The sequence below is a fragment of the Sporosarcina highlanderae genome (assembly GCF_030433715.1).
Classification (GTDB): domain Bacteria; phylum Bacillota; class Bacilli; order Bacillales_A; family Planococcaceae; genus Sporosarcina; species Sporosarcina highlanderae.
The window spans coordinates 346,028-460,983 of the sequence record NZ_JAROCC010000001.1 but is presented as its reverse complement, the minus strand read 5'-3'; the positions used below and the strand labels follow the sequence as shown (position 1 = coordinate 460,983).

Sequence of the window (114,956 nt, the reverse complement as noted above, 5' to 3'; positions counted from 1 at the left end):
CGCTTACTTCCAAATAGTTGAGGGTTGTTGGCTTGGCGGTTTTTATTAGGAAAATAGAAGTACCTGAAGGAATTCGAAGTTGGGCTTGATTTTCGGTAATGGTCGCTGTTAATTCCAGCCCAAGGTTATCAATATACCATCGGGCCGTTACTTCCGTATTTGCCGAAGGAATATAAATGCAGTTGATTTCTTTTACACTCCCCAAATTGCATGCCTCCTTAATAGTAGTCTTTCATATAATTGTAAGCTATGATAGAATTTTTGCAATACTTTTAAATTAGCAGTGTAAATAGTTTTGCAGGTGTTCTTTTTGTTAAGAGTGTAATGCGATAAATTAAATGCGGGCTAAACATGAAGAGAAACTGGGGGAGGCGAAAAGTTGTATAACTATGAAGCACGGCATATATTCTTGGTCATTATGATCGTTATCCTAATAATGTCACCGCTCTTATTGCTGACCATGCCGACGTTTATTGCGTCAAATATGCATGGAATGCAAGGGTGGGTCGTATTTGTACCTGGCAAAGCTTATCTATTATATGCGTTTGGTTTCCTGTTTTTATTCGGATCAGCGTTTATCCTATTCATATTGGATCTTAGCAAAGTTGCTAAAATCAGTAGCATTGTAGCATTGCTAATAAGCGTAGCATTTTTTGTAAGCGCAGCTCAGAACTATACGTTGTTTGCGGATGATTCAATTGCCTTTAGGGAGTCGATTTGGACGGATCGTCAATCATATGCCTGGGATGAGGTAGAGATAGTAAAGTTCGACCTCTCGGTAACAAGCTTTCCAAAGTATGAATTTCGGTTTAAAGACGGCAAAGAAATTGCGCTTCAAGAAAATGGATACATCCGAGTATTTCGTTCTGGGATAGAAGGGAAATTGAAAGAACATCGTATTGAGTTTGTGAAAAAGTACTACTAAGACAAAAAAGACCGCTGAATAACAGTTTCAGCGGTCTTTCTATTAGATTTTCTTTACAAATTCCGATTTCAATTTCATTGCACCAAAACCGTCAATTTTGCAATCAATGTCATGATCACCGTCGACCAGCTTGATATTTTTAACTTTTGTTCCCTGTTTGACGACACTTGAGCTGCCTTTCACTTTAAGATCTTTGATGACAGTAATTGTATCGCCGTCACTAAGGACATTGCCGTTCGCATCCTTTATAACAGCCTCTTCTGATTCGGCCTCCTGAGATTCCAAAGTCCATTCATGTGCACATTCAGGGCAAACAAATAGGTTGCCATCTTCATACGTATATTCAGAATTACATTTTGGGCAATTTGGTAAATTTTCCATAACCTGATTCCTCCATCCAGTAGTTATACATATACTATAGCAGACATTCGGATTAATCCAAGGTCGTGGGGGAGTAAAGTCCCGAGACGGGCAAAACTTGTCGAAACTCGAGCATTTACAGCGGAAATCCGAGCAAAACGGAAGGGAACACCGAACGCATTTGTATATCCTTCATCTATTTGGTATATTATAAGCAATATGGAATCTATGAAGTGGCAAAGTAAATGGAAATTGTGAAACAGAAAGTGTAGCAACCTGTTGAGAGCTATACCACCGCTTTTCATTGAACCCTACCACGGAGAAGTCATGAAAACATGACCGGGTCGTTTTCGTTAGCAAACGTTCGAGGGCCTATTTTTTAGGCCGAATGAAGGTGGTACCACGTCTATCCAGCGCAAAGACGTCCTTATTTTTAGGGACAGCTTTGCGCTTTTTATTATTCAAGGAGGGAATTAAGATGAGTAATCAGAAAAACGATTTTTCAAAATGGTACATCGACACAATTCAGAAGGCGGATTTGATGGACTATACACCGGTTCGTGGATGTATCGCTTTTAAACCGGACGGCTATGAAATTTGGGAGCATATCCAAGCTGAAATGGACAGACGTTTTAAGGAGACGGGCCACCGCAATGCGTATTTCCCGATGTTGATCCCTGAGTCATTCTTCCAAAAAGAGAAGGATCATATAGAAGGGTTTTCACCAGAGCTGCCATGGGTAACGGAGGCTGCTGGCGAGAAGTTAGAAGAGCGTCTTGCACTACGTCCAACTTCCGAAACAATGATCGGTCATTTGTATTCAGATTGGGTGAAAAGTTACCGTGATCTTCCGGTGTTGATCAACCAATGGGCGAACGTTTTCCGTTGGGAGAAGAAGACATTGCCGTTCATACGTACGTCTGAGTTTTTATGGCAAGAAGGGCATACTGCTCATGCTGACGAGGAAGAGGCACGCGAAGAAACAATGCAAATGCTGAATATTTACAAGGAAGTCGTGGAGGAACTACTTGCGATTCCTGTTTACGATGGTCAAAAAACACCATCAGAACGTTTCGCAGGTGCGGTTGACACGTATTCAATCGAAGCGATGATGAAGGACGGAAAAGCTGTACAAGCGGGAACTTCCCACTACTTGGGCACTAAATTCGCAGAAGCGTTCGACATCAAGTATTTGACGAAGGAAAACCGTCATGAATTTGTCCATACGACTTCATGGGGAACGTCAACGCGCCTCATCGGTTCGGTCATCATGGTTCACGGAGACGAGCAAGGTCTTGTATTGCCTCCACGTATCGCACCGACACAAGTTGTGTTGATTCCTGTTGGTCCTTGGAAGAAGAACCCTGCAATCATGGAGAAGTTAGATGAAGTGTTTGCTGAATTGAAAGCAAGGGGTATCCGTGTACGCCTTGACGATTCCGACCAATCGCCTGGATTCAAATTCAACGAGTGGGAGTTAAAAGGCGTACCAGTTCGCGTTGAACTTGGACCACGTGATTTGGAGAACAATCAAGCGTTAATGAAGGCGCGCGATGAGGATGAAAAAGTGGCTGTTGATTTGTCGAATGTTGTTGAAAGCATTGAACAGGAATTGCAAACGATGCAAACTCGCCTGCTCGAAAAAGCACGCGCGTTCCGTGCTGAGCATTCCCATACACATATCGACGATCTTGAGGGATTGAAGAAGCATATTGCGGATTCAGCGGAAAAAGGTGAAATCCCTGGTTGGATCCTTGCTGGTTGGTGCGGCGATGATGCGTGCGAGGAGAATGTAAAAGAGGAAACGAAGTTCACGACGCGCAACATTCCATTCAATCCACCGGCTGAAAAGTCAACTTGCGTCAACTGTGGAAAAGAAGCGAAGCATACAGTCTGGTTTGCGAGAGCTTATTGATTTTATGAATGAATTAGGCTGCCATCCTGAGGGAGGCAGCCATTTTTTGTTGTCGTATTGTGTAATTTTATGGTCATTTCATAGCTAAGTGGTGATAAAGTGTTTTTTAGTGGTGATAAATTGCTTTTAAGCGGTGATAAAGTGAATCTAAGTGGTGATAAACTACGATTAAGTGGTGATAATTCCCGAGTCGGTGATAACCCTCCGAGAGTCGGTGATAACCCCCCGAGAGTCGGTGATAACGCCCAAAGAGTCGGTGATAACCATTTCACCCATCATCTCATCCGACATTACTCTCCCACAAACTCCACCATTTTCCCTAAAAACTCTTCACCAGCCATGCTCCGCTCGCCGCCGCCTTGCACAAACGCATCATTTCCGCCGCCTTTTCCATTAATCAGGGGCAGCACGGCTGAGGAAACTTCCTTCATGCTTGTCCAGACAGCTGCTCCACGGGCAGCAACAAATTGGAGTTTTTCCTCGTTTTCCGCGACAAGAAGAGCAATGATCGAATCGTCGTCAGTCACAAGCATACGCGCCAATTTTTGAAGTTCCTGGACGGTCCTATCCGAAAAAGCAGCTTTAATAATCCTTCCACTCCGGTTTGTAAGCAATGCATTCGATTCAAACTCCAACAAAGAGCCCTTTGCCTCCTCCAACGACTTCTCCAAAGAATGATTTGCAATTAAAAGCTTTTCAATTGCAACGGCAACACCATCCTCCGGCGCACTGAGCAGCCTCGAGGCTACGGACAACTCCTCATGTTTACGCTGTAGCTGTTGTAGAACCCGCCCTCCGCATACGAAATGTACACGAACTTGCCCTTTTTGCTTTTCCGTCGATAAAATTTTGATCAACCCGACTTGCCCGGTTGAACTAGGATGCGTCCCACCACAACCATTAAAATCGAAACCGGGTATGATGACGAGCCTGATTTCATCGGTAACCGTTAGTTGTTTTCTCAAAGAAAATTGGGCAAGTTCATCCTCCGTAGGATCCCACTTCGTTTCAATTGGGCGGTTTTCCAAAATGATATCATTCGCAAGCTTTTCAACTGCCTCCAACTGATCCGCCGAAACATTATCCACGTCCAAATCGATGGAAACTACACCTTTTCCTAAATGAAAACTAACCGTCGGGAAACCGAATAACTCAACAAACGCAGCAGTCAGAATATGTTGCCCGGCATGTTGTTGCATATGATCGAAGCGGCGCTCCCAGTTGAGTACCCCCTCAACAAAACCTTCGGAAGGAATGGCCACTTCAAGAAAGTGGCGGATTTCACCGTCAACTTCCTCTACGTCGAGTACATGTACTTCGTCAATCGTTCCCGTATCATGAGGTTGCCCTCCACCAGTCGGGTAAAAGGCGGTGTTATCTAGCACGATGTAAGGACGTCCTTTTTCATCTTCACCTCTATGTATAATCTTAGCTGTAAAATTCTTCAAATAAGCATCTTGATAATAAAACCGATCTTTTAACATGCCACTGTCTCCTCAACATTAATTTGTTTAAAAGTATTGTACACTAAAATGAAAAGGCTTCTCACTTATTTAAGTGAGAAGCTCCGGTCATTTTTTGGGTGTAGGGAAAGGACCCATTCTATGATAGCGTCATATTTTTCCTTCCATAAAATTCTTATCGCAAGTGTTAGCAAGAGTAGAATTATTAGCCCAATCAACGAACCCCAAAATACTATTCGGAAGAATAACAGCTCCTGCAGTCCCCCCATTGCTATCGAAATAGCAAAGCTACTTAACCAGATAATAGAAAAGACGGGAATCAACTGGATGAAAATATCATAATTCCTTTTCCTAAGTACCCCCATGATGAACGGGGTGATGAATGCTATCAGAATACTAAACGATAGTATAATTAACGTATCGAAAACTCTCATAAAAATATCCAATTTCATGCCTCCTTGCTATCTACTTTTTAGCTATACCCCTTCTTGCCAAGGAATATGCATGAATGAACATGAATCTTCATTTCTTCGACAAAAAAAGAGGGTGAGTATAGTTTCACCCTCTTCGTGAATTCTATTCGACAATTTCAAAGCTCTCTAACATATGCCGAAATCTGGCACCATGACCCTCGGCAGCCTCAAGGAAATATCTCTCCGTAATGACGTAGCTCCCATCTTTGCCGTTACTTATAACGTACACATCTACAACTTTACCGTCCCATTTCGATTCAGTGAGCCCGTGTAACCAGTAACCTTCGACTGGTTCCGACACAGTTTCAATCGCGCGTAATTTAGGGAAGTCCATCTTCAGTTCAGCCTCAATCTGTTTAACAAGTTCTTCCGGCTTGTCTTGAGGATATTGTTTGATCTCCATGCTTACTTCTGGATATTTTTCAGGTAGAGGTTCAATTGTCGTAATGATATCAGCTTCTGCACCTTTGACCATTTTATAGCGGGTTTGGTCGACATAAATGATGTACTCCGAATCTTTTCCTTCATTCAACTGAACTTTGGTCGGTTCATCCTGCCCCTCAATGCTTTGGATAATCTCTTTTTCAGGTGCGAACATATCCTTAATGCCTTTAATCAGTGCGAGTCCAGGGTCTGTTTGCAAAGTGAAAGCAAGTACAAGAGCCGCTGCGGCAATGATGACTGCAGGTATCCATCGTTTTTTTCGTTTCATCTTCGTTCTCCTTCGTTCAAATAATTCTTGGTTGATTTCATTCCAAATCTCATCCTTTAAATCAGTAACGTCCTTATCAGTCCGCTTAGCCAAGTCGTTCTTTATACGTTCATCGAATTTGCTCATTTGGATTCTTCCTCCTCTTCATCAGGTTGCAGTTGTTCGCGTAATTTTTTTCTTCCTATAAATAATCGCGATTTGACTGTGTTTTGATTCAACCCTAAGATGTCCGCAATCTCTTTTTCTGAAAATCCTTTGACATATTTCAAGATAAGAGGAATACGATGAATGTCATCCATTGATTGGATTACATCGTATAGATCGGATAAATAGTCGAAGGACTCCTCTGTCAGGGAAGGGTTAGTCTCGGGATCGGGTAATTCAAATTTTGAAAGGGGGGAATCCTTTTTCAATAGACGAAGGCATTCGTTTGTCAATATACGATAAAACCATGGGTCGAATGGCAAGTTTGGGTTATAGTTGTTGATTTGCCGATACACACGTATGAAAGTTTCCTGCACAGCATCCTTTGCCATTTCGCGGTTGCGTGTGATGGCGGAGGCTGTTCGGATTGCCGCATCTGCATAGGCATTGTAAAATTGCCGGAAGGCGGCTTGGTCACCGGCACGTATTTGTTCAATCCACTGGTCAGGCGACATGTGGCATACTCCTCTCAGAACAACAGAACTTGTTGCTCTTACTATATATACCCTAAGATTGCCCGAAAAGTTTTCAGGACAAAAAAAATATGAGGTAAGATTAAATTTGTTATATACACATTAGAACAAGGGTGTTATACTGGGTATATAACAAAGGGAAAGGTAGTGTCTTGTATGTCAGAGTTTGCAAATATACCTTGGAATCTCATATTACCAATTCTTGTACTTCAACTAATCCTTATGGCGGTTGCGCTTACTGACCTTATTCGACGTAAGCAAACAAATGGGCCATTTATCATGTGGATATTCATCATCCTGCTTGGTAACTTGATAGGTTCGATTATTTACTTCATATTTGGGAGGCGACATGAATGACACAGTTGCTGTTAGTGAATAATCTTACAAAAGTATATGGGAATCATAAAGTTGCAGATTCGATATCCTTTGAGCTTGAACAGGGAACAATAACAGCTTTAATCGGACCGAATGGAGCGGGGAAGACGACGACTTTGTCGATGCTTGCCGGTCTTGTCACACCATCGGACGGGTCAATTTTATTCCAAAATCAACCGAAGGCTGATATCCGTGCATCAATTGGTTTTCTTCCACAATATCCGAAATTCTTTCCGTGGCTCACGGCACTTGAATTCACGGAAATGGCGGCGCGATTGAGTGGCATCGAAGCTAAGAAAGCATTGGAAGATGCAAAGAAAACACTAGAATTTGTCGGCCTTGGAAATGCAATGAAAAAGAGGACGGGGACGTTTTCGGGAGGTATGAAGCAACGCCTTGGTCTGGCACAGGCGATTGTTCATAAACCAAAGTTGCTTTTGTTAGATGAACCGGTGTCGGCGCTTGACCCAGTGGGACGCAGGCAAGTGATGAATCTATTGAAAGAATTGCAGCAGGAGACAACAATACTTTACTCCACTCATATTTTAAACGATGCAGAGGAAATGACGGATCAGCTATTGTTTTTAAGAAAAGGTGCACTTGTAGAGAATGGATCCTTAGATTCCGTCAGGGAAAAATATGCCAACCCGCGTATTCTCATTGAATTCGAATCGGATGAAGAAGTAGATAGATTCATAACAATGTCCCCTTGGGCGTTCAGTAGAGAAAAAAGATTATTGGTTATCGATGCCGAAAAGGAAAAGGTCCGTATTTCGGATGCTTTAACATTGCTTACGACCGAAAACTTCTTAATCCGTAAATTGGAATTGCAGACTGCAAGTCTTGAAGAGATTTTCATGAAAGTGGTGATGGAAGAATGAAAGGTTTAAGCGTGTTGTTGCAGAAGGAATGGCGTGAGAACGCACGTAATTTTAAATTGTATTGGATTCCGATCGTCTTTGTCATTTTTGGAATTATAGAGCCTGTCACGAACCACTTTCTACCTGAAATCATGAAAAGTGTCGGGAATCTGCCGGAAGGGTCAGAGTTTACATGGCCGCAATTTCGGGGGGAAGATATTTTTGTTTCATTAATGGGGCAATACCAACTGATTGGGATCCTAATTATCGTCCTTGCGTTCATGGGTTCCATTTCAGGTGAACGTAAGAGCGGAACGGCAACGCTTTTATATGTGCGCCCAATGTCTTTTGGAAGCTACTTTTTAAGCAAATGGATTGTCGTCAATGGAATCATTTTGGGCAGTGTATGGTTAGGCTTCTTTGCGGCATGGTATTACATTAATATTCTTTTCAATCCGGTGGCGGCAGGGGATGTTTTTGCATTTTTAGCGACATATAGCTTGTGGATCATTTTCGCTGTAACGGTCGTTCTTTCATTTAGCGCATGGATGCCGACAGGCGGCACAGCGGGCTTGTCTATATTGGTATTGATAGTCCTACAAGTAATTGATAGCGTTATTGGCGCCTTTTGGACAGTATCGCCATGGAAGGTCGCAACGTATGCCTCAATGATGTTCTCGTCCATTACAAATCAGTCAGGTTTTTGGATGAGCATCGGACTAACTTTTGTCCTTATTGTTGTGCTGATACTATTTGGCATTAATATGGCGAAACGGAATGCTGCAAAAACCACGGTATAAAATCATCATTTTCGACATTTCCTAGGGAATATCGACAGGAAACGATGAAGTAAAAAGCAGTGCCTCACTCACAGTACTATGAGTGAGGCACTGCTTTTTCACTTGTATTTTTCCTCACTGGAAGAGTTGCTTTTCGTCTCATGGTGGTGTTTCTCTTCATGCTCTTCCATTTTTAAATCTTCCAATGGAATCGGGTCGACTGTCTGCATGTCTTTATGCATATCATAGATACTTTCCTTATCCGTTCGTAAATTCTCGGGGTTGTCCATGAAACTTCCTTTGGCATCTTTTCGATCCTCTGAAGTAAAAGGCCTCTTTTTATTCAACAGAATGCACTTCCTTTCATTCATGGTTTCCTTTATATATTCACGTTAATAAAAGAAGCTAAACATATTTGTTTTCTAAAGATAGAAAGGGAGGTGCAATAATCTACCGCCCTTTATCGTTTAAATAAAGAGTAATTTACCTTACATTGGATAATTTATGCTCAACTTGTATGAAACCTATAAGAAAACGGACATGTTAGATGGTACATACAGGAAGGAGGAAACAAGATGGCTGATGATCAAAAAGGTTTGTCGAGACGCGATTTCCTCAAAACGACAGGAATCGCCACTGGAGCTTTGGTAGGGGGAGGGTTGATAGGAGGTCTTGTTGGCTACAACGTCAATAAAGGCGGCGGTGTACAAACAAAGAGCGGGACACAGAATGCGAAGAATACTGATGTAACTTCAGTCAAAGGTTTGATGTTCTTTACGAATCATGCTGATTTCAATGTACTTTCCCAGGCGGTTGAGCGGATTTTTCCGGAGGATGATCTCGGGCCTGGAGCTATCGGTCTTGGTGTACCCTATTTTATAGACAACCAATTGGCCGGAAATTACGGTAGCAATGCACGCGAGTATATGCAAGGTCCTTTTTTCGCGGGAGAAGCGACGCAAGGCTACCAGAGTAGGCTGACGCGTGCTGAAATGTTCAGACAAGGGATTGCCAAGATGGAAGAAGAGGCGCAGAAACGCTATAAGAAATCATTTGTCGATTTGGATGGTGGTCAAATGGATGAGATTCTCACTTCATTCCAAAAAAATGAAGTGGATATGAAAGGTGTTTCTTCGGAATTCTTTTTCCGAGTCCTACGGCAAGCGACTTTGGAAGGTGCCTATGCCGATCCGATTTACAATGGAAATAACAATATGGACGCCTGGAGGATGAAAGGATTCCCCGGACATCAGATGGCGTATATCAATTTAATTGAAGAAGAGAAGTTTCAAAAGATCGAACCTAAATCAATCAGTACGATGCAGCACTGACGGAGGTATGACAAGTGGCTAAAACATTGGATAAGGTAAATGTAGTGACAGTGGGAGTCGGTTGGATGGGAGGAATCATTGCAGCCGAATGCGCGAAGGCGGGAATGAAAGTACGCGGTCTGGAAAGAGGAAAACCGCGTGGCACTGCCGATTATCAAATGATACATGATGAATATCGGTATGCGATCCGTTATGAGCTGATGCAGGATTTGTCAAAGGAGACGATTACGTTTCGCAATCATCGCAAAATGCGTGCACTACCGATGCGACAATTGGGTTCATTTCTTCTTGGTGAGAATCTTGGTGGATCGGGAACGCATTGGAATGGACATACGTTCCGCTTTTTGCCATACGATTTTCAGATTAAGACAATGACCGAGCAAAAGTACGGGAAAAACAAACTATCATCAGATTACTTACTACAAGATTGGGGAGTAACATACGACGAGTTGGAGCCGTACTTCGATAAATTTGAAAAGACGACGGGCATATCGGGAGAAAATACAAATCCTTTCGCGGGTAAACGTTCAAATGATTTTCCTACACCACCGATGAAGAGAACCCCGATTCTGAAAAAATTTGAAACAGCTGCTTCATCAATGGGCTACCATCCGTACATGCTACCATCAGCCAATTTGTCCCAAGCATACGAAAACCCGGATGGCGAAGCAATTAACGCGTGTCAGTACTGTGGATTTTGTGAACGGTTCGGCTGTGAGTATGGCGCGAAAACGTCACCTGAAATTACTGTCGTACCGACAGCGATGAAAACAGGGAATTTCGATGTGACATTCCACGCCAACGTCGTTGAAGTCCTGAAGTCCGGAAATAAAGTGACTGGCGTGAGGTATGTCGATACACAGTCCGGTGAAGAATTCATCCAACCTGCAGATGTTGTCGTTCTGACAAGCTACGTGATGAATAACGCAAAATTGCTCATGGTCTCCAATATTGGGGAACAGTATAATCCCGATACAGGAAGAGGAACTTTGGGCAAGAATTATGGATATCAAATTTTGCCGGGAGTGACCGGATTCTTCGATGAGCAGATGAATGTATTCATGGGGGCAGGCGCGTTAGGCATGACAATCGACGATTTTAATGGAGACAGTTTTGACCATTCCGATCTCGATTTCATTCACGGGGCGAGTATTTCAATTACGCAAACCGGATACAGGCCGATTCAGACAAACCCGGTTCCGCCAGATGTCCCAGCTTGGGGGCCGGAATTCAAGAAGGCGTCCATTGAAAATTACACACGGATGTTATCGATTGGCGGCCAAGGAGCATCCATGCCACATAAAGAAAACTTCATGTCGCTTGACCCGGATTATCGAGATGCTTACGGCGTGCCGCTATTGCAGCTGACATACAATTTCACTGAGCAGGACAGGAATATGCATAAATACCTTACTGACCGGATTGCGGAAATTATGAAAGAAATGGGTGCAAAAACGGTAGTGCCAGGAAATCCGATCTCTGATTATGACATAGTTCCTTACCAAACGACACATAATACGGGTGGAACAATTATGGGAGCCGATCCCGCCAATAGTGTCGTCAACCCATATTTGCAACATTGGGATGCGGAGAATCTGTTCGTCGTCGGAGCGGGGAACTTCCCTCATAATGGCGGCTATAACCCTACAGGCACAATCGGGGCATTGGCATATCGCGCTGCAGAAGCCATTCAGAAATACAGCAAAACGGGAGGCTCTCTCGTTTAAGAAAAGGAGAGAATGCTATGAGTTTAGCGAGTATTGGTGTACCGGGGTTAATAATCATCTTAGTTATTGTTCTCATTCTTTTTGGACCACGTAAGTTACCGGAAGTTGGTTCCGCAGTAGGCAAGACGTTGGCGGAGTTTAAAAAGTCAGCACGTGACATTTTGGATGAGGATGAAGTTAAAAAGGAACTGCCGAATAAGACGGATCATTCATAAGTAGGTGAAGACATGGATCCTTATGGTGATCATCATCGGAAATTCTTAAGTCCGTTAGATAAAAAGGATTTAACGAAAAAAAATGAGTTTGTAGGAGAGGGAGAAACAGCGACCGTGATTGTGACTGATGTGGGGACTGCAAAAGAGGTTACCTCAGTGAAAGCAGATGATCCAATCGCAGACCCTCCGTTAGTCGAGCACTTGACCGATCTGCGCAAACAGCTTATAAAAAGTGCGGTCATATTCATCGCTTTCTTTATCGGTGTATTCGCGACAATCAATCTCTGGTTCCCAGTTGTGACAAGAGGCCACGAATTAATTGTCCTTGGACCGATGGAAGTCGTCGTCTTTTACATGTCCATCTCAACAGCATTGGCATTTGGATTATCACTTCCTTTCCTTTGCCACTTTTTATGGCAATTCGTAAAACCGGGACTGAATACGAAGGAACAGCAGTTTCTCAGCCTCTATTCGCCGGTCATGTTTTTCCTGTTCCTTGTCGGATTGGCGTTCGGCTACTTCGTAGTCAATCCGCTAAGCTACGGCTTCCTCGTCTCATTGGGGGCGGTCAACTTCAAGGTGATGGTGTCAGCTCAGGAATACGCAAAGTTCCTGCTTATGACGACAATGCCGATTGGACTCCTGTTCGAGTTGCCGATTGTTGCCATGTTTTTAGCGGCAATCGGAGTGTTGACGGGCGACACCCTGCGCAAAGTGCGGAAGTGGTCCTATTTGACCTTGGCCATCGTCTCGGCATTGATCACTCCTCCCGACTTCGTTAGCCAATTGATTGTACTTGTACCGATGATGTTGCTGTACGAGGCGAGCATTTACATTGTTCTATACATGGAGAGGCGCAATGTTGCCGTCAACGAATGAAAAAGAGAGGACGCATTCACGCGCGCCCTCTCTTTTTTATTGAGAGGATTAGCTGAAAAGTCCACCCAATAATCCTTTGTTTCGACCAGTGGAAGTGGTAGTGCGGGAGCTTTTCTCGCCTCTCATCGGAGTGGATCCAAAAGAATCGAATTGCTTCGATAACTTATCCCGTGCATCCTTGTTTCTCATTAAATACGCTGCACCTAAACCAAGAGCTGCCAATGCCATTCTCTTCTTCATCATCGTAACCTCCTATTATTCTACTTAAAATAAACTTTCCCGCTTTGGCAGACTCTAAACGTCATAAAAACGGCACCCGTTAAGGATGCCGAATTTCACGTGATTCCGTTAGCATTTATGAATCAAGATGATCCATTTTTTGAGGTGAATGGTTCTGCGAGAGATTCAAACTGTTTCATCAGCTTTTCCCGGGCACTTTTGTTTCGCATCAGATATGCTGCTCCAATGCCTAATGCCGCTACCGCCATTTTCTTCATAAAAACGCCACCTTCCTCACGTAAATTTGAATCAATGTTAAGATGCCCTACTTCTTAAAAGTTATCCGGATTATTTTTATATTTATTTCAGACAACTAGTGGAACTTTATTGTTTTGAAAAATAAATTACGCTTTGAAGTAACTATTTGTTGCGTTGGTGCGTAATATAAATTACTATGGGAGGTAAGGAGGTGTGGGAATGGAAAAAGACAATCTTAGACTGAATGTTTCATTATTGAGAAGAAGAGTGCCCAATTTAACAAGTGCCGCTAAAGCAGTTGGTCTACGGCCTGCAACGGTTTCGAATTTGTGTACTGGGAAAATTTCAGTTGGTAAATCAGAAGTGAGGACACTTGTTGCGCTGGCGGATTTAGCGGAATGTAGTTTGGATGAATTGATAATCCGGGGGGAGAAGATTGAAATGATCGAGACGAAAATTAAAACGTTGGATTTATTTGCACCGTTAGCAAAAGGGGGAACGGTCGGATTGGTTGCGCGGAAAAACATGGGTCAGCTTGTGGTATTGAGTGAAATGTTTTACCGCTTGAAGACGGAAGGTTATACAACAATATTGTTAATGCCGGAGGGTGACTTCCCAGAGCTACAAGACGTTTTGGGGAATGTGGATATTACAACACAATCCATTGATGAAACCTACGAAAAAATTAGCGCACTTGGAACAGAAAAAGAAATTGCTTTTGCAGCGGATAAGGGTCATGTTGTTACTGGGGGAATCTACGAACTGCAAGGACGACTGCAACAAATTGGAATGGAATCGGTCACGACATTCCTCTTGGATTTGACAGGGGAAGTGATGGATGAGGAAATGCCATACGGACCACTTGAAACACTATGGCAATTTGATGCGGATTTATCCGCAAGGTACCGCTTTCCAGCAGTAAATCCAGTATCATCAACTTCTTCCGTTTTAGAAGGAGCCCATATGGATCAAAATCATTTCTTTATTCAACAAAGAGCCCAAAAGCTGCTGCGCCGTTACCGTGAGTTGCGTTCACTTGTAAATGTACGAGGCGAGGAAAATCTACCGTCATCCGAACTGCAAACCTTTAAACGAGGCGAACGTTTGGAAGCCTATTTAACACAACCGTTTTACGTGGCGGAAGAATACACGGGTCAGAAGGGTGAGTCGGTCAGCCTCCAAGATACATTGAAGGATGTTCAGGCAATTTTGGACGGCTCATATGACTCGCAAGACGTAGAGCGCTTAAATTATGTAGGAAAGCTCTGACATTATTGAAGTGGAGTTAACATTCAGATAAAGTGATAAGATGTGATTAAGGGAGTGACGTGGTCGCTCCTTTCTTGAATGTAAAGGGGGATAACTGTGGAGATATGTCGAAAAGTGGCTGAGTGGATGGCGGGCTATGACCGACCATGGGGAATTGCAGGCGGTTGGGCGATTGATCTTTTTATTGGGAATCAAACACGGGCGCATTCGGATATTGAGATTGCCATTTTGAGAGAGGATCAACATCTGATTAAGAACCATTTAACTTGTTGGAAATTCGACAAAGTGGTAAATGGGGAACTGGTTAACTGGGGACATGAAATGTTGGAATTACCGATACATGAATTGCACGGGAAACATGTTGGAACCGGCGAGGCCCTGGAAGTATTGTTGAATGAAATTGACCGAGAACGATGGGTTTTTCGAAGAGCCACTAAAATAACTTATCCAGTTTCTTCATTGTTTTTGATTTCTGGGGAAGGTATTCCGGTCTTGAATCCTGTGATTGTTCTTTTGTATAAGGCTAAAAATGCACAGGAAAAAGATCATGCGGATTTTCAAGTTGTTAAGGATTTATTGGAAACCCACGACAAGGAGTGGCTCTTGCAAGCACTTGAAATACATCTACCCGGTCATCCGTGGATTTCTGTATTACAAGGAGGGGTAGAGTGAGGATGGTTAATAAGTGAGGCATGAAAATAAGCAATCACAAAAAGAACGCCCATTACTGAGCGTTTCTTTGTCAATGTCATTTTTAGTTAAATTGTGATTGTCGTCAAGAATCTCTTGGCGTAAACTTGAGCATCGATGTCTTCGTCACCCGGAGCATCTGCCCCTCCTTCAACTTCACATGCCCGTCTGTCTTTCCAACCGTGCCGCCGATCAGTTCATACACAATCGGCTCCTTGCCTTCCTCAAACACATGCAAATACGCATACCCGAGCTCGATTGCGATATCGTAATCACCAGACTCGATATCTTGTCCGACATTCCACAATCCAGCAGATAGATCAGTTGAAAGAGAAGTTGAAACCGGAGTTATCTGCACGGAATCATATCCACCGTCAGCTCTAACTGTATAGGAAGCATCAATATCGACGGTCAAACTGCGGACCCCGGCATAACTTCCGACAAGCTCAGTCAGGAGCAAATTCCTGTTCTCATCATAAATAAAAATATTGCCGACCGGATAACCCGTAATGATATACCGCCCTGTCTTCAGCGAGACCTCTTTGCCCTCTATCGGAACGACGGGAATCATTACAGGTTCAACTCCTTTATTCTCCCTATCAACGGTCTTGTAAATGGCGGGATGATTTGAGTCTAATAAACTGTCCTTCTCAGAGCCAACAATTTCGTAATTCTTTTCATATGGTGCAACTATTTCCGATGATACTTCAGGAAACTCATTGCAGCCAGATATGATCCCAACCGTCAAGCTTGCTGTTGCGATAAACCGCCATCGTGAATTGCCGCACACGTTAGTTGTAAATCGAAATATAGGTTTGCTTTGTTTTTTCATGTCAATCAATTTAAGCATTTATCATTCCCCACCTTTTCCAGCTTCAAATGCAGGAGTAGCACTTCTTTGTCGGTACTTTACTTTATTGCCAACGAAAAGTGCCGACAGTATCCCGGCATTCATGACGAGCAGCCAAATTGCCGCCAACTTATAATCTAAAGCATCATTTCCGTATAATGACGCGGCATCTCCATTTAGGATGGGCCCGATATCTATGATGGAAATTGGTTGCAACAGATCTATGTGTAATCCGGCAAAATTCAGAACTGTAGGAGTCAGGAAAATCAGAACGATCATCAATACACTAGCATACAAGTTTTTAGTCAAAGTATTCACTAGTATGAAAGCAAGCAAAAGCAAACTGGCGAACAAAGCCATCGCAACGAGCATGTATAGAATGTAGCGTGTTGTGGAGATGGCGATAAAACCCCCTTGTTGGTATAAAAGCATCGGAGAGTTGAAATTACTCCATGCAGCTTCCTTGGCTGCAGCTACTCCTCCTAACGCAACTCCTAAAACTAGAAACACTGTGATTTGACCAAGATGAATCCCGGTTTTTACGATTGCTTTTTGTATGAAAGAAATAGGGAAAATGCCCACTATACTGCGTTTTTGGTGATCGTGCGTGAGCATAGCGCTTCCGATGAATAAAACAAACAACATAAACATTAAGCCATTCACTTTTTCAAGAGAGGCAGGCAAATAATGACTCGCCGTAAGTAGATTTGGCTCGACAGGCAATTTGTACTTTTGATAGTAGTGGAGTAGTGCATCCTCTTTTTGGATTTCCTCTTTTGGCACGATATAGTCGGGATGCACACCTTCGTTATCGAGTTCATATAGACGGAGCCGTAATTCATTCAGTTTCAAACCGCTCTCAATATATACGTCAAAATCGCCTCTCTTCCAAAGGGAATAGCGTTGTTTATTAAGTAAAGAGGCCTGTTCTATTAGGTTGTTGTAGATTTCCTCCCCTTGGGTTGTTTCACGCATTTCTTCAGGAAATACATTAAAGATTGATATGTAATGACCTGCTTGCGCATTTTTAATCGACTGTACACTATCCATATCACTATCCGCATAATGAGGGAAATAGAGCGGGAAAAACAATATGAATGTTAGACCAAGAAGCCAGTTAAATTTATTGCGGATTAAAAGTTTCAACTCAAATCGAAAATACTTAGAGAGCATACGTCTATCCTTCCCCGTCCTCTTAACCGTTTTGGTAAAAGCGACGTTTGTTAATGATGCGGGACATGATGAAAACAATCCCTTCAATGACTACAACCGTTATGAGTAATACAGCAAAACCCTTCGCAACTGTAACAGTATCTATGTTCAATAAAAAATTCTTATCTCCTGTTACGGTCTTGCCAAAGTCAAAATAGGTGTGGGGAAATAAACTAATATCCAATCCGAACAACTCTCTCGTCATTCTTGTCGCAAAAAGCTTCTCTGAAAACAGGACGAGGCTGCTTATAAGAAGAACGAGCCATTCATTTTTAAAAATCAAGCTGAGAATGACATTTAAACGGATGAACAAAAAAACAAGTATCGGAATGGCTAATGCGATTTTCCCTAAATAGGTAGCGATGGTCATGACACCATATTCTTCGCGAGGATATGCATCGTTTTGGATGAGAATCGTAGGTACATGCAAATCGAAATAGCCGAAACCATATTGCAAAGTGAGCAAAATGACGCCAATCACTAAAACGATAGCGAGCACAACAAGAGAATAGAGAAAAGATGAAGCCGTCTTCAAATTCAACTGGCGATACCACGACAACGGCAATCCTTGCAAGACTGTCCGATTTTGGCGGTCGCGGGATAATAAGTCGCTGCTAAAATAAATGACGCAGAACAGCACAAAAAACATGCCATATTGCCGGAAAAACTTTTGCAAAGCTTGCAATCCCGTCTTCTCATAAATCAAGTTGAACGTGATCGGATGGTCTTTTGACAAATAATTTTCATATCGGAGCATCGTTTGCGTGTGAAGATGTTGACGGTCCTTCCCCGGAATAGGGGCGTATTTGAACATTTTTTCATCGCCTATGTATACTGATGGGTCGCTCTCAAGATAATACGCCCGGTAATGTAACCATCTTGTAGCGTTCCCGTCTTCATAAGCCGAAAGCATTGCTGAAAATAACCCTTGTGAATAGGCGTTCATCGAGAACACCGGCGTTCCCCATCTTATAACAATCCCCGTATGACCATTTGCGAGCCTGTACTGCTGTTCTGCATCAAGTGCAGTTAAATTACTTTTAACTTCCCTGATATCGAATGATTCTTTCGTTTTCTCGTTCGGCAAAAATAAAAAGCAATGGGTGAGCAGCGCAATACCGATGAAAATAATAAATGGAACATTCTTTTTACTACGGATTGACAGTAAAAATTGCTGTTTTAAAAAGGTCCAGTTCATGCCATGTATCCCTTCAAAAATTGTGGTTTTTGTCAAATCATGAAGTACTATTAGAACTATCCTACTAATATAGCTTATACAAATAGAATTAAATATTCAACAAATTCTAAGTTTTTGATAATAATGCCCGATAAAGACAACCAATTGGTCGCTTCAAAAAGTGAAATAAGCAGTTACCAATACATACGCTTTGACAAGCCCAGTCCACCAAAGACCTTCCACGTATCCTATAAAAACAATCCTTAATCACGAAGGAGGGAAAGGATGCGCTGGATTGACGTCTCTGTAGGGAAACATGAATTGAAACTGTATGACGGAAAACGACTACTTAAAAAATACCGGATAGCAGTCGGGAAAATGGTAACAGCTACGCCGGTGGGGACTTATAAAATCATCAATAAACAACTGAACCCCGGTGGGCCATTTGGTGCGTTTTGGATGGGGCTATCCAGACCGCATTATGGGATTCATGGTACGAATAATCCTTCATCCATCGGGAAAAGCGTGTCGCACGGGTGCATCCGCATGCATAACAAGGACGTTCTGGAGCTATCTTCATTGGTATCGATTGGAACACAAGTTAAAATTCATAAATGAAAAGCCGATTGCTTAAATCGCAATCGGCTTTACTTGTTTGTTGAGGGGGACTCAAGTTCAATCCATTCCTTCGACCAATTTTCAATTTCCTTCATAATCGGTGTCAGTGACATTCCCTTCTTCGTTAATGAATATTCAATACGTACCGGCGTTTCCGGATAGACATCCCGTACAACAAACCCGCGTTGCTCCAAATCTTTCAATCGCTCCGTCAACGTTTTCCCACTTACCCCTAATTTCTCTGTCATCGTACAAAAACGCTGCGGGCCGGACATAAGTTGATACAAAATCAATGCCGTCCATCGTTGGCTTAAAATGGACACGGCTGTTTCAAAGCGAGGACAAAGCTCGAATTCATTCATAATTAGCTTTCCTTTCAAATAAAATCGTTATTTGTTGACAATACTTATTATAACATATAAAGTTAGTTACATAAAGTAAGTAACTTACGGGAGGAATAAATATGAATTTCCATCAACCACCTACAACTTATACAGGTGAAGTTTATTTGAAAGTGACCAATTTGGATAAAATAACGGCTTTCTACACAGAAATCATTGGATTTCAGATTTTATCAAAGGAAGGAAACCGAGTAGAACTAACAGCAGACGGTAAACATCCGCTCCTCGTTTTGGAGCAACCGGAAAACATAAAACCAAAAGAACCACGTCGAACAGGGCTTTATCACTTCGCGCTTTTATTGCCGACCCGTGCGGACCTTGGAAAAGCGATCAAACATTTTTCAAGGAACCAAGTACGCCTTGGAGCTTCAGATCACCTCGTGAGCGAAGCGCTATATTTGTCGGATCCGGACGGAAACGGTATTGAAATTTACCGTGACCGCGAACCGGAAGCTTGGGAATGGCAGAATGGTTTCGTTTCCATGAGCACAGATCCACTTGATGCTCAGGCGATTGTTGAGGCAAGTGGCAATGAAGAATGGGACGGTCTGCCTGCGGGTACGGTAATGGGACACGTTCATCTGCACGTCGCAAATTTAGGTGAGTCGCAAGCTTTCTACGAAGCGCTTGGATTTGAAGTAGTCACACCTTATCCACAAGCATTGTTCATGTCGACAGGTAAATACCATCATCATATTGGAATGAATACGTGGAACGGGGCAGGTGCACCAAGTCCATCAGAGGACAGTGCTGGGCTCAAGGCATATACACTAGTTTATCCTGAGCAGAACACGTTGGAAGAAGCGATTAAGAACATTGAGGCACTTGATGTAAAAGTGAATAAAGTAGATGAGACATTTATCACAAAAGATCCAGCAGGAAACGGCATCATCCTTCGCATCCATCAATAGATTTTGGAGGAAAGGTGCATATTTACAATAAAAGATAACGTGAAGGGGGGCAGGCATTCGTCTGTCTCTCTTTTTTTATAGCAATTGAAACTTCCTTTCGACATCGTACGTATTAAACCGTATACTTAACATAATTACCAAGACAATAGAGGAAGTGAGACATTGACAAAGAAATTATGGTTCCAAATGGGTGTCGGAATCTTGTTGGCAATCCTGATTATCAAATACTTCATGGAAATCAGCTTCATTTTCGCACCGGTTATAATTATTATTAAAGCAATTATTTTGCCCCTTTTACTTGGCGGCGTGCTCTATTACATGACAGAACCGATTCAGCGCTTTCTTGAAAACCAGAAATTTCCGAGGTGGGCAAGTATTTTAACCATTTTGGCTGGGTTAGCAGTCGTTTTATGGATTTTCATTGCCATCATTGGACCGCCCATTACAAATCAGGTGAATAACCTTGTCGAAGACGCTCCAACTTTGGCGAAGGAATTTAATGTCGTGAAGGATAAGCTATTGGACCAGAAAGAAGACTTGCCCGAGCAATTACAGAACTCTATAGACAGTGCAGCAAATTCAGCGCAGTCAATTGCAGTGAAGTTCGGAAAATGGGTCGTCCAATTCTTGCAATCCTTCTTCCAAGCGATGTTCCTGCTCATTTTAGTTCCGTTCTTCTTTATCTTCATGTTGAAGGACCATGAAAAATTTGCACCAATCGTCTATAACCTATTCAGCGGAGAACGCCGTGAATGGGTCAAAAAAACATTAAGTGACATCGACAATGTATTGCGCTCTTACATCCAAGGCCAGTTCCTGATCAGCGCAATCCTTGCGTCACTCATATTAATTGGTTACTTGCTAATAGGGTTGAAATATTCGTTGCTCTTAGCGATCTTTGCATTATTCATGAACTTGGTCCCGTTTATCGGTCCGTGGATTGCTGTCGCCCCCGCACTAATCATTGCTTACTTACAAGAACCTAATCTCGTTATTTGGGTTGGAGTCGTAACTTTGGTCGCCCAACAAATCGACAGCAACCTCATCACACCAAACGTCATGGGGAAATCGCTCGACATCCACCCGCTTACTGTTATTACAATTATCTTAGCGGCAGGAAATCTTGCAGGATTTGTAGGGATTATCGTTGGTGTGCCGGTGTATGCGGTTGGGAAAGTAGTTGTGCGGAATATTTATGATCAGCGAAGGAAGATTAAGCAAGCTGCTACGCAGGATGTATAATTAAATATAAAAGGTCCCCACTATTTTGTAACGGGTTTGGTCGACGGGGATAAGTGCGACGCTATTTATGGTTCATCGCCGTGCTAATTAGCATTCATTTAAACAACAAATCAACATTAAACGTCAAAAAAACGCTCAAAATTGGGCGTTTTTTTGACGTTTAATTACTACTTTATTTTACTGAAGCACAAGATAGTTGAACAAGCGGCTTTAAATTTCAAGCCATTGATTCACACAGAACCCAACTTTGAGAGTAAAGCACAAAAGCACACACAACACCCCTAACTTCCCGTATACAACTAATCAATTAAAATGAGGTGCAGTTAGACCAGATAGTATAATTAAAAGCGAAATAGAAGCAACTATGATAGGCTTCGTTGATGCTTTGTCGTCTTTTACTAATGAAGCGATCGCATACACCAATGAAAAAACAAACACAAATGGCCAGATAAACCAAGTCCAATAATAAAAAAACGCTAATCCTTGCATCAACCCAATAAACATTCAATTTCCCCCTAATTATTACGCTTGTTATGAGCTTCAATTTAACATCTAAAACTTTAACATAATTCCCCAACCCGTTTTCCATATTCCTTTAATTATCCCTGCACCAAAGCGACCAAACTGATTTTGATTTGTCATACTGTTTCAATCCAAGTATACATAACTCTATTTTTTAGCCCGGATTTAGAAAAGGACAATACGAAGTCTCTATAATCTGATAGTATGGAATACAGCGAGTTTACTGTCAAGGGAGTGGAATGGTTGAACCAAATATCATTGCGGGTTAAAATGTTCATCTTTTCATTCATATTAGTCGTTTGTTCTGTCGGTACAAGTGGAGCAATCATGATACATAATATTTCGGGGGCATTTGAAAAGGAGTTGGGCGCACGAGCGATTGCGATTGCACGCACTGTTGCTCAATTGCCTGAAATTAAAAGCAAAGTCGGAGAATCTGATGGATCGTTGATGATACAGCCGATTGCGGAACAAGTTCGGCTCGCTACGAATGTTGACTATATCGTTATTTTCGATATGAATCGAATCCGTTATTCACACCCTTCACAAAGTAAAATTGGAACTTTATTCGAAGGAGGAGATGAACTCGCTTCTCTATCTGAACATGAATACATATCGAAGGCGCAAGGCGCTTTAGGTTTTGCCATCCGTGCTTTTGTACCAATCATGGATGAGGGTGGTTCCAAACAGGTCGGTGTTGTTACGGTCGGCATTTTGTCGCCACCCCTTTTTAGCCTGCTTGTCCAATACCGAAATGATATCCTTCTATCATTAACTTGGGGATTGCTAATTGGTCTAATCGGTTCTCTGTTCATCGCAAATCATCTAAAAAAGCAAACGTTCAACTTAGAACCTTATGAGATTGCCCGCCTTGTCGAGGAACGTTCCAGCATGATGCAAGCGATGGATATAGGTATTTTGGCGACTGATGCTGACGGAACAATCACTTTTATGAATAGGTTGGCTCAGCAGTATACTTACTTCGAGGGTGACTCAACACACTTGAGGGAATTATTCCCAAATTCATGGATTGCAGATGAGCCGGTTACCGAGGCGGATTGTGTAATCTATCGGCCGCTGAATTGCCAGGGGGTTATGTACTTGGTAAGAATTTATCCGATCAATGTGAAGGATCGTCCGGTAGGTTCATTAATCATGATGACCGATCGTAAAGAAGCCCATATGCTTGCGGAGGAATTGACGGGCATAAAAGAACTGGTTGATGCTTTGCGTTCCCAAAATCACGAGTATATGAACAAACTTCATAGTATTGCAGGATTGATACATCTTAACCGGGCGGATGAGGCACTGAATATGATTGTTGAGGATATCATGGATGAAGAAACCATTATCCAATTTTTAAAAGACCGGATATCGGACTACTCCGTATTGGGTCTGTTAATAGGAAAACGTTCGCGTGCCAAGGAATTGGGAGTCACCCTTACAATCAGCGAAGAATCCTATCTATCTGAAATAATGACTAACTTTTCAAGTGGGGATTTAGTGACGATTTTAGGGAATTTGATAGATAACGCCATGGAAGCGTGTATAACAACGGAAAAGAAGGAAGTCATTTTATTAATGGAAGGGAAAAGCGATTACTTATTCATAGAGGTCCAGGACAGTGGGATTGGACTTCGAGGAGAAGTGGAAAAAATATTTGAATATGGATTTAGTACGAAGCAAAAGGAAGGTAGAGGTATTGGACTCGCGTTAATCAAACAGATCATGGATTCGAATAAAGGAACAATTATGACATGTTCAACCCCTGAAAAAGGGGCGATTATAACATTGGAAGCAGGTGAAATTATTGACGGAGATAACTGTTTTCATAGTTGAGGACGATCCGATGGTGTTGGATGTGAATAAAAGTTTTTTAGAAAAGATAGGCGGATTCAGATTAATAGGTGAGGCCATGGACGGACATTCTGCATACAGCCAAATTAAACTACTTGAACCAAAGCTTGTTTTATTGGACATGTATTTGCCGGATTTGTCTGGTTTGGAATTATTGATAAAACTTCGGTTTGAACGGATTCCAATCGATGTAATCATGATTACTGCTGCACGGGACGCCAAAACGATTCAGGAGATCAAGCGGTTAGGCGCTGTCGATTATTTGGTCAAGCCTTTTCGTTTTGATAGGTTCCAAAAAGCTCTGCTGGACTATCGTAAGAACCGGAAAAATATTGTCGGGTTGGAAAGTATGAAACAAGAGGATATTGATGCATGGATAGGAAGTATAGAGGGGGGCGCGGAACTTCCGAAAGGGCTCAATGAAATAACAATGAAACAAGTTTTAACGGGACTTGTCGAATTGGAACATTCAGTGACCGCCGAACAATTAGCCTTACAAGTAGGAATGGCTCGCGTTACCGTTAGAAAGTATTTAGACTTTCTTGCCAACATTGCGAAGGTGGAAATCGAACTGAAGTACGGCAATGTTGGTCGTCCGACGAAATACTATTCTTTACTGTAATCGTGTACCAAAAAGACCAAAATGTCCAATAACACCATAATGTTGAATTTAGTCGGAAGATATCTAATATAGAGGCTATTAGATTACTGATATAGCAGGAGGATTCCTTTGAAAATATATTGGTATTTTAAGTTAAATTATTTCCTGCTAGTCCTAGCTATATTGCTCATTTTTTTACCCGGTTGCCAAAAAGATTACCCGATGGATCATGAACAACTTAGTGAGGAAGAAAGAATTGTTATACGCTTCTCACATGTAGTCGGTGAGGATACGCCAAAGGGTTTAGCCGCGCGTAAGTTTGCGAAGTTAATGAATGAACGAAGTGGCGAGCATGTTGAAGTACAGGTGTTTCCGAATGGAATCCTGTACAAAGACAGTAAAGAAATGGAAGCGCTATCAAACGGGTCGATTCAAATGATTGCGCCAGCAACCTCCAAAGTGACATCGCTCGTACCAGAGTGGTCGGTAATTGACTTGCCATATGCATTTGAAAGTTATGAAGAGGTACACGACTACATCGATGGCGATACTGGACAGGAACTCATTGCAAAGTTGGATGCAAAAGGTTACGTCATGCTTGGAATGTGGGATAACGGTTTCAAACAATTAACGAACCGCAGTTATCCAATACTACATCCTTCCGACGTAGCGGACTTGAAAATACGGATTATGCCTAGCGACATTCTCCATGAGCAATTTTCAATATTTGGCGCAGTTCCTATAAAAGTGGATTTCAATACCGTCTTTCAGAGTTTCGAGGGCGGTGAGATAGATGGCCAGGAAAACACGATGTCAAATATCGCGAGTAAGAATATTCATCTTCAACAGAAGTATTTAACGGTCAGCAATCACGGTTATTTAGGGTATGTTTTGATGATGAACAAAGAATTCTGGAATGGCTTACCTGAAGAAGTTCAATTATTGATAACGGAAACACTTTCTGAAGTCAGTGATTGGGAAAGGGAACTCGCCAAGGAATTGAATGAGTCGGAACTTACCGAAATGGAGGAATGCGCTTGTATTGAAATTCACTACATTTCACAAGCGGAAAAGGAAATTTGGGAAGAAGCATTTGAACCCGTTTATGAGTACTACCGTAAGCGGTTCGGGGCTAAATATATAGATTCACTTCCAAAATACAAAGGGGGTAAAGACACATGAAAAAATTGCTTTTACTTGGTGTTATTAGTCTGATAGCCATTTTGGCGGCTTGTTCAAGCGGTGGTTCTGGGGGTGGGAAGGAAGCTACTAAGGAAAATCCTCTCATTATAAAATTCTCACACGTTACAGCAATTGATAGCGTAAAAGGAAAGGCTTCCAACCGCTTTGCAGAATTGGTAGCAGAGAAGACGGATGGAAGGGTGAAAGTTGAAGTCTATCCATCTTCTCAGCTTTACGGGGATGCGGATGAGTTGGATGCATTAGTGTCTGGAAACGTCCACATGATTGCTCCTTCTGTTACAAAAATGGTCAAGTTAGATCCGCGTTGGCAATATGTTGATATGCCATTCTTATTTGAAGATGAAGACCATGCACGAAAGTTTTTCGAAAGCGATGTAGCACAAACATTGCTAAACAGTGATCAATTGGCAAACAACGATATTATGGGTCTTGCATTCTGGGAAAATGGCTTCAAGCATTTTTCAACAAGCAAACACCCATTACAAAAGCCGGAAGATTTCAAAGGGTTGAAGTTCCGTGCACAAGCGGGGAAAGTATTGGAGTCCCAATTCAAAGCGTTGGGTGCGGGAAGCGCGACAATTTCATTCGGTGAGACGTATGCGGCACTGCAACAAGGTACTGTTGACGGGCAAGAAAACACATTCAACAACTTTGACACACAAAAATACCAAGAAGTACAAAAATACTTTACATTGAGTGAGCATGGACGTTTAGACTATGCGATTTTCGTAAACAAACCATTCTGGGAAGGTATGCCGAAAGACATCCGTGAACAAGTAGAAGAAGCATTGAAAGAAGCGACAGATTTAGAATGGCAACTTGCTTCTGATGAAAACAAAAAGAGCTTCGAAAATATTAAAAACTCCGGGAAGGTCGAAGTCCTTGAGTTGACGAAAGAAGAGCGCGATGCATTCGTTAAAGCATTGCAACCTGTTTATGATGAGTTCGGCGATACAATCACTCCTGAATTACTAAACGGAATTCGAGACTTGAAGTAAAACGGATGGATGCCTTTCTGGTAACAGATTGGCATCCGTTCTTTTAAATGGATTGGTTCGGTGGACCGAATAATACTATTAACTATACTCGCGATTAATTGCGAGGGCTAAAAGGAGGGCAAGATATTGAAAACCTTAAAAAAAGTATGGGATTTGTTCGAAGAGATTTCTGCGGGAACATTCTTCTTCGGTGGTATCACCCTTATTTTTTATGGCGTCTTCATGCGATACGTTTTCAATGAGCCAAAGGCATGGGTCGAGGAAGTGGTTCGGTATGTAATCATCTGGGGGGTTTTCTTAGGATTTGCTCTCGCTTTACGCCACAATCAGCATATCCAGGTAGATATGTTATACGATAAGTTATCTGCACGAATGAAAAAAGTCCTGGATATATTTGCAACGTCTGTGAGCATTGCCTTTTGCGTTGCCTATACATATTACGGCATCGTACTCGTGGCAAGTAGATACCATTCAGGTATGGTTTCCCTGGACGTCGGAATACCGATGTGGATCATCTATCTAATCCTACCAATTTCAGGAACACTATTTCTATTGCGCTTTATCGAACGGCTCGTTCAGTTGATTCGTGGAAAGGATGTAAAATATGATAATCCTATTACTTAGTATTTTCTTTATCCTTATGCTACTAAGAGTACCGATTGCCATTAGTCTCGCCTTATCGACGATGATTGTCCTATTCCAAAGCGATTTCAATATGACCATGGTTCCGCAAAGGATATTCACAGCGTTAGATTCTTTTCCAATGATGGCAATCCCGGGTTTTGTTTTAGCCGGGGTCATCTTAGCGCGTGGTGGTATTTCAAAATATTTGATTGAGGCATTAAAGTCATGGGTCGGTCACCTATCAGGGGGGCTTGCTGTTGTAACAATCCTTGCTTGTATGATTTTTGCTGCCATTTCGGGATCCAGTCCTGCAACTGCTGCAGCAATCGGTTCAATTATGATTCCAGCAATGGTGAACGCTGGTTATGATAAGAAATATTCTATGGGCCTTGTCGCTGCCGGAGGAACATTGGGGATTCTCATTCCGCCGAGTATTCCTTTAATTATTTACGGTATTACGGCAGAAGTATCCATAGGCAAACTTTTTATGGCTGGTATTATTCCAGGACTTCTTTTAGGTGGAGTATTAGTTGTCTCAGCAATCTTCTATGCAAAGAAGAATGGGTATGGAAGGGGAGAGCGAGCGACCTGGGCGGAACGCGGAAGACATTCCTTAAAAGCGATTTGGGGAGCATTCCTTCCGTTTCTAATTTTAGGGAGTATTTACAGTGGCGTAGTCACTCCGACAGAATCCGCGGTTATCGCTGTGTTTTACGGAATTATTGTATCGGTATTCATTTATCGTGAGTTGCATTGGCGTGATATCCGCCCTATCATCGTGGAGTCTATCAATATTACGGCCATGATTTTCTTGATTATAGGCGCGGCGAGTCTATTTGGACTTTACTTAACAAATGCACAAATCCCTCAACAAATTGGTGCCTGGATTGCCGAAAGTGATGTAAATAAATGGATCTTCATCATCGCTGTCAATCTACTATTATTTGGGATGGGAATGTTCCTTGAAGCTGTGTCTATCATTCTTATCACCTTGCCAATCCTTCTACCGATGTTGATCCATTTCGATATTAACTTAATTCATTTTGCGATTATCATGACAATCAATATGGAGTTAGGGATGATCACACCTCCCGTTGGTTTGAATTTGTTCGTAGTTAGTGGGATATCGAAGGAAAAGTTAGGGGCTGTTGTAAAGGGCGTCATTCCTTTTATCTTTTTGATGATATTCGTCTTAGTGATTGTTATCATTTTCCCTGAACTTTCCCTTTGGTTGACGGATCGCATGAAGTGATGAAGTTATAGCATGTTAGTATTGTTTCACAAAAGTTATTGCAAGAATGTAATAAGGTATAGACGCCGGTATTGGAGAATGCAAGCACCGGCGTTTTTATAAGTGAATAAGTTCATGACTACGTGTAGACGCAAATTTTTTCAGGGTGAAAAAACGATTGCCAGTAGGCTGCCGACAGGACGTGAGACAATGCAACATAATGGCTATACGATAAGGGATTTACAGTTCTGGAGAATTGTACTTAGCTTGGGGTTTGCTTCAATCTTCATCTTCGCATCGCTCTATTCGATGCAACCACTACTGCCAATTTTCACATCAGAATTTGACATATCTGTCTCTTATTCAAGTATGGCCATGTCAGTAACGACAATTGGGCTTATCCTTGGACTCCTTGTCTTAGGTTTTCTTTCCGATCGAAACGGACGGAATCGATACATATATTTTTCAGTGATTGGTTCGGCAATTCCATTTATCCTTATTGCAAATACAGATTCATTTTTGCTGATTTTAATTCTCCGTTTTGTTCAGGGCTTTGCGTTGGCAGGCGTGCCGGCGGCTGCACTTGCTTTTATCAGTGAGGAAGTGGATAAGCAGTTTACGAATGTTGCAACGGCGCTTTATATTTCTTTTAACAGTTTGGGAGGAATGTTTGGTCGTTTCATGACCGGTTACATCGCTGAACAGGCAACATGGCAAACATCCTTATATATCTTATCTATTTTTGGGGTGGGATTGTTCATCCTTCTTCTATTTACGCTCCCGAAATCAAGGAATTTCATGCCGAGTAATGCAACTATTGCAAAAGACATTGAAGGCATAACGTTCCACCTGAAAAATCGGGCTTTTCTACTTGTATTCGGCTTAGGAATTGTACTTCAGCTATCGTTCACGGGGATATGGACGTATTTACCATTCCACCTGCTTGGGTTGCCCTATTCCTTTTCACTTGAAGAGATTTCCTATTTATATTTAGCATACGGGTTTGGTGTCTTAGGTGCACCTCTTGCTGGTTGGCTTTCAGGAAGATTTGGCCTCCGCAATGTTAGGACGGTAGGAATCGGTTTACTATCCACGGGAATTGGTTTGGCGGCTCTTTCACCACTTAGCTTCATTGTAATCGGCTTATGTATTGTGTGTTTAGGTTTTTTCACTGCACATTCCTTAACCGCAGCCTCAGTTAGCAAGGAGGCAACGCACCATAAGGGCACTGCAGCAAGCCTTTACTTAGTTTCCTATTACACCGGGGTAGCGATTGGCAGCACATTTTTAGGACCGTTGTATGAAAATTTAGGCTGGATAGGATTTGCTGTAGTAACTGCGACCTTGCCAATTTTCTATTTGGGCATTATGCGGGTTAGCCGATTTAAAAAAGTATCAGGAATAAAAACAGTATAGCCGCGTGGTTTACGGGAACTAAACTAACGTGATGATTGTGTCATAGCTGTACTCCCTTTAATTTATAAAAATGAAGTGAAAGCCCTATAGTAGTGGCCTTCACTTCATTTTTATTTTTCGAAATACAACTCCCAATGAAGCCTGCACTTAGGATTAAAATCCGCCCTGCAAGAAGGACAACCGTGCCCGCTCTTATATTGATTAACTGTCAGTTCATCTTTGCATTTCCCACAAAGCACAACTTTCTCATCAAACATCTCTGCCGGCCACACTTTATGGTCGCCGCACCCCGATTCTTCATGACATGAATAGCACGGAAAATACGTTTTACAGCAATAAAACTTAATCGCTATAATATCAAGCTCTGAATGGTAATGTGTGCATCTTGTTTCCTCATCTATGACGCTGCCCCTGATTTCAACTTTATTCATTTATATCTCCTCTGTTCGTGTAAGTATTGTACTAAACGCACATCCTATTATTAAAAAGGACTGATTTCCATGTTTACTGAATACCCAATCATTCACACGAATATATGGGATGCGTTTTGGGCGGTGCCGGTCGTATTGGTAATTGTTTTGGCAGCAAAATGGCTATTTGGCGTGAAATCAAGCTGGTTGTCTACGGTTGCTACGATAGTTGCCTTAATTATATCCATCTTTATTAGTCACCGTGGAAATCTACCGGCCGGGATTTTTATGGGCTTTTTCTACTCAGGTGCAGCAATTGGCGTCCTTTATTCCGTCAAGCAATCTTACTTAGCCTATCGGGCAAATTAGTAAATTAACGGACAAAACCCGCACTGCATCAACTTAGGTACATCTTTTGAGAAACAGCAAGTCTTCCGGACTGTTGTGTTTAGCAGTTCGGAGGGCTCATGCCCATTTAAGAATTTCGCGAATAACGATTTTGAAGCAATGTCTTTCCATGTTTCATCCTCTTTCAAGATGATAAAATCAGCTCGCGCCGTGTCGCTTGTGGCAGGATTCTCCAGCATGACATGATACTGCCAAAGTAAAAACCCGAAAATATTTTCCCAAAGCGTCAAAGGGGAGATTGTTGTGACTGTCCTGATTTGGCGGATTATTTTATTAGCCCATAGTAAGATTTTTCGAATGATGTCACGATGTTTATCCTCATCAACCAATTTCCAATCATTCTCTACGACGAATGTGCTGACCGTTTTATTGCCATACTCCTCAATTGCTCCAAAGCACATCTTCGACTCATCGCCATTCCACATTTCATCAGAGGTTGCGAGGTTATACATCTGCATGTTGATAAACATTCCAACACGTCGCATGAAGAATGATGCCGCAACAGTCATGTTCGGACTACCACTCACAGTCTGCACAGCTTTTATACAATCCGCTGTTTTTGTGTTATCCATCAAATCATGAAGGGTAAACAATCTATGTGCTGGAGAGGTAAGGTAAACACTATAACTATTCAGTTGTCTAATTTGCTCAGCCGATAATTTTGTCATGTCTTTATTATAAGTATTCTCACATAATTCGACAAGTTGAGTGAGCGCTCGGTCTACCATATACTAATACTAACGAATAAAGAATAGCAGGAGGATTACGGCAAATGACAAAGCTTCTACAACCAAAGGAATTCATACAATTAATTGATGAAAATGCTGACATCATTATCCCAATCTCAAATGGCGAGCCGCATCGCCTTCTTGATATTTTAGAAGAACACTACAAGCAATTGGAAAATGTCAAAGTACACCAATTGTTGGCTTTGCGCGAACGTGATTATATTAACGGGAAAATGAAAGGGCATCTTTCACATATATCCTATTTCCTAAGTGCGGCAACTCGAAAAGCATTCTGGGAAGGTCATGTGGAATTGATTCCGAATGTATTTCAAGAAATGTATTATCTCTTGAGGAAGACTGCTAAGCGCCCGATGGTAATTGCAACAGCTTCACCAATGGACGAGCATGGTTATTTTTCGCTTGGCACGAATGCGGATTACGCAGCAGATTTCATTGGTGAAGTCCCATTTGTCTTGGAGGTTAATAAGCATATGCCCCGTACGTTTGGGAAAAATCAAATCCATATTAGCCAAATTGCAGGGTTTATTGAAAATGATCAAATTCTGACAGAGGAAAAATCCCCCGTTATTACCGATAAAGACAGGAAAATCGCTGCATATATCGCGGATGATATTCAAGACGGGGATACGCTACAAATCGGCATTGGAGCAATTCCGAATGCGGTTATGAAAATGCTGAAAGATCGACGTCATTTGGGTATCCATACAGAAATGTTAACGGATGGAATTATGGATCTTGTTGAGGCCGGTGCGGTGGATGGCATGAAAAAGTCCACGCATAAGGGGAAGATTATTGCGACATTCGCTTTTGGAACACAGCGGCTTTATGATTTTATTGATAATAATCCATCGGTCGAGTTTTTGCCGGTTCGGGTTGTTAATAGTGCTTATGAGATTGCAAAAGAAGATCATATGGTGTCAATTAATGCGACAACTGAAGTTGACCTTTACGGACAATGTGCCTCCGAAACGGTTGCCGGGCGTTATTACTCTTCAAGTGGAGGGCAAGCCGATTTCGCAAGAGGCGTTCGGTTGTCCAAATACGGTAAAGGGTATGTTTGCATGCATTCCACTGTAAAAAACGACACGATTTCGAGGATTAAACTACATTTAGGTGAAGGATCCGTCGTAACGACGTCTAAAAACTATGTCGATAATATCGTTACGGAGTATGGCATAGCACGATTGCACGGAAAGTCGCTATCCGAGCGTGCAAAAGCGTTGATCTCGATTGCGCATCCGAAATTCAGGGATGAGTTGACACAGGAAGCGAAGGAATTTGGATTGATCGAGTAGAGGAGAAGCCAAATGTGGCTTCTTTTTTTATTTAGTGGATGAAATTCAAGTGAATTGTAGTCAAACGGTGATAAATTTACTCAAGTCGGTGGTAATGGCCCGAGAGTCGGTGATAAAGTCGTCCAAGTCGGTGATAACGCATCGAGAGTCGGTGATAAACGATTTTCCGCTTGAAAAATGGATGACTTGCCAGTAAAATTGCGTATTTTGTACCCAGTAAATGGGTGAACGGTGATAAAGTCGCTCTAAGTGGTGATAACCTCGCCACAAGCGGCGATAAATAATAATGTTGTATTCCTAATACCCATAGTGGTATATTATTATTGCGATGTAAATACCGTGTGAGGTATACCGATGTGTAGTTTCAAGAATAGCAAAGAACGGAAACCTCATATTATTAATATCTCTGAAATTAAGGAGTGAGACACCAATGGAATGGATCATCATCATAGCAATCATCGCCTTTTTGGCATGGCGTCTAATGCCGTCAAAAGGTGTGAAGTCAATGTCGACTGACGAATTGAAAGGCATATTGAAAGACAAATCAAAGCAATTCATTGATGTGCGTACACCAGCGGAATACAAAGGGCGGCATATTAATGAATTCAAGAATATCCCATTGAACTTGTTGAAATCCAAGTTGGACAAACTTGATAAAAACAAGGAGACAGTCGTCATCTGCCAAAGTGGCATGCGTAGTTCGCAAGCTGCAACAATCCTGAAAAAATCGGGATTCACCGACGTTATAAACGTCAGAGGCGGAATGAGCACTTGGCGTGGTTGAATGAATAAAACAAGTAAGCATCCTACAGCTAAAAATTTCTGTGGGATGCTTTTTTGGAGTTCGCCAGTTCTCACCCCATTAATTAAGTTCCCTAATCCCCCTATAATTCACCAAAATACCCCCTGTTTTGCCCAAGCGAACCCATAGGCATTCACATATTATTGAAATGAAGAGGTGGTGACATTGAATAAAGAGAAGGCGACTGTTGGACATGATCCGTTTGAAATCGAACAGCGTGAATGGAAGCAAAGACAATCGAGGGAACGATATAAGCAGCTATTAACGATTGCATCGCCAATCTTCATATTGCTGTTGTGGGAAGTACTATCAAGGACGGGGATAATGGATATCCGGTTTTTCCCACCGCCATCCGCCATTTTGGGGACGTTTTGGAAAATGATTGCGAGTGGAGCGATAGCGGATCATATCGGGGTTTCGTTGTACCGGATCTTTTTAGGTTTTCTTGCAGGTGTCATACCTGGCGTGATTATCGGACTGCTGATGGGGCTTTATTCGCCGATCCGACATTTTGTGCAGCCGCTTGTCATGGCGCTCATGCCAATTCCTACGCTTGCATTGCTACCCATTATCATCATCCTTTTTGGGATTGGTGATTTGTCGAAAGTTGTAACGATTGCGGGAAGCGTGTTTTTCCCGGTCGTCATCAATACGGCGGCAGGTGTCTTGAACATCGATCGAATCTACTTGGACGTAGCAGATAATTACGGGGCAGGTAAACTACAGTTTTTTTTCAAAATTGCACTGCCAGGAGCATTGCCGGTCATGTTAGAAGGGATTCAGATGGGGCAGGCGATTGCATTGCTTACGATTGTTGCTGCAGAAATGATGGGGGCGACTTCGGGAATCGGGTATTTAATCTGGACATCGTATAAGGCATTTCTGCTAAAGGAAATGTTCGTCGGACTCATCCTGATTTCATTTTTCGGCTATCTCTTTTCACTGATGCTTCGTGGTCTACAGAAAAAGTTGTTACCTTGGAGGTGATTGGATGGAAAAGAAAGCGAAAATTGAGATTAATAACTTGACGAAGGCGTTTTACAAAAAACAATCAAGCGTAACAGCTCTCGACGATATTTCTCTTTCAATTGAAGAGGGTGAATTTGTTTGTATTGTCGGACCAAGTGGTTGTGGCAAAACAACTTTATTGCGCATATTAGCGGGACTTGAACAGCCAAGTATCGGTGATTTTGAAATTCGCTCGGTACAGGAAGGACGTCCACTCCAATCAATGGTTTTCCAGGAGAGGGGCGTCATCCCTTGGTTGACGGTAAAGGAGAATGTCGCGTTTGGATTAAAAATGCGGAAATTGCCGAAGAATGTCATTCAGGAAAGAACGGACTATTACTTAAAAAAGACGGGGCTTGACAGATTTGCACATCTTTATCCAAAAGAATTATCCGGTGGGATGAAGCAACGGGTCAGCATTGCCCGTGCTTTCGCAAATGACCCTGAAATCCTGTTGATGGATGAACCGTTCGCGGCGCTGGATGAACAGAATAAGTTCATTTTACAAGAAGAGTTATTGTCGATTTGGTCTGAAACGAAAAAGACGGTTCTTTTCATTACACACAGCATCGATGAAGCATTATTGCTGAGCGATCGCATCCTTCTCATGAGTGCGCAGCCCGGAAAAATCATACAGCAAGTAAAGATTGACACACCAAGACCAAGAACGATAGAGGATATCCGGAAAGATCCGATCCTTGCGGAGCAATTTGTCGATATTTGGAATCACTTACAGGACGAAGTGCAGCAGTCCAGAAAAGAGAATAGATGAAAAGGGGAAAACAGGTGAATCGATTCAAAAGTAGTTGGATAATGATTTTAGCTGCGATGCTCTTAGTTGTCGGAGCATGTGCCAAAAAAGAACCTGCTCCACAAACAAAAGTAGAAACTCCGTCAGGGAACAATTCAGTCGTTGAAACGCCATCAGGTGATTTGGCACCACTCGACAAACGGGTGAAGATTTTGATTGCCGAAGATGGGGCGGCTTCCGGTGCAGGTTTCTACATTGCTAAGGAAAAGGGGTATTTTGAGGATTATAATATCGAAGTCGCATTTGCAGACTTCGCGAACAGCGATGATATGCTGCCGGCACTTGCGGCTGGGGAAGTGGATATAGCAGGAGGCGTCTCGACTGCATCATTCTTCAATGCCATTGCACAAGGCATCGACGTCCGGATCATTGCGGATAAGGGGCATAATATGCCGGGGAAATCGTATTTCTCGTTTGTCATCGGCAATCATATGGTCGATGAAATCAAAGACTATGCCGATATGCGCGGGAAGAGGATAGGGGTATCTTCAAGAAACTCAATTGATGGATATATTTACGAGGAAATGTTGAAACATGCCGGATTGACCGAGGAAGACGTGGAGTATGTCCATATGGCTGACTTCGGCTCAATGCTTGGAGCGATTGACGCAGGAACAATCGACGTTGCATTAAACATTGAGCCACTTATCGCACAAGGAATTGCAAATGGCTTCCACGTCCGTTTCGGGGATACGACCGATTATGCACCTGAATCGCAAATTGCCATGGTTCTTGCTTCGCCGAAATTCATGGGTGAGGAAGAGATTTCACTACGCTTCATGGCAGCTTATCTGAAAGGCGTGCGCGATTACAATGATGCGTTCTTCAAAGGGCAAGGCAAGGAAGAAATTGTCGATATCATGGTGAAGCATACAGCTCTGAAAGATCACAGCTTGTGGGATCGAGTATTCGTCACTGGGCTTGATCCAAACGGCAAAATGTTCGTAGATGATATTAAAAAGCAATACAACACTTATAAAGCGAATGGAGCAATTCTTGGCGATATCGATTTTGATAAGGCTGTAGATACTTCATTGACAGAAAAGGCTGTTGAAGTTATTGGGGTTTATGAATAACAAGAGGAAACGCTCAGGTTTTTTAACACTGAGCGTTTTTTGATAATATATTCGTATCCGCCTTTTACAACACAGGCATATTCTTCTTCGCAACCGAGGTTTGATAGCTATGCAGCCCCATTCCAATGATAATCACCAATATACCAATCAAAGAAAGCAGGCCAGGCAACGCAATATGGAGAATAATCATTTCGCCAATCATTGCAAAAATAAGTTCCGTAGATTGGGTCGCCTCGACTGCAGCTAATTTGCCCTGATCATTTTGCACAAGGTCGGTCGCCATAAAGAAAAGTGAAGTTGCAATCACTCCGGAGCTGACCGCGACAATCAGCGACTGGATAACTTGACTCCAAGAAGGCTACCCGATAGTCAATAGGGCATAGATGGCAAAACCGATCCAAACCGGAACAGTCATCAACGTCATCCCTAATACTCGTTGAAACATATCGAGCCTTCCTTGCAATAAATCCATCATTTTTCGGTTCCCAAGCGGATATGCAAACGCCGCAACGATAACCGGAAGAATAGCTAAAAATAAAGTGCGTGTATCGACACTATTCGCATTCGGAATTTGAATCAAAACGACGCCTGCGAAAATTATTAACGTTATAAAGAGCGATACCAAGGGGATTCTCTGCCGAATCCTCTTTTCCCCATCATTAGTCTTTACCACGATTACGAACAAAGGAGCCATCAGTACGCCTGCAACTATCGTCAGTTGCCAAGTCCCCGCAAGCAACCACCCTGGACTATACGCGGCGGAAAAAGTGAGGGGTGCATAAAAAAGTACGAAAGCAACGAAGCTCCAGCCGAAAAAGGGAAGGGGCGTCGTAGCCATGGCCTTACCCATATCCCGAAGCCCTTTACGATAGGCCACAATAGCGATTAAAAACGGAACCATGAAAAAATAACGGAGGGAGGCACTCCATAACCAGCTGCCTCCCGAAATCTCCATTGATCGATTCAAGACAAATGTCACTGCGAAAAACAATGATGATAGAATCCCAAGCCAAATCGCCCTCATAAGGAAATCTCCTTATGCTCGTTCTTCGTAAAGTTTAGCAGCCTCGATAATGACATTCGTCGCTTTCTCCATATTGTCTACAGAAATATACTCATATTTCCCGTGGTAGTTTTCACCGCCAGTGAAAATATTCGGTGTCGGCATTCCCATGTACGAAAGCTGGGAACCGTCCGTACCACCGCGAACCGGTACAATATTCGGCTCAATCTCAAGCACCTTGAATGCATCCGAAATGATTTCGACGATTTCCATCACCGGCTCTATTTTTTCGCGCATATTATAATACTGGTCATTCAACTCAAGTTCCACGGCACCCTCGCCATGTTCCGTCTTCAACTGCTCAACCGTATCAACCATCAGCTGTTTACGAGCTTCGAAAGTTTCACGGTCAAAGTAGCGAATAATGTAGTGCAACTCAGTTTTTTCTACAGAACCACTCACATCCATAAGGTGGACGAACCCTTCATAGCCGTCCGTCACTTGCGGAATTTCATCTGCAGGCATCGCCGCTTGGAATTGATTTGCAATAAGAATGGAGTTCACCATTTTATCCTTTGCGGATCCAGGATGCACATTCGTCCCGTGGAACGTAACCTTTGCACCTGCTGCATTGAAACTCTCATATTGGAGTTCTCCAAGCGGCCCGCCATCCATCGTATACGCGTATTTTGCACCAAATGCTTCCACATCGAACTTATGAGGACCACGCCCGATTTCTTCGTCAGGTGTAAAAGCGACACGAAGTTTCCCGTGTTTAATTTCAGGGTTTTGGATCAAATACTCCATAGCCGTCATGATCTCGGCAACCCCAGCTTTATTATCCGCGCCCAATAAAGTCGTTCCGTCTGTTGTGATAAGCGTATGCCCAACATAGTTTTTCAATTCAGGGAATGTCTTGACGGACATCACCGTCTTTTCATTCAACTGGATGTCGTTACCATCATAATTGTCGATCCGTTGTGGATTGACGTTTTTACCCGTATAGTCAGTCGCAGTGTCGACATGCGCAAGAAACCCGATAACCGGCGAATCTTTCTCAGTATTTGACGGAAGGGATGCGAATAAATAACCATTTTCATCTAAAGTAATTTCTTCCATACCAATTTCAGCAAGCTCTTTTTCAAGAACATGAAGCAGATCCCATTGTCCCGGTGTGGATGGAGTAGTGGTGCTGTTCGCATCCGATTGTGTATCGATTTTCGCATAACGTGTTAGACGTTCAATCAGTTTTTCTTTCATTTCAACGACCTCCTGTTATAAAAAGCATTGTATTCTTTCATCTTATCAGATTGCTTCGATTCACGGAATAGTTAGTAGCTTATATTGTGATTGGATTTTTCCACTATTCCAACGTCGTTAGCAACTTGTTCGTCCGAAGTATATCAATAAAAACCTCCAGTGCCTTAGTTTGAAATGGGGTGTTTGTCACAATTGAAAATTTACGGGGGAACGGCAGCCCATTCACATTAATCATCCTCAAGTCCCCATTTTTCAACTCTTTTTTCAATGACCAGTGGGACAATAGGCTAATCCCAAGACCCGCTTCCACTGACTCTTTAATGGGCTGTGTACTACTGAAATACATGTAATTTGTTGGTGAAATTCCGTGTTGTTTAAATAATTTGTCCATCGCTTCCCGAGTTCCTGAGCCGTGCTCACGAACAATCCAAGTCTCCTGTTCCAAATCGACCACCTCAAGCGACCGCTCTATGCGTGCAAGCGGATGGTCAGCCGAACTGACAATTACCATTGCATCCTCCGCAAAATCCTCAACAATGAGTTTCCCCGCATTGAACTTCCCCTCAACTATGCCAATATCCAGTTGATGGCTGGCGACAAGATCAGCAATCGTAGCTGTATTGCCGATTGTGACGGTTGGCTGGATATCGGGATAAGTCTGCTTCAAATTGGCGATAATGCGTGGCAGTACGTATTCTCCGAATGTATAGCTCGCGCCGATTGACAGAGGTCCACTTGCTTTATTTGCAAGGTCATCGACAAGACTTTGCATTTTTGTATACAAAGCAAGGATTTCCTTTGCATGATGATAGACGATTTCACCCGCCTTGTTTAGCCGTACGTATTTATTGGTGCGTTCAAGCAGCCTTGCGCCAATCTCTTCCTCAAGTTGACGGATGTATTGACTTACTGCAGGCTGGGTCATATGATGCTCTTCGGCGGCGCGTGAAAAGCTTTCCTTTTCCGCAACCGTAACAAAAATCTGAAGTTGTTGATCCATCATTCATCACCTCTTAAAATCAATCATAACACTTTGCTTATCATGGGCATTATTATAATTTATTTTACTTATGAAATGATGCGTATTACCCTTACATAAGGAGGTGCTACATATGAATGAAACGAAAAGCCCTAACGAGAAAAGTCTATGGGTTGCTGGGATTGCTTTCACATTTTTTATTGCATTATTAGGTTTTTTATTAGCGAAAGTACCCGGATTTAACCACATTGGACAGTTGGCAAGCGCCATTATCATAGCTGTCGCGTATAGACAAGTATTCGGCTACCCCGAACTGCTTCGCACGGGAATAACGTTCTCTTCCAAAAAACTGTTGCGATTAGCTATCATTCTATACGGATTGAAATTAAACATCGATGTTGTATTCCGTGATGGTTTAGGGCTATTGGCACGCGATGTACTGGTCATCGCCTTTGCAATTGGGCTCACCGTCCTTCTTGCAAAGTGGTTGAAGGCGGATAAGAATATTTCTTTGCTTCTTGGAGTCGGGACCGGTGTTTGCGGGGCTGCAGCCATCGCGGCGGTCGCGCCGATTGTCAAAGCGAAGGATGAAGATACTGCAATAGGTGTTGGCATTATCGCAATGTTAGGTACGGTTTTTGCAATTGGCTATACATTATTGCGCCCGGTTTTGCCACTTCTTCCAACCGAATATGGCATTTGGTCAGGAATGAGTCTTCACGAATTGGCGCATGTTGCAATTGCAGCAGCACCTGCAGGGGAGGACGCGCTTGCCATCGCGTTACTCGCGAAATTAGGAAGGGTATTCCTTTTGGTGCCACTTTGCTTCATCTTCATCTACTTCATGAAGCGTAAAAGCAAAGGAGAGGAAGGGGAGCAGAATAAAATCGAATTCCCTTGGTTCCTTGTCGGATTTATTTTAATGAGTTTGTTTGGAAGTTATGTATTGGGTCACTCAATTCCGGTGACGGATGGAGTGATGGCAGGAATCAGTAGCGCAACAACCTGGCTATTGACAGCTGCAATGGTCGGGCTTGGATTGAATGTAAGTTTGAAAGACCTGTTGAACCGTGCCATGAAACCATTAATAGCGGTAACAATCACATCGATCTGCTTATCTGTTTTAGTGTATTTTATTATATAAAATAGAAAAAGGGCACTCCTTGGTGGAGATGCCCTTTTCGTATAAATTAACCTACTGAGTAGTTCTTATGTGCAACGACAGTAAGATTGGATGCGACACCAATCCGCTCCGCATCGTTATCGGAGATCTTTACGATGACCGAGTTTTCGAGTATCTTGTGAATTGTTCCATTCACCTCATGATCATTACGGATGAATGAGATTTCTTCGTTAATATGACGTGCAGCGACAAAATCTGAAACGGGTTTCTCCCTACGTGGAAAAGCCAATCGAATCCCTCCTACGTGCATTCTCACCATAACCTATAAAGAAAAAACGCCAAGGATTGTCCCTTAGCAAAATAAAGTCATGATGGAAAACAACTAGTTGAAAACGATATTAATCAAGTTGTCTATTAATAGTATACCATATTTCATCGAACTTTGCAGGTATAACGCATACATGTAGGGGTATTATGTTAATATAGAATAATTGTGTGGGGCGGTCGAAAATCCCGCAATAAGAAAAACTATGATAAAATCGAGCAAAAGGATTCGTGCTCACCGATAAGCTTGACATTATACCTGTAGGGGTATAAAATGCTAACTACAATCACGAGAAAGGAGCTGATTGGAATTGCAATACGATGATAAAGTGGTAAATCGATTAAAAAGGATCGAAGGTCAGATAAAAGGGATCTTGCGGATGATTGAAGAAGGAAAAGACTGCAAAGAAGTCGTCACTCAATTGTCAGCATCCCGTTCGGCAATCGACCGTACAATAGGCGTTATTGTTAGCTCGAACATCATTTCCTGCATGCAAAATATTGACGAAGATAGCCCAATGTCACAGGAAGAGATTGTGAAGGAAGCTGTAGATCTCCTGGTAAAGAGTCGATAAACAGTTGACTCTTTTCTTTTTATAAATTAATATACCCCTGTGGGTAATTTAAGTGAATTCAAGGGAAGATGAACACGAAAATATTGCAGGGTATATTGGCTTTATTAATTTTAGGTACAGCCATCAAAATCTGGTTAGATTTTTGACATTACAAAAGAGGCACTTGAACAGGTCAACTGTTAAAGTGTCTTTCTAACTGTCGATTTAATTTTTCTTGAATGCGGCACGAATATGCGTTTCGGTACTTCACCGAGTTCGTCTAAGATTTTCAATTTGTTTCCAAAGAGCCATTATATAGCTAATAATGCTATGGAATATATGGGTAACTACTAAAGGGAATCCATATTTGACTAATCTGTTTTTTCCTTTTCATCATCTGTTTGTTCTTGAAGCTGCAAGACCTGTTTATCAGGAGGAGGTGTTGATGGATCAAAATCAGCAAAGGCTAATCCTAACGCAGCACCAACAGCTAATAAACGACTTTTTGTTTGTTTCCATTTTGAAACTTTTTTCATTTCTCCACCTACCTCTAATAAGATAAATATCAGAAAACGTTAGGGGTATTATATATTTCACTTAAGAAAGGTAGAAGTTATAACACTTAAAAAGGTCTGGTTAATTTTAGAAAGTAGTAAATAAACCAGATCACTTAATTACCTGACCGTTCGTGCAGTTGCTTGTAACGTAACTTCAGTCTAATAACTATCATTCTTATAACAGCGAGGTAGTAAAGTATCGCTATCCATAAGGATAATAGATTTATTGCCGTTTTTTCTTAAATGCTGCGCGAATCCGTGGTTCGGTACCTTCGCGAATCCTTTTAAGATTTTCAATATGCTTCCAAATTGCCATCAAAAAAAGTAAAGCTGCGACGAAAATTGTCCAAGTACCGTCGAGCCAAAAGGCCATTAAAATAAGAGTGATATAAAGCATAAGCACACCGAAGACCATAAGATCAGTCACCAGAGCGACAAGTACGAATAGAGCAAATCCGGCAAGCCCAAATCGCCAATCGATTGCAAATAAAACACCGATTACAGTTGCAGTTCCCTTTCCCCCATTGAATTTCATATGGAATGGAAAGTTATGACCAAATACGACAGCCGCACCAACAGCAAATAATAAAAATGTTGCATGCTCCGCAGGAAGCTGATAATGATCGACAAGCCATCTTACGACAAAAACCGCGATAATTCCTTTTCCAATATCAATCAAGGCGACGAGTGCTCCGTATTTTTTACCAAGTACAATCATCGCATTCGAAGCGCCTGCATTTTTAACCCCGGTCTCTTTCAAATTAACTCCAGAAATCCAACGTGCAATTGTCGAGCCATGTAAGCAACCGACTATATATCCGAAAACTATGATACTTACTATCCATAAAGTCATATGAAATCCCCCGAAAATAAATAGATTTTCAATTGTACGCTCAAGAATCGCATTTCACGCTCAAGAACCACGTTCCGCGCTCAAGAATCCACATCTCACGCTCAAGCTCGCACCCAACTAATTAAATTATCATAACATTAATGACAAAGCGCAAGTTTCAGAAAAAAATAAATTAACCCCTTGACTTTCAAAATTGTACGTCCTATACTGTAGCACAAGATGAAAAACTGAATAACCAAACTCTTATCAAGAGCGGCGGAGGGACTAGGCCCTGCGATGCCCGGCAACCGGCAAGTGATGAACTTGCAAAGGTGCTACTTCCTACAGATTCGTGCGAACGGTCTGAAAGATAAGAGGAGGAATAAGCGAAAGCGTAACCCTTCTCTTAGCGAAAGGGGTTATTTTTTTTATTCCAAAAACCCCCAACGCCTCCGTTTTGCCTTTTCATCTTAAAAAATCCACTGGAGGTAATGACAATGACAAACAACAAACAACTTCAACCTGAAACTCTTCTTTTACACGGCGGCCAAAAGCCGGATCCTGTGACTGGTTCACGTGCTGTGCCAATCCACCGTACTACTGCATTCGTTTTCCGTGATACTGAACATGCTCAAAACCTTTTCGGGCTGCAAGAAGCAGGCAATATCTACACACGAATTACAAATCCAACCGTTGCTGTCTTTGAAGAAAGGGTCGCGCTCCTTGAAGGCGGAACTGCCGCTGTGGCACTGTCTTCCGGAATGGCGGCAATCGCATTCTCAATCTTGAACATCGCTGGTGCTGGGGACGAAATCGTTGCAGCTAGCAATTTATACGGTGGTACGTATAATCTATTCGCCGTGACGCTTCCTCGCTACGGCATCAATGTGAAATTCGTGGACGCCGAAGACCCTGAAAACTTCCGTGCAGCAATTACAGATAAAACAAAAGCTATTTTTGCAGAAACAATCGGTAATCCAAGCCTTCAAGTGCTTGATATCGAAGCAGTTGCAAACATTGCACATGAAAATGAAATCCCATTCCTCATCGATAATACTTTTGCATCCCCATACGGATCAAATCCAATCGAATTCGGAGCAGACGTTGTCATCCATTCTGCCACAAAATGGATTGGTGGTCACGGAACAACAATTGGCGGAGTAGTCGTCGACGCTGGGAAATTCGACTGGACACGGGGCAAATTCTTAGGATTTACAGAGCCGGACACGACATACCACGGCCTTCGTTATGGTATCGACACGGCGGCAGCTGCTTTCGCTACGAAGCTACGCGTCCAATTATTACGCGATTTCGGACCGTGCCTTGATCCTGACAGTGCTTTCAACTTCCTTCAAGGACTGGAGACGCTTCATCTGCGCGTGACACGCCATAACGAAAATGCCGTTAAAGTCGCTGAATTCCTACAGAACCACCCATCTGTGGAGTGGGTAACATATACAGGTCTTGAAGATCATCCGACATACGAAAACGCGAAGAAGTACTTGAAAAACGGCTTCGGTTCCATCATCGTATTCGGCATTAAAGGTGGTCGTGAAGCGGGTCGTAAAGTTATTGATAATATTACACTTTGGTCACATGTGGCGAATGTCGGCGATGCAAAATCGTTGATCATCCACCCGGCTTCAACAACGCATCAGCAATTGTCCGCAGAGGATCTGATCAAATCTGGCGTGGCTGAAGAATTAATTCGCCTATCTGTCGGCCTGGAATCGACTGAAGACATCATTGCGGACCTTGAACAGGCAATTGAGAAGGCAGTACCGGTCACTGTTCAATAACAAACAGGCGTCTTGCTCTTTAATCACAGGCGCCCTTCACGTTAGAGAAAGGATGTTGCGGAATGCCGTCAATTAAAGTTGCGATACTTGGATTTGGTACGGTTGGTGAAGGTGTATATAGAATTCTGCAGGAGAAGCGGGATGAGATTAAAAAAAGCACGGGTTTCACCGTTGAAGTCGAGATCATTCTCGTAAAAGATAAGAACAAAAAACGTATGCCGATAAAAGGCATACAAATTACAGATAACTTTCAGGATATATTGAATAACCCTGAAATCGATATTGTCTTTGAAGCAATTGTAGGAGAAGAACCTGCTTATACGTATTTGTCCGACACAATTGAAAAGGGATGCCACATCATTACTGCGAATAAAAAGATGTTCGCGGAACATGGCCCTGCATTAATGAAACATGCGGAGTTCCGTAATGTGCAGATTGGATACGAAGCAACGGTAGCTGGGGGAGTGCCGATCATCCGGACGGTAACGAATCTACTTTCTGGTGATCAGGTTAAACGTATCCAAGGCATACTGAATGGCACCTCGAATTTCATTTTAACGAAAATGAGGAAAGAGGGATCTTCATTCAAGGAAGCGCTATTTGAAGCCCAGCGAAAGGGCTTTGCGGAGGCAGATCCGTCCGATGATGTGTCTGGAATGGATGCATTCCGTAAATTGATGATCCTTAGCTCGCTTGCTTTTGGAGAGCAGCCTGATTGGGATGAAGTTCCGGTTGTAGGAATCGATCATCTACCATCAAACGAAATTACAGACGCTGCAAAAGAGGATTATCGATATCGTCATGTTGCTGATATTTGGTTGGATGAAAAAGGGGAACCCCAAGGCACAGTTGGCCCTGCATTAATTGGCGCAAATCATCCGTTTTTCAATATTGACGGAGTCGACAATGCGGTCATTGTTGAGACCGAGTATCTTGGTTCACTGACAGTGGTCGGTCCTGGGGCCGGAATGTATCCGACCGGAAGTGCGATGATCGCTGACCTAATCCATATTATTCGTCAACAGGAAGCTGTTTTAATACCGAATTAAATAAAAGGACTGAATCGGAAAGTGTTAGCCAACTTTCCGGTCAGTCCTTTTCGTTTATTCCCTAACCTTTAACTTCCTCTTCGGTCTTTCACCTTTCAACGCCTTGATAAGGGAAATGACCATGAGCAGCATGATAAAGGAGAACGGCAAGGCTGCAATAATAATTGTATTTTGCAATGCTGTCAGCCCATTGACAGACAGTAAAATGATTGCAATGGTCGATTGGATAACGCCCCAAATGATTTTTACACTATTTGGAGGTGTCAATGAACCATACGTTGACTGCATGCCTAATACAAACGTTGCTGAGTCTGCGGATGTTATGAAAAACGAAGCAATCAGGATAACTGCAAAAACTGAAATGATGAACGACATGGGCATTGTGTGGAACATCTCGAAAATCGTCAATTCAGTAGATGATTTCGCTAAGTCTGCAATCCCTTCCTTTTGGATATTGATGGCAGCTGTTCCGAATGCGGAAAACCAGATTGCGCTTAAGAGCGTTGGCGCCAACATAACCACAACCATGAATTCCCGAATCGTTCTTCCTTTTGAAACGCGAGCGATGAACATGCTGACAAAAGGAGCCCAGGAAATCCACCAAGCCCAGTAGAAAATTGTCCAACTGTCCATCCATTCACGATGCCCAGCATTCAATGGGGCCGTACGGAAACTCATCGATACTAAGTTGGCAAGATAACCTCCAAGTGTATCCGTGAAGATATCAAAAATGAGCAAAGTCGGTCCTAAGATAAGTACAAAACCTAAAAGTGCGAGCGCAAGTAGTAAGTTTGTGTTTGATAAATACTTAATTCCTTTGCTGAGTCCCGACCAAGCGGACATGATAAATAGAATAGTAACCACAACGATAATGATTAGCTGTGAAGTGAAACCGATTGTGAAGCCGAAAAGATAATTCAGCCCTGCGTTAATTTGAACAGCACCGAAGCCGAGAGAAGTGGCAACGCCAAAAGCTGTTGCAAAAACGGCAAGTACATCAATGAGGACACCTAAGGGCCCTTCCATTTTTTTACCGAAAATCGGCTTCAATGTTGCTGAAATTAACCCCGGTTCGCCTTTACGGAATTGGAAGTAAGCAAGTGACAAAGCGACAATTCCATACATAGCCCACACATGAAAACCCCAATGGAAAAATGTATAGCGCATCGCCTCTTTAAATGCGGCATCGGTATTAGGTTCGGCTGTTGGTGGGTTGATTGCGTAGTGAGATAACGGTTCAGCAGCACCGTAAAAGACTAACCCAATTCCCATACCAGCAGAGAATAGCATTGCAATCCAAGTGATTGTGGAAAATGATGGACGATCATCGTCTTTTCCCAATCGTATTTTACCGGCTGGACTGAAAATAGCGAATAGACTAAGGACAAGTAGCAATGAAAGCAAAAGCATATAATACCATCCGAACGAAGATGAAATGAAAGACTTTATGGAAGATGTCACGGCCGCAAAACTGTCTGCGGCTATAACTCCGTACCCAACGGCTACAATTATAAGACCGATTGTTATATAAAACACATTTGATATTTTTCGCATGTTTCCCCCTATGAATAATTAATTTTGAAACGACTATACACTATACCAACCGTTCAGTGGGAACGCAAAAGGGGTAATAGTTCGACAACTGACTCGAATCGAATATTTTATTTTTTCATAAACCGGCCTGAACACCTTCATGATAGTCCGTATAGCGAAATAATTAGGCTTTCCAAATTTGAGAATACTGTCGAATTGTATAAAAAAATTGTGTCTTTATTACTACTTACAATCGCTATTTTTAGATTACCCTAAGTGACAGTTTTTAATCCTCATCTTTGATATCACGGTCAGGCGGAATCGGTTCATTCAAATAGTCCTCAATCTGTTTTTTCAGCATTTCCAGCTGATTGAAATAATTGCCGAATTGATTTTGGTTAATGATATATTGTTCCCCGTCGTGAACAGCACGGATTCGACCTTCCCAAACATATTTTTGAACTTGTTGGACTGGCATCCCTAAGTATTCGGCAGTTTCTTGAATGGTCATATACATATGAAAGTCCTCCCTTGAATTGCTTTCATTATATAGGGAATCAATACGCATATGAAAGAGTTAACGTTGATCGAAAAGGAGGAGAATGATGATGACCGACCATCATAATCGTGATTCACATTTGAACCATACGTTGTCATTGATAATCAAGGCGGCATTGGTTTTTTCGGTACTATGGATTGTTTTGAGTGTTGTTTATGACGTTTCTTTTGTTCATTCGACAATAATCGGGGTGTTTTTACTCCTGGTCTCTTATCTTGGTGACGCAATAATTCTTCCGAAAATAGGAAATGGGGCGGCAACGTTTAGTGATTTCATCTTAGCTGCCTTAATCATTTGGGGAGGTCTTCATATATTGGGATATAGGGATTCCTTCGGAGAAGCGGTACTTACCAGTGCAATTGTCGCGGTGGGTGAGTATTTCTTCCATGCATGGATGTTGAAAAAACAATTTAGACATGCGCAAGTATAAATAAAAAAGTGGAAGGTGAGTAACATCATTTCTCACCTTCCACTTTTTCATTGTAAAAAACTTTCTCACTTAACAACAATGGAAAAAGCAAAGCTTGCCTCGCCTTTAACCTCGCTATCCCATCTGATTAAACCCGAGTAAAAGTATCTTCCCGGTTCATTTGGAGCAATAAAGGATCGACTGCCGTCCTCGTCTTCCGGTACCTCCACCTCGGACTCTTCACTCTTAAAAAACTGAGTCATAGTGACCGACTCCATATCATTTAAGACAAGTTCCTCAAAACTTCTTGCACCAATTCTAAAAGATATCTCCTGACCCTTTGGAACAGTTAATGAAAATTTTCCAAGTAGAAGATCATGCGGTTTGTCTGGAACGATACTACAAGTTTTCCCTTCAACTTCCCAGCAATACTTATCAATAATTGCCATTGTGACCCCAGCATCGACGCCAATATGGAGCACAGGTTTCCCGAAGTCCTGTTTGGTTTTCTGAATCGGTTCACCACCGGTCGGATTCTCGTGGTTTTTATCCGTTTGTGAACATGCCGTTAACAGTAAGAACAGAAAGAGAATAAAGGCTCTTTTCAATCATTTCCACCCTTTCTTTATAGCTTGTTAAGGAAAACCGTATCATAGATATTACTATTATACAATCGAGTTTACAGAATAGTTCAAAATTAATTTCCAAAAAAAGAAGCGTCCAATTAAAATTGGAACGCCTTTTTTATGTCATATTAACTTCTCGAAATTAAGCCTTTTATTCAAAGCCACCATTACCGGAATACCGACTGCCATGACAACGAATTCGCCGACAGCGACGAACAGCCATGTCAATAAGAAAGGAAACTCTAAAACGATGTTCAGCTCCCATGCAATGATGACCATCGTGAACGTGAAGACAATTGTATTGAAAAACATCCGACGGTATAGTCCTTTGATGAATTTCGCGGATAGGATTGTAATCGATAGTGCAAGTATGGATTGCCCTACACCGAATACGAGATCGATTGGTCCAAGCTCCGAAAAGAGCAAGTTCGCAACGAAAACACCTAAGACGACACCGATGATATATTTTTTATTGAACACAACGAGATGATTGAACATCTCCGACAAGCGAAACTGGATGTTTGTGAACCCGAACGGGGCAATCAAAAACGTCACAGCAACATACAACGCAGCGATAATCCCGCTCGTTGCCATTGTTTTTATTTTCATATTCATTTCTCCTTAGTTTTTTTTACGTGGGAGGTTTGCGAACCACGTGGCAGAAAGCCTGTCATCCAGTGTATCATAGAGCATTTGGTCGTTCAATAGATTTTTAGTGAAAGATTGAGATCGTTCAGCTGTGGAAATTCCTGATTTCAAGGAAAAGTTCTCGTTGGCACTTGGCGAGTTCTCGTTAACGTAGAAAAAAATTCACCTATTCTATACGAAGGTCCATTCTTCCGGATTAAGGGTCAATTCTTTTGCACCAGGGGTCCATTCTTCCGGTTTCAAGGTCCATTCTTCCAGGTTGAGGGTCCATTCTTTTCGCCCCAGGTCTATTCTTCGACCGGCAACTCGCAAAGGATCTGATCCTTTGCCGATAGACATTCTCTACCTATCACGATTAATCGAATAAAATTAATGGCTGAAGGCATTTGACGTGAATCGATTTTAGTTAGGAAGTAAAAGAGACCGCGGGAAATGTATTACCTTCCACTAAATAGTTTTCGACTATTGAAACTAATTGAACGTTAACGACGTATCAATAGTAGGGAAACACGAACGGATTTTTTAAACTTTAGGGGGATGAGAAATGAGGAAGCTTTTACTGGGAACTGTATGCCTAACGGGTATACTTGTCGCTTGTACAGATCAGGGAGACGTAGATAAAGGCAACGCCGATCAAGTAAACACAGAACATGCAAACGAAATTAACGAACTGAAAAAGCAAATTGAGCAAATTTCATTAGAAAAAGATACTCTGTTAAAAACAATAGAAGAGGAAAGGGAAGCGCTTGAGCGAGCAATGAATCAACAAGTAAGTTATTACAATTCAATAATTCATGCAAAGGAAATTGAAAAATACCCTCAAACGCTCTATAAGAAAGTCACCTTGGACCTTGATCGGGATGGTGAAGAGGAAGTAGTCGAATTGTATGTGAATGCAGGAAAAACCGAGAATGGCCTTTTTGCTTGGGACGATGGACAGACCTGGATGTTGGTAGTGAAAGACGGTGAGGAAACGTATCCGCTCTTCGATGATTATGTGCAGTTAGGGTCTGTAGATTTCAGCACAACCATATTTGACGGAAAACAAGGAATTGTTATGGTTATATCGCAGCATGCTGATAAAACGGTGCAGAAATTCACTTACGATATAAAGGAAAAAGGGTATCAGAAAGAAACTTTTTATAAAAAAGAGAATATGCAGGATCAATATAACAAACCAGCGTCTTATGCCTTCTTCAAAGACGCATACAAATTAATGCACACCGCTTTTACAACCAAAACGTTGACGGTTTTAGAGGCTGACGAGAACACTCTTCAGGATACAGAAAAGAGAAGGGCCATCATCTATCCGATTATAGAAGATCTTTATAATGCTTGGGGATTGTTAGGGACGGTTGAGGATCTGAATCGAGACTTGACTATATCATTAGAAGTCGCCATTAACTTGCTGAACCAAATGGATAGTAAGCCGCCGACGGCTGAACAAATGAACCAGTTAAAAGCTATCTACGATGTGTTCAATGAAATTGATGCAGACAATGTGATTGATGAAAAGGAGAATCGGATTCACCCGGAGATTATGGAGAAGCTCAAAAAACTTGATTTTCTTCCTTAATGAAAAACCAGGCGCTTTTCATGTAAAAGAAAAGCGCCTTTCAGATGAACTTACACAAAATGCAAACGAAGATTGTCTTCACGTTTGAACAATTCAAGTTGAGTCGGCTCAATTTCATCGATTCTCACCGTTTGTTCTACCAATTCTTGCTCTCCGTCACCAGCCCAGAAAATCAGTAACTGTACGTTTTCTTCTGCTTTAATATATTCCTTTAAATAATCCGCAAAATCAGTTAAAAATTTACCTTCCCAACTTCCAGAAACCCAATACAAATATTCCTTTTCGGAGTAAAAATCCAAGTCATAAGGTGGATTTGTACAAACCGATATAGCAAGTTGACCAAATGCTGACTGATCAGGCGCATGCAAAATGCGGGCATCATCATCCATCGAATGCCAAGGCTCCTCTGGTGTATTTTCATTAATCGGATACAACTTCTTCAATTCTCTTACTGTAATCCTAACAATGCCGCTATGATCAACTTCTGTTAACGGACTGTCTGAAACCAATAATGTAAATGAACTCATAGTGTGACTACGCCCCTTTGTTTTTCGACATTCAAACTCGCCCTTTATTTATTATCCGGCTTCCAATTCCACAATTCCACTTCACCTAATTGCTCGCCTTGAATGAATGAAACATCCTGAAGTTTTAACAACTCTTTGACAGGTCCTGTCACAACGGCACCATATACGATGAATCCGTTATTCTTTAAGTACTCATATTTTTCCTCCAAATGCCCAAGTCCTAAAAATTGCTCATAATAGCTTTTAGACTTATTCGTTAAAAGATCTTCCATGTTTTTCAGCATCAATTCTTCACTTTCACTAAGACTCTCTTCATTTAACCATAGAATTCTGTATGACTCATGAAAGCTTTCACTACGATCATTTCCTCCGGTTAGCCCGAAGTGGGGGACCATTAGGGAATTATCTCCCCCCCTAGTTGATACGTAAGGCTCGTAATCTACGAACTCGCCCGTATATAACGGCATCCATAAAACATGAAGGTCATACTTTCCAAGGAAGTCAATCAGCTCTTTTGATTCCATAAAGCTTGTTGTGGAAAATGCAAGCTCTCCTACAGTCCCTTCAGGTAGCATTGACAGAGTTCCCCATACATTTGACCACGCATTACCTTCCAACTTTCTTCCTGTATGTGGATCGATGGGCAATGAAAAAGAGAATTCGCTCAGCTGTTTTTGCCCAGGGTGTGACAATGAAAATGTCGATGGACTGGCAAGGCGATTCATTACAGTTGCCTGGCCGATAACCTTTTCACCATTCCCGACCCTCTTTAGCAAGTTGTATGATAATTTTTGAGTGCCAAAAACCGTCAATTCTTCTTTCTCAAATTGAAAGTCTCCACGTACATTCGGTACAGTCCATTCCGTTGCAAGCTTTGTGTAATACGCATTTTCTTTTGTCATATTAAGCTTTTCAGCAATGAAATTAATCAAAAACATATAGCCACAATTAATCAGAAATATCACTAACAAAATACGAAGAATCCGGAACGTTAATGTGAAACGGGATTTCGTTAAAATTCTTTTTTCCAAGTCTTTATTCCATTCCGTCATACTGCCACCCTTTCTTTTCAAAGAGGTCTGCCAAACGCTTCCTTGCACGATAAAGCGTCACTTTCACTTGGTCTTGCGTCAGCTGCAAGGACTCTGAAATCTCTTTATAAGAAAATTGTTCATACTCCCGCAAATAAATGATGGAGCGATAGTGCTCAGGTAAGTAGTTTAAAAGATCTTCAAGTTGTTCATTCTGCTCTTGCGCCAATAAGGATTCTTCAGGGATTCCATACGGGCTAATCATTTCCGTTTTTGATAATAAAGCTGCAAAAAGTGGAATAGTTCGCCGTCGCTGTTGCTTGCGCCATTCATCTAAATACGCATTACGAGCCACTTTAAACAACCAAGCACGTGCCTCTTCATCTTCATAGGTCTGTAAATTAATAGTGGCGCGAATGAATGTCTCTTGTGTTAAGTCTTCAGCAAGTTGCTTTGAACCACTTAATTTTAGAAGGTAAAAATAAAGGGACCTTGCATATTGCCTATACAGGCTTTCCAACTGCTTTCCTTTGATTTGCATTTGGCCCCCCTTTTTAATGATCTCTCTATTAACACGTTTAAGTGTTTGAAATGTTACAGTTAATTCAATAAATATATTTTATGTCCTTTTTGACAAGGATACGCTCATAATCTACAGTAGCAACATAGCTATCAATTTGGAAGTTAATAACGAAATAAGCTTAAGGAGAGAAGCAAATGTCGGAAAATCAAATCAAAAAAAATATCGTAATCAATGCACCTATCAAAACGGTCTGGCCTTATGTCTCAACAGCAGAAGGAATGAGTGCCTGGTTCATGCCGAGTGATATGGAACCGATTGAAGGAAAGGAATTCACCTTGCAAGCGGGGCCTTGGGGAGAATCGCCATGCAGAGTGACGGAAGTAGAATCGCCAAACCGCTTTTCATTCGACTGGGGGAAGGATTGGCAAGTTCATTTTCACCTATGGGAAGTCGATGGGAAAACTGAATTGACCTTCATTCATGCAGGTTGGGAGGATGGAAAGCAGACCGAATTTGGGGAGTCGCATGATGTCGTCCGTCCACGTATGTCTGGTGGCTGGGATGGTCTTTTGGAGAAGTTGAAAAAAGTAATCGAGTCCGACAACTAATAATTTAAAAAATTCACACACCGTCCTTCGATAACATGATATATTCGATATATCGGGGGAGGGATTTCTTTGTCACAACGTCTTGCGTTTGTTGCTGTGCTTTTTGGAGCGATACTTTGGGGAACGACGGGCACTGCGCAAACGTTCATGCCGCAAACTGTTCATCCATTGGCAGTAGGTGCTTCACGCCTAACAGTCGGCGGTTTCACTTTGCTCATCGTCATGCTTATTCTTCGGAAAATTGATTTTCGGAATTGGCCATGGAAAGCGACACTTTTATCTGCATTGGCAATGGCGATATTCCAATATTGCTTTTTCACATCGATTCGTTTGACGGGAATCGCGATTGGAACAGTAGTCGCAATTGGAAGCGCACCGATGTTTTCTGGGCTGATTGAATGGCTTGTCCTAAAACACCGCCCAACAAAAGTCTGGCTAACGGCGACATCGCTTGCCATTGTCGGATGTGTTTTATTATTTTCGAATAAAGAAGGGTTGGTCGTCAATCCGGTAGGTGTCACTTTATCCCTTTGTGCTGGCCTACTATTCGCCTTTTACACGCTGTTCAATAAAGAGGTATTGGAAAAAGCAGACACGATTCCTTCAGTGGCAGTCATTTTCTCATTGAGCGCAGTCATGCTCATGCCATTTTTATTCATCTTTGAAACGGAAGGGTTGCTCACATTCCCCGGCATTTCGACGACGATTTACCTAGGAATTGCAGCAACAAGTGTTGCGTACATTCTGTTTTCAACCGGATTACGACTAATTCCATCGTCCTCAGCTGTCACGCTATCCTTAGCCGAACCGCTCACTGCCGCAATCTTAAGCGTAATCGTCGTTGGAGAAAGGCTTGACATCATCTCATGGAGCGGCATTGCGCTTTTATTAGGCGGAATCCTCGTTCTGACATTAAGCGGAAGAAAACAAAAGGCTGCCATCAATTAGGCAGCCTTAAACATGCATAAATTTCTCCAAAAACGCATAAATTCATCCAAAAGCTTATAAATCTTAGAAAGTACGCATAAACTCCGCGCTTCACGCATAAAACCCCCTCAGCTACGCAAAAATCCCTGAACTCACGCATAAATCCCCGCAGCTACGCATAAATTCCGAATCTCACGCATAAATCGCGCCAAAAACGCATAAACGCCACGTTCCACGCAATAACAACCTATTCCGCCTTCATCCTTACATACACCCTCGTCGCAAAGAACCCTAAAACAATGAGCAAAGTCGCTAAAAGTCCTCCTTCAAGACCAAACGCTCCGCCTGTCAGAAAGGCGTTTCCGTTTTCCACCGATACATTGTAAATCCCGTACGGCGCTGTCCCGCTCACTGCAAATCCAAAAACGTTCCCCTGGAAGTAGTTCCATGTAATATGATAGCCGATCGGCAACCACAAGCTATTTGTTGCATCAAACATATAGGCGAATAAAATACCGACCAATGCGATGTTGACCAACCCTAATACGCTGACATTTGGATTCGTACCATGCACTAAACTGAATATAACGGCTGAAACTACATAGATTACCCATTTCCGATTCCCGCGACTTTGCATCGTCGACATAACATATCCCCTGAAAAACATCTCTTCAAAAAAGCCGACTAAGATGAATAAAAAGAGATAGGATAGGGTGTACACGGTGAATTCCGGATTGCCAAACGAATTCATCATTTCAATATTTCCGGATGCTAATAAAATCACAAAAATAACGAATATCGAAGCTGCACCAAGAAATAGTCCATACCATAAATCTTTCAGCGATCCCCTAAATCCAAGCTCCCGCAATGTCCCTTTATTGACAAATTTCCATACTAACACCGTAGCAAGCATTCCACCCACTGTCCCGCCGCCTTGGGTCAATAGAAAAATCCATGGATGTCTCGCAAATGCTTCATTAATATCAATCATGTAATTTCCGTCTTGGAACGGAAAATCCACTAATGCCAGCAAGACTCCACCCGGAAGGGCAAAAATCTGCTGCATAATGAACATCGCAGCGAACCCCAAAAATATAAGCCATCCTGCGCGTACTTGGTTTGCTTCGTTTTTAAACAATTGACTAACCCCCATTCCATTTACTGTATGCTGACTGTCATGTTAAACAGAATAATTAAATGTACGAACATCAGGAGACGCCCGCAGAAATGCCCTTATTAACAATAAAAATAGAATATCCATCAGGACCCCTGCTACTACAAGAATCACTGACAGTACCAACCAGCCGTCCCCTGAAACATTCATGGAAAACGACATAACCGTCAATATTGCAAAATGAATAGTTACAAAGTATTTAAACGTAGTCTGCGTTCGGTTATAAAGCGCCTCGTTACCAAACGATTTGGCCATTTCCATTAACACATAGAATAAATAAAACGCAATAACCAATTTAAGTATTGATAATATACTCGCATACAATGACCATCCAAGAGGTAATGCAGAATCCGATAGGTTTACAAACACAGAAGGCAATGAAACAAAAATTCCAATCATCCCGACTGTCATTGCTTTTTTTGCATTCGGATAAGCACTCACAATCCGTGCACATCCGGTGTAAATCAAGAAATAACCGATTGGATCCATTAATACGTCAATCATGATATAGAGATCGAAGAAAATGAAGAAGTATCCCCAAAATATATTCCGTAGCGCTTTATTCACCCAAAGCCCCCCTCGTCTTCTCAGCAATAATCTTATTCACATCAGCCTGCGTCAAATACGGATACAAATGATAATGTGCGAAACTTAAGAAAGGTTTTCCTTGCTCTGTTGTTCCTGCTAGATGGATGGGGAAGGAGTATGGGTTCACAGAACTTTTGTTTTTTAAGTTGATTTGAAACGTCACAAGCTTATCTTTATCTAAATGGATCGGAAGTTCGAGTGATTCAAGCGTCCTGTCTTTTTGTCTACCACTAATTGAAAAGTTGAATCGGTCTTCGATTGGTTCGTTGAAAGGGAATGAGATCTCCTCAATTGCCAACGATTCACTTGCCTCGAATGAATGCCAAGTGATACCGTCGGTGCTACCTCCGCCTGAACGCTGCCACAATACTAATTCTTCCCGTTGATAATATCCCTCTGGGTGAATAATAACTTCCCCGATGGACGCATGAGTTTGCCTTCCATCTGAAAAATAGACAACCATGTCGTTGAGTATAAGATCCGTCATGATTTCTGTTTCGTAATTTCGCAGACGGACTGAAACACTTCTCAACACATGATGATTATAAGTATCGATGTTATATATAGAATTATCTTCATAAATAAAGTCGTGCTGTGGATAGCCGTCCAAATTTCCAAGACGTACATGACTGATACGAGAACGGTCGTTTTTATTAGTCAAATAGTAGAGAGTGAGATAATTATGATCATCCAAAGCCGTTTCGATATAATGATCGAGAAATATAGGATCACTCAATTGTTTTGACTGAGCGTATAGTGAGTTTAACGTCCAGCTTACAATGAGTAACCCTAACGCAATCCAAAAGAGACGTTCTTTCACGAAGTCCCCCCTTCCATTTTTTTTGCATACAACCATTGTCTCAAATCAGATGAGGGATTGCATCATGAATTTTTAGACTTGGCTGTAAAGTCGAAGGTTATTGATGTAAATCATTCAATGATATAATGGTATGACATAAATCCAAGTTCTTTTAAAGGGAGGAAATATCATGATTAAGCATAGAATCTATACAATGAGTTTCGCAAGCGTCTATCCGCATTACATTACGAAAGCAGAGAAAAAAGGGCGGACAAAATCGGAAGTTGATGAAATTATCCGTTGGTTGACTGGATACAGCCAAGCTGAGTTGGAAGCGCATATTGAAAAAAAGACGGACTTTGAACACTTCTTTGCGGAAGCTTCTCAAATAAACCCTTCACGTGCATTGATCAAAGGGGTTGTCTGCGGTGTCCGAGTTGAAGATATCGAGGAACCGTTAATGCAGGAAATCCGCTATATGGATAAATTAATCGATGAGTTGGCAAAAGGAAAAGCGATGGAAAAGATTTTAAGGAAATAAAGTACAGCCACAATCCGAGAGACATAGATTGTGGCTGTATTTATTAAGCTTTTGATTGATTTAGTAGTCGTTCCACTTCCACCTCAATCTGCCCCGCTTCAATCCTGTCGAATAAAGGCTTCACGCAAGTCAGTGTCAAATTCCCGACCTCAATTTCCTTCCATACCGGCTTCCTTAATTTCAACATGTTTTGCACTTCCTCACTTGAAAACGGTAGGAAAGGGGAGAGCAACTGCGAAAGGTTAGCGATGATATATGTGCATGTAGCCATAGTTCGTTCGCATGCTACTTCATCCTCCTTAACTTGAATCCACGGCTTTTCATCATCGAAATATTTATTCGCTTGACGGATGAAGCTGAATATCGTTTCAATTGCTTCTTTGAAATGACCATTCTCGATTTTCTTGCCGACGACATGGTATAGCTCCATAACTGTATTTTTTATTCCTTGATTTATTTCGGCTTGCGGTACAATCCCGTTATACGATTTCTCAATAAACTTCAACGTCCGATTTACAAAGTTCCCATATGCCCCTAACAACTCCGAATTATGACTATAAATGAACTCACGCCAAGAAAAATCCGCATCTCTACTTTCTGGAGCATTCGCAGTCAAAAAATACCGAACTGAATCGGGGTGGTAACGATCTAATATATCAGGCACCCACACCGCCCAGTTTTGGCTTGTCGATAACTTACGCTTTTCCAACGTCAAATACTCGTTGGAAATAACATGGGTCGGCAATGCCTTTTCCTTGCCGATTCCCATCAGGATGGCAGGCCAAATGATTGTATGGAAAGGGATATTATCCTTGCCATGTACATAGTAGGCAACCGCATCTTCATCCCAAAAACTAGCGTAATCGGCACGGTTCAACATTGCCCATTCCCGGCTTGCTGAATAATAGCCCGTCACCGCCTCAATCCACACATAAATCTTCTTATCCTCGTAACCTACGACCGGCACGTTGACGCCGTTTTCCAAATCCCTTGAAACAGCTCGGTCATGAAGGCCTTCGTGCAAATAACGTTCTGACTGACGAATCGCGTTTTCACGCCAACTCCCATCTTCATCTGCATGAGCAACAAGCGCTTCAAGTTGCTTTTGGAATTCACTTAATTTGAAATAAAAATGTTCCGTCTTTCTCACACTCGGCTTTTTGCCGCATAGCTTGCAAGTCCGCTCCTTCAAATCAAGCGGGTCTAAAATCGAACCGCAATTGTCGCATTGATCACCACGTGCCCGGCTTCCGCAATTCGGACAGATTCCTTCCACGAAGCGGTCGGGAAGAAAACGTTCATCAAACTCGCAATACGTCTGGTCCATTTCCTTCTTGTAAATAAACCCCCGCTCCAACAGTTTCAGAAAAACTTCACGAACAACTTCATGATGGAACGACCCATCCGTCCGTGTATAAAGATCATACGAGAATCCGAGTCTCAAAAAACTAACAACAAACTCAGTATGATAGCGGTCCGCAATCTCCTTCACGGATACTCCTTCCGCATTTGCTCGAATCGAAATCGGCGTCCCATTACAGTCACTCCCGGAAACATAAAGCACCTTTTCGCCCTTCAAACGATAATACCTCGCCAAAATATCGCCCGGCAACAACGACGCAATATGCCCTAAATGTAGCGAACCATTCGCATACGGCCAAGCCCCACCAATAAAAACAGCCATTTCCATTCCTCCTTAAAAATAAAAAACCCCGTCCCTATCGATAAAAAATCGATAAGGACGGGGTTCATTTACCCGTGGTACCACCTTACTGCATAATCAGTTCACACTAATTATCTCCAAAAGTACGCGCCAAAAAAGCGTTATACTTCGGCGAGGATAACAAGTGCCAACTCGTCGCATCCTATTGGTCCGAAGACGTTCAGTGCGCGGCTCAAGGATCATGTTCAAAAGTTTCGTCCGCTTCATTTCCACCGTCAGAAGCTCTCTATGCGACATCCGCTTTTTACTTTTCCCTCTCATTGCCTTTGTAAGATGTAGTTGTGATGAGTATAGTTATTTTATTCGAAAAAGTCAACATTGATTACCAGTTGGTAGGTGGGCGTTGTTCATCACTATCTTTATTCTTGTTGTTTTTATTCTTTACGTTGTTGTTCTTTCCGATCACACCCATATCATCAGGGCTGATGTCAAAGCCGTATCCGAATTCCTCACGATCCAACGTATTGCCTTTTTTGATTTTCTTCTCTTTGTCTTTTGCCATTTCAGTTCACCTCCCGGTATATGGGAAGCATGTACAATTTGATGTGGATTATTCGATTTGAGGGTGAATAACAATGTACCTTGGGACATCGTATTGCCGGTAAAAAAGAGTTATCACCGACTTTCGTGTGTTTATCACCGACTTGTTGGGAGTTATCACCGACTCTCGTGTGTTTATCACCGACTTGTCGCGATTTATCACCGACTCGGCCGGCATTACCCTCGCCACGCCACATTTCGAGTGATTTCCAAGGAGAGTTCCATAAAAATCCGCCTACTTTCCAAGCCGACAAAAGGTTATCACCACTAAATCACTGTTTATCACCACTTAAAGCGGCGTTATCACCGCTTAGCGCCCCTTTATCACCACTCACCCGTAGTTTATCACCACTCAAACAATTATCAGCATAAATCTTAAGCCATCCACCCATCCATCTTAAGAATTTCTTCATAATTCCCCTCATGGAATGTTAAGATTTATCCACTACAATTGGTATCATAGAGGAAAGAGAGGTGCGGATGATGGCGAAGTTCACAGTGCTTGTGGCGGATGATGATAAGGAGATCCGCGATGGGATTGAGATTTATCTGAAAAACGAAGGGTATGACGTCTTGAAAGCTGCGGATGGGAAAGAGGCGCTTGACTTGCTTGCCACGAATGAAATCCATCTGCTCATCCTCGATATTATGATGCCAAATATGGATGGGATTACAGCGACGTTCAAAATCAGGGAGGCGCAAAACATTCCGATCATCATGCTGAGCGCCAAGGTGGAGGATTCGGATAAAATCCATGGATTGTCGGTTGGAGCGGATGATTATGTGACGAAGCCTTTCCACCCGTTAGAATTGATGGCGCGCGTTAAGTCCCAGCTAAGAAGATACGTCCAATTGGGCACATATGATGGTCAGAAAAAGGTCCGAATTGATGGGCTTGTTCTCGATGAAGATGCGAAGGAATTATCGGTTGACGGAAAACCTGTGAAACTGACGCCGATTGAATACAAAATTACGGAATTACTTATGAAGAACGCTGGGCGAGTGTTTTCCATAAATGAAATTTACGAACGTGTTTGGAATGAAGAGGCTTATAACGCGGAAAACATCGTGGCGGTCCATATCCGAAAAATCCGCGAGAAAATCGAGGCGGACCCGAAAAATCCAAGGTATGTAAAGGTGGTGTGGGGCATTGGCTACAAAATCGAAAAGTGACTGGAGCATTGCACTGTCCATTATCTCCATCTTCATCGCCGTACTTAGCATCGGGTATTGCTTTCCGCATGTCATTGAACTCGTTGAGGATGGTTGGGAACGCTCGACACGGGCAATCGCCTATTTTTCAAGAATCATTAAAGGAGGCGTTGCCTAATGAAAAACAAATCGATTTTATTAATATGGGCTGCACTCGTCACAATCGTCTTGCTTGCTGCCTTTTCAATAAATCGGCAAGGTCCCAATATCATTGGCAAGGACTTCTCCGACTCAGGCGACCTGAAGTGGCGGCTTGATGAGTTTTATGATTATATTGGCCCAACCGTCCTGAATCCGATTGATCGGGAAGAAGCGAAGAAAAAGATTACCGTAACTCCTCGCGAAATCGAGGATCATCGGACATACTATGGCTCATTGCCGGAACAGCTATCAAATATCCAAGAGCAATATGCCCAAAGAATTTTCAATGCAAGAGAGGAAAAGAACGAAGTATTAAGGGAAGCTTTGGTCGCTGAACGAGATACCAAAATCGAAGACATCAAGAAAAACTTTGCGGATGATGCCCATGTTGAGGCGAAAATCCGAAAAGAGAAAGAAAGAGCGTTAGACCAATTTTTGAATGAAATTAATAGGAATTCATTTTCGCTTCCGGTTATCTATAATTTAACGGATGTTGAGACAGGTGAAACATTTTCAGTTGGGGATGAATTTACAAGTGCAATCTATAAAAAGAAGTTCGATGCGTCTAATGGATATCTAAAGGCGAGTTCGCTACCTAAGGGCTATGCAAATGGGGATTGGTCATCCATTTCATATAAAGATACGGAAGCCCATATTTCAAACGAGGATATAATGAACATGGCAAATCCGGTAAAATCATTTGAAGGCGAGATTCTCATTCCGCGATCCAGCGCTGAAAAAGGCGGTGCGATGTTTCATCAATACAAAGATTTTAAACGAGGAAAATATGGTATGTACGCTTTTTGGCTACTTGGTATTTTAGCACTGATTGTTCTATTTACCGTCATGAAATTCCAAAAAGCATGGGTGACAGAATCAACGCTCGCGGATCGGTATGCAAATATGAAAATCGATGCGAAGGCGATGTTCATGTTCCTTACGGCATTGGTTTTAGTTGGATATATCGACAGCGAATCATCCAATCTGCTAAATCGTTTCACGTACTTTCGCTTAGGCAGTTGGGGGTTCTCCCTTACAACCTTTATCCTTTTTGGTGTGGTAGCGACCGCATTGCTTGCCTTCCAGATCGTTAATAGTTTGGAACGGTATAAGAATAAGGATGCTATTAAAGCGGATTTCAGGAATAGCTACAGCTTGCGATTCCTTAAAGCTGTGCAAGAAGTGTTCCTCAAACAATCCATCGGTGTGCAAACACTCATCCTGCTTTTCGGCTTTTTCCTTGCGGGAATTGGGTTTGTCGCCATGTTCATTGACGGGATTTTCTTCATCATCTATGCGTTTTGCGTGATATTCATAGGGCTTCCCGCGTTATTTATCTATTTCCGACGTATGGCATACTTGAACCGGATCATCGTCGCAACAGAAAAGATGGCGGCAGGACAATTAAATGAAGACATCAAAGTAGAAGGTCGTTCGCCTCTTGCTGATCATGCGAAGAATTTAAATAATCTTCGTGAAGGCGTTCGGATTTCCATGACTGAGCAGGCGAAAAGTGAGCGATTGAAAACGGAATTAATTACAAATGTGAGCCATGATTTGAGAACGCCGCTTACGTCAATTATCACGTATACCGATCTACTGAAAGATGAAGACATCACTCCGGAAGAACGTGCGAAATATATCGATATTCTTGATAAAAAATCACAACGTCTAAAAACACTTATTGAGGATTTATTCGAAGTGTCGAAAATGGCGAGCGGCAATCTTGAACTCCACAAACAACGTGTCGATTTAACGCAATTGCTTCAACAGGCACTTGCCGAACATGCAAACGGAATCGCGGAATCTGACTTAGATTTCCGGACAACATTGCCTGACGAGAGTCTTATTGCCCAAGTTGACGGACAAAAATGGTGGCGCGTTTTAGATAACTTGATTGTCAATGCTGTCAAATACTCTCTTCCGGGCACACGCGTTTACGTAACACTTCGAAAAGTCGGAGACTCCGCAGAGTTTGTCATGAAAAATATTACAAAATATGAGCTTGGTGAAAATGTCGATGAACTGTTCGAACGTTTCAAGCGTGCGGATACATCGCGTCATACCGACGGCTCAGGTCTCGGCTTGGCCATCGCGCAATCAATCGTCGATATGCACCAAGGAACTATGAAAATTGAGCTCGACGGTGACCTGTTCAAAGTGACTGTGACAGTACCTACAAAATAAAAAAATCCGCATGCATTGCCGGGAAACTTGGCAGGGCATGCGGATTTTTTATCAGTAAAAATAAAGAACATAAATCCCAACAAGTAATATGCCAAGATCCGCAAACATATGTATGATCCAAGACGGCAAAATGGTATGAGATTTTTCATTCGCAATCTGAAAGATCAATCCGCCTGTCCAGAGTCCGCCTATAGCCAAGAGTAAAATCGGTAGCGTGAACCATGGCAGGAAGATGGCGATATGATAAATGGCAAAAAAGAATGGCGGCAGGAGAAAACGCATTGCACCCCGTCCGAATAAGTCTGGTAACAGTCCGCGAAAAAAGAATTCCTCGATGATAGAATTTCCAAAAAGAATGTAAATTGCTATGAACGGAAAGATAGCAGGCGTTATGCCGGACGTCATTAAATCTTCGCGTAAGGCAGGGATGTCAATAAACCGTTGCATTACTAAAAATGCACCTATGATAAGCACCATTATCGCGATCCCGAAAATGAAGGCATTCCGAATACTATTTCGATCTGCTTTTCGAAAACGAAGAAATGGGAAGTTCGTGGAACGGAAAAGCATGATTGGAATCCCTACAAGTAGTATGATCTTTGCCACCGTTTTAACTCCGTACGTCACGTCAATACCTTGCTCGATCCATAATAACAGTAAAATACTGACAATAGGAAAGACAGCGCCAAACCATTTTTGCATACAGTCACCCCATGACTTTTCATGTTAGTATTAACGAAAATTCACAGGCGATGTTCCCTTGAAAAAAAGGTTTAGGTTTTATTGTGAAAGGGAATAGATAAAAACCACCTCCCTCCATGCGCGTGCTTTCCGTGTTTGAAGATGAGGAAAAGGAGGAATGCCATATGACGATCGTAGATGGTAAATATCCGAATAAAAAGGACCTGGAACCGAAGATTCTGCATCCCGGAAAAGGAGTAGGACCGGCGTATGAACTGCCTTTAGCGGACCCTGCCGACTCGAACTTCACTTATGAATTCCGCAAAAACGCTCAAGACAAAGTGGGCATGGATGGTCCATCTGCTTTTAGTGAAAATAAACCGTTAACCAAAGAATTCAACGTGTTGGAAGACCATCCTGTAAATGTGCAAGAAAAGCGGGAATTCGACAGCATGACCCGAGAAAAATGGAATAGCCAAAAGAGAAATGACAAACCGATAGATCTTACGTAAAGCGGACTCCGTTAGGATACCCGCTTTTTCCTTTTCATTAAATCTTTAGTATGATAATGAAAAGGGGGAATGTGAAATGGAAACAATTGCACAGTTGAAATTTGCAAGAATGTATACGATGGGGCGCTTATCTCAGACAAAAGAAGATACGTGGGACAAGCAGCCAACCGGTTTTAATAATACGATTCGGTGGAATGTCGGACACCTATATATTTCAATGGAACAATTCGCAGCAAAGGCTCTGCCGGACTATGAGCCGCGACATAGTGAGTGGGACACGTTTTTTGGAATGGGGACAAGCCCTGCAGAATGGGAAGGTCAAGCCCCTTCACAAGAAGAATTGGAAGTAGCTCTTCAAGAACAGTTGCCGCGAGTCCTTGAAGCATTGGAAGGCAAGCTTGATGATGTCATGCCTGAACCTCTCAAAATTGGAGATATGTTAACGATGGGTACAGTCGATGCGGTCATGCAGTTCGCTCTTTGGCATGAGGGACTTCATGCAGGCGTCATTCATGCATTGAACCGAGCGATCGGATAATAAATAAAGGAAAAACGCTTTGGGAGCTGAACAGGCTAACAAAGCGTTTTTCCTTTATTTTATTTCAAAATGTTTTCGCAGTAAATAAGCGGCCCATTTGCAATGTGGGTGGTGTTGGATGTTCGATAATAAGCCTTTAACGATTGCAGGGTGTAGCGCTGGCTCCAACAGCTCTTGCTTCAATAGGATCAACGACTCTTTTTCGATGGAATCCTCCATGTCCTCAATGTTCTTTTCAATGACTTCCACTATTTTTTCGGAAGATGTGTCCTCAATAAGTGGCTGATCGATTATCTCTATTAGTTCATCGGGAATGAAAGTGATTGTCATGTTTTTCGCTAATAGATTTGTTTTCTCGACAAGTGATTGGGAAAGTAAATCCATGTCGATTGGTGTTTTGTATAGTAAATAAAGCTCTGAATAAGTACTCATAAAGCCTTTAATGCAAAATGATAAATCATATTTCAAGTCTTTGGAAAGATCACCGTATAATCGTTCGATCATTGATAAAATGACTTTTTCAAGTGATTTGTTGTAATTATGCAGCTTGGAAAAAAGCTCTTCATTAAAAGATTGCGCCGGCTCCTTCATAAGAAGTTTAGCGAAATCAGAGTGCTTACTGAACGATTGAAAGGCCGTGTAATAGAAATTGTATAACAAGTCCTCTTCATTTTTGTCGCTGACCACGAAGTCAATGTCTGCGGTAAACTGTCTCATAAAGTGATCAATTAACGCGACAATCAATTCGTCCTTTGACTTGAATGATAAATAGAAGGCTCCCTTTGAAATGCCGCAATGATCTGTTATTTGCTGAACAGATGTCGCTTCAAATCCTTGCTTTGCGAAGAGTTCCAAAGCTTTTTCCATAATTAGTTGTTTTTTCGCCATATTTTTCGAATCGCTCCTATGTATTTCAATTGACAATTGACCGCTTAGTCACTACTATAAAAAACAGAGTCCAATTTGTCAACAAGGGGAAGGTGTAAGGGTGAAAGGATTAGTCAATTTTGTACTGAAGAATAAATTAGCAGTATGGTTGCTTACCATTATTATTACCGTTTCGGGGGTTTATTCCGCAACACAGATGAAAACGGAGACGTTGCCGGATATTTCGATACCGTACTTAATGGTCATGGGTGTTTATCCAGGGGCGACTCCTGAGCAAGTTATGGATGAAGTCTCGATACCTATCGAAAAAGCAGTTGAAAACTTAGACCATGTTAAATCGGTTTACTCCAATTCAAATTCCAATATGGCAAGCATTCAGGTGGAATATGAATATGGGATTGATATGGATGAGGCGAAGCGGGCATTGGCGTCCGCTATGGATTCATTAACTTTGCCTGAAGGCGCGCAGGAACCAATTATCACTGCGATTAGCATGAATATGATGCCAGTTGTGGCGTTAAGTGTGAGTAGTACTTCAGAAGATATCGTTGAATTGACTTCCACAGTTGAAGATATTTTGCTGCCGAAAATCGAGAAAATCGATGGGGTTGCATCAGCAACAATTTCAGGACAGCATATCGAAGAAGTTGAACTTACGTATGATGAAGAAAAGATGGCTAAATTAGGTTTGACTGAAGATACGGTTAAGCAAATGCTCCAAGCCGGCAATATGGAAGTTTCACTCGGCCTTTATGAATTTGAAGAAGGCGAGCAGGCTGTCGCTGTGGACGGAAAGTTCATGACGATTGAAGAATTGGAAGGCATGCTTATTCCTATCACGCCTTCAGAAGCGAATCCATCGCCGTTCGTTAAGTTAGGTGATATCGCGACAGTTGAGAAAGTTGGTAGGGTGAAGTCGATTTCACGTACGAATGGTGAAAATGCGATCGCCATTCAAATAGTCAAAGGCCAACGCGCTAACACTGTTGATGTCGTTAATGATGTGAAGAAGCTTATGAAAGTAGAAGAGAAAGCGATTGATGGTCTTGTCGTAGACATCTCACTTGACCAAGGTGAACCGATCGAAGCGTCAGTTTCAACGATGGTAGAAAAAGCGCTATTCGGTGGATTGATTGCGGTTTTGATCATTCTACTATTCTTGCGTGATTTCAAATCAACGATCATCTCAATTGTTTCAATTCCAGTTTCAGTATTCATGGCGTTATTATTGCTCAATTGGCTGGACATCACGCTTAATATTATGACGCTTGGTGCGATTACAGTTGCAATAGGGCGGGTTATCGATGACTCAATTGTCGTCGTGGAAAATATATACCGAAGGCTACATTTGAAAACTGAAAAGCTATCAGGTCGTGCATTAATTCGTGAAGCCACAATCGAAATGTTTAAACCGATCATGTCTTCAACACTCGTAACTGTTGCGGTATTTGCACCATTGATCTTTGTCGGTGGTATGGTCGGCGAGTTATTCATGCCGTTTGCGCTGACAATGACATTTGCGCTTGGTGCTTCATTGCTTGTTGCGATTACAATTGTACCGGCACTATCACATTTCCTATTCAGGAAAAAGCTATATGGTGAAAAGACGGATAGCCAGCACAAAGAGGCTGGAAAAATGGCGAATTGGTATAAACGTGTCCTTGCATGGACGCTGAACCATAAAGTCATTACGTCAATCATTTCTATTGTTCTATTAGCGGGCAGCTTAGGGTTGATGCCATTAATCGGTTTCAGTTTCTTAGGAAGCGATGAAGAAAAAGTCATGTACATTACGTATACACCGGCAACGGGTGAGCTTCAGGATGAAACGTTGGCAAACGTCGAAGTTGTCGAAAAGGAAATGCTCAAACGTGATGATATTGACATCGTCCAGCTATCGATCATGGACAGCGCTGATCCGATGACAGCGATGATGGGTGGAGGATCGAGCGGTGCATTAATGTACCTTATTTTTGATCCGGATATGGAAAACTTCCAAGAAGTCCGTAAAGAAATCGAGGACTACGTATTTACTATTGGTCAATCCGGAGAATGGAAGAGCCAGAATTTCAGCGCCATGGGAATGTCCACAAATGAAATTAGCTACACGTTCTATAGTGAAGATTTAAGCAGCCTAAAAGAAGCAGTACAACAGGTTGAAGAAGTCATGGGTGAAACGAAAGGTATTGAGGATGTTTCTTCAAGCGCCGAAGATGCCTACGTTCAGTACACTCTGAAAACAACGCAGGATGAGTTGCTGCAGTATGGATTGACGACTGGTCAAATCATTATGATGCTTGCTCCGTCAAGGACACAAGAAGTCGTAACTACGATTGGGAAAGATCGTAATGAATTGGAAGTTGTTGTGAAGCAGAAGGCTGTAGAACAGCCTAAGTCAATTGATGAATTATTGGCAACTGAGGTTCCTACAGCTATAGGTACAACAATGAAGCTCTCAGATTTAGTAGAAGTTGAAAAAGGGTCTACATTCAACACGCTTTCCCGAAGCAAAGGGCAGTACTACGCTTCTGTAACAGGTAAGTTAGTCGACGCAGACGTATCAAAAGCGACGTCTGAAGTCGATAAAGCAATTGATAAGCTGAATTTGCCGAAAGGCGTTTCGGTCGATACTGCTGGTGTTGCGGCTGACATGGAAGAGGCATTCACGCAGCTTGGTATTGCAATGATTGCGGCAATCGCGATTGTCTACTTCATTCTTGTCGTTACGTTCCGTGAAGGTGTCGCACCGTTTGCGATTCTATTCTCGCTTCCGTTTGCAGTCATCGGTTCGTTTGTCGGTCTGTTAATTGCAGGCGAAACGATTTCCGTTCCAGTCATGATGGGTCTCTTGATGTTGATCGGTATCGTCGTCACGAATGCGATTGTACTCGTTGACCGTATTATTCGGATGGAACGTACCGGTTTGAAAATGCGTGAAGCAGTTCTTGAAGCGGGCGCAACTCGTTTACGTCCGATCCTTATGACTGCCATTGCTACAATCGGTGCCCTCATTCCGTTGGCTCTTGGAAACGGAGCAGGCGGCGGATTGATTTCGAAAGGATTGGGAATTACAGTAATCGGCGGTTTGATCAGCTCTACATTGCTGACATTGATTGTTGTGCCGATTGTTTATGAAATCTTGTCGAAAATGTTCAAGAAGAATCGTTTAGATTTAGAAGAGGATTGAGTTAGTTTGAAGTGAATTAACAGGCGAGGGAAAGCAGGGTGCTTTCCATTGCCTGTTTTTTTGAATATAACTGGACCTCGCGCTCAAGCTTTCTACAGATTAATAGGTTTACTCCTCTCCATTAATAGGAATAGTCACTAATAGATTACCTAATGAATGGAGGACGCGGAATGTACAGAGACTTGTATTTTACGAACATGCTTAGCTATCTTCCTGAGCTGATACTTGGCCTAATTGTATTGCTGATCGGTTTCTTCATAGCAAAAGCGGTCGAGAACGCAGTCAGCAAACGATTGAAGAAATCGAGAGTCAATGAAAGATTGGATGTCAAAGACGGAAAATGGAATATCGAAAAGATTATCAGTAAAGTAGTCTTCTTCGGTATTCTTTTACTTGCATTCCTTCTCTTCTTTAACATCATGAACGCATCCATGATCGCTTCGCCGTTCATGACGATGTATTCGGGAATCGGCGGGGCGGTTCTCAGCATCTTGAAGGCTGGACTGATCTTGCTCTTAGCTTGGGTTCTTGCGTTGATTGTCAAGAAAGTGATTTTGGCAATCGGAGTCAAGATGAAACTGAACAAGTACGTCTCGAAGGTAGGGGCATCCCCGGATGAAGTTGATAAGTCTAAATGGGTCGAAACTGCAGCTAATATTGCGTTTTATGTAGTACTGTTGCTGTTCGTACCTGCTGTACTACACGCTCTCGGCTTAAGCGGCATCAGTGGTCCGTTCGAGGGAATGCTCGCAAGCTTCATGAACTTCATTCCGAAAATTGTCGGCGCAGCTTTGATATTCGCGGTTGGCTGGGTTGTCGCGAAAATCATCCGAACGATTGTTACGAAACTGCTTGAGTCGGTTGGAGTCGATCGGTTCTCTCATAAGTTGAAGCTTTCTTCAGGACAAGGGAAAGTAACAAGTATTTCGGGCGTTGTCGGCACTATCGTTTTTGTTCTGATCATGCTGCCTGTAACGATTTCCGCACTGGAAGTATTGGATCTGGAAGGTATTTCACAACCGGCAATCGCCATGTTAAACGATATTATGACGATGCTGCCGAAAATTGCGGTCGCGATTGTACTTGTATTAGTCGGTATTTATTTGGCGAAATGGATCAAGGGCATCGTTGTTTCCTTACTCGAAAATTTAGGGATTAACTCGATTTTCGGGAAGATGGGTGTACGCTCAGGAGCATCAACGCCTTCATTCTCCCAAATCATCGGAACGATTGTCCAAGTAATCGTCATCTTACTGTTCGTTGTTGAAGCACTACAACTGCTGAACTTGACGTTCATGGTGACTTTGGCGACAGGCATTTTCGCATACTTGCCGATGGTTGTTGCTGCAGTCGTCATTTTGGCAATCGGATTTTGGCTTGCGAACCTTGCTGAAAAATTTGTCGGAAGCATCCTCACGACAAAATCAGGATCGCCACATGTTTTGCGATATGTAGCGAAATATGCGATTTTGGCATTCGCGTTCTTCATGGCATTGAGCCAGTTAGGTATCGCGCCAGCTATCATCAATGCGGCCTTCATCCTCATCTTAGGTGGAGTTGCACTTGCATTCGGTCTTGCATTCGGTTTAGGCGGACGTGAACATGCTTCCCGTTACTTGACGAAAATGGAAGGCAGTCTGCAAGAGGCGGATGTGTCGAAAGAAAAGTGGGAGCAGGAGAAAAGCGAGATGAAGTTTAAAGCTAAGAAGTCTGTGGATAAAGCCCAACGTGCCGTAGACGAAACAGCGAATGAGGACCATGTCCCTCCGGTCGGGGGCAATGGCTATCCGACTGACCCAACACGTTTCAATCAAACAAATATAGACGGATACAATACGAAGGACCCGGGCGAAGAATATCCTTACAACCCGAACCGCGGACAAGATCCTGATAAGTTTTAATCGAAAAAAACTGCCCTGCCATCACTCTATTCAGATGGCGGGGCAGTTTTTTATTCGACCAAATTATTCTTAAACGCATAAATAACCGCCTGGGTCCGGTCCTGCACTTCAAGTTTTGATAATAAATTACTCACATGCGTTTTTACCGTCTTCAACGCAATGAACAGCTCATCCGCAATCTCCTGGTTCGTTTTCCCTTTTGCAAGTAAAAGAAGGATCTCAAGCTCTCTTTCCGTCAAATCATCATGCAATCGATGCGAATTGCCGGTCCTCATTTTCTGCATCATTTTCGACGTCACTTCAGGCTCCAAAACGGTCTGCCCCTTCAATGTGTCACGGATGGCTTCGGCAATCCTTTTCGCATTCGATGTTTTCAATATGTAGCTGATCGCACCAGCTTCAAGGGCAGGATACACTTTGTCGTCATCTAAGAAACTGGTGACAATAACGATTTTCGCTTCCGGCCATTGCTTGATGATCGCCGCAGTCGCCTCCGCGCCGTTCATTTCCGGCATTACCATATCCATTAAAATGATATCAGGCCGTAACGCAAGCGCCTTTTCCACAGCCTCTTTTCCATTGACTGCCTCATCGACGACTTCCATATCCGGCTGTGTCTGCAAATAAGCGGAAACGCCGATTCGCACCATCTCATGATCATCCACTAATAGAATCCGAATCACCCAACCCATCCCCCTTTTTCGTCGGCAATTTCACTTCCACAATCGTCCCCTGTGAAGGTACTGAAACGATTTTGCACGTACCACCAATTTCAATTGCCCGCTCTTTTACATTCTGCAATCCATATGAACCGCCTTTACTATCGGTTTCCTGGAAGCCAACACCATTATCCTGTACGCGGAAAATAGCTAACCCATCCCGTTCGACGAAAAGGACATCGACTTCCGTCGCCTGTGCGTGACGCAATGTATTCGATAAAGTCTCTTGCGCAATGCGGAATAAATGGTCCTCTGCACCTTTCGACAGCGACACCTCTTCTAATCGGTACTTGATATCGAACGAAACCTTCTCTTTTAATTCGACTAATAACTCCTCAAGACCTTCCGCAAGCGATTTATCATTTAAGGCGGCTGGCCGCAAATGAAGCAACAATGCACGCATCTCAAGTTGTGCCTGCTGCACCATGCGCTCCACTTGCAAAAGTGGTTTCTCGACAGCCTTTTCATGCTCCTGCTCATTGATCGCAGACATAAGCATTGATGCCGCAAAAAGCTGCTGCGAAACGGAATCATGAAGTTCCCGGGCAAGACGCTGACGTTCCTGAACAATTCGTTCTTGTATCAACTTATCCTGCGCTTCGGCCCGTTCATCGGTTATGCGCTGCAAGCTTTTACGCTGAGTCGTGATTATATTGGAGACGTCCTCAAGTGTTCTATCAATCTTCGGCGAAAACTTTTTATTGAATTTGACCGGTTCTTCATTTTGAATTAAAACCGTCAATTGCTGCTCAAACGCTTTTTCCGTGGAACGTCCGATGCTTCCCATCCAAATGGCTATCCAACTGGCTAACGCTATGCATGTGAAAATAATCCACACGCCTAAAGGGACGTTTGCATACTGGACTTTAAAAAAGAGAAGCCATACTTCATTCAAAGGTGCATCAATGATTAAATAGAAGTAAAGTGCTGTAATGGCGATGAAAATTAGTGTTAGAGAGAGGCTGCGTCCGAATAGGTTCTTCATTTTCGCACCACCTCGATATCACCAATCCACGTCGCAAGGGAAATGATCAACTCCGCACGGTCACCGATTTCACCATCATAGCCATCCTTGAAATGGAGTGTCTCGTTAAGCATACGCTTTGGACTTAAATCAAGAATCCGGGCTTCCCCAAATAGCGTGTTGTAATGGATGCGCACCGGAATTTCATAAGGCAAGTCAATTTTAACCCGCCCAAATCCTTGTCGTATGGAAATGAAAGATGTCCCTTTTGGCAGAACGGTGTCTGTTACATCCACATGAATATCCCCGAAGAACCCTTGTATCTGGATATCCTCCCATTCATAAGCAGAGAAGGGAGAAGTTTGCGCTGAAAACCATTTATTTTTCCAAATGCCATTCGGCGTCGCCTGTTTAAACTCCTTCAACGGACGCATGATCTGCTCGGCCGGAACGCCTTTCCATAGATGGAATAGCACATAGACAAAAGCCGTGAACAGCAGCATGCGCAAACTCCACAACGTCAACAAAGCCATAATTATGAAAACAATTCCTAAAAAAGTCATCCATTTCGAACGCTTTTTAAAACCGTAATAAATAAATCCGGCACCAAGAAGGAGGAAAATGAAATTACCGTTAGTCAGAAATGTAGTTTCTATAAAAATAAGAAAAAGAAATGCGGCAACCCAAAATATCACCTTATTCGTTTCTAACTTCTTCACATTAATTCCCCCTTCTTGATGTAGATTAAAGAGGGAAGGCAGGGCCTTCCCTTTGAAGTATTCTCTTCTATAGTTTACACAATCTCAACGTTTTTTGCGGCATTTTTCTCAAGTAATTCCAATCTACGCTCCATTGAGGAGGATTCGTACTCGCGGTTAATCTCCCCACCGAGGCTTTCGATATAGGAATTCATTTCCTCGACACTACTAACTTGCTTATCACCATTTTCAGGTGAGATGAACTTATCCATACGGCGATGGGCGCGTGTGACATTTTCTTTCCCCATCAATTGAAGCTGACGCACTTTCATGTCCTTCACTTTATGTTTCATTTCCTCGAATTTCCGTTCTAAGTTGAACAGTTCCTTCGAAGCTTCCGCAATGCTTGTCGCTAAATCAGCAGCGCGCGTTTCATATGCACGAATTTCATCCTGCGCGAACGCGATAAGATCTTCCTCGCCTGTTGACTCTGCGAGCGACAATTGGTTGCGGCGTTTCTCCAACATTGCTTTCGCTTCTGCATATTCCTTTTCGAGCGCAAGCTTCAATTTCCCTTGACGTTCCAAAAGTTTTCCGACCGCTCCTGTTTGCTTCTCTGCTTCTTTCACGTATTGATTCAACATTGCAATTGGATTTTTCGATTCCTTCTTGTCGAGCACTGTATGCAAATCGGCTTGCACAGTGTATTTAATTCTGTTCCATAATGTGTTCATAATAGCTTCCTCCTTATTTTGTAATTTCATCCCACTGGCGTTCGAAATTGACGAACGGATCGTCGGAATACTCAGCGTCGATTACATTATCGTTTTTATTTTCATTCCACTTGCGCCATACATAATAGACACCTAACAAAGCAATGATGCCGATGAACGCTGGAATGTTTGTAACAGCTGTCAACAAACCGATAACAAGCACTGTTCCCCAGAACAATTTCAGGAATGTCGAATCACTCTTCCTGTAATAATGAACCCCCGCAAAAGCGATCAATGCGGAAATCGCTAGCCCTAAAATCGATCCTAAGTTTGCAAGAACAACGATAGCCGCCACAATGCCAATTATCGCTAAACCAAATTTTTTCATATTGTTGTTCCTCCTTTCGTTGTATCTACATCATACAATCGATTCCAACTCGTCCAAACGGCCGCAATGCGGATATTCATCTAAGACTTGAGGCTGATTCTCTACACAGACCAACAAATTCCGCGGTGGAAATTGATAACGCATTCCTGTAAGCTATAACTATATGAACTATCAATCAATTCAGAGAATGGGGTGCGGATATGAGAGAAGTTGTCATCGTAGAAGGTGTTCGGACTGCGGTCGCCAGACGAAAAGGCGGTTTTTCGGACTATCGACCGGACGAACTTGCTGCAGTCGTCCTTGAAGAATTAATGAATAGAGCAGGAATCGAGAAAAGTGAAGTGGAAGACGTCATTTTAGGGTGTGTCACGCAGACGGGCGAGCAAGGAGGAAATATTGCAAGGACCGCAGCGTTGATCGCCGGATTCCCGGTTCATGTGCCGGGCGTAACAATTGACCGCCAATGCGGCTCAAGTCAACAAGCAGTACATTTCGCTTCACAAGCAATTGCTGCGGGAGATATGGATATCGTCATTGCCGGCGGTGTTGAAAGCATGACGAGAGCACCTATGTTTTCAAATATGGGAGACGCAAAACCAAGCCCGAAGCTGACCGAAAAACATGAAATCATCAACCAAGGATTATCCGCTGAACGCATTGCGGGAAAATGGGGAATGTCACGTGAAGAACTTGATCGTTATGCGCACGAAAGCCATCAGAAGGCGATAAATGCCATTGAGAAAGGTAAATTCGATGCCGAAGTCGTGCCGGTTGTTGTGAATCGCGTCGATGGTACAGTTGAAACCGTTGCGAGAGACGAGGGCCCGCGTCCAGATTCCACACTCGAAACACTTGCTGGATTAAAAACAGTATTTGACGAAAATGGAGTCATTACCGCAGGAAACGCCAGTCAAATGAGTGACGGTGCCTCAGCAGTTTTGCTTATGTCGAAAGAAAAGGCAGTAGAACTCGGGTTAAAGCCACTTGCCCGGGTTGTCGCACGTTCGGTAGTCGGCTCTGACCCGACATTGATGTTGACTGGACCAATTGAAGCGACAAAGAAGGTGCTGTCCAAAGCGGCTCTTTCTATAGAAGATATGGATATATATGAAGTGAATGAAGCATTCGCTCCAGTACCGCTTGCGTGGCTGAAAGAAACGGGCGCGAATCCTAAGAAACTCAATCCGAACGGCGGTGCTATTGCACTTGGCCATCCACTTGGTGCAACGGGCACAAAGCTTCTTATATCAATGGTGAATGAACTTAAGCGCACGGGCGGTCGATATGGATTGCTTGCGATTTGCGAAGGAATGGGCATGGCGAACGCGACGATTATTGAAAGAATAGAGCAGTGAGATAGTTGCTATGAAGGGGATGTGGAGTGGTGGAAATGCAAAATATCGTAGCGATCGTAACAGGCGGAGCATCCGGATTAGGGGAGGCTACAACAAGAAGAATCGTTTCCAACGGCGGGAAGGTAGCCATTTTTGATTTGAATGAAGAACGGGGTCAGACGCTTGTAAATGAGCTTGGGGGAAATCATGTTTTATTCATGAAAACGAATGTAGCGAGCGCGGAAAATGTAGAAGGAAATGTGGCGGAGGTCGTCTCCGCATTCGGAAAAGTGAATGCGGTCGTAAATTGCGCAGGGATTGCGACACCAGGAAAAGTGGTTTCGAAAGGCGGACCAATGGCGCTTGAACGATTTGAACAGATCATCCAAGTGAATTTGGTCGGTACGTTCAATGTGATCCGGGTTGTGGCAGCAGCCATGATGGAAAACGAACCGAATGAGGATGGTGAGCGCGGAGTCATCGTCAATACGGCTTCTGTGGCGGCATTCGAAGGACAAATCGGGCAAGCGGCATATAGTGCTTCAAAAGGTGGTGTCGTTGGAATGACATTACCGATTGCAAGGGAATTTGCACCATATGGGATTCGTGTTATGACAATTGCACCGGGTCTTGTCGAGACGCCTTTATTCGCGGGGCTACCTGAACCGGCTCAAAATGCGCTCGTGGATATGACGCTTTTCCCGAAACGGCTTGGTCGGCCGGATGAGTATGCGAAATTAGTCGAAAGCATTTTCACGAACCCGCTGCTGAACGGTGAAGTGATCAGGCTGGACGGCGCTATCCGGATGCAACCGAAATAAGTAGGAGGTAATTCAATGGCACGCTATCGATTTGAAACAGATGAACATGTCCTATTCAGATCTACACTTCGGAAATTCCTTTTAAAAGAAGCGGCCCCGTTTTACGATGAATGGGAAAAGAAACGGCTCGTTCCTGTCAGTTTTTGGCGGAAGCTTGGAGAAATGGGATTCCTCTGTCCACAAGTGGAAGAACAATACGGTGGCCTCGGACTCGACTTCAGCTATGGTGTCATCATTGGAGAAGAGATGGAGCGTATCGGGGCCGGCTTGACAGGTGTCGGTCTTCATAATGACATCGTCGTTCCATATATTGAATCCTTCGGATCGGATGAGCAGAAGAAACGTTGGTTGCCCGGCTGTATTTCGGCGGATTGGATAACCGGTGTAGCTATGACGGAACCAGGGACGGGTTCGGATCTTGCGAGTATCAAGACGACTGCCATTAAAGACGGTGATCATTATATCGTCAATGGTCAAAAGACCTTCATTACGAATGGGGTGAACGGGAATTTATTCTTAGTCGTCGTAAAGACGAATCCTCAGGCAGAGCCGAAGCATCGCGGCATTAGTTTGCTGATAATCGAAGAAGGCACACAAGGATTTACAAAAGGAAGGAAGCTCGACAAGGTCGGCATGCATTCGCAGGATACCGCTGAGCTTTATTTCGAAAACTGCAGGGTGCCTGCCGCAAATCTGATTGGTGTAGAAGGTAAAGGTTTCAGCTATTTGATGGAGAAGCTTCAGCAGGAAAGGCTGATCGTTGCACTATCGGCTCAAACTGCATCGGAGGATATGCTTGAAATGACGCTTGACTATGTGAAGTCGCGGGAGGCGTTCGGGAAACCGATCGGCTCATTCCAAAACACGCAGTTCAAGCTTGCGGAAATTGCAACGAAAATCGAACTTGGGAAAACGTTTCTTGAATCCCTCATTGAGGACCATTTAGACGGAAAGGATGTCGTGACGAAGGTTTCCATGGCAAAGTATTGGATCACCGAAACGGCACGCGAAATATCCGCGGAGTGCATGCAACTTCACGGAGGCTATGGATATATGGAGGAGTACAAGATTGCAAGAAGGTATCGCGATATTCCGGTTGCCTCGATTTACGCAGGGACAAATGAAATCATGAAAGTGATCATCGCGAAAAATTTGGGATTGTGAGATGGGAATAACCGGACGATTAGGCACATAGGATTATGGGGGACAAAAGTGCCTGTCCGGCTAAAGATGGTTGTACAGGCTTCACACAATAAAAGCGCAAAAGGGGAGCGGTTTTAAATGATGCAAACACCATTATTACTGTCGTCGTTCATTAAAAGAGCTGAGCAATTCTTTCCGAACAAACTTGTTATCTCGCGCACTTCGGCAGACACAATCCACCGCATACCGTACCGGGAATGGGCGAAACGGACGAGGAAATTATCGAATGCCCTAACGAAGCTTGGGATGAAGCACGGAACGAAAGTAGGGACATTCGGCTGGAATCATCATAGGCATCTTGAAGCTTATTTTGGTGTGCCGAGTACGGGGGCTATCCTTCACATGGTCAATATCCGTTTGTCGCCTGAGCATCTCGCTTATGTGATCAACCACGCGGAAGATGAAATCATGCTTGTGGATGATAACCTGTTTCCGCATTTTGAAAAGCTTGCGCCATTGCTGAAGACGGTGAAGCATATTGTCATCATGGGCGATAGTATGGACGTACCCGAAACTTCACTAAAAAATGTTTACTCCTATGAAGCTTTGTTAGCAGAGGCGTCCGATGAATACGACTATCCTGAGGATTTGGATGAAAACACGCCAGCTGGGATGTGTTATACATCCGCAACGACAGGCTATCCAAAAGGTGTCGTCTATTCACATCGAGGACTTGTTTTGCATAGTTATGCGCTTGGTTTGGCAGATGCGATGGGAATGCGGGAAGGCGATGTCATTCTGCCTGTCGTCCCGATGTTCCATGTTAACGCATGGGGCATGCCGTTTGCTGCAGTTTTCTTCGGCACTACACAAGTGTTGCCAGGGCCAGGATTCACTCCGCAGCTCTTATTGGATTTGATTGAACGGGAAAAAGTGACGCTTACAGCGGGTGTGCCGACGATTTGGTTGGCGATGTTGAAGGAGCAGGAGCAAAATCCACGGGACCTTTCTTCGCTTCGCGGAATTGTGAGTGGCGGCTCGGCATCTCCGAAAGGTTTAATCCGCGCGTTCGAAGAGAAGTTAGGTGTTCCTTTCTACGTCGGATATGGAATGACAGAAACTTCGCCGCTTGTCAGCTTGTCGGTTTACACGTCTGGAATGGAAGAGTTGTCGATGGACGAACGAATCGATATTCGCGCGTTGCAAGGGTTGATCATGCCGGGGCTTGAAGTGAAAGTTGTCAATGAAGACGGAGAAGTTCCATGGGATGGCAAGACGATGGGCGAGCTTGCGGTGCGCGGACCTTGGATTGCAAGCGAGTATTATAAGGATGACCGGACGGATGAGGCGTTCCGCGATGGCTGGCTTTACACTGGGGATATCGCAGTCATGACGGATATCGGCTATTTGAAGTTGATGGATCGAACGAAAGATTTGATAAAGAGTGGCGGCGAGTGGATTTCATCCGTCGATTTGGAAAACGCTCTGATGACGCATCCGGATGTATTCGAAGCGGCGGTCATTGCTATTCCGCATGAAAAATGGCAGGAACGTCCGCTTGCATGCGTTGTGTTGAAAGACGGAAAAGCTGCGGATGATGCGAAGAAAGCTGAGCTACTTGCTTATTTGGATGGCCAATTTGCCAAGTGGTGGGTTCCGGACGATGTTGTTTTCTTGGATGAGATTCCGAAGACATCCGTCGGCAAGTTCTTGAAAGCTACATTGCGTGAGCAATTGAAAGGGCATGAGATGGGCGTGTGAGCATTTGGAGAAGTAGGGCGGGGGATTGATTGAATCCTTTCCCTGCTTTTTTTAGTGGCAAAGTTTTTCGCGACATCAGCTTTAATTCCGGCAGAACAGGGAATAGCGTATATTGAGCATACTTATTGGAGAGTTTACAGAAATGAGCATTCAACAAGGAGGTTCAATAATGCCGATTCGAATTCCGAAATCTACCACTGCGTCCTGTTCCCTGACTGTCTATAGTGATGGCTTTGCACTTGTGAAAGATACGCGCTCAATTCCGCAGGTTCAAAAAGATGATTGGGTTCATTTTATTGGAGTGTCAAAAAGGTTAGATCAGGATTCTGTCATCGTGGAAGGGGCCGACGTATCGGAGCTTATCTATGAGTATGATTTGATGGATGAGTTGAGGATCTATGAAAGGTATCTCGGTCGTCAATTAATTATGAAAGACCCTTTTTCAAAAGGGGATCGCAAATACACACTTTTGCGTGCAAACGGTCCGGTTGTCATGCAAGATGTTGAAACGAATGAACTCATCATCAATCCAAGAGGTGAAATTCGATTTCCTGAAATTGAAGGAGGAAATCACATAGAGCCGACGCTTGTATGGCAAGTCAAGGAGCAAAGGAGTGAAGAAGTGTGCGTATCCTACTTGACGGGAGGTGTTTCGTGGAAGGCAGATTACGTCATTTCTTTGCACGGTGACCAATTTGACCTTTCGGGATGGCTGACGATGAAAAATTATTCCGGTGTCTCTTTCAATGATGCAAAGCTTCGGCTCATTTCAGGAAAGCTTAGCAAGGCCGGCAATGAGACTGAAGAAAAAAGTAAAGAGTTATCCAAGAATGAAAAACCAAAGGCAGATGCTTTTTCAGATTTTCATACGTACTCCTATCCAAGACCAATAGACCTTGAAGATCGGCAACAGAAACAACTACGGCTTCTATCTTCGACCAAATCACAAGCACGAATGGTTTATGAAATAAACGAACAGACATCGAATCCGGATATTTTCATCGAATTCGACAATACAGTGGAAAATGGACTTGGATTTCCGTTGCCCACTGGCGTATTCAAAATGTACCGGACAAGTTCGCAGGATGGAAGTGCCGAATTTATCGGCGAATACCGTATCAAGCATACGGAAGTGGGCGAAAAGGTCCGCTTGAAGTCGGGCGAGGCATGCGATATTAAAGTGAACAGCAAAAAGTCCGGTAAGTATAAAGAAGGCGGCTATGAATACACCGAATATGAATATACAATTTGCAATACAAAAGAGGTTCCAGTCGAAGCGGTAATTCGTCAACAGATTCCCGGACACTTGTGGACTGTGGATGAATCAACACATGAATGGAATAAAAAGCGTGATAAGATCCTACTTCCTGTACATGTCCCTGTGAATAAAGAGGAAACAGTGAAATTCACAATCCGTCATGACCGGTCTGCAAGAAGAACAATTGGTTTTTAATAATAATATTGCCGTTTAAACGGGTAATTCCTCCATTTGACACAAAGCTGTTCATTAACCGTGTTAAAACAAGGTTTTAAAAATAATAAACGCGTTCACCATTAAAATCTTTCAAAATGGTGGGCGCTTTTTTGTTCCGAAATTATTAACATGTGGATAGTTTTTGCTACAAAGTACCAACTTTTCAGAAATTATCAACATATCAACCTTTTTATCCACATGAAACAGTGAATAAGTTGCCGTTTTTACCGTTATCCACAATTACTCATATTCGATCATAACATGACGTACAATCTATGAGCGTTTGAAACTTCGGAATGCAAGTTGCCGTCCTGATTTTAGGTGTTTCACGATAGACGGAGTTAAATTGAAACAATTAGCCTGAACAAGGAAGTGTACCATGGAGAATTGGATAATGGAGTATATTGGGGAGCATGGTTATTTCGGTGTCTGCTTTTTATTGCTGTTGGAAAATATATTCCCTCCAATACCATCTGAAATTATTTTGACATTTAGTGGATTTATGACTGGTTATACAACAATGACGAAAACGGGCGTCATCATTGCTGCAACAATTGGTTCGGTTGTTGGCGCGATGGTTCTTTACAGTATCGGGCTGTTCCTCGATGTGGAAAGACTGGAGAAGATTGTCGAGAAGTATGGACGCTGGCTACGTTTGAGCAAAAAAGATTTGCGGCGGGCAGAGGGATGGTTTGATAAATACGGACCGTGGACAGTTTTTTTCTGCCGTCTTGTCCCTCTTGTGCGCAGTCTAATTTCCGTACCGGCAGGTATGTCGCATATGAATTTTCCTCTTTTTATTTTACTAACAACAATTGGAAGCTTCATTTGGAATGCAATTCTTGTTACAATAGGATTTAAAGTCGGTGAAAATTGGGAATCAATCATCCACTATATGGATGTCTATTCAATGATCGTTTATGTGGTGTTAGCAACAAGCGGTATTGTGGTTTGTCTTGGATACATCCGCTTCCGCAGAAAGAGGGCTTAAGGAACTTATGGAATTATTTGATCTGATTAAAGCGTTAATACTTGGTTTTGTAGAAGGGATGACGGAGTTTGCACCGGTATCCTCGACAGGTCACCTTATCATCGTGGATGATATGTGGCTGAAAACGGAAGAGTTTCTTGGCAAATATCCTGCAAACACGTTTAAAATCGTCATTCAATTGGGATCGATTTTAGCCGTTGTCGTTGTGTTTTGGAAGAGGTTGCTCAGTTTGGTTGGACTTTATAAAGTCGACGGGAAAAAGATGACCAAACGGTTTAATCTATTGCATGTCATTGTCGGCATGCTGCCAGCTGTTATTTTAGGTTTTGCGTTCAAGGACTTTATTGACGACCATTTATTCGGCGTGAAAACGGTGATTTTCGCACTTGTCGCGGGAGCTATCCTCATGCTTGTAGCGGATAAATTCGGTCCGAAACGGCCAAAAGTTCAATCATTGGATCAGATAACATATCGTCAGGCATTCACTGTTGGCCTCGTCCAATGCTTGTCGTTATGGCCAGGTTTTTCACGATCAGGTGCAACGATTTCCGGTGGTGTCCTATTCGGCATGAATCATAGAACAGCGGCGGACTTCACGTTCATAATGGCAGTTCCAATCATGGCGGGGGCAAGTTTAGTGTCTGTGTTGAAAAACTGGGAATACATGTCGATGGATTATATTTCATTCTACGTAGTTGGATTTATAAGCGCATTCGTATTCTCGCTCATTTCAATCCGCTTCTTCTTGAAATTAATTTCGAAAGTGAAGCTTGTTCCATTCGCTTTATACAGAATCTTTTTGGCAATCGTTCTTGCAGCAATCGTATTTTTATAGTGAATTTAAACGATCCTATATAAGGGATCGTTTTTTTCATATCAATAGTCGTGTCTTTGGAACATCTGATAGAATGAGGAAAAAAGGCGGTGTTGTGCTTGGGTGAGCATATTTTAATTGTTGAGGATGAGGAATTAATCGCACGTGTCTTGCAATTGGAGCTCGAGTTTGAAGGATATTCAGTCGACACTGCCCATACAGGTACGGATGGCCTTATCAAATTCCGAGAAAAGGATTGGGATCTTGTATTGCTCGACCTAATGCTACCGGGGATGAACGGCTTGGATGTGCTAAGAAGGATTAGAGCGACGGAATGCGGTACGCCTGTTATTTTATTGACTGCGAAAAGCGACGTAGAAGATAAGGTGACTGGCCTTGACCTAGGGGCGAATGATTATGTGACAAAGCCCTTCGAGATTGATGAACTGCTTGCACGTATCCGGTCGGCTATTCGGACAACCAAGAAGAAAATGGCTGTCAAAGATGAGTTCCTCCATGTATTCGGAGATTTATCCGTTCATGAACAGTCGCGAGAAGTGAAGCGCGATGGGAACTTGATTGATTTAACGCCAAGGGAATACGACCTCTTGCTTCACCTGATCCGCCATCCGAATCAAGTCCTATCGCGTGAGCAGCTGCTTGACGCTGTATGGGGATATGACTATTTCGGCGATACCAATGTGGTGGATGTCTATATCCGTTATGTGCGAAAAAAAATTGACCGCCCTGATGAGCCGTCTCTTATTCAAACCGTGCGTGGCGTCGGCTATGCCTTGAAGGAAATTGCTTCATGAAATTAAAACAAAAAATCCACGTGTTTTCTACATTGTTAATGTTCATTATTCTCATATTGGCGAATCTCGTCATATATTTCCTGTTCGAAAGGATGTCTCACGATACTGAATACCAGCAATTGGTTGGCCGTTCAAAGGAATTGACTGCGGCATTGAGCGATTTGGAGACGGAGATGGATGCTGGTATTCTATTGCGTGCGTTCGTTCCTGCCAATGGGGCTGTTTCAATTGTCGACAGTAAAAACAAATCGCTTATCAATGTCCAATCTGTCGAAGGGTTGGGTAAGATCAATGACCAAATAAAGCCCGAACAATCATACCTGATCGGATCAATGAATGGGGTTGAATCATTATCCATTTCTGTGCCGATCATCTGGCCGACAGGGGAAGTCGTCACGTTGCAAATGACGCAGTTGCTGACAGACGTCGAGGCTAATAAGAGGGTGCTGAAATATGTACTGATCGGCGTGACGATATTTGCAATGGTTCCAATCATTTTTTCCAGTATGACATTAGGGAAAATTGTCACACAGCCAATTGAAAAGCTTATTTCAGCAATGAATCTTAACAGGCAGTCCGGAGCGTATGAAAAAATGACCGGCAATGTGAATGGGAAAGATGAGCTTGCACAAATGGAACGGATGTTCAATGAAATGATGGAGCAGCTTGAACAGAATTTCAGGAAACAGGAGCAGTTTGTTTCGAATGCCTCCCACGAATTAAAAACGCCGTTGACAGTAATCGAAAGCTATACAAGGTTATTGGCAAGACGAGGATTTGATAATCGTGAAGTGGTGGATGAAGCATTGACTGCCGTCATATCGGAAACCGGAAGAATGAAGGATATGATCGAGCAAATGCTTGATTTGGCGAAAAGCGGCGAAGCACAAACAGTTGAATTTACAGAAGTCAATTTGAATCAATTACTTGAGGGCGTCGTGAAGCCATTACGCCAAGCGTATGGCAGGGAAATCATTATCGAAGCCGATCGCAAATTGATTGTTGAAACGGACGGAAAGTTCGTGAAGCAATTGTTATTCATTCTTCTTGATAATGCGAGGAAATATAGTGAGCAGGAGATTATCGCATCCATTTATGAGCGGGAAAATGATGTGGAAGTATCGATAAAGGATTATGGTAAAGGAATTCCTCATGTGGATCTACCGCATATATTTGATCGGTTTTATCGCGTTGATTCCGATAGAAGCCGGAAGACGGGCGGCACCGGTTTGGGTCTTTCCATTGCGAAGGAGATTGCGGATGGGTTAGGTGCAACATTGACAATCGATAGTGTCGTTGACAAGGGCACTGTAGCCCGGTTTTTCATACCGAAAAAGGGGAAGACTCTCAGGGATTTTTAATGTTAGCTTGTTAAAATGATGGAAAGGAGGATTTTTTGCATGGATATATGGAAAAAGCCTTGGTTCATTCCAATCGTTTTGACGATTGCCATTGTTATTGCTGGCCAGCTATATACGTCAGGCAAGCTTACGAAAGCAGAAACCTTAACGAAACAGGAGATACAATCACAATTAGAGACGATTTATAAAGGAGCCGTAAGTAAGATTGTTTTAGATGGCTCACTCTATCATGCGAAAATAGTGAGGGACGGCTCGGAATATGCGGTGAAGGTTGAAGCGGATACAGGGAAGGTTCTTTCGCTCATTCAAACGAAAGAAACAACCCAATCTGATCTCGTCGTAAATGATGAGCAAACACCCGAAGAAAAACCGTCCACTCCTGCGAACGAGAAAAAAACAGTGCTTATTTCAGAAAAACAAGCGGCACACATCGGGATGTCGCAATTGCCATTAGGAATGAGCGGTGAAGTGGATGATATCGATTTCGTCAAAACGACAGATGGTGGGTACTATTTAGTCCAAATCAACATTGATACTGAAGATGACTTGGACGAAGTCACGTATCAAATCCATGCGATATCCGGTAAAGTGCTGACTGTCACGTGGGATGACTGATTTTTCAATTGACCATTCTCATCAATTTCTAATGTTCCTCTCAAGATACTCTAATTTTCACGGAGTACTATGAAGATAAGAAGAAAAAGGAGGAGAACAGAAGATGAAAAAATGGATGTTGGTTCCTGCATTGGCTGGAGTTTTAGCTATCGGTGGTGTCGCATTGGCGAACGATTCGGTCTCAAGTACGGAGGCTGCCAAAAATCAATTGATAACATTGAAAAAAGCGAAAGAGGTTGCGTTGCAGAAGGTTGATGGCATTATAACGGATGTTGAGCTTGAAAAAGATGATAATCGCTACTACTATGATATCGAGCTTCAAGACGACAAATTTGAGTATGACGTGGAAGTGGATGCTGTCACGGGTGAAATCATCAAGTTTGAAAAAGAGTACGATGATGATGAAAATCATGTCCAAACCGGTGAAAAACAAGACGTCACATCAGTCAGCGAACAAGATAGGAAAAAGGGTAAATTGTCGAAAGAACAAGTGTTGGCCATCGCAAAACAACATGCTAGCGGTGAGGTCACAGACTTTGAATTGGACGACTATAAATATGAAATCGAAATGCGGGACGGCAATACCGAGTACGACTTGGAAATCCATGCCTATTCAGGTGTCATCCTTTCATTCGAAATGGACGAAGGCTGAGGTAATTTATTTCGTCAATAATTATAAAAACAGAGCGGACAGCTGCCAAACTGTCCGCTTTTTGTATTGTTCGCTTCATAGATATTCAAAAAACGCATAACTTGATAAACTCACGCATAATCCTTCGAACTTACGCATAAATTGCTTGATTCACGCATAATACTCAATACTCACGCAAAAATTGCCTAAATTACGCATAAGTCCCTGAGACTCACGCATAACCTTATTCGATTAGACTTCATACACCTTCCCGACAACCGCCAATTCAGCCGGGCCCTCATACACATTAGAAGCTGCATGTAAAATCTCCGTTGGATCACCATGCAAAGGCAGATGCGTCAGCAACAAATTTTTCACTCCCGCCATCTTAGCTAACCTGCCCGCTTCGCTCCCCGCCATATGTCCAGGGGATTTGCCAAGATGCTCTTCGTATAAATTCGCTTCGCTAATCAACAAATCGGTGTCTCGTGCAAATTCGACAAGTTCATCTCGCCACTCTGTATCCGCAGTCATAGTGACCGAACGACCATCCACAGTGAATTTCATAGCCAAGCAGTAGACAGGATGCGTCGTTTCACAAAAAGAAACTTCAAAAGGGCCAATATGTAGGACATCAGTTTCCTGGATTGGAACGCCGACCGTCTGCTCTTTGTAGGACAGTTTGGCGAAATTCTCCACATCTTGGTCATGACCATAAATGGGAAGTGGTGGAGCAGGTTTCCCAAGATAGTAGTTGATGATCCGGCTAAATTGCAAGCTCCCGATATCCGCAATATGATCCGCATGATAATGACTAATTACGACCGCATCCAACTTCTCAAGTGGGATATAATTTTGCAATGAAGCTAGTACCCCGCTACCGCAATCCACGAGGCAATGAAACCCGTCATGTTCGATTAAAAATGAAGACGTTGCGCTATTCGCCTTCGGGTAACCACCCCAAATGCCGATTGGAATCACTTTCATTATAAACACCTCCATAATAATTACATTCCACGATACCATACCTTTCAAAATTTCGGACTATTTTGTTCGTTTGGATTGAGGTATACTTAAAGTTATACATATAAAAAAGGAGTGGAAACAAAATGACAAATGTAGCAACGGTTTATTCAACAACTACGTGCCCATATTGCACAATGATGAAGAACTATTTGACGGAGCAAAATATCGAATTTGAAGAAGTGCTTTTGACAACAGAAGAAGAAAGGCAAAAGCTTGTCGAGGAAACAGGCCAAAGGGGAGTTCCTCAAACAAAGCTGAACGGCAAATGGATTTTGGGCTTCAACCCTGAAGCAGTTCAAGAGGCTTTGAAAGGATAATTTGGTTTGAAATTCTTTTGCAAATCATGCGCTTCGGGAGAAAAAATTCCCTTCCCGAAAATTTGCATCGGTTATGTTGCACTTTTTCTCACGGGTGTGTTTTTAGTTGTTATGGAACAGATCGTTAAATGAAATCCTCGTCGATTAAGTTAATCGACGGGGATTTTTCACTTCCCAAAAATGAGCTGAAGCCGAGAGTCGGTGGTAACCCCTCAATTGACAAGAAAAAGTCCATTTTTAGCAGTAAAAATTGGCCAAGTGGTGATAAAGTCCGCGCGAGTGGTGATAAACCTGCGTTAAGTGGTGATAAAGCCAGCCTTAGTGGTGATAAACCTGTTTTAAGTGGTGATAACGCCTCAAGACTCGGTGTCTCCCCCTCACGAACCTCTCACTAACAACGCAATTCGAAACAAGACCGCATCCCTGAACCGTGTCGGGTCAAATGAGGTCAGCTCCTTAACTTTCTTCAACCGATATGTCAGTGTGTGACGATGGATATCCAAAGCTTCAGCTGTTTCGCCAATCGCTTGGTCATGTTCGAAAAATGCTTCCAACGTTTCAATAAGCTGCTCACTCAATCCTTCTAAAATCCGCCCGGCAAAGCGTTCAATCAACTTTGGAGATGAGCTTTTCAACAAGGCAGTGAGTTCGATGTCGTCATAGTAATTGATCGTAACCCCCGAATGTCCATAGTGTATTGCGGACTTCGCCGTTTCATATGAATGGACGATACCTTCGAGGTTTTCAACAGGCAAACCGACCCCAATTCGAACAGTGGAATCCTTTTGGAATAAGGTATGGATTTTTTGCAGTTTCCTTTCAAGGATGGACAAATTCACATCGGACAAAACGATGAACAACTCATGCAATTTAGATAGGCCAATCAAAGCCGTATTCTTATCGAACTGCTCTTCCATCGTTTCGATCAATCGCTGAGGGGATGCAGGCAGATTTTTCGTTTGCACTAACAACGTCAAATAAGGGCCTGTCATGTTGAATTCCAATAAGGAAAGTCTGTCGATGACAATCCGTGAAAGTGGGCCACTATCGACTAACTCCTCAAAAACGAGTTCTTTTATCTTCCGTTTCCATTCGGACTCTGATGTAATCATTGCCTGGTGGACCATCATCTCAGTCGCCAATTGGACGAGTGTCGCAATGTCCTTTAATTCTTCAGGGTCGCCGGTTACTCCTATGACGCCGATTAGTTTGTCCTTATAATAAATGGGCATGTTCACGCCTGGCTTTGTCCCATGCCAGTCTGCGGTATTCTCATCAGTGATCCAAAGTGTCTGCCTAGTCTTAACAACATGCGCGGCCCCTTCGTGGATTCGATCAATGCGTTCTTTTTCCCCCGAAGCCAATATCATTCCATTTGTATCCATTACATTCAAATTCCATTTCAATCGGACCATCGTTTGTTCCACGATTTCCTCCGCTAATTTCTTAGTAATCAAAACCTCAACTCCTTGTACAAAAAGCACCTGTATTATAACACGAAATTTATACATTAATTATAATGTATAATTGTTTTCGAAACATATAATTATATGTAAGCGTTTTATTTCTAACTTGGAGGTGCTTCCCATGAAGGTGATTTTGGCACCCGATTCATTCAAAGGGAGTTTATCAGCTATTGAAGCTGCTGAGGCGATGGCTGCAGGTATAAGAGACGTCAATCCGGATATTAGGACGGTTCTGTTGCCGGCAGCTGATGGTGGAGAAGGTACGATGAGAAGTTTGGTTGATGCGACAAATGGGAGATATGTGTCCGTAACAGTTGAAGACCCCCTTGGGAGACCTATTCAAGCGTCATATGGTGTACTTGGGGACGGCGAGACATGTGCGATTGAAATCGCGGAGGCTTCAGGAATTATGAGACTGAAGGAAAATGAAAAAAATCCGTTTATCGCATCTTCTTTCGGCACTGGTGAACTAATACTCCACGCATTAAACAACGGTTATCGGAAATTCATCATCGGTCTTGGTGGAAGCGCAACGAATGACGGAGGGGCAGGAATCCTCCAAGCACTTGGTTTGCGTTTTTTAAATAAAGAAGGGATTGAACTGCCGAAAGGGGGAGGCGGACTCGAGCATATTTGCTCAATAGACAGTGTGAAATGGGATGAACGCATTGCACATAGTAAGTTTTTGGTCGCAAGTGATGTGAAAAACCCATTTGTCGGACATGTTGGTGCATCGGCAGTTTTCGGACCGCAGAAGGGGGCAACTCCGGTGGATGTGGAAGAACTTGATCGTAACTTACACAAATTTGCGGATGCGATTGAAAGAGAAACTGGGATTGCGCTTCATTCGAAGGAAGGGGCAGGAGCTGCAGGAGGAGCGGGAGGTGCGTTCCAAGCATTCTTCAACTGCGAAATGCGGCAAGGAATCGAAGTTGTGCTCGAAGCAATTGATTTTGATCAACATGTGAAAGATGCAGATCTGATTATCACCGGCGAAGGCAAAACCGATTTGCAGACGTTTTCTGGTAAAACACCATTCGGTATTGCAAAAGTGGCGCATCGGATAGCGTTGCCCGTAATTCTTATTTCGGGGGCTGTGGATGAAGAAAGTCGCGATGCATTGACACCGTTGTTTACGCAAGTTCATGCACTCATGGATGAAAATATATCCGCGGAAGATGCAATTGAGAATGCTCGCGACCATTTGCGCAAGAAAACAAAAAAAGTAATGGAATTCATTACGGAAAAAGGGGTGTAGGGAATGTTAGTTACAATGATTGTTTTAAGTGTTGTTCTGATTGTAGTGCTTACAGCAGTATTCAAGGTTCATCCGTTTTTATCATTATTAGCTGGTGCGTTTTTTGTCGGAATCACGACTGGCATGCCATTATTGACTGTCGTTGATAATGTGAACGAAGGCTTTGGAGGATTAATGAAGGGAATCGGGCTCGTCATTGTTGCGGGTACGATCATCGGAGTCATTTTAGAGAAATCTGGTGCCGCGTTCAGGATGGCGGAAGTCGTGTTGCGTCTGATTGGGGAGAAACGTCCTCAATTGGCGATGTCCATTATAGGATATATCGTATCGATTCCGGTTTTCTGTGATTCAGGTTTTATTATTCTATCCAGCTTGAAAAAAGCATTGGCGAAACGTGCGAAAGTTGCAATTGCCTCAATGGCTGTTGCACTTGCGACAGGATTATATGCAACCCATACATTAGTACCGCCGACACCAGGTCCGATTGCCGCGGCTGGTAATATCGGCGCGGAAGGTTACTTGGGTACTATTATTCTCATCGGTCTAATCGTCGCAATCCCAGCGGTTGTTGTCGGTTATTTATGGGCAGTGAGAGTCGGAACGAAAATTTCGGTGCCGGAAGATACGGAAGATATTGGCCTTGATTATGACGAAATCGTTAAGTCATTTGGCAAAATGCCTTCAACGTTCAAAGCATTCCTACCGATTGTTTTGCCTATCGTCTTGATCGGTATCGGCTCAGTCGCGAAGTTGACAATGGCAGAAGGCGGTTTTAGGAACTTCCTACAATTCTTAGGGTCACCTACAGTTGCCTTGTTATTTGGTGTCCTCGCGGCATTCCTACTTCTACCTAAATTGAATGAAGAGACATTAACGAAGTGGATTGGGGAAGGTCTGAAAGAAGCGGCACCAATTTTGCTTATCACTGGTGCAGGTGGCGCGTTCGGGAAAGTCATCTCGAATTCGGGTGTAGCGGATTTGATTGGCGGAATGAACTTCGATGCATTAGCAGGTGGAGCATTCTTCCTTCTTGTTCCGTTCTTCATCGCAGCTGCATTGAAAACAGCACAAGGTTCGTCAACTGCAGCTTTGGTCATCACTTCCACATTGGTTGCACCGCTTCTTCCAGCCATGGGAGTTGAAGGAGCTATTCCAATGGCACTTGTAGTCATGGCAGTCGGAGCAGGTGCAATGACAGTGAGCCACGTGAACGATAGCTTCTTCTGGGTCGTCACTGAGTTCAGTGGAATGAAAGTGACGGACGCCTACAAAGCACAGACAATGGCGACATTACTACAAGGGGTCACGACGATTGTTGTCACGATGATTCTTTGGATGATATTGGTTTAAAAAGTGAGCTGATTCCTTTGGGGAATCAGCGTTTTTCACTTTTAAAATGGCTGAGTGGTGATAAACGCTGTCTAAGCGGTGATAAAGTGCCGCTGAGCGGTGATAAAGTGCCGCTGAGCGGTGATAAACTCACTTTAAGCGGTGATAAACCCATGCTAAGCGGTGATAACCAATTTACACACCTACCAAGGTAGCCATTTTTCATTCCACTGCAACAGTTGTATCCCCTGAGCCAGCCATTTTCCCTGAAACCTTCCGAATCCCACGAATATCTGGGTCAACCAATAAAAAGAATGATAGAAGTAGCACCCAAATACCAGCACCAACAAATAATTGATTGACGGGTATCCCCCATTCCGCGATGATTCCCCCTGCAATTGCGAATCCAGGCATAAGGAACGATGAAATTGCCCCATTTAAAGTGAAGACCCTTCCGCGGAATTTGTCTTCCACTAAAACGATGAGCAATGAGCTCCATAGAATACCAAACACCGTCATGAGGGTATTCATAATGACGAAGAAGAGAATGCCTAAATACAATGCGGTTGTTAGACCCATGGATAAAAAGGCAATCGCACTGACAGACATTGTCGAAAACATGACGATAGCAGGTCTTGCAAAGGATGTTGCCTTATCGGCTACCAGTCCGACCAAAATGCTACTGACCGCCGCAAAGGCTCCGAACAACCCAAACTGAAAAGCGCTTCCCCCATAATGATCAGTTATCAAGACGACCGCCAATGCACCAGCAATCGTTGTCGCATTCATTGCAGATGCTAATATAGTCAATTTGAATAGAGCCCGATTTCTCAGCAAAACGGCCCATCCCTCTTTCATTTCACTGAACATAGACGTCTTCCTCTTAGGTGTATCGCCTTGCTCCTCATTCACCCGCGGCGCAGCAACATTAATGACAAATATCAATAGGATACTCGCAACGATATACACTCCTGAATGGAATAGCATCACACCGACAAACCCCATGATTGTAATCAATACGCCACTAATCGCCTGCCCGATCAGACTTGCTGTACTACTTGTGGATGTAATATACCCATTCACTTTCACAATTCGATTGACACCGACAATCCGTGGCAACAATTTATTTTTAGCCGGTCCAATGAACGTCATGCAAATATCATGGATGATAAGTGCCGCGTAAATTGCAAAAGCAACCCCGTCCAACCAAAACAGATAGGCTAGCGACAAAAACACGCCTACGATTATCATTGCCAAATAACCGATTTGCATGGAGGATTTCGGTTCACTCCTGTCGACCAACACCCCGATGATTGGAGCAATAAAGACACTGCTCAATGATCCAACAGCTGTAATAAGCGCTGAAGAAAGCGGAGATCCTGTAATTTCGTACATATACCACATGATTGAAATGGTGAAAATGCTGTCTGCCAACTTTGTCAAAAATTGATTCGTTACAATCAAAGACATATTCCTCTTAATCAATTCTCCCAACCCCCTTTGTTTAATATATTGAACACTACGTGAGTTTAAAACGAATTCAGTGTAATGAAAATAACTGACACATACAAAGCTCAAACAGTGGTGACATTGCTTCAAGGGCTTACGACAAGTGTTGTGACAACAATTCTTTGGGTGATATTGGTTTAATACAAGCGCTGATTCCTTTTTAGGGAAATCAGCGTTTTTGCATGGATAAATGGTGGTGTCGGTGGAAAAGTATTGCACCGGTGGTAAAAGACTTAAGTGGTGATAACTCTCGCCTAAGCGGTGATAAAGTGCTGCTGAGTGGTGATAAATCCATGCCAAGCGGTGATAACCAAACCATCATCGCTGCACAACACACCATTAATCAATCCCCCGCAGTAGCCACATCCCCTGTCTTAGCCTTTTTCCCAGAAACCTTATGAATCTCTCGAATATCAGGGTCAAGCAAGAAGAAAAGGGAAAGGAGTAGCACCCAAATACCAGCGCCAACCCATAATTGGTTGACGGGTATGCCCCACTCAGCGATAATCCCACCCGCTATGGCGAACCCAGGCATGAGAAAAGTGGCGATTGCGCCATTCAACGTATAGACCCGTCCCCTATATTTATCTTCTACTAACACAATAAGTAAAGAGCTATATAAAACGCCATATACCGTCATGAGTGTATTCATCGCCACATATAGAACAATGCCCACGTAAAGGCCTGATGTAACGCCCATAAACATAAACGCAGCTCCCGCACCCGCTAAGGAAATGAACAAGACGATGTATGGCTTCGCGAATGAGGTTACTTTATCCGCAACGAGCCCAATCAATATTCCCCCTATAGCGGCAAATGCGCCGAACAAACCGAATTGAAATGCATTCCCTCCATATTGATCGGTAACCAAGACGACCATCAAAGCCCCTGCAATCGTTGTCGCGTTCATTAAAGAAGCCAAGATTGACAACTTCAAGATAGGACGGTTATTTCGCAAGACAGCCCATCCCTCTTTGAATTCGGAAAACATGGATGGCTTTTTCGTAGACGCGGCTTCTGATTCCTCTTCATCACGCGCTAACGAAACATTTATTACGAAAATCAATAAAATGCTCGCGATGATATACACCCCAGAATGAAGCAGCATAACGCCGACAAAACCCATGATGGTAATCAATACGCCGCTGATTCCTTGGCCAATCAAATAAGATGTCTTACTTGTGGAAGATATATAACCATTCACTTTGACAATTCGCTCCACACCAACAATCCGCGGTAAAAGCTTGTTTTTCGCTGGGCCGATGAACGTCATGCAAATATTATGAAGTATAAGGGCAGCGTAAATCGCAAAAGCGACCCAATCGAGCCAAAACAAATAAGCAACTGTAAGTAATACACCAATCGCCGTCATCACGGCATAACCGATCTGCATGGAGCCCTTCGGTTCTTTGCGATCAACAATCACCCCGATGAGCGGCGCGATGAAAACCGCTGTCAATGCACCGACAGCAGTCACAAGTGCCGAAGAAAGCGGCGACTGTGTAATGTCATACATATACCACATGATGGAAATGGTGAAAATACTGTCAGCCAAATTGGTTAAAAACTGGTTCGTCACAATCAGTGACATATTTCTCTTAATCAAATCTCCCAACCCCTTTTGTTTAATATATTAAACATAACACGCAATTTAATTTAATTCAATATATTAAACAAAATTGTTTTGATTATTAAACAATGATATGATTAGGATAATAAAAAACGGTAAAGGGTGAAGTCCATTGACCCATGTAGGAGAAAATATAAAACGTATAAGGACAGCAAAGAACATGACAATTTCGGACGTAGCGAACGAACATGTATCACGCGGGATGATCAGTTTGATTGAAAATGGAAAAACGCAGCCGTCCATCGAGCGGCTGCAGCATATCGCAAGGCAACTTGGCGTCAATGTATCTGAATTGGTTGAAGAGGTGCCGCGGGAAGAGCTGCAGCGGATGATGAAGAGAGCGCTTGAATTGTGGGGGCAAAGCGGACAGCGACCGGCTGTGGAGGCAGAACAGCTGCTCCGTCCAATAGTAGGGAAAAACATAACGGGCTATGAAGCAGCAAGAATGCATGAAATCTATGCCCGGATTTTGTACTACCTTTATCTATTTGCAGTCGACCTCTATAAAGAAATCGCCGAAAATGATTGGACTCTATTCATCGAAAAGGCGATGGAGCGCTATCGGGCGTTGCAGATGGATTGGCGTGTTGTCAGGTGCTATATCTTCTTGGCGGAAATCGAATTTGACCGAGCAGATTATTATGCGGCCGTCGATTTGTTCGACAGGGGAATAAAAGAATTGAACGTAATGGACAGCATAGAAACGAAGTCGATGCATATTCAGCTTTTATTCGCTAAAGCCTTTACATTCGAGGCATTGGGACAACATGAGCAAGCACATGAAATGGTCGACCAGGCAATCGATTTTGCGCGTGCCCATATGGTGCTGGAAAATTATTATCAGCTGCTCAATATGAAAGTATGGCTGCATTACGACAGGTTGGAGATGGAAAAAGCACGCGAGTATGCGGAAGAAAGCTATTTATTTGCCAAGTTGCTCAAAGAGGAAACGCTTCTATTCGAATATCGGCTGACACAAGTGTCCAGGGAAGAGTTTTTTGAGAAAAATTACGAAAAAGCTTTGCGTGATGCCGAGCAGCTCATTCAGGATATCGAGGCATCGGGGAAATATCCAAAAGACTATAAGGGAGAATTCGTAGTTTTGGCAAAAAATATGTTAGCGAGGGTGCTGACGAGAGTGGAACGGTACGAAGAAGCATTGTCGTTATTCGAACAAAATCGAATCAACCTTCCAGAACGCGTCCAGCTCAGTCCCATAGACACTGCACTACGCGTAATTTCCTCCAGTTACGAAGCAATCTGCCGCTACCGCCTCGGTGATTTGACTCAAGCGGAAAAGCTGGCCAGGTCGACGGTTGACCGCCTGCACGGCATGCCTCACACATCACTTTACCATTTTGCGAGGGAGGTATTGGAGGAAGTAACGTCGAAGTGAAAAGTTGGAACGATTAAAGATTCCGGTAAATGGACGAACGGTGATAAAGTCGGGAGAGTCGGTGATAACCCCGTGCGAGTCGGTGGTGACCGTCAAGAGATCCGGATTCGTTCAGTGATGTAATAGAATAATTCCACTTAGGGAAGGGGAGAATCAATTGGAAGATTTACAAGCAGTTTTTATCGACCGAGATGGAACAATCGGAGGAACTGGCCATTTCATTCATCCGAAAAATTTCACTCCCTATCCTTTTAGCAAAGAAGCTCTTGATCTGTTGAAAGAAAACGGAATTAAGACCTTCGCCTGTACAAATCAGCACAGGATCAGCAAAGGGCAGGCAAGCATTGAGGACTTTCTTGATGAATTCGAGGCATTTGGTTTTGACGACGCCTTCATATGCCCTCACGGCTCCACGGAAGGATGCGAATGCCGCAAACCAAGCCTGGGAATGCTTCGGGAGGCAGCGGAAAAACATGGATTAGATTTAACGAAAACGGCTTTTATCGGTGATGTCGGGTCGACAGATATGTTAGCGGCACATTCAGTCGGTGCGACGAAAATTCTTGTTCTGACTGGATGGGGTGAAGGTTCTTTAACACAATATCGACATAAGTGGGCTGAAATTGAGCCGGATTATATCGCTGAAAATTTATTGGAAGCCGTAAAATGGCTGATTCAACAGTGAAGAGTACCCCTCTATTATATTGTACGGCAGGTATTGGATGAAGATACGTCGAAGTAATCTGGCGAGGGGGACTGTGTATGAATAAAAAAACGATCTCGACAATTGGTATTGTCATTGTATTTCTATTAACTGTCTACCAGCTTACGAAAGACCAAGAGCTTGCGAAGCTTGGTGCTGTGCTTGGCGACTATTCCCGTGTCGATAAAATACAAATTCTAATAGAGGATAGCCGTAAGATTGAAATTAACAATAACGATAAAGAAATGTTGGAATCCTTCAAAGATAACCTGTTCCCGTTCGTGCTGATCAGTGACCGCCAAAATAAAAAGAAGTATAAGGGGAATCTTGGCGAAAAGGTATATGACATTGATTTTTATGTCGGGAATAAAGTCGTTTTCAAGGAGGCGATCTACGAGCTATCAGATGAATTTCAAGCAACAACCGAAAACTCATTTATGATCGGGGATAAGCATTATATCGCAAAGTGGAAAAAGAACTTTGTCAAACTGAAAATGAGTGATCCGAATTCGTTCATTAATGTTATGGATTAAGATAGGCGAACTTCCCATCAAGGAGATTCGCCTATTTCGATGAATCAAGCTTGAAAGAATTCGTCAGAAATCATGAATTAAATGAAGTCGGTGGTGAAGTGTCCTGAGTCGGTGGTAACAGACCGAAAGTTGGTGGTAAACTCGGGCGAGTCGGTGGTAAATGTCCGCAAGTCGGTGATAAACCTCCCGCCGGGCGATCAACTTTGAATCCTTAAGGATTTTGCTTTGATGTAAAAAACGTTGTGGCATAATTCACATTCTCAAGCCATATAAACTCTTCACCATTTAACGTATTTTTTACCCATACATCACCTTTACTTTGTCCGGCAGTCCTGCGAAACCAAGTAATGTACAATCCGACAACTTGAGGATTTTCGTCAAGTTCATTCTTCCCTGGAAATGAGATTTGTTGTTGCTCTCCTGTTCTAATGTTTATGCTGTAAAGTGATGTAAACATAGTCGGAACTGGTCCTTCTTTCCAATCCAAGTTCTCTAACGCACGAGCCACAATTACCAAATCCTTGGAGTACCACTCAAGGTCAAGGTCTACAAATCCCTTGGGTGTGTATTCTTTTTGTTGTTTAAATACCGGTATTTCGGCAATTGTCGTTTTCTTGTTTTCGACAAAAAACCTTCCTTCCCCTGAGATATAAGCTAATTGATTGGCGGAAGGAGCCCACTTAAACCAGTCTTTAAACCCTAACATTTTCCCCACGGCTTGAAAGTGTTTTCCTTGTGATGATAAAACACTTAATGTATTGCTATCCATGGACCAAGAAGCGGTAGGAATGACTAAAAAGCTAACCCACTTTCCGTCATAACTCCACTTGAAATAATCAGCATCAACTCCAAACAAGTCAGGAATTTCAGTTTGAATTGTATAAAAAGGTTTCATTTTATCTTTATCAAGATTTGCATTTACCGGAATTCTATAAAGCGGAATAGGACTCCAACCAGTAGGGAGCAGGTTTGACGAAGAGGATACAATAAATTCTTCTCCGTTCGGAAACCATTCAAAGCCACTAACGCCTAATGAGACATTTTCAAATCCATACGGTCGGCCATTCTTCATTTTTGTCACCTTTAATAGACCGTGATCCGTGTAAGCAATCTGATTCTTATCCGGAGCCCATTTAAAGTCTGACGTGACGGAATTAACATAGTTCTGGTAGCTTTCTTTTTCCTTCATGTCGTAAATGAATAAATCCGACTTCTCCCCCTTTTCATCACCATCAATATACCCGATGAAACGACTGTCATATGACCACTTCGGAGCATATACATAACGATCCTTTGTAAGTTGTATTTCTTGCCCGTCCTCTTTAATCCATAACTGATGATCACGGACAAAAGCAGCTGTTAATGAGGCTTCTGCACTTGCGTTTGACGAAAAATGAAAATAGAGGAGAGTGAGTAGTATTAAAATGCGCATTCTCAAATTAATCCCTCCAGAAAGAGAATTAATTCTTATTTTGCCCAAATTAATAGCAACAATCCTTCAACTAAAATTGAAAAAGCGCAAATCCACGTTTTGGAAATGCGCTTGTTAATCAAGTATTTAATTAATATAGTTCCACTTAAATCGACAATTCGAACGATAGAAACTCAGGAAGTTGTTTTTCACGCTTATCAAGCATAATCTGTTCCGGCTTGATGCCCTGCTCACGCAACACATCAATGTTCTGCATGAGAAATTCGTCACTTCCGACGATATAGAAGAGTCCATCCTTGTCAGCGGCAAGATTTTTCACTTCTTCATAGTAGTCTTTGCGATTATCGACAAACTGTGATGTGAACTTTTTGTCTGGAGCGGATTTAAAAATATCAGGAAATAAGAAATCCTTCGTTGAATCGATGTTAAGGGAATGAATTTGATTGACGTTGTCAGCCACTACGAAATAATCAAGTACAAGCGGTCTGAAAGTTGCCAGGCCAACGCCTGAAGACAGCAGATACACATTTTTATCTTCTCTTTTTAGTGGTACATTCGAATGAATTTTAAATACTGCAACCTCATCACCGACTTTGTGATTACGTAGTGTTGATTTAAACTCGGAACATTTTTCTCTGATGCGTGTTGTGATGCCGATTGTATTTTCGTACGGTAAAGTGGAAATTGACATATGGCGGATTAGACTGCGATTCGGTTTATCCCCAGCATTAAAGCCTTCCAATGCCAAGTGGATATGGGCGCCTTCTTCCCATGTAACGCCTTCCGGGCAATCTAACAAATATGTTTTCACCTCGGGTGTTTCTTCAATAATCTGATTTATTTTCGTCCAGTATATTTGCAATAGAATCCCCCTCAAATAATTAAATGTATCATTACTATAAAATATACCACGAATGATTATCATTCTCAATTAAAGGAGTTATTACTTTCGGATAATTTATGCGACTTGAAATTTGGCCCAATAAAAAAGGGTATTCAATTACCCTTTCTTAACACACTTGATAATTAAAGTAGTCGGCATCATCTTCGCCTTCTCAAACGAATACCACCGGTTTACATGCCTTTCCCGATCCTCCTCCGTCAATGAAACATCCTCGATGACCTTCTCGATTTCAAATCCACATTCGATCAATGTATTGATATATGTACTCACCCTATACTGCTGCATAATCGCAGGCGCATGCCAGGCTTCATGATCATATGTCCCTTCTTCGTGATAGGATTTATTGAAATGAAGTTCTTCACCTGCCCAGCTTGCCCGGCTATGCAATGGATGCTCCCAGCTGAAAACGAAAATGCCGCCCGGTTTCAAATAGTCGTGAACGTTAGTGAGTGTTTGACGCAAATCGCTCGTCCAACCTAACGCATAAATAGAATAGACGATATCAAAATACGTAAAAGGAAGACCGGGGTTTTCCTCCATTGGTGATTCGAATAAATGAACAGGTGCCTTGCAGTCCTTTAGCAATTCCTTCGCCGTTTCAATCTGTGTCTTTGAAAGATCGACTCCCCCATAACTCCGCGGTACCGCGCTAATTTCTGGATGCATTTGCTCTATTAAAGAACGAGGAAATGGATACGTCTCGTTTAGTCGAAGAAGTTGTTTTTCAATTGTATACATGCATCGACATTTGTAATAAAGTACATCCACATAATTTGGAGGAAGATTTGAAGGCTTGGAAGTATTAGAAACAAAAATTAAAGGAGTAAGGGAATGAGTTCTAAAGAAAAGTTCGATATATTCCTGCAATTTGCAAAGGACTCAAATGCTATCAATATTATTCCGTTATTAATGGGATCGGTTGGATTAGAAATTGTAACGAAAAAGAAGTTGGGATGCAAGTGATCTTGATATTCATGTCCTTGGGGATAGCAGGGGATGGGAAGCGCCTGCAGAGACAACTCTACATAATTGGGAAGGCATTAAGTCAATCATGGGGAGTATATGCTATGAATTGATTGATCTGCATGTACATGATTTTACGGAGGATGACCTTTCAGTTGGGTTTGGAATAATCGATACGCTACCGAACTTTGTGGGTATTCAATTATGTGAACTGAAAGTACATTCGACTAATGGCGTTGACTATTATTTACCTTTCACCCGAACAATACTTGGATGCGGTTTTCAAGCTTCCTCCAAAGATAGCTACGGGGCAGAAAATAATTACTTCAAGGACATAGATAAGATCAACTATTTAATGGGGAATAGTCGCCAATCCATATTACATACAGGGACTCAACGTAATAATTCAGTTGTGTTTTTCCTTGCCCTTGAGATAGAAAGTCCAAAAAGAAATCAGTCCTTAGCTGTTTTTTTCCTTATTTTATAACAAAGAAACCAAATAATGAAAAGTGCCCATGACCCTGTCGTATAGGATAAAGTGATATAAGATCCGGGGATGTTAGTTGTAAATAAGAGTAGCGAAGCAAGAATGAAGGTAGGAACCATTATTATCACCCATGTGCGTACTACCGGATTCTTAAAACTTAATTCAAACTCCATTGTCCATCCTCCTCGCTTCAATTGTTTAATCATTGTAACAATTGTCTGTGTTCTTTTACGATTAAAGACTGAATCTTGGCCCATCAAGGTAATAGTTTTAAAAATCTATTTATAATTATCGGAATATATGATATATTATGTTTAAGCATAATATTCATGTGAATTGAAGGTGATATCATGAGTTGGTTTAACATACATACGGGAACTATAAGGTTCACGATGTTATGTACCTTCCTTTAGTGATGAGATATGACTTTACTTCGTCCTAAGTCTCTCGTAGATTAATAGGCTTTGTGACTTCGTCCATTATGAGGAAATCTAACCAAAACAATTATGAGGAGGAGAAAAATGAGAAAGTTAATAGTTTCCTTGTTAGTGATTGTATTACCTGTTCTTCTAATAAAATCATCATTAGCACATTATACATTAACTGAATCCGGGAAATTTAAAGGAGCAAATCTACATCCATACTATTATGAATCTACAATTCCTTCTACATGGAAATCATATATTGATGCCTCTTTCGGAGAGTGGAATAGTAAGTCTTCAAAAGTCTTCTTGTATGCAAGCAGTTCAACCGTAGACAGTCGCATCAGCATGGGTGGCGGATTTTCTGAAATTGCAGTTACTGTAGTGTATGGAGGTCTTAAGGGAGAACCACATGAATTTTTCAGGATTACTTTTAATGAAGACAGGAAGTTTTCTACAATTGGATCAAACGACTATAATTTGCGTACTGTGGCAAGACATGAGATTGGACATGCCTTAGGCTTAGATCATGTTGGTGGAATCTTTCCAAGTTCGGATACTAAGGCACATATAATGTACGAAAATTACACTGGTGAGAAGGGATTACATGCACATGACATTGAAGGATTGCGAGAGATCTACGGCAATTAAAGGAGGAGTGGGATTTGACAAAAAAAATAATTCCTGCAATTTTTGGTATTGTTATACTGATAGCTATAGTCTTTTCGTTTCGAAGTATTACTGAAGTAAATGGACTTGTCGAAGGTGAGAAAAGTACCTTTGTCGAAGCTAAGGAGAATGATAAGTATTCAATTGTACATTTTTATTCAGACGAAATGACAATTGATGATCAAGTGAAAAATTCATCAATTATTGTATTGGGAGAGGTAAAAGAGATTTTGCCTTCAGTTGAAACGAACGATATAGTTGATCCCATAGACGCTGCGGAATTACGTGAAAAAGGATACAACATCGTTCATACTGATATTGTTATAAAAGTGGAGAAATATTTAGGTGAAGAAAAGCTTGATTTTGATGAGATCGTCGTTCGTCGAGATGGAGGGCGAATTAATGGATTTGTAAGGATTGTAAAGCAAGAACACTTCAACCTTGGGGAAAAAGTCTTGCTCCTCAGATTATTTCAACCAGAACAAATGACACAGGTGCCGGAAGGTTATCAAAAGGAACAGTACTTCATGTTTGCTTCTGACTCGAAATTTGTAAGTAAACAAAAGGGCATATACTACTTAGAGAGAAATGAAGGAATTAAAATTAATGAAAATGAGTTAGAAAAAATAATTGATAAGAATTCATGAAAGGTTAAATAGAAGTCTATAGGAATTCAACAATTGTCTTCCAGTGGCTTTGGCATTCTTCATCTGGTGTTTTCTTATAGGGAATAGCCAATAAAGAAGGAAGACATATAAATTAATTAACTTCGAAAAATCCATTTACTATTATCTGAATGTGGAGTAGAATGCAAGTAGTTGGGAAATTCATGCAAAAGGAAGGTGATATCATGAGTCGGTTTAAAATTCATACGAGAACAATAAGATTCACGATGTCCAATTATGTAACTTCCTTTGGCGATGAGATATGACTTTCATTCATCCAAGACTATCGTAGATCGATAGTCTTTTTTTCATCCGTAAAAGGTTGGATAATGGGCTCGTTATCCTGACATCTTTGTTCTCGAAATCTAGGGAGGAAAAATGGAAAATGACGAAATTAGAAAATCAAGGATTATATGTAATTGATCAAAAAGATGGCTTGAGCTTGGAGTTTAGTAAGTTGGCGTCCATGATGGAATATACAAGGGTGACAACTGTGGCGGAAGTAAGGGATTTAACTGTGGACCAATTGGATTTCCTTATTAACGACGAGGCTAACTCCATCGGCATGCTTTTAGCCCATCTGGTGTCAGTTGAAAAAGCATATCAAATTGATACATTTGAAAACCGTGATTTTACGGATGAGGATATCAAAATGTTGAACCCGGCACTGGAACTTGGCGATGCGGCACGGGAACAAATTAAGGGAAAACCAATTGAATATTACCTTGAAGAGTTGGAACAAACGAGGAAAAAGACAATTGACACATTTGGGACATTGCCGGACTCGTGGCTATTCGAACAATCCCCATTTTGGTATGGGAAGCCTACAAATAATTACTTCAAATGGTTTCATGTGTTTGAGGATGAATTGAATCACCGCGGGCAAATTCGGGTGATTAAGAAATTGATGAGTGCTTCAAAAAAATAAGTAAGAAACAATTTTTGGGCCAACAATTATGCAATCTGTTGGCCCTTTTAATTTGCTTGTTTTCATGTGCGGCAATTGTGTCTGCTATGGCTTCTTGAGCTGTTTTCTAATAAGTGTGATAACATGAGTATAAAAGATTCGTTACAAAATACATGGGGGTGTGTTTGTGGCTGTTCATGCAGTTTTGTTCGAGGAAAAGACGCCTTATACGAAACACGATAAGCTGTTCAAAGAGCTGATCCATACATTCTTTGAAGAGTTTCTTGAGGTGTTTTTTCCGGAGGTGCATCAAGAGATTGATTTCAGTGCAATCCAACCGATTTCTGAGGAAGTCCATTCTGATTTGATTAAAGGACATACTCGCAGACTTGATATTGTCATCGAGACAAAATTGAAGAAAGTGGATGCTGTCGTCATCGTGCATGTTGAACCGCAAAATAGCAAGGAAGAGGATTTCGATAGCCGCATGTTTCAATACTATAGCCTACTATATAATACGTACCGCAAGCCGATCATGCCAATCGCGGTTTTCAGCTACCCTCAAGAATGGGAAAAACGCGAGTTCATAATTTCCTTTTCATCATACGAAGTTCTGCGTTTCAATTATAAGACGTTACATTTGAAAAAGAAAAACTGGCGTGAATATATTCATTCGAACAATCCAGCCGCCGCAGCACTTCTTAGCAAAATGGGATATGATGAAAAAGAAAAGGTATCCGTCAAATTGGAGTTTTTGAGAATGATGGCAAACATGCAGCTGGATGAAGCGAGACAACGGCTCCTGTACGGCTTTTTTGAAACATATTTGAAATTAACCGACGAAGAGGAGGAACAGCTAATGGGTGAAATTAAGAAATCTCCGGAAGCGGAAAAGCTACTTGAGTTACCTGTATCCTACGAGGAACGCGGGATTCGGAAAGGGTTTGAGCGAGGCATTGAGCAAGGAATCGAACAAGGCATCGAACAAGGTCTTGTGAAAGTCGCGAAAGAAATGCTGCGTAAAGGGATGCCGATGGAGTTGATTGCCGAAGTGACGGGTCTGTCGTCAGAAGTGATTGGCGAATTAAATGAGCAGTTATGAAAAAAGAGTGCTGGGAGCTGTGTCTACTTCCGGACGCTTTGTGGGGAAATACGGATTAAGAAATTGATACGTACTTTGGAAAGCTAAGGACGAAACAATGAAGGGGCTAACAATTATGCAATCTGTTGGCCCTTTTTCTTTGGGGGTGTGCTATGCGAAAAGTTGAAGTTGTGCCATTTTCGGAAGGATGGGTGCTTGGTTTCGAAAAGGAAGCGGCTAAATTGCTTGAGATATTTGGTGCGGAAATACTCGAAATCCACCATATTGGAAGCACGTCCGTACATGGATTGTCCGCAAAACCGATCATCGACATTATGCCTGTTGTGAAGGATATTTCGCAAGTTGGTCGTTATAACAACAGTATGGCAACGATTGGCTATGAAGCGAAGGGAGAGAATGGCATCCGTGGACGCCGCTATTTCCAAAAAGGTGGGAATGAGAGAACTCATCATGTCCATATTTACGGAGAAGGTTCATTGGAAATCGATCGTCATCTTGCATTTCGTAACTTTCTTCGCGTGCATCCAGAGAGGTCAAGGGTATATGGGGAATTGAAAGAAAAGCTATCAATGCGATTTCCGTATGATATTGAATCATACATAAAAGGAAAAGAGCAGCTTGCATCAGAGATTGAACGGGAAGCAATTGTTTGGTATCGGAAATAGTCATTTTTACATTTATACAAATATACTGTGTGGAAAACTATGGCCAATTAGGGCGGGGCAATCGCGATGGACAATAATCGTGCTGTATTCTTCTTTATCATTTCGACTATTTTACTGACTTCTGGTTTGGCGGCATTACTGTATTTTTTCGTGATGGATGCGTTATCACCATTTCTTATGTTGATTCCGTTATTAACAACTTTTGTTATTCAAAAAGCAGTGTTGAAGCGACCTGTATTTGGACGTTCAGGTTTGGGTTTGTGTTCAGAGTGGGACTTAGCAAACGGAACGTGCTGCGTGAGCAAAGAGAGAGCTTACTCTAACGTGCGATGAAAGTGCGTGGATTGTCGACCAACGAGTAAATCCATGAGGAGATAAGTGATGATAGATATAAAAGCAGAAGCCACCCATTAGCAATTTTCCGAAGGAACGGGTCCTATTCGAGCTATATAGGACATGGGGGCTTACTAAAAGGCAATTAACACGTGCTATATTCGACGGTAGTAGCTATATCGCGCCTTATCTTACAAAGCTTCAGAAAAAAGGTTTGATTGGCGGTAAGGTGCTAAGCAAAGGTAGGATTCGGCCTGCAAAATTGTGCCAGGCAACTGATAAAGGTATCGAATTGCTTGAAAGTAAAGGCTATGTGAAGAAGTATAAGCGGAGCAATCGTAGTGAAGAGACGAAGAGTCCGGTAAAATACCAGGATATGAAACAAACGGGCGTTTATATTCCCCGTAGAGTACTGGCTTATGATAATAAGCAAACGTTCAAGTAAAGACAAGATGATGTTCACTCTTTACACGAACAAGATATATGCAGGATTAAGTGAATACGGCTTCTACTTCTTTGATTCTCGTAAATGGAAACTAAAATACGATTTGAATCGCAATTCTATGATCCGTGGTGGCTTATGTACCGAGGATGGTAGCGAATACAGCATTTATATGTTGTTTATTGAAGAAGAGGTTAGTGTAGGATTACCTCGATGAGCGGTAAGATGCTATATCGGATGATGCATGAAATGACCGAATTCCCCAAACAGGACGTCAATGGAGAAGATGTATTAAAGTGCTGCGTGAGCGGAAAGAGAGCTTGCTCGACTAAGCGAGGAAAGTGCTGGAGGGTAATAGTTTTTCCGATAAAACCGACAAAATATTTCAATTGGGTAAAAAATCAGTATCTTTTATTTTGTTTATATGTTATTATTAATTTGTAATATTTCGCAAATATTGGTAGTAAATTTAAAAGGAGGAAAAAAATGAAGTCACTAAAAATTTTAGCAGCATCTGTAATACTTGCTACTACCACATCATTTTCAACAGTTTTTGCGGAGGAATCGGAAAAAGTTAAAAAAGTTCATGAAAATTTACCAGATTGGTATTGGACTGCTGACAGAATTGATCCGAAAAATCCTGATTTAGAAAACTTACCGCCTTCAAAAGTAGAATTTCAACTAAAAAACCCTGATGAAATTAGCACTCAAAGGTGAAACATATTTGGTTGGGGGAAGTGGTTCGTCGTATGTAATGCAAGACGGTTCAGGTTACTATGCAATAAGTGCTACTAACGCTGAAACAACCGTTGTATTGTTTCAAGTTGTCGGCACTTTATATAAACAACCAAAGGGTTCTACGGGATTAACTATAGTAGATATGGCTTCTGAATCCAAAGCTAATTCAAAGGGAATGGTTGTAGCTGCAACTAAATCTCCAAGTCAACCTGTTGGAACTACAATGCTTGCTGAAGGAATACATTATATCAATATGCCATTAATCTCCGAGACTAAAGTAACAACTGATAAACTTGTAGTGAAATAGTTTTATTAACCATAATGAGTTGTTCTTTATGGTTTTTTATATTTAAAATATTTAATATAAGAAAGGAAGAATTCAAGTGAAAAATAAAAAAATATTTTTTTTTGTTTTTTTATAGTAGCTATATCTCTAATCATAACTCTATATACGGTCTTTCAAGAGAAAGAAATTAAGAGGGATTCTATGAATAAAGAACCAAATATAACTACTGTAGAAAGAACAGTTGAGGAACGAAGAGTTGAAGTGAATATAGACAAAAAGTTTGAAATCGATCGTGATCAATTAGCTTTTGAAACAAATAAAGAGGGACAGCTGCAAGCTACATATATATTAACCAATAATGTGCAAAAAGAAGAAAAAAGAATAATGTATGCAATAATTGAGGAAGATATTTCACCACTTATAATGGAGATTAATGGTGAAAAAACCAAGTATCATATATTTACAGTGCCAAAACAAGGCGAGGTAAAAGTAGATTTTACTTTATCAGGATTGCCAAAAGGGAAGCACATTGTGTATATATATAGTGAAAAGTATATTGATAATAAAACATTCGATGAATTAGAAAAGGTACAATCACAAAAGATATTTACACAAAATTATTTCTTATTAGATGTACAAAATAATAGTAATAATAATAATAATAATTTAGATAAATTTGATGATAGTTTTAAACCCGTTACAAAAATTGAAGAATCTTATGAAGGTGATATGATTTCTTTATTTTTATACGAAGATCAGGAGTTGTCAACTGAAGTTAGTTCTATTGAGGAAAAAAAATATTATTTACTGATTAATAATTATCTGGAATTCGAATTGAAAGGGCATTTATATTTATTTTCAGATTACAATGTGGAAAAATTGGAACAAATCCTAGTACCGGCCAATTCAAAAGCGGTATTCCCGGTGAATTTAGAAAATCATAAAGCAAAAGAAAGTATTAGATTTATATTATTAGGGGAACCAACAGAAAAACCAGATATTCCGATTCCAGTTAGATTAATGCACAATTCTATGCGTATACCCATTAAATAAAGGCTAACTTCAAACAGTTCAGCTTGTATAAGTGCTTTCGTTGTTTAGTATAAGCGCATGAGAGGCGCAAACTGTACAAATAAATGGGAGCTATTTACTGATTAAAGCTGCGCCACAATCTACTCCAAAATTGGATTTGCTCATGAATTTGATAAACTAAGTAAAGATGAAACTCACCATATTCTATAGTATAAATAGATGAGCCTGGTTTAATACGGTGCGTTCGCTCTTACATAGTTTGTACAATGTAAAAACATAAACAAGTCCAAACACTAGGATATTTTGTGAATGATTATTGACCCCCGATTAATTTTGAACAAAAATCACGTAAGAATACACCTAAAGTAAAGAATTCTTTATAAAAGCCTAGTGAAAAAAGGGTTTCTATTATTGGATCCTTTATTCAGCTTCCTGTTTATGGTCATTGTGTATGGCATTTCATATCCACTTAATCCCTCCTTGTTTTCGATGGATCAAGCAAATGCCGTAATTCAAAATACAGTTACATATAATGAGGACTCTTCACTGTTGATGAAAATCCTTATAGCTGCACTTTTACCGCTGTTAAATATTCTGATTTTTATAGGGGAAGAAGTGGGCTGGCGTGGATTCTTGTACCCGAATTTAGTAACATTATACGACAAAAAGGGACTCATCTATGGTGGTGTAGTTTGGGGAGTTTTGCATGCGCCAATGATTTACTTTTATGGTTTGAATTTCGGGCAAAGTCATCATCTTGGTTTGATTTTCAAGACAACTTTTTGTATTTGAGCTGGTATCATTCTGTAGTATATTTTTGAAAAAAGTAAATCGATCTACTCGGTTGCCTTGATGCACGGAATGTTAAACACTCAACTTTCGGTGTTGAAAGCATCTATTAAAAATGCACTACATCAATGTTTTGTAATTGTTTTAGTCAAAAAAATATAGAAAACATCATTTCTTTGGTAAAATCAAGGCACCACATCAACCAAAGAGAGGATGTTTTCTATGGCTTCCATTTTACCAGATTCTATTCAACATGACCAACTAGAATCACGTGTGACTCATTTTTTCAAGCAGGCGAAGACCGGTACTTTTTACACCTATCCAATATACGAAAGGAAAGAGGGTTTTCCGCACTTTTTCTTATCCAGTTTGTCTTTTCCTTAGTCCTCCAAGGAAAGAACCTGTATCGGACATTGGAAACTGGGCGTGTTTCAGATGCTCCCGAGAAGGATGCGGTTTACGAATTGCTGAAACGCACGACCTATAACTGGCGGAAATTCCTATACCTTGTCAGTTCCCACCTGATTGAGACAATCCTGAAACCCCTCACTTCGGATGATCGGGAACGTGTGCTGATTCTGGATGATTCCACCTATGATCGTAACCGCAGTAAATCCGTCGAGCTGCTAACGAAAGTATTTGATCATGCCACCGGAAAATACATCAAAGGTTTCCGTATGCTTACACTTGGTTGGTCTGATGGCTCTACTTTTTTACCTCTAGCCTTTTCCCTTCTAAGCTCCAAGAAGGCGGGAAATCGTATCCAGGACATCAATCCCTTTATCGATAAGCACACAGTTGGCTATCGTCGTAGAAAGGAAGCCATGGAGAAGGGAACGGAGACAATGTTCACCTTGCTGGATACGATACAAGTAGGTAGGTTGGGTGTAAAAACCTTGCTTTTTGATAGTTGGTTCGCCCAGCCATTATTAAACGTGTGGTGACAAACTATCCACTCCATGTGGTGTGTATGATCAAGCGCGCACCAAAAGTACACTATACCTACGAAGGTGAAAAATACACATTGAACCAGCTTTATAAAAAGCTTCGGAAAAAGCGTGGCAGAGCGAAAATCCTTGCTTCCGTTGTCATCGGTCTATGCCCCGATGAAAATGGGAAAGAGGTCTTAGCACGAATCATTTTTGTCCAGGATAGAAACCGTTCGAAAAATTGGTTAGCCCTGTTAACAACGAATCTAGACCATTCAGAAGAAGACGCGATCCGCATTTACGGAAAACGTTGGGCAATTGAATGTTTTTCAAGGTGACCAAGTTTCACTTGAAATTGGCCAAAGAATTTCAATGCCGCAGCTATGATGCCATGACGGCTCACACAACGATTGTTTTCCTGCGTTATATGATGTTGGCCTTGAGTTCCCGGGAGGAGGGAGACGGCCAGACCATCGGAAACCTGTTTTATGTGTGTTGTGATGAATTTGAGGATATTCGATTTGCAGAAGCGCTCTTGATGTTTATGGAAATACTGGGAACAATGCTTGCGGAAGAAGCTATTTTAACTGATGAGCAGATTGCACCATTTATCGATAGGTTTTTCAACAAATTACCAGAATATCTGAAGAAAAGCTTGCTTCTACCCAATGCTTCATGATGGTTGAATTCGTATGAACGCAATCATACCAACGGATGAGGCTTATTTTTCATGTCCGAAAGTTGAGTTGGGTATATAAAAAAAGGGTGTTCAATTACCCCTTCTTTACACACTTGATAATTAAAGTAGTCGGCATCATCTTCGCCTTCTCAAACGAATACCACCGGTTTGCATGCCTTTCTCGATCCTCCTCCGTCAACGAGACATTCTCGATGATCTTCTCGATTACAAATCCACATTCGATCAATGTATTGATATATGTACTCACTTTATACTGCTGCATGATTGCAGGTGCATGCCAAGCTTCATGCTCATAAGCACCTTCTTCATGATAGGATTTATTGAAATGAAGTTCTTCACCATCCCAGCTTGCCCGGCTATGTAATGGATGCTCCCAGCTGAAAACGAAAATGCCGCCGGGTTTTAAATAGTCCTGTACATTGTTGAGCGTTTGACGCAAATCCGTTGTCCATCCTAACGCATAGATAGAATAGACGATATCAAAATATGAAAGAGGCAAACCGGGGTTTTCCTCCATTGGCGATTCGAATAAATGTACGGATGCTGTACTGTCCTTCAGCAATTCCTTTGCCGTTTCAATCTGTCTCTTTGAAAGGTCTATTCCCCATAATTCCGTAGCACCCCGGGAATCCATATACTGCAAAGAATGGCCACTACCGCATCCGATATCCAATACTTTCATGCCAGACACATCGCCAAGTAAATTCAATTCTTCTTCCCGCGGCGCAAGTGGCCCATACTCAGGCAGCGGATTCCTCCCGAAAAAGCGCGGCGCCACCTCATCCCAACTTTTTTTATTCAATAATAATGATTCATTTCCCATCTTCATCCCTCCATGGGAATATACATTCGACATTTGAATCTTCTTTTCCTTCATTTCAAATGAAGGAGTTTGCCTTTCGTATGGAGAATTCATAAATATAACGGGGGAGAAATCGTGAATACATATAAGATTCGTAAAGTGGCTGATGGATTTAAACATAGGAGGTAATCATAATGGGAAATCAAGGATTATTTTTAATCGACCAAAAAGAGGGCTTAAGCTTGGAGTTTAGCAAATTGGCATCCATGATGGCGTATACAAGGGCGACAACATTAGCGGAAGTAAGGGATTTAACTGTGGATCAATTGGATTTCCTTATTAATGACGATGCAAACTCTATCGGCATGCTGCTCTCTCATTTGGTATCAATTGAAAAAGCATATCAAATTGAAACATTTGAAAATCGTGATTTCACAGAAGAGGATATCCAGATGCTAAATCCGGCACTGGAACTTGGCGATGCAGCACGGGAACAGATTAAGGGGAAACCTATTGAATATTACCTTGAAGAGTTGGAACAAACGAGGAAAAAGACGATCGACACATTTGGGGAATTGCCTGATTCCTGGTTATTCGAACAGGCTCCATATTGGGGTGGGCAGCCAATGAATAATTATTTCAAATGGTTTCATGTATTTGAGGATGAATTGAATCACCGTGGGCAAATTCGGGTGATTAAGAAGTTGATGTGTGCTTCGGAAAAATAACTACGGAACAATTAAGAGGCTAACAAGTATGCATTCTGTTAGCTCTTTTTCTTTGGGGGTGCGCTATGCGAAGAGTGGAAGTAATACCGTTTTCCAATAGATGGAAGCTTGAATTCGAAAAGGAAGCGGCTAATTTGCAGGAGATATTTGGTACGGAAATAATTGAAATCCATCATATTGGAAGCACGTCTGTTCAAGGGTTGTCTGCAAAACCGATTATCGACATCTTGCCTGTTGTGAAAGATATTTCACAAGTTGATCAGTACAACGGAAAAATGGCGGGAATTGGGTACGTAGCAAAGGGTGAAAATGGAATCTTGGGGCGCCGTTATTTTCAAAAAGGTGGAGATGAGCGATCGCATCATCTCCATATTTACGAGAATGGCTCTTCGGAAATCGATCGCCATCTTGCATTTCGCGACTTCCTGCGAGCACATCCCAAGCAGGCGAAGGGATATGGGAGTTTGAAAGAGAAGTTAGCGCAACAGTTTCCTTATGATATTGAATCGTACATAAAAGGGAAAGACCAACTTGCATCACAGATTGAACGGGAAGCAATCGTCTGGTATCGGAAAACGATGGGGAAGGGATGAAGCGTTGATGAGAGAGGCACAATTACAGATTCATATGGAGTCACCGTTGATAGATCGGCCGGTTGATATACGGGTGACTGGGCTAAGTAATGGACAGAAGGTGACTGTGAGATTTCAGCGAAAGTCATATTGGGGAAGCACAATCTATTTTATGGAATCACATGGGACGTATATGGCGGATGCTGAAGGCGTCGTTGATTTACAACAAGTTTCTCCAATTGAAGGTACATATAAAGGCGTCGATGGAATGGGACTGTTTTGGTCTTTACAGGTAAAACGTACTGAAGAAAACTCCGAAGAAACGTTTGAAAAACTGCAGCCTCAATCACTGACCATCTTGCTCGAAAGTGATGGAAAGGTGATTGACACGAAAAACATCACACGCAAGTGGATTGATGATGACGTGATTAGAACCCCAGTAAACGAAAAAGGGGTGGTAGGAACATTTTTTCATGCAAGCGATTCTTCTGTGAGACCTACAATCATCGTCGTCGGAGGATCGGAAGGTGGGATTTATGAATTTCCCGCCGCTTTATTAGCCTCCCACGGATTTAATGTACTTGCTTTGGGATATTGGGGACAAGAGCCTCTACCTAAGCAACTTGTTGAAATACCACTTGAGTATATAGAAGGGGCAATTCATTGGCTAAAGAACAGACCGGAAGTTGCCAAGGGGTGGTTAGGGATGCATGGTACGTCTAAAGGCGGGGAACTTGCCTTGTTGGCAGCAACCTATTTTGAAGACATCAAAGCCGTTGTTTCGTTAAGTGGCTCACCTGTCGTGTGTTGCGGAATTGTACCATGGACGGAGCAAAAGGAGTTGCCCCCGGCATGGACTTATCAGGGCAAAGCGGTTCCATATGCACGACCGGACAATTCTGTTGAAGTTTCGAACAAGTGCCAAGCCATGAGGCAAGCGGGGGAGAATCCACTTCGCGTCTGGTACGACTATCTAACTTCCGATCCCGAAATAACGGAACAGGCCACCATTCCCGTTGAAAAAATCAATGGATCGATAGTGTTGATATCCGGAACGGACGATGCTTGTTTCGATTCTGTTCGGTTGAATGAAAGGGCAATGGAAAGGCTTCGGCAGTACAATTTTAAGAATGAGTACAATCATCTCGTATACGAAGGTGCCGGGCATGAGGTTGGGATTCCTTTCATTCCTGTATCCGCAAGTCCATTCACGGGCGGTAATAAATATGATATCGCCCAGTCAAGCAGGGATTCATGGGAAAAGACGATTGAATTCTTTTGGAGAAGTTTGAATAGCTGACAGTTTCAGAGAGTGGGATTGAAAACAATGAAAATCTTCATCATGGGTATCGTTGCAAGTGGAAAAACAACA

Annotated in this window: 126 protein-coding genes, 4 pseudogenes and 2 riboswitches (2 of these 132 running past the window's edge); of the genes and pseudogenes, 80 read left to right on the top strand and 50 right to left on the bottom strand. The window is 42.3% G+C overall.

Going from position 1 to position 114,956, the window contains the following annotated elements:
- On the bottom strand, nt 1-205 hold the 5' portion of the coding sequence (locus P5G49_RS02190) for a VOC family protein (protein ID WP_301241823.1). Its footprint begins 182 nt before the window's first position; only the first 205 of its 387 coding nucleotides appear in the window; the start codon lies at nt 203-205; its stop codon lies beyond the left edge, outside the window.
- A gap of 174 nt (nt 206-379) precedes the next feature.
- Between P5G49_RS02190 and P5G49_RS02185 the strand changes: the two genes are divergently transcribed.
- Nucleotides 380-925 carry a hypothetical protein gene (locus P5G49_RS02185; protein WP_301241822.1) on the top strand — a complete coding sequence of 182 codons (546 nt, stop codon included), beginning with the start codon at nt 380-382 and terminating at the stop codon, nt 923-925.
- A gap of 42 nt (nt 926-967) precedes the next feature.
- Here the strand turns inward: P5G49_RS02185 and P5G49_RS02180 are convergent, their stop codons facing one another.
- The gene (locus P5G49_RS02180; protein ID WP_301241821.1) at nt 968-1,306 is read right to left on the bottom strand and encodes a zinc ribbon domain-containing protein YjdM; all 339 of its coding nucleotides are present in this window, start codon (nt 1,304-1,306) and stop codon (nt 968-970) included.
- Between the two features lie 457 nt (nt 1,307-1,763).
- On the opposite strand from P5G49_RS02180, the gene proS reads away from it, so the two are divergent.
- Nucleotides 1,764-3,200: a proline--tRNA ligase gene (gene proS, locus P5G49_RS02175; protein ID WP_301241820.1), complete on the top strand. Its 1,437-nt coding sequence runs from the start codon at nt 1,764-1,766 to the stop codon at nt 3,198-3,200.
- 290 nt (nt 3,201-3,490) lie between these two features.
- Here the strand turns inward: proS and P5G49_RS02170 are convergent, their stop codons facing one another.
- From P5G49_RS02170 to P5G49_RS02155, 4 genes are all read right to left on the bottom strand, one after another.
- Nucleotides 3,491-4,684: an alanyl-tRNA editing protein gene (locus P5G49_RS02170; protein WP_301241819.1), complete on the bottom strand. Its 1,194-nt coding sequence runs from the start codon at nt 4,682-4,684 to the stop codon at nt 3,491-3,493.
- A gap of 65 nt (nt 4,685-4,749) precedes the next feature.
- Nucleotides 4,750-5,109 (bottom strand): hypothetical protein, encoded by a 360-nt coding sequence (locus tag P5G49_RS02165; RefSeq protein WP_301241818.1) that lies wholly within the window; start codon nt 5,107-5,109, stop codon nt 4,750-4,752.
- Between the two features lie 130 nt (nt 5,110-5,239).
- Nucleotides 5,240-5,974 (bottom strand): hypothetical protein, encoded by a 735-nt coding sequence (locus P5G49_RS02160; RefSeq protein ID WP_301241817.1) that lies wholly within the window; start codon nt 5,972-5,974, stop codon nt 5,240-5,242.
- Nucleotides 5,971-6,507, bottom strand: coding sequence for an RNA polymerase sigma factor (locus P5G49_RS02155; RefSeq protein WP_301241816.1), 537 nt, complete (start codon nt 6,505-6,507; stop codon nt 5,971-5,973). Before P5G49_RS02155 ends, P5G49_RS02160 begins: the two co-directional genes overlap by 4 nt.
- A gap of 174 nt (nt 6,508-6,681) precedes the next feature.
- Here P5G49_RS02155 and P5G49_RS02150 point away from each other — a divergent pair, with 174 nt between their 5' ends.
- Genes P5G49_RS02150 through P5G49_RS02140 form a run of 3 tightly spaced genes read left to right on the top strand, consistent with a single transcriptional unit; the run spans nt 6,682 to nt 8,560 of the window.
- A complete protein-coding gene (locus tag P5G49_RS02150; RefSeq protein ID WP_301241815.1) occupies nt 6,682-6,882 on the top strand; it encodes a PLD nuclease N-terminal domain-containing protein in 201 nt (66 codons plus the stop codon).
- Nucleotides 6,879-7,781, top strand: coding sequence for an ABC transporter ATP-binding protein (locus P5G49_RS02145; RefSeq protein ID WP_301241814.1), 903 nt, complete (start codon nt 6,879-6,881; stop codon nt 7,779-7,781). Before P5G49_RS02150 ends, P5G49_RS02145 begins: the two co-directional genes overlap by 4 nt.
- A complete protein-coding gene (locus P5G49_RS02140) occupies nt 7,778-8,560 on the top strand; it encodes an ABC transporter permease (protein WP_301241813.1) in 783 nt (260 codons plus the stop codon). Before P5G49_RS02145 ends, P5G49_RS02140 begins: the two co-directional genes overlap by 4 nt.
- A gap of 98 nt (nt 8,561-8,658) precedes the next feature.
- On the opposite strand, the gene P5G49_RS02135 is transcribed toward P5G49_RS02140, so the two are convergent.
- Nucleotides 8,659-8,886, bottom strand: a complete 228-nt coding sequence (locus tag P5G49_RS02135; protein WP_363322145.1) for a hypothetical protein — start codon at nt 8,884-8,886, stop codon at nt 8,659-8,661.
- A 228-nt stretch (nt 8,887-9,114) separates the two neighbouring features.
- Between P5G49_RS02135 and P5G49_RS02130 the strand changes: the two genes are divergently transcribed.
- From P5G49_RS02130 to tatC, 4 genes are read left to right on the top strand one after another with little or no spacing between them, the layout of a single operon-like run.
- Complete coding sequence (locus P5G49_RS02130; RefSeq protein WP_301241812.1) at nt 9,115-9,870, top strand: gluconate 2-dehydrogenase subunit 3 family protein; 756 nt, start codon at nt 9,115-9,117, stop codon at nt 9,868-9,870.
- A gap of 14 nt (nt 9,871-9,884) precedes the next feature.
- Entirely contained in the window at nt 9,885-11,597 is a 1,713-nt protein-coding gene (locus P5G49_RS02125; RefSeq protein ID WP_301241811.1) for a GMC family oxidoreductase, read from the top strand.
- Nucleotides 11,598-11,614: 17 nt separating this feature from the next.
- Nucleotides 11,615-11,812: a twin-arginine translocase TatA/TatE family subunit gene (gene tatA, locus P5G49_RS02120; protein ID WP_252501659.1), complete on the top strand. Its 198-nt coding sequence runs from the start codon at nt 11,615-11,617 to the stop codon at nt 11,810-11,812.
- Nucleotides 11,813-11,824: 12 nt separating this feature from the next.
- Nucleotides 11,825-12,691 carry a twin-arginine translocase subunit TatC gene (gene tatC, locus P5G49_RS02115; RefSeq protein WP_301241810.1) on the top strand — a complete coding sequence of 289 codons (867 nt, stop codon included), beginning with the start codon at nt 11,825-11,827 and terminating at the stop codon, nt 12,689-12,691.
- Between the two features lie 48 nt (nt 12,692-12,739).
- Here tatC and P5G49_RS02110 read toward each other — a convergent pair whose 3' ends face one another.
- A complete protein-coding gene (locus P5G49_RS02110) occupies nt 12,740-12,931 on the bottom strand; it encodes a hypothetical protein (protein WP_301241809.1) in 192 nt (63 codons plus the stop codon).
- A gap of 122 nt (nt 12,932-13,053) precedes the next feature.
- Nucleotides 13,054-13,188, bottom strand: a complete 135-nt coding sequence (locus tag P5G49_RS02105) for a hypothetical protein (protein WP_301241808.1) — start codon at nt 13,186-13,188, stop codon at nt 13,054-13,056.
- 199 nt (nt 13,189-13,387) lie between these two features.
- Between P5G49_RS02105 and P5G49_RS02100 the strand changes: the two genes are divergently transcribed.
- Nucleotides 13,388-14,437: an ATP synthase beta subunit C-terminal domain-containing protein gene (locus P5G49_RS02100; RefSeq protein WP_301241807.1), complete on the top strand. Its 1,050-nt coding sequence runs from the start codon at nt 13,388-13,390 to the stop codon at nt 14,435-14,437.
- A gap of 96 nt (nt 14,438-14,533) precedes the next feature.
- A complete protein-coding gene (locus P5G49_RS02095; protein WP_301241806.1) occupies nt 14,534-15,109 on the top strand; it encodes a nucleotidyltransferase domain-containing protein in 576 nt (191 codons plus the stop codon).
- 103 nt (nt 15,110-15,212) lie between these two features.
- Here P5G49_RS02095 and P5G49_RS02090 read toward each other — a convergent pair whose 3' ends face one another.
- From P5G49_RS02090 to P5G49_RS02080, 3 genes are read right to left on the bottom strand one after another with little or no spacing between them, the layout of a single operon-like run.
- Nucleotides 15,213-15,977 (bottom strand): hypothetical protein, encoded by a 765-nt coding sequence (locus P5G49_RS02090; protein ID WP_301241805.1) that lies wholly within the window; start codon nt 15,975-15,977, stop codon nt 15,213-15,215.
- Nucleotides 15,978-15,980: 3 nt separating this feature from the next.
- Entirely contained in the window at nt 15,981-17,150 is a 1,170-nt protein-coding gene (locus tag P5G49_RS02085; RefSeq protein WP_301241804.1) for a hypothetical protein, read from the bottom strand.
- 22 nt (nt 17,151-17,172) lie between these two features.
- Nucleotides 17,173-18,387, bottom strand: a complete 1,215-nt coding sequence (locus tag P5G49_RS02080; RefSeq protein ID WP_301241803.1) for a hypothetical protein — start codon at nt 18,385-18,387, stop codon at nt 17,173-17,175.
- Nucleotides 18,388-18,651: 264 nt separating this feature from the next.
- Between P5G49_RS02080 and P5G49_RS02075 the strand changes: the two genes are divergently transcribed.
- Entirely contained in the window at nt 18,652-18,984 is a 333-nt protein-coding gene (locus tag P5G49_RS02075; protein ID WP_301241802.1) for a L,D-transpeptidase, read from the top strand.
- Nucleotides 18,985-19,013: 29 nt separating this feature from the next.
- Here the strand turns inward: P5G49_RS02075 and P5G49_RS02070 are convergent, their stop codons facing one another.
- The gene (locus P5G49_RS02070; protein ID WP_301241801.1) at nt 19,014-19,346 is read right to left on the bottom strand and encodes a winged helix-turn-helix transcriptional regulator; all 333 of its coding nucleotides are present in this window, start codon (nt 19,344-19,346) and stop codon (nt 19,014-19,016) included.
- Nucleotides 19,347-19,447: 101 nt separating this feature from the next.
- Between P5G49_RS02070 and P5G49_RS02065 the strand changes: the two genes are divergently transcribed.
- Both P5G49_RS02065 and P5G49_RS02060 read left to right on the top strand, forming a co-directional pair.
- The gene (locus P5G49_RS02065) at nt 19,448-20,296 is read left to right on the top strand and encodes a VOC family protein (protein WP_301241800.1); all 849 of its coding nucleotides are present in this window, start codon (nt 19,448-19,450) and stop codon (nt 20,294-20,296) included.
- Nucleotides 20,297-20,458: 162 nt separating this feature from the next.
- A complete protein-coding gene (locus P5G49_RS02060; RefSeq protein ID WP_301241799.1) occupies nt 20,459-21,538 on the top strand; it encodes an AI-2E family transporter in 1,080 nt (359 codons plus the stop codon).
- Nucleotides 21,539-21,841: 303 nt separating this feature from the next.
- Here P5G49_RS02060 and P5G49_RS02055 read toward each other — a convergent pair whose 3' ends face one another.
- Nucleotides 21,842-22,042, bottom strand: a complete 201-nt coding sequence (locus tag P5G49_RS02055) for a hypothetical protein (protein WP_301241798.1) — start codon at nt 22,040-22,042, stop codon at nt 21,842-21,844.
- Between the two features lie 261 nt (nt 22,043-22,303).
- On the opposite strand from P5G49_RS02055, the gene P5G49_RS02050 reads away from it, so the two are divergent.
- From P5G49_RS02050 to P5G49_RS02020, 7 genes are all read left to right on the top strand, one after another.
- Nucleotides 22,304-23,899 (top strand): ATP-binding protein, encoded by a 1,596-nt coding sequence (locus P5G49_RS02050; protein WP_363322144.1) that lies wholly within the window; start codon nt 22,304-22,306, stop codon nt 23,897-23,899.
- Nucleotides 23,871-24,539, top strand: a complete 669-nt coding sequence (locus P5G49_RS02045; RefSeq protein ID WP_301241797.1) for a response regulator — start codon at nt 23,871-23,873, stop codon at nt 24,537-24,539. Before P5G49_RS02050 ends, P5G49_RS02045 begins: the two co-directional genes overlap by 29 nt.
- Nucleotides 24,540-24,740: 201 nt before the next feature.
- A complete protein-coding gene (locus tag P5G49_RS02040) occupies nt 24,741-25,700 on the top strand; it encodes a DctP family TRAP transporter solute-binding subunit (protein ID WP_301241796.1) in 960 nt (319 codons plus the stop codon).
- Entirely contained in the window at nt 25,697-26,719 is a 1,023-nt protein-coding gene (locus P5G49_RS02035; RefSeq protein WP_301241795.1) for a DctP family TRAP transporter solute-binding subunit, read from the top strand. Before P5G49_RS02040 ends, P5G49_RS02035 begins: the two co-directional genes overlap by 4 nt.
- Before the next feature lie 126 nt (nt 26,720-26,845).
- Nucleotides 26,846-27,343 (top strand): TRAP transporter small permease, encoded by a 498-nt coding sequence (locus P5G49_RS02030; protein ID WP_301241794.1) that lies wholly within the window; start codon nt 26,846-26,848, stop codon nt 27,341-27,343.
- Nucleotides 27,324-28,595, top strand: coding sequence for a TRAP transporter large permease (locus tag P5G49_RS02025; RefSeq protein WP_301241793.1), 1,272 nt, complete (start codon nt 27,324-27,326; stop codon nt 28,593-28,595). The genes P5G49_RS02030 and P5G49_RS02025 overlap by 20 nt, the downstream gene beginning before the upstream one ends.
- Nucleotides 28,596-28,784: 189 nt before the next feature.
- Complete coding sequence (locus tag P5G49_RS02020) at nt 28,785-29,990, top strand: MFS transporter (protein WP_301241792.1); 1,206 nt, start codon at nt 28,785-28,787, stop codon at nt 29,988-29,990.
- Between the two features lie 110 nt (nt 29,991-30,100).
- On the opposite strand, the gene P5G49_RS02015 is transcribed toward P5G49_RS02020, so the two are convergent.
- Nucleotides 30,101-30,421, bottom strand: a complete 321-nt coding sequence (locus P5G49_RS02015; RefSeq protein WP_301241791.1) for a CHY zinc finger protein — start codon at nt 30,419-30,421, stop codon at nt 30,101-30,103.
- A 69-nt stretch (nt 30,422-30,490) separates the two neighbouring features.
- Here P5G49_RS02015 and P5G49_RS02010 point away from each other — a divergent pair, with 69 nt between their 5' ends.
- A complete protein-coding gene (locus P5G49_RS02010) occupies nt 30,491-30,769 on the top strand; it encodes a hypothetical protein (protein ID WP_301241790.1) in 279 nt (92 codons plus the stop codon).
- Here the strand turns inward: P5G49_RS02010 and P5G49_RS02005 are convergent.
- Complete coding sequence (locus P5G49_RS02005) at nt 30,766-31,536, bottom strand: hypothetical protein (protein ID WP_301241789.1); 771 nt, start codon at nt 31,534-31,536, stop codon at nt 30,766-30,768. The two genes, P5G49_RS02010 and P5G49_RS02005, sit on opposite strands and share 4 nt — an antisense overlap.
- Before the next feature lie 44 nt (nt 31,537-31,580).
- Between P5G49_RS02005 and P5G49_RS02000 the strand changes: the two genes are divergently transcribed.
- The 5 genes from P5G49_RS02000 to P5G49_RS01980 all read left to right on the top strand — a co-directional run bounded on the left by P5G49_RS02000 (nt 31,581) and on the right by P5G49_RS01980 (nt 36,549).
- Entirely contained in the window at nt 31,581-32,852 is a 1,272-nt protein-coding gene (locus P5G49_RS02000; RefSeq protein WP_301241788.1) for an acetyl-CoA hydrolase/transferase family protein, read from the top strand.
- Nucleotides 32,853-33,282: 430 nt separating this feature from the next.
- On the top strand, nt 33,283-33,636 hold the full coding sequence (locus P5G49_RS01995; RefSeq protein ID WP_301241787.1) for a rhodanese-like domain-containing protein: 354 nt from the start codon (nt 33,283-33,285) through the stop codon (nt 33,634-33,636).
- A 183-nt stretch (nt 33,637-33,819) separates the two neighbouring features.
- A complete protein-coding gene (locus tag P5G49_RS01990) occupies nt 33,820-34,641 on the top strand; it encodes an ABC transporter permease (RefSeq protein ID WP_301241786.1) in 822 nt (273 codons plus the stop codon).
- 4 nt (nt 34,642-34,645) lie between these two features.
- Entirely contained in the window at nt 34,646-35,434 is a 789-nt protein-coding gene (locus P5G49_RS01985) for an ABC transporter ATP-binding protein (protein ID WP_301241785.1), read from the top strand.
- 41 nt (nt 35,435-35,475) lie between these two features.
- The gene (locus P5G49_RS01980) at nt 35,476-36,549 is read left to right on the top strand and encodes an ABC transporter substrate-binding protein (RefSeq protein WP_301241869.1); all 1,074 of its coding nucleotides are present in this window, start codon (nt 35,476-35,478) and stop codon (nt 36,547-36,549) included.
- A 64-nt stretch (nt 36,550-36,613) separates the two neighbouring features.
- On the opposite strand, the pseudogene P5G49_RS01975 reads toward P5G49_RS01980, so the two are convergent.
- The 3 genes and pseudogenes from P5G49_RS01975 to P5G49_RS01965 form a co-directional block, all read right to left on the bottom strand.
- Nucleotides 36,614-37,573: pseudogene (locus tag P5G49_RS01975) on the bottom strand (DMT family transporter).
- A 12-nt stretch (nt 37,574-37,585) separates the two neighbouring features.
- On the bottom strand, nt 37,586-38,812 hold the full coding sequence (gene pepT / locus P5G49_RS01970; RefSeq protein WP_301241784.1) for a peptidase T: 1,227 nt from the start codon (nt 38,810-38,812) through the stop codon (nt 37,586-37,588).
- A 103-nt stretch (nt 38,813-38,915) separates the two neighbouring features.
- The gene (locus tag P5G49_RS01965) at nt 38,916-39,812 is read right to left on the bottom strand and encodes a LysR family transcriptional regulator (protein WP_301241868.1); all 897 of its coding nucleotides are present in this window, start codon (nt 39,810-39,812) and stop codon (nt 38,916-38,918) included.
- Nucleotides 39,813-39,924: 112 nt separating this feature from the next.
- On the opposite strand from P5G49_RS01965, the gene P5G49_RS01960 reads away from it, so the two are divergent.
- Nucleotides 39,925-40,935 (top strand): YeiH family protein, encoded by a 1,011-nt coding sequence (locus P5G49_RS01960; RefSeq protein WP_301241783.1) that lies wholly within the window; start codon nt 39,925-39,927, stop codon nt 40,933-40,935.
- Nucleotides 40,936-40,981: 46 nt separating this feature from the next.
- On the opposite strand, the gene P5G49_RS01955 is transcribed toward P5G49_RS01960, so the two are convergent.
- Complete coding sequence (locus P5G49_RS01955) at nt 40,982-41,203, bottom strand: DUF2187 family protein (RefSeq protein WP_301241782.1); 222 nt, start codon at nt 41,201-41,203, stop codon at nt 40,982-40,984.
- Between the two features lie 346 nt (nt 41,204-41,549).
- Between P5G49_RS01955 and P5G49_RS01950 the strand changes: the two genes are divergently transcribed.
- Complete coding sequence (locus tag P5G49_RS01950) at nt 41,550-41,813, top strand: metal-sensitive transcriptional regulator (RefSeq protein ID WP_301241781.1); 264 nt, start codon at nt 41,550-41,552, stop codon at nt 41,811-41,813.
- 65 nt (nt 41,814-41,878) lie between these two features.
- A pseudogene (locus tag P5G49_RS01945) lies at nt 41,879-41,959 on the top strand (sulfite exporter TauE/SafE family protein); the annotation flags it as partial.
- 204 nt (nt 41,960-42,163) lie between these two features.
- On the opposite strand, the gene P5G49_RS01940 reads toward P5G49_RS01945, so the two are convergent.
- Complete coding sequence (locus tag P5G49_RS01940; protein WP_301241780.1) at nt 42,164-42,328, bottom strand: hypothetical protein; 165 nt, start codon at nt 42,326-42,328, stop codon at nt 42,164-42,166.
- Between the two features lie 244 nt (nt 42,329-42,572).
- Entirely contained in the window at nt 42,573-43,202 is a 630-nt protein-coding gene (locus tag P5G49_RS01935) for a glycerol-3-phosphate acyltransferase (RefSeq protein ID WP_301241779.1), read from the bottom strand.
- A gap of 240 nt (nt 43,203-43,442) precedes the next feature.
- Nucleotides 43,443-43,558, top strand: a riboswitch (SAM riboswitch).
- Nucleotides 43,559-43,678: 120 nt separating this feature from the next.
- Here P5G49_RS01935 and P5G49_RS01930 point away from each other — a divergent pair.
- Nucleotides 43,679-44,980 (top strand): O-acetylhomoserine aminocarboxypropyltransferase/cysteine synthase family protein, encoded by a 1,302-nt coding sequence (locus P5G49_RS01930; protein ID WP_301241778.1) that lies wholly within the window; start codon nt 43,679-43,681, stop codon nt 44,978-44,980.
- 62 nt (nt 44,981-45,042) lie between these two features.
- Nucleotides 45,043-46,029 (top strand): homoserine dehydrogenase, encoded by a 987-nt coding sequence (locus P5G49_RS01925; RefSeq protein WP_301241777.1) that lies wholly within the window; start codon nt 45,043-45,045, stop codon nt 46,027-46,029.
- Between the two features lie 54 nt (nt 46,030-46,083).
- Here P5G49_RS01925 and P5G49_RS01920 read toward each other — a convergent pair whose 3' ends face one another.
- A complete protein-coding gene (locus P5G49_RS01920) occupies nt 46,084-47,583 on the bottom strand; it encodes a glycine betaine uptake BCCT transporter (RefSeq protein ID WP_301241776.1) in 1,500 nt (499 codons plus the stop codon).
- Nucleotides 47,584-47,848: 265 nt separating this feature from the next.
- Nucleotides 47,849-48,079, bottom strand: a complete 231-nt coding sequence (locus tag P5G49_RS01915; protein ID WP_301241775.1) for a helix-turn-helix domain-containing protein — start codon at nt 48,077-48,079, stop codon at nt 47,849-47,851.
- 91 nt (nt 48,080-48,170) lie between these two features.
- Here P5G49_RS01915 and P5G49_RS01910 point away from each other — a divergent pair, with 91 nt between their 5' ends.
- The gene (locus P5G49_RS01910) at nt 48,171-48,551 is read left to right on the top strand and encodes a DUF2512 family protein (protein ID WP_301241774.1); all 381 of its coding nucleotides are present in this window, start codon (nt 48,171-48,173) and stop codon (nt 48,549-48,551) included.
- Between the two features lie 65 nt (nt 48,552-48,616).
- Here the strand turns inward: P5G49_RS01910 and P5G49_RS01905 are convergent, their stop codons facing one another.
- On the bottom strand, nt 48,617-49,138 hold the full coding sequence (locus P5G49_RS01905; protein ID WP_301241773.1) for a hypothetical protein: 522 nt from the start codon (nt 49,136-49,138) through the stop codon (nt 48,617-48,619).
- A 141-nt stretch (nt 49,139-49,279) separates the two neighbouring features.
- Nucleotides 49,280-49,765 (bottom strand): QueT transporter family protein, encoded by a 486-nt coding sequence (locus P5G49_RS01900; protein WP_301241772.1) that lies wholly within the window; start codon nt 49,763-49,765, stop codon nt 49,280-49,282.
- Between the two features lie 6 nt (nt 49,766-49,771).
- Nucleotides 49,772-49,817, bottom strand: a riboswitch (PreQ1 riboswitch).
- Between the two features lie 531 nt (nt 49,818-50,348).
- On the opposite strand from P5G49_RS01900, the gene P5G49_RS01895 reads away from it, so the two are divergent.
- Nucleotides 50,349-51,380 carry a hypothetical protein gene (locus P5G49_RS01895; RefSeq protein ID WP_301241771.1) on the top strand — a complete coding sequence of 344 codons (1,032 nt, stop codon included), beginning with the start codon at nt 50,349-50,351 and terminating at the stop codon, nt 51,378-51,380.
- Between the two features lie 50 nt (nt 51,381-51,430).
- Here P5G49_RS01895 and P5G49_RS01890 read toward each other — a convergent pair whose 3' ends face one another.
- The 3 genes from P5G49_RS01890 to P5G49_RS01880 are packed head-to-tail and all read right to left on the bottom strand — an operon-like array spanning nt 51,431 to nt 53,479.
- Entirely contained in the window at nt 51,431-51,907 is a 477-nt protein-coding gene (locus P5G49_RS01890) for a hypothetical protein (RefSeq protein ID WP_301241770.1), read from the bottom strand.
- A 44-nt stretch (nt 51,908-51,951) separates the two neighbouring features.
- Nucleotides 51,952-52,959, bottom strand: coding sequence for an anti-sigma factor (locus P5G49_RS01885; protein WP_301241769.1), 1,008 nt, complete (start codon nt 52,957-52,959; stop codon nt 51,952-51,954).
- The gene (locus tag P5G49_RS01880; RefSeq protein ID WP_301241768.1) at nt 52,943-53,479 is read right to left on the bottom strand and encodes a sigma-70 family RNA polymerase sigma factor; all 537 of its coding nucleotides are present in this window, start codon (nt 53,477-53,479) and stop codon (nt 52,943-52,945) included. Before P5G49_RS01880 ends, P5G49_RS01885 begins: the two co-directional genes overlap by 17 nt.
- Before the next feature lie 176 nt (nt 53,480-53,655).
- Here P5G49_RS01880 and P5G49_RS01875 point away from each other — a divergent pair, with 176 nt between their 5' ends.
- A complete protein-coding gene (locus P5G49_RS01875; RefSeq protein WP_301241767.1) occupies nt 53,656-54,069 on the top strand; it encodes an SRPBCC family protein in 414 nt (137 codons plus the stop codon).
- Between the two features lie 69 nt (nt 54,070-54,138).
- The gene (locus P5G49_RS01870; protein ID WP_301241766.1) at nt 54,139-55,017 is read left to right on the top strand and encodes a DMT family transporter; all 879 of its coding nucleotides are present in this window, start codon (nt 54,139-54,141) and stop codon (nt 55,015-55,017) included.
- A 226-nt stretch (nt 55,018-55,243) separates the two neighbouring features.
- Here the strand turns inward: P5G49_RS01870 and P5G49_RS01865 are convergent, their stop codons facing one another.
- From P5G49_RS01865 to P5G49_RS01855, 3 genes are read right to left on the bottom strand one after another with little or no spacing between them, the layout of a single operon-like run.
- Nucleotides 55,244-56,134, bottom strand: a complete 891-nt coding sequence (locus tag P5G49_RS01865; RefSeq protein ID WP_301241765.1) for a CPBP family intramembrane glutamic endopeptidase — start codon at nt 56,132-56,134, stop codon at nt 55,244-55,246.
- Nucleotides 56,135-56,176: 42 nt separating this feature from the next.
- Nucleotides 56,177-56,737 carry a hypothetical protein gene (locus P5G49_RS01860; protein ID WP_301241764.1) on the bottom strand — a complete coding sequence of 187 codons (561 nt, stop codon included), beginning with the start codon at nt 56,735-56,737 and terminating at the stop codon, nt 56,177-56,179.
- Complete coding sequence (locus tag P5G49_RS01855; RefSeq protein WP_301241763.1) at nt 56,730-57,578, bottom strand: hypothetical protein; 849 nt, start codon at nt 57,576-57,578, stop codon at nt 56,730-56,732. Before P5G49_RS01855 ends, P5G49_RS01860 begins: the two co-directional genes overlap by 8 nt.
- A 169-nt stretch (nt 57,579-57,747) precedes the next feature.
- Between P5G49_RS01855 and P5G49_RS01850 the strand changes: the two genes are divergently transcribed.
- A complete protein-coding gene (locus tag P5G49_RS01850; RefSeq protein ID WP_301241762.1) occupies nt 57,748-58,098 on the top strand; it encodes a DUF2200 domain-containing protein in 351 nt (116 codons plus the stop codon).
- A gap of 43 nt (nt 58,099-58,141) precedes the next feature.
- Here the strand turns inward: P5G49_RS01850 and metG are convergent, their stop codons facing one another.
- The 3 genes from metG to P5G49_RS01835 all read right to left on the bottom strand — a co-directional run bounded on the left by metG (nt 58,142) and on the right by P5G49_RS01835 (nt 60,774).
- The gene (gene metG, locus P5G49_RS01845) at nt 58,142-59,782 is read right to left on the bottom strand and encodes a methionine--tRNA ligase (protein WP_301241761.1); all 1,641 of its coding nucleotides are present in this window, start codon (nt 59,780-59,782) and stop codon (nt 58,142-58,144) included.
- 361 nt (nt 59,783-60,143) lie between these two features.
- The gene (locus tag P5G49_RS01840; protein WP_301241760.1) at nt 60,144-60,323 is read right to left on the bottom strand and encodes a hypothetical protein; all 180 of its coding nucleotides are present in this window, start codon (nt 60,321-60,323) and stop codon (nt 60,144-60,146) included.
- A 310-nt stretch (nt 60,324-60,633) separates the two neighbouring features.
- A complete protein-coding gene (locus tag P5G49_RS01835) occupies nt 60,634-60,774 on the bottom strand; it encodes a hypothetical protein (RefSeq protein WP_301241759.1) in 141 nt (46 codons plus the stop codon).
- Nucleotides 60,775-60,844: 70 nt separating this feature from the next.
- Here P5G49_RS01835 and P5G49_RS01830 point away from each other — a divergent pair, with 70 nt between their 5' ends.
- Genes P5G49_RS01830 through P5G49_RS01820 form a run of 3 tightly spaced genes read left to right on the top strand, consistent with a single transcriptional unit; the run spans nt 60,845 to nt 63,901 of the window.
- Nucleotides 60,845-61,534 carry a response regulator transcription factor gene (locus P5G49_RS01830; protein ID WP_301241758.1) on the top strand — a complete coding sequence of 230 codons (690 nt, stop codon included), beginning with the start codon at nt 60,845-60,847 and terminating at the stop codon, nt 61,532-61,534.
- Complete coding sequence (locus P5G49_RS01825; RefSeq protein ID WP_301241757.1) at nt 61,512-61,691, top strand: hypothetical protein; 180 nt, start codon at nt 61,512-61,514, stop codon at nt 61,689-61,691. The genes P5G49_RS01830 and P5G49_RS01825 overlap by 23 nt, the downstream gene beginning before the upstream one ends.
- Nucleotides 61,691-63,901 carry a histidine kinase dimerization/phospho-acceptor domain-containing protein gene (locus P5G49_RS01820; RefSeq protein WP_301241756.1) on the top strand — a complete coding sequence of 737 codons (2,211 nt, stop codon included), beginning with the start codon at nt 61,691-61,693 and terminating at the stop codon, nt 63,899-63,901. The genes P5G49_RS01825 and P5G49_RS01820 overlap by 1 nt, the downstream gene beginning before the upstream one ends.
- Before the next feature lie 51 nt (nt 63,902-63,952).
- Here P5G49_RS01820 and P5G49_RS01815 read toward each other — a convergent pair whose 3' ends face one another.
- A complete protein-coding gene (locus P5G49_RS01815) occupies nt 63,953-64,603 on the bottom strand; it encodes a CPBP family intramembrane glutamic endopeptidase (protein WP_301241755.1) in 651 nt (216 codons plus the stop codon).
- A 164-nt stretch (nt 64,604-64,767) separates the two neighbouring features.
- Here P5G49_RS01815 and P5G49_RS01810 point away from each other — a divergent pair, with 164 nt between their 5' ends.
- The gene (locus P5G49_RS01810; protein ID WP_301241754.1) at nt 64,768-65,094 is read left to right on the top strand and encodes a hypothetical protein; all 327 of its coding nucleotides are present in this window, start codon (nt 64,768-64,770) and stop codon (nt 65,092-65,094) included.
- A gap of 76 nt (nt 65,095-65,170) precedes the next feature.
- Entirely contained in the window at nt 65,171-65,632 is a 462-nt protein-coding gene (locus P5G49_RS01805; protein ID WP_301241753.1) for a DinB family protein, read from the top strand.
- A gap of 54 nt (nt 65,633-65,686) precedes the next feature.
- On the opposite strand, the gene P5G49_RS01800 is transcribed toward P5G49_RS01805, so the two are convergent.
- Nucleotides 65,687-66,520, bottom strand: a complete 834-nt coding sequence (locus tag P5G49_RS01800; protein WP_301241752.1) for a TetR/AcrR family transcriptional regulator — start codon at nt 66,518-66,520, stop codon at nt 65,687-65,689.
- 100 nt (nt 66,521-66,620) lie between these two features.
- Here P5G49_RS01800 and P5G49_RS01795 point away from each other — a divergent pair, with 100 nt between their 5' ends.
- Complete coding sequence (locus tag P5G49_RS01795; protein WP_301241751.1) at nt 66,621-69,707, top strand: efflux RND transporter permease subunit; 3,087 nt, start codon at nt 66,621-66,623, stop codon at nt 69,705-69,707.
- 170 nt (nt 69,708-69,877) lie between these two features.
- Nucleotides 69,878-71,608, top strand: a complete 1,731-nt coding sequence (locus P5G49_RS01790; RefSeq protein WP_301241750.1) for a mechanosensitive ion channel — start codon at nt 69,878-69,880, stop codon at nt 71,606-71,608.
- A gap of 50 nt (nt 71,609-71,658) precedes the next feature.
- Here the strand turns inward: P5G49_RS01790 and P5G49_RS01785 are convergent, their stop codons facing one another.
- The 5 genes from P5G49_RS01785 to P5G49_RS01765 all read right to left on the bottom strand — a co-directional run bounded on the left by P5G49_RS01785 (nt 71,659) and on the right by P5G49_RS01765 (nt 75,090).
- Complete coding sequence (locus tag P5G49_RS01785; RefSeq protein WP_301241749.1) at nt 71,659-72,291, bottom strand: response regulator transcription factor; 633 nt, start codon at nt 72,289-72,291, stop codon at nt 71,659-71,661.
- Nucleotides 72,266-73,312, bottom strand: a complete 1,047-nt coding sequence (locus tag P5G49_RS01780) for a sensor histidine kinase (RefSeq protein ID WP_301241748.1) — start codon at nt 73,310-73,312, stop codon at nt 72,266-72,268. The genes P5G49_RS01785 and P5G49_RS01780 overlap by 26 nt, the downstream gene beginning before the upstream one ends.
- The gene (gene liaF, locus P5G49_RS01775) at nt 73,309-74,010 is read right to left on the bottom strand and encodes a cell wall-active antibiotics response protein LiaF (protein WP_301241747.1); all 702 of its coding nucleotides are present in this window, start codon (nt 74,008-74,010) and stop codon (nt 73,309-73,311) included. The genes P5G49_RS01780 and liaF overlap by 4 nt, the downstream gene beginning before the upstream one ends.
- Before the next feature lie 74 nt (nt 74,011-74,084).
- Nucleotides 74,085-74,723 (bottom strand): PspA/IM30 family protein, encoded by a 639-nt coding sequence (locus P5G49_RS01770; protein ID WP_301241746.1) that lies wholly within the window; start codon nt 74,721-74,723, stop codon nt 74,085-74,087.
- 13 nt (nt 74,724-74,736) lie between these two features.
- Nucleotides 74,737-75,090 (bottom strand): lmo0954 family membrane protein, encoded by a 354-nt coding sequence (locus tag P5G49_RS01765; RefSeq protein ID WP_301241745.1) that lies wholly within the window; start codon nt 75,088-75,090, stop codon nt 74,737-74,739.
- Nucleotides 75,091-75,290: 200 nt separating this feature from the next.
- On the opposite strand from P5G49_RS01765, the gene P5G49_RS01760 reads away from it, so the two are divergent.
- The 11 genes from P5G49_RS01760 (at nt 75,291) to P5G49_RS01710 (ending at nt 86,871) form a co-directional block, all read left to right on the top strand.
- Complete coding sequence (locus P5G49_RS01760; protein ID WP_301241744.1) at nt 75,291-76,445, top strand: thiolase family protein; 1,155 nt, start codon at nt 75,291-75,293, stop codon at nt 76,443-76,445.
- Nucleotides 76,446-76,480: 35 nt separating this feature from the next.
- Nucleotides 76,481-77,245: a 3-hydroxyacyl-CoA dehydrogenase gene (locus P5G49_RS01755; RefSeq protein WP_435877167.1), complete on the top strand. Its 765-nt coding sequence runs from the start codon at nt 76,481-76,483 to the stop codon at nt 77,243-77,245.
- 15 nt (nt 77,246-77,260) lie between these two features.
- A complete protein-coding gene (locus P5G49_RS01750) occupies nt 77,261-78,409 on the top strand; it encodes an acyl-CoA dehydrogenase family protein (RefSeq protein WP_301241743.1) in 1,149 nt (382 codons plus the stop codon).
- Nucleotides 78,410-78,526: 117 nt separating this feature from the next.
- Complete coding sequence (locus tag P5G49_RS01745) at nt 78,527-80,149, top strand: long-chain fatty acid--CoA ligase (protein ID WP_301241742.1); 1,623 nt, start codon at nt 78,527-78,529, stop codon at nt 80,147-80,149.
- A gap of 169 nt (nt 80,150-80,318) precedes the next feature.
- Nucleotides 80,319-81,602: a DUF4139 domain-containing protein gene (locus P5G49_RS01740; protein WP_301241741.1), complete on the top strand. Its 1,284-nt coding sequence runs from the start codon at nt 80,319-80,321 to the stop codon at nt 81,600-81,602.
- 400 nt (nt 81,603-82,002) lie between these two features.
- Complete coding sequence (locus P5G49_RS01735) at nt 82,003-82,614, top strand: DedA family protein (RefSeq protein WP_301241740.1); 612 nt, start codon at nt 82,003-82,005, stop codon at nt 82,612-82,614.
- A 7-nt stretch (nt 82,615-82,621) separates the two neighbouring features.
- Nucleotides 82,622-83,449, top strand: a complete 828-nt coding sequence (locus P5G49_RS01730) for an undecaprenyl-diphosphate phosphatase (protein ID WP_301241739.1) — start codon at nt 82,622-82,624, stop codon at nt 83,447-83,449.
- A 98-nt stretch (nt 83,450-83,547) separates the two neighbouring features.
- Nucleotides 83,548-84,243 (top strand): response regulator transcription factor, encoded by a 696-nt coding sequence (locus P5G49_RS01725; protein WP_301241738.1) that lies wholly within the window; start codon nt 83,548-83,550, stop codon nt 84,241-84,243.
- Nucleotides 84,240-85,604 carry a HAMP domain-containing sensor histidine kinase gene (locus P5G49_RS01720; protein WP_301241737.1) on the top strand — a complete coding sequence of 455 codons (1,365 nt, stop codon included), beginning with the start codon at nt 84,240-84,242 and terminating at the stop codon, nt 85,602-85,604. The genes P5G49_RS01725 and P5G49_RS01720 overlap by 4 nt, the downstream gene beginning before the upstream one ends.
- 39 nt (nt 85,605-85,643) lie before the next feature.
- Nucleotides 85,644-86,219, top strand: a complete 576-nt coding sequence (locus tag P5G49_RS01715; protein ID WP_301241736.1) for a PepSY domain-containing protein — start codon at nt 85,644-85,646, stop codon at nt 86,217-86,219.
- Between the two features lie 103 nt (nt 86,220-86,322).
- A complete protein-coding gene (locus P5G49_RS01710) occupies nt 86,323-86,871 on the top strand; it encodes a PepSY domain-containing protein (RefSeq protein ID WP_301241735.1) in 549 nt (182 codons plus the stop codon).
- A 231-nt stretch (nt 86,872-87,102) separates the two neighbouring features.
- On the opposite strand, the gene P5G49_RS01705 is transcribed toward P5G49_RS01710, so the two are convergent.
- Nucleotides 87,103-87,837: an MBL fold metallo-hydrolase gene (locus P5G49_RS01705; protein ID WP_301241734.1), complete on the bottom strand. Its 735-nt coding sequence runs from the start codon at nt 87,835-87,837 to the stop codon at nt 87,103-87,105.
- Between the two features lie 122 nt (nt 87,838-87,959).
- Between P5G49_RS01705 and P5G49_RS01700 the strand changes: the two genes are divergently transcribed.
- Nucleotides 87,960-88,193: a glutaredoxin family protein gene (locus P5G49_RS01700; protein ID WP_301241733.1), complete on the top strand. Its 234-nt coding sequence runs from the start codon at nt 87,960-87,962 to the stop codon at nt 88,191-88,193.
- Nucleotides 88,194-88,570: 377 nt separating this feature from the next.
- Here the strand turns inward: P5G49_RS01700 and P5G49_RS01695 are convergent, their stop codons facing one another.
- Entirely contained in the window at nt 88,571-89,650 is a 1,080-nt protein-coding gene (locus tag P5G49_RS01695; protein WP_301241732.1) for a CdaR family transcriptional regulator, read from the bottom strand.
- Between the two features lie 130 nt (nt 89,651-89,780).
- Between P5G49_RS01695 and P5G49_RS01690 the strand changes: the two genes are divergently transcribed.
- The 3 genes from P5G49_RS01690 to P5G49_RS01680 are packed head-to-tail and all read left to right on the top strand — an operon-like array spanning nt 89,781 to nt 92,461.
- Nucleotides 89,781-90,917, top strand: a complete 1,137-nt coding sequence (locus P5G49_RS01690) for a glycerate kinase (RefSeq protein ID WP_301241731.1) — start codon at nt 89,781-89,783, stop codon at nt 90,915-90,917.
- A 3-nt stretch (nt 90,918-90,920) separates the two neighbouring features.
- On the top strand, nt 90,921-92,267 hold the full coding sequence (locus tag P5G49_RS01685; protein WP_301241730.1) for a GntP family permease: 1,347 nt from the start codon (nt 90,921-90,923) through the stop codon (nt 92,265-92,267).
- A complete protein-coding gene (locus tag P5G49_RS01680; RefSeq protein ID WP_301241729.1) occupies nt 92,249-92,461 on the top strand; it encodes a hypothetical protein in 213 nt (70 codons plus the stop codon). The genes P5G49_RS01685 and P5G49_RS01680 overlap by 19 nt, the downstream gene beginning before the upstream one ends.
- A gap of 7 nt (nt 92,462-92,468) precedes the next feature.
- Here P5G49_RS01680 and P5G49_RS01675 read toward each other — a convergent pair whose 3' ends face one another.
- Both P5G49_RS01675 and P5G49_RS01670 read right to left on the bottom strand, forming a co-directional pair.
- Nucleotides 92,469-93,731: an MFS transporter gene (locus P5G49_RS01675; protein ID WP_301241728.1), complete on the bottom strand. Its 1,263-nt coding sequence runs from the start codon at nt 93,729-93,731 to the stop codon at nt 92,469-92,471.
- 367 nt (nt 93,732-94,098) lie between these two features.
- On the bottom strand, nt 94,099-95,361 hold the full coding sequence (locus P5G49_RS01670) for an MFS transporter (protein ID WP_301241727.1): 1,263 nt from the start codon (nt 95,359-95,361) through the stop codon (nt 94,099-94,101).
- 136 nt (nt 95,362-95,497) lie between these two features.
- On the opposite strand from P5G49_RS01670, the gene P5G49_RS01665 reads away from it, so the two are divergent.
- From P5G49_RS01665 to P5G49_RS01655, 3 genes are all read left to right on the top strand, one after another.
- Complete coding sequence (locus P5G49_RS01665) at nt 95,498-96,781, top strand: helix-turn-helix domain-containing protein (RefSeq protein WP_301241726.1); 1,284 nt, start codon at nt 95,498-95,500, stop codon at nt 96,779-96,781.
- A gap of 157 nt (nt 96,782-96,938) precedes the next feature.
- Nucleotides 96,939-97,466, top strand: coding sequence for an HAD-IIIA family hydrolase (locus tag P5G49_RS01660; RefSeq protein ID WP_301241725.1), 528 nt, complete (start codon nt 96,939-96,941; stop codon nt 97,464-97,466).
- Nucleotides 97,467-97,543: 77 nt separating this feature from the next.
- The gene (locus tag P5G49_RS01655; protein WP_301241724.1) at nt 97,544-98,017 is read left to right on the top strand and encodes a hypothetical protein; all 474 of its coding nucleotides are present in this window, start codon (nt 97,544-97,546) and stop codon (nt 98,015-98,017) included.
- A gap of 211 nt (nt 98,018-98,228) precedes the next feature.
- On the opposite strand, the gene P5G49_RS01650 is transcribed toward P5G49_RS01655, so the two are convergent.
- From P5G49_RS01650 to P5G49_RS01640, 3 genes are all read right to left on the bottom strand, one after another.
- The gene (locus tag P5G49_RS01650; protein WP_301241723.1) at nt 98,229-99,455 is read right to left on the bottom strand and encodes an eIF2A family protein; all 1,227 of its coding nucleotides are present in this window, start codon (nt 99,453-99,455) and stop codon (nt 98,229-98,231) included.
- A 139-nt stretch (nt 99,456-99,594) separates the two neighbouring features.
- Nucleotides 99,595-100,311, bottom strand: coding sequence for a dihydropteridine reductase (locus P5G49_RS01645; RefSeq protein WP_301241722.1), 717 nt, complete (start codon nt 100,309-100,311; stop codon nt 99,595-99,597).
- 138 nt (nt 100,312-100,449) lie between these two features.
- Nucleotides 100,450-101,091, bottom strand: a complete 642-nt coding sequence (locus P5G49_RS01640; RefSeq protein WP_301241721.1) for a class I SAM-dependent methyltransferase — start codon at nt 101,089-101,091, stop codon at nt 100,450-100,452.
- A gap of 93 nt (nt 101,092-101,184) precedes the next feature.
- Between P5G49_RS01640 and P5G49_RS01635 the strand changes: the two genes are divergently transcribed.
- The 14 genes and pseudogenes from P5G49_RS01635 to P5G49_RS17545 all read left to right on the top strand — a co-directional run bounded on the left by P5G49_RS01635 (nt 101,185) and on the right by P5G49_RS17545 (nt 111,461).
- Nucleotides 101,185-101,316, top strand: coding sequence for a hypothetical protein (locus tag P5G49_RS01635; protein WP_301241720.1), 132 nt, complete (start codon nt 101,185-101,187; stop codon nt 101,314-101,316).
- Nucleotides 101,317-101,404: 88 nt separating this feature from the next.
- Complete coding sequence (locus P5G49_RS01630) at nt 101,405-101,803, top strand: hypothetical protein (RefSeq protein WP_301241719.1); 399 nt, start codon at nt 101,405-101,407, stop codon at nt 101,801-101,803.
- A 521-nt stretch (nt 101,804-102,324) separates the two neighbouring features.
- A complete protein-coding gene (locus P5G49_RS01625; RefSeq protein WP_301241718.1) occupies nt 102,325-102,876 on the top strand; it encodes a matrixin family metalloprotease in 552 nt (183 codons plus the stop codon).
- A gap of 14 nt (nt 102,877-102,890) precedes the next feature.
- The gene (locus P5G49_RS01620; protein ID WP_301241717.1) at nt 102,891-103,541 is read left to right on the top strand and encodes a glycosyltransferase family 29 protein; all 651 of its coding nucleotides are present in this window, start codon (nt 102,891-102,893) and stop codon (nt 103,539-103,541) included.
- Between the two features lie 403 nt (nt 103,542-103,944).
- Nucleotides 103,945-104,487 carry a DinB family protein gene (locus P5G49_RS01615; protein ID WP_301241716.1) on the top strand — a complete coding sequence of 181 codons (543 nt, stop codon included), beginning with the start codon at nt 103,945-103,947 and terminating at the stop codon, nt 104,485-104,487.
- A 166-nt stretch (nt 104,488-104,653) separates the two neighbouring features.
- A complete protein-coding gene (locus P5G49_RS01610) occupies nt 104,654-105,568 on the top strand; it encodes an RpnC/YadD family protein (RefSeq protein WP_301241715.1) in 915 nt (304 codons plus the stop codon).
- 152 nt (nt 105,569-105,720) lie between these two features.
- A complete protein-coding gene (locus P5G49_RS01605; RefSeq protein ID WP_301241714.1) occupies nt 105,721-106,233 on the top strand; it encodes a GrpB family protein in 513 nt (170 codons plus the stop codon).
- Nucleotides 106,234-106,299: 66 nt separating this feature from the next.
- Nucleotides 106,300-106,566 (top strand): hypothetical protein, encoded by a 267-nt coding sequence (locus P5G49_RS01600; protein WP_301241713.1) that lies wholly within the window; start codon nt 106,300-106,302, stop codon nt 106,564-106,566.
- A gap of 928 nt (nt 106,567-107,494) precedes the next feature.
- Nucleotides 107,495-107,725, top strand: coding sequence for a hypothetical protein (locus tag P5G49_RS01595; protein ID WP_301241712.1), 231 nt, complete (start codon nt 107,495-107,497; stop codon nt 107,723-107,725).
- A gap of 37 nt (nt 107,726-107,762) precedes the next feature.
- On the top strand, nt 107,763-108,053 hold the full coding sequence (locus P5G49_RS01590; RefSeq protein WP_301241711.1) for a hypothetical protein: 291 nt from the start codon (nt 107,763-107,765) through the stop codon (nt 108,051-108,053).
- Between the two features lie 180 nt (nt 108,054-108,233).
- Nucleotides 108,234-109,085 carry a hypothetical protein gene (locus P5G49_RS01585; RefSeq protein WP_301241710.1) on the top strand — a complete coding sequence of 284 codons (852 nt, stop codon included), beginning with the start codon at nt 108,234-108,236 and terminating at the stop codon, nt 109,083-109,085.
- Nucleotides 109,086-109,202: 117 nt separating this feature from the next.
- Nucleotides 109,203-109,271 (top strand): annotated as a pseudogene (locus P5G49_RS01580) (AAA family ATPase); the annotation flags it as partial.
- 204 nt (nt 109,272-109,475) lie between these two features.
- Nucleotides 109,476-109,856 carry a CPBP family intramembrane glutamic endopeptidase gene (locus P5G49_RS01575; protein WP_301241709.1) on the top strand — a complete coding sequence of 127 codons (381 nt, stop codon included), beginning with the start codon at nt 109,476-109,478 and terminating at the stop codon, nt 109,854-109,856.
- 219 nt (nt 109,857-110,075) lie between these two features.
- Nucleotides 110,076-111,461, top strand: a pseudogene (locus tag P5G49_RS17545) (IS4 family transposase).
- Nucleotides 111,462-111,555: 94 nt separating this feature from the next.
- Here P5G49_RS17545 and P5G49_RS01555 read toward each other — a convergent pair.
- Nucleotides 111,556-112,305, bottom strand: a complete 750-nt coding sequence (locus P5G49_RS01555) for a class I SAM-dependent methyltransferase (protein WP_301241705.1) — start codon at nt 112,303-112,305, stop codon at nt 111,556-111,558.
- A gap of 173 nt (nt 112,306-112,478) precedes the next feature.
- Here P5G49_RS01555 and P5G49_RS01550 point away from each other — a divergent pair, with 173 nt between their 5' ends.
- The 4 genes from P5G49_RS01550 to P5G49_RS01535 form a co-directional block, all read left to right on the top strand.
- Nucleotides 112,479-113,012, top strand: a complete 534-nt coding sequence (locus tag P5G49_RS01550) for a DinB family protein (RefSeq protein WP_301241704.1) — start codon at nt 112,479-112,481, stop codon at nt 113,010-113,012.
- Nucleotides 113,013-113,077: 65 nt separating this feature from the next.
- Nucleotides 113,078-113,605 (top strand): GrpB family protein, encoded by a 528-nt coding sequence (locus tag P5G49_RS01545; RefSeq protein ID WP_301241703.1) that lies wholly within the window; start codon nt 113,078-113,080, stop codon nt 113,603-113,605.
- A 7-nt stretch (nt 113,606-113,612) separates the two neighbouring features.
- Nucleotides 113,613-114,884: an acyl-CoA thioesterase/bile acid-CoA:amino acid N-acyltransferase family protein gene (locus tag P5G49_RS01540; RefSeq protein WP_301241702.1), complete on the top strand. Its 1,272-nt coding sequence runs from the start codon at nt 113,613-113,615 to the stop codon at nt 114,882-114,884.
- A 27-nt stretch (nt 114,885-114,911) separates the two neighbouring features.
- Nucleotides 114,912-114,956 carry the 5' end (the start) of a P-loop NTPase family protein gene (locus P5G49_RS01535; RefSeq protein ID WP_301241701.1) on the top strand. The gene runs 480 nt beyond the window's last position, so only the first 45 of its 525 coding nucleotides appear in the window; it begins with the start codon at nt 114,912-114,914; its stop codon lies off the right edge, out of view.

Bases quoted from the DNA above. Each gene is read 5' to 3' on its own strand.
- P5G49_RS02015 (WP_301241791.1), bottom strand. From the start codon at position 30,421: ATGAATAAAGTTGAAATCAGGGGCAGCGTCATAGATGAGGAAACAAGA.
- P5G49_RS01920 (WP_301241776.1), bottom strand. From the start codon at position 47,583: ATGCGAAAAATATCAAATGTGTTTTATATAACAATCGGTCTTATAATT.
- P5G49_RS02005 (WP_301241789.1), bottom strand. From the start codon at position 31,536: ATGGTAGACCGAGCGCTCACTCAACTTGTCGAATTATGTGAGAATACT.
- P5G49_RS01780 (WP_301241748.1), bottom strand. From the start codon at position 73,312: ATGAAGAACCTATTCGGACGCAGCCTCTCTCTAACACTAATTTTCATC.
- P5G49_RS02170 (WP_301241819.1), bottom strand. From the start codon at position 4,684: ATGTTAAAAGATCGGTTTTATTATCAAGATGCTTATTTGAAGAATTTT.
- P5G49_RS01915 (WP_301241775.1), bottom strand. From the start codon at position 48,079: ATGTATATGACCATTCAAGAAACTGCCGAATACTTAGGGATGCCAGTC.
- P5G49_RS02100 (WP_301241807.1), top strand. From the start codon at position 13,388: ATGGAAAAAGACAATCTTAGACTGAATGTTTCATTATTGAGAAGAAGA.
- proS (WP_301241820.1), top strand. From the start codon at position 1,764: ATGAGTAATCAGAAAAACGATTTTTCAAAATGGTACATCGACACAATT.
- P5G49_RS01830 (WP_301241758.1), top strand. From the start codon at position 60,845: ATGGCGAAGTTCACAGTGCTTGTGGCGGATGATGATAAGGAGATCCGC.
- P5G49_RS01965 (WP_301241868.1), bottom strand. From the start codon at position 39,812: ATGGATCAACAACTTCAGATTTTTGTTACGGTTGCGGAAAAGGAAAGC.
- metG (WP_301241761.1), bottom strand. From the start codon at position 59,782: ATGGCTGTTTTTATTGGTGGGGCTTGGCCGTATGCGAATGGTTCGCTA.
- P5G49_RS01895 (WP_301241771.1), top strand. From the start codon at position 50,349: ATGAGGAAGCTTTTACTGGGAACTGTATGCCTAACGGGTATACTTGTC.
- P5G49_RS01820 (WP_301241756.1), top strand. From the start codon at position 61,691: ATGAAAAACAAATCGATTTTATTAATATGGGCTGCACTCGTCACAATC.
- P5G49_RS02140 (WP_301241813.1), top strand. From the start codon at position 7,778: ATGAAAGGTTTAAGCGTGTTGTTGCAGAAGGAATGGCGTGAGAACGCA.
- P5G49_RS01835 (WP_301241759.1), bottom strand. From the start codon at position 60,774: ATGAAGAAATTCTTAAGATGGATGGGTGGATGGCTTAAGATTTATGCT.
- P5G49_RS01700 (WP_301241733.1), top strand. From the start codon at position 87,960: ATGACAAATGTAGCAACGGTTTATTCAACAACTACGTGCCCATATTGC.
- P5G49_RS01750 (WP_301241743.1), top strand. From the start codon at position 77,261: ATGGCACGCTATCGATTTGAAACAGATGAACATGTCCTATTCAGATCT.
- P5G49_RS02040 (WP_301241796.1), top strand. From the start codon at position 24,741: ATGGATCATGAACAACTTAGTGAGGAAGAAAGAATTGTTATACGCTTC.
- P5G49_RS01940 (WP_301241780.1), bottom strand. From the start codon at position 42,328: ATGAAAAAAGTTTCAAAATGGAAACAAACAAAAAGTCGTTTATTAGCT.
- P5G49_RS02160 (WP_301241817.1), bottom strand. From the start codon at position 5,974: ATGAGCAAATTCGATGAACGTATAAAGAACGACTTGGCTAAGCGGACT.
- P5G49_RS01740 (WP_301241741.1), top strand. From the start codon at position 80,319: ATGCCGATTCGAATTCCGAAATCTACCACTGCGTCCTGTTCCCTGACT.
- P5G49_RS01800 (WP_301241752.1), bottom strand. From the start codon at position 66,520: ATGGCGAAAAAACAACTAATTATGGAAAAAGCTTTGGAACTCTTCGCA.
- P5G49_RS01885 (WP_301241769.1), bottom strand. From the start codon at position 52,959: ATGACGGAATGGAATAAAGACTTGGAAAAAAGAATTTTAACGAAATCC.
- tatC (WP_301241810.1), top strand. From the start codon at position 11,825: ATGGATCCTTATGGTGATCATCATCGGAAATTCTTAAGTCCGTTAGAT.
- P5G49_RS01545 (WP_301241703.1), top strand. From the start codon at position 113,078: ATGCGAAGAGTGGAAGTAATACCGTTTTCCAATAGATGGAAGCTTGAA.
- P5G49_RS01745 (WP_301241742.1), top strand. From the start codon at position 78,527: ATGATGCAAACACCATTATTACTGTCGTCGTTCATTAAAAGAGCTGAG.
- P5G49_RS01590 (WP_301241711.1), top strand. From the start codon at position 107,763: ATGCAAGACGGTTCAGGTTACTATGCAATAAGTGCTACTAACGCTGAA.
- P5G49_RS01585 (WP_301241710.1), top strand. From the start codon at position 108,234: ATGAATAAAGAACCAAATATAACTACTGTAGAAAGAACAGTTGAGGAA.
- P5G49_RS01615 (WP_301241716.1), top strand. From the start codon at position 103,945: ATGACGAAATTAGAAAATCAAGGATTATATGTAATTGATCAAAAAGAT.
- P5G49_RS01730 (WP_301241739.1), top strand. From the start codon at position 82,622: ATGGAATTATTTGATCTGATTAAAGCGTTAATACTTGGTTTTGTAGAA.
- P5G49_RS01595 (WP_301241712.1), top strand. From the start codon at position 107,495: ATGAAGTCACTAAAAATTTTAGCAGCATCTGTAATACTTGCTACTACC.
- P5G49_RS02020 (WP_301241792.1), top strand. From the start codon at position 28,785: ATGCAACATAATGGCTATACGATAAGGGATTTACAGTTCTGGAGAATT.
- tatA (WP_252501659.1), top strand. From the start codon at position 11,615: ATGAGTTTAGCGAGTATTGGTGTACCGGGGTTAATAATCATCTTAGTT.
- P5G49_RS01755 (WP_435877167.1), top strand. From the start codon at position 76,481: ATGCAAAATATCGTAGCGATCGTAACAGGCGGAGCATCCGGATTAGGG.
- P5G49_RS01690 (WP_301241731.1), top strand. From the start codon at position 89,781: ATGAAGGTGATTTTGGCACCCGATTCATTCAAAGGGAGTTTATCAGCT.
- P5G49_RS01635 (WP_301241720.1), top strand. From the start codon at position 101,185: ATGAGTTCTAAAGAAAAGTTCGATATATTCCTGCAATTTGCAAAGGAC.
- P5G49_RS02145 (WP_301241814.1), top strand. From the start codon at position 6,879: ATGACACAGTTGCTGTTAGTGAATAATCTTACAAAAGTATATGGGAAT.
- P5G49_RS01710 (WP_301241735.1), top strand. From the start codon at position 86,323: ATGAAAAAATGGATGTTGGTTCCTGCATTGGCTGGAGTTTTAGCTATC.
- P5G49_RS02025 (WP_301241793.1), top strand. From the start codon at position 27,324: ATGATAATCCTATTACTTAGTATTTTCTTTATCCTTATGCTACTAAGA.
- P5G49_RS01935 (WP_301241779.1), bottom strand. From the start codon at position 43,202: ATGACTTTATGGATAGTAAGTATCATAGTTTTCGGATATATAGTCGGT.
- P5G49_RS02035 (WP_301241795.1), top strand. From the start codon at position 25,697: ATGAAAAAATTGCTTTTACTTGGTGTTATTAGTCTGATAGCCATTTTG.
- P5G49_RS01655 (WP_301241724.1), top strand. From the start codon at position 97,544: ATGAATAAAAAAACGATCTCGACAATTGGTATTGTCATTGTATTTCTA.
- P5G49_RS01760 (WP_301241744.1), top strand. From the start codon at position 75,291: ATGAGAGAAGTTGTCATCGTAGAAGGTGTTCGGACTGCGGTCGCCAGA.
- P5G49_RS02000 (WP_301241788.1), top strand. From the start codon at position 31,581: ATGACAAAGCTTCTACAACCAAAGGAATTCATACAATTAATTGATGAA.
- P5G49_RS01890 (WP_301241770.1), bottom strand. From the start codon at position 51,907: ATGAGTTCATTTACATTATTGGTTTCAGACAGTCCGTTAACAGAAGTT.
- P5G49_RS01880 (WP_301241768.1), bottom strand. From the start codon at position 53,479: ATGCAAATCAAAGGAAAGCAGTTGGAAAGCCTGTATAGGCAATATGCA.
- P5G49_RS01550 (WP_301241704.1), top strand. From the start codon at position 112,479: ATGGGAAATCAAGGATTATTTTTAATCGACCAAAAAGAGGGCTTAAGC.
- P5G49_RS01900 (WP_301241772.1), bottom strand. From the start codon at position 49,765: ATGAAAATAAAAACAATGGCAACGAGCGGGATTATCGCTGCGTTGTAT.
- P5G49_RS01960 (WP_301241783.1), top strand. From the start codon at position 39,925: ATGAATGAAACGAAAAGCCCTAACGAGAAAAGTCTATGGGTTGCTGGG.
- P5G49_RS01840 (WP_301241760.1), bottom strand. From the start codon at position 60,323: ATGGCAAAAGACAAAGAGAAGAAAATCAAAAAAGGCAATACGTTGGAT.
- P5G49_RS01925 (WP_301241777.1), top strand. From the start codon at position 45,043: ATGCCGTCAATTAAAGTTGCGATACTTGGATTTGGTACGGTTGGTGAA.
- P5G49_RS01555 (WP_301241705.1), bottom strand. From the start codon at position 112,305: ATGGGAAATGAATCATTATTATTGAATAAAAAAAGTTGGGATGAGGTG.
- P5G49_RS01630 (WP_301241719.1), top strand. From the start codon at position 101,405: ATGGGGAGTATATGCTATGAATTGATTGATCTGCATGTACATGATTTT.
- P5G49_RS01810 (WP_301241754.1), top strand. From the start codon at position 64,768: ATGACGATCGTAGATGGTAAATATCCGAATAAAAAGGACCTGGAACCG.
- P5G49_RS02155 (WP_301241816.1), bottom strand. From the start codon at position 6,507: ATGTCGCCTGACCAGTGGATTGAACAAATACGTGCCGGTGACCAAGCC.
- P5G49_RS02075 (WP_301241802.1), top strand. From the start codon at position 18,652: ATGCGCTGGATTGACGTCTCTGTAGGGAAACATGAATTGAAACTGTAT.
- P5G49_RS02080 (WP_301241803.1), bottom strand. From the start codon at position 18,387: ATGAACTGGACCTTTTTAAAACAGCAATTTTTACTGTCAATCCGTAGT.
- P5G49_RS02010 (WP_301241790.1), top strand. From the start codon at position 30,491: ATGTTTACTGAATACCCAATCATTCACACGAATATATGGGATGCGTTT.
- P5G49_RS02055 (WP_301241798.1), bottom strand. From the start codon at position 22,042: ATGTTTATTGGGTTGATGCAAGGATTAGCGTTTTTTTATTATTGGACT.
- pepT (WP_301241784.1), bottom strand. From the start codon at position 38,812: ATGAAAGAAAAACTGATTGAACGTCTAACACGTTATGCGAAAATCGAT.
- P5G49_RS02085 (WP_301241804.1), bottom strand. From the start codon at position 17,150: ATGCTCTCTAAGTATTTTCGATTTGAGTTGAAACTTTTAATCCGCAAT.
- P5G49_RS01735 (WP_301241740.1), top strand. From the start codon at position 82,003: ATGGAGAATTGGATAATGGAGTATATTGGGGAGCATGGTTATTTCGGT.
- P5G49_RS02070 (WP_301241801.1), bottom strand. From the start codon at position 19,346: ATGAATGAATTCGAGCTTTGTCCTCGCTTTGAAACAGCCGTGTCCATT.
- P5G49_RS01715 (WP_301241736.1), top strand. From the start codon at position 85,644: ATGGATATATGGAAAAAGCCTTGGTTCATTCCAATCGTTTTGACGATT.
- P5G49_RS01985 (WP_301241785.1), top strand. From the start codon at position 34,646: ATGGAAAAGAAAGCGAAAATTGAGATTAATAACTTGACGAAGGCGTTT.
- P5G49_RS01625 (WP_301241718.1), top strand. From the start codon at position 102,325: ATGAGAAAGTTAATAGTTTCCTTGTTAGTGATTGTATTACCTGTTCTT.
- P5G49_RS01910 (WP_301241774.1), top strand. From the start codon at position 48,171: ATGACCGACCATCATAATCGTGATTCACATTTGAACCATACGTTGTCA.
- P5G49_RS01600 (WP_301241713.1), top strand. From the start codon at position 106,300: ATGGACAATAATCGTGCTGTATTCTTCTTTATCATTTCGACTATTTTA.
- P5G49_RS02065 (WP_301241800.1), top strand. From the start codon at position 19,448: ATGAATTTCCATCAACCACCTACAACTTATACAGGTGAAGTTTATTTG.
- P5G49_RS01705 (WP_301241734.1), bottom strand. From the start codon at position 87,837: ATGAAAGTGATTCCAATCGGCATTTGGGGTGGTTACCCGAAGGCGAAT.
- P5G49_RS02180 (WP_301241821.1), bottom strand. From the start codon at position 1,306: ATGGAAAATTTACCAAATTGCCCAAAATGTAATTCTGAATATACGTAT.
- P5G49_RS01875 (WP_301241767.1), top strand. From the start codon at position 53,656: ATGTCGGAAAATCAAATCAAAAAAAATATCGTAATCAATGCACCTATC.
- P5G49_RS01770 (WP_301241746.1), bottom strand. From the start codon at position 74,723: ATGAACACATTATGGAACAGAATTAAATACACTGTGCAAGCCGATTTG.
- P5G49_RS01995 (WP_301241787.1), top strand. From the start codon at position 33,283: ATGGAATGGATCATCATCATAGCAATCATCGCCTTTTTGGCATGGCGT.
- P5G49_RS02130 (WP_301241812.1), top strand. From the start codon at position 9,115: ATGGCTGATGATCAAAAAGGTTTGTCGAGACGCGATTTCCTCAAAACG.
- P5G49_RS01805 (WP_301241753.1), top strand. From the start codon at position 65,171: ATGGAAACAATTGCACAGTTGAAATTTGCAAGAATGTATACGATGGGG.
- P5G49_RS01850 (WP_301241762.1), top strand. From the start codon at position 57,748: ATGATTAAGCATAGAATCTATACAATGAGTTTCGCAAGCGTCTATCCG.
- P5G49_RS01815 (WP_301241755.1), bottom strand. From the start codon at position 64,603: ATGCAAAAATGGTTTGGCGCTGTCTTTCCTATTGTCAGTATTTTACTG.
- P5G49_RS02105 (WP_301241808.1), bottom strand. From the start codon at position 13,188: ATGAAGAAAATGGCGGTAGCGGCATTAGGCATTGGAGCAGCATATCTG.
- P5G49_RS01980 (WP_301241869.1), top strand. From the start codon at position 35,476: ATGATTTTAGCTGCGATGCTCTTAGTTGTCGGAGCATGTGCCAAAAAA.
- P5G49_RS01605 (WP_301241714.1), top strand. From the start codon at position 105,721: ATGCGAAAAGTTGAAGTTGTGCCATTTTCGGAAGGATGGGTGCTTGGT.
- P5G49_RS02150 (WP_301241815.1), top strand. From the start codon at position 6,682: ATGTCAGAGTTTGCAAATATACCTTGGAATCTCATATTACCAATTCTT.
- P5G49_RS01790 (WP_301241750.1), top strand. From the start codon at position 69,878: ATGTACAGAGACTTGTATTTTACGAACATGCTTAGCTATCTTCCTGAG.
- P5G49_RS01640 (WP_301241721.1), bottom strand. From the start codon at position 101,091: ATGTATACAATTGAAAAACAACTTCTTCGACTAAACGAGACGTATCCA.
- P5G49_RS01765 (WP_301241745.1), bottom strand. From the start codon at position 75,090: ATGAAAAAATTTGGTTTAGCGATAATTGGCATTGTGGCGGCTATCGTT.
- P5G49_RS01930 (WP_301241778.1), top strand. From the start codon at position 43,679: ATGACAAACAACAAACAACTTCAACCTGAAACTCTTCTTTTACACGGC.
- P5G49_RS02090 (WP_301241805.1), bottom strand. From the start codon at position 15,977: ATGCTTAAATTGATTGACATGAAAAAACAAAGCAAACCTATATTTCGA.
- P5G49_RS01540 (WP_301241702.1), top strand. From the start codon at position 113,613: ATGAGAGAGGCACAATTACAGATTCATATGGAGTCACCGTTGATAGAT.
- P5G49_RS02110 (WP_301241809.1), bottom strand. From the start codon at position 12,931: ATGAAGAAGAGAATGGCATTGGCAGCTCTTGGTTTAGGTGCAGCGTAT.
- P5G49_RS01720 (WP_301241737.1), top strand. From the start codon at position 84,240: ATGAAATTAAAACAAAAAATCCACGTGTTTTCTACATTGTTAATGTTC.
- P5G49_RS01685 (WP_301241730.1), top strand. From the start codon at position 90,921: ATGTTAGTTACAATGATTGTTTTAAGTGTTGTTCTGATTGTAGTGCTT.